The 113402-nt window shown below is 66.3% G+C and carries 110 protein-coding genes, 4 tRNA genes and 3 rRNA genes (2 of these 117 only partly in view); 72 read left to right on the top strand and 45 right to left on the bottom strand.

Features of this window, described 5'->3' with window-relative positions; translation table 11 throughout:
- A protein-coding gene (gene larE / locus DM818_RS05755) for an ATP-dependent sacrificial sulfur transferase LarE (protein WP_075937678.1) crosses the window boundary here: on the top strand, positions 1 to 654 show its 3' portion. Its footprint begins 225 nt before the window's first position; only the last 654 of its 879 coding nucleotides appear in the window; the start codon falls outside the window, past its left edge; the stop codon is at positions 652 to 654.
- Here larE and DM818_RS05760 read toward each other — a convergent pair.
- Complete coding sequence (locus DM818_RS05760) at positions 651 to 1256, bottom strand: histidine phosphatase family protein (RefSeq protein WP_075937677.1); 606 nt, start codon at positions 1254 to 1256, stop codon at positions 651 to 653. The two genes, larE and DM818_RS05760, sit on opposite strands and share 4 nt — an antisense overlap.
- Before the next feature lie 87 nt (positions 1257 to 1343).
- Here DM818_RS05760 and DM818_RS05765 point away from each other — a divergent pair, with 87 nt between their 5' ends.
- Together DM818_RS05765 and DM818_RS05770 are read left to right on the top strand one after the other, a co-directional pair.
- Complete coding sequence (locus tag DM818_RS05765) at positions 1344 to 2354, top strand: AAA family ATPase (RefSeq protein WP_075937676.1); 1011 nt, start codon at positions 1344 to 1346, stop codon at positions 2352 to 2354.
- 93 nt (positions 2355 to 2447) lie between these two features.
- Positions 2448 to 3191 carry a DNA polymerase sliding clamp gene (locus DM818_RS05770; RefSeq protein WP_123123623.1) on the top strand — a complete coding sequence of 248 codons (744 nt, stop codon included), beginning with the start codon at positions 2448 to 2450 and terminating at the stop codon, positions 3189 to 3191.
- On the opposite strand, the gene DM818_RS05775 is transcribed toward DM818_RS05770, so the two are convergent.
- The 5 genes from DM818_RS05775 to DM818_RS05795 form a co-directional block, all read right to left on the bottom strand.
- Positions 3192 to 3782: a DUF7474 family protein gene (locus DM818_RS05775; protein WP_123123622.1), complete on the bottom strand. Its 591-nt coding sequence runs from the start codon at positions 3780 to 3782 to the stop codon at positions 3192 to 3194.
- 40 nt (positions 3783 to 3822) lie between these two features.
- Positions 3823 to 4515 carry a queuosine precursor transporter gene (locus tag DM818_RS05780; protein WP_123123621.1) on the bottom strand — a complete coding sequence of 231 codons (693 nt, stop codon included), beginning with the start codon at positions 4513 to 4515 and terminating at the stop codon, positions 3823 to 3825.
- Positions 4508 to 4684: a ribbon-helix-helix domain-containing protein gene (locus DM818_RS05785; RefSeq protein WP_075937671.1), complete on the bottom strand. Its 177-nt coding sequence runs from the start codon at positions 4682 to 4684 to the stop codon at positions 4508 to 4510. Before DM818_RS05785 ends, DM818_RS05780 begins: the two co-directional genes overlap by 8 nt.
- 64 nt (positions 4685 to 4748) lie before the next feature.
- Positions 4749 to 5504 (bottom strand): 23S rRNA (uridine(2552)-2'-O)-methyltransferase, encoded by a 756-nt coding sequence (locus DM818_RS05790; RefSeq protein WP_075938443.1) that lies wholly within the window; start codon positions 5502 to 5504, stop codon positions 4749 to 4751.
- Between the two features lie 67 nt (positions 5505 to 5571).
- Positions 5572 to 6564, bottom strand: coding sequence for a TIGR01177 family methyltransferase (locus DM818_RS05795; RefSeq protein ID WP_123123620.1), 993 nt, complete (start codon positions 6562 to 6564; stop codon positions 5572 to 5574).
- Positions 6565 to 6656: 92 nt separating this feature from the next.
- On the opposite strand from DM818_RS05795, the gene DM818_RS05800 reads away from it, so the two are divergent.
- Entirely contained in the window at positions 6657 to 7217 is a 561-nt protein-coding gene (locus DM818_RS05800; RefSeq protein ID WP_075937669.1) for a TATA-box-binding protein, read from the top strand.
- Between the two features lie 33 nt (positions 7218 to 7250).
- A complete protein-coding gene (locus DM818_RS05805) occupies positions 7251 to 7649 on the top strand; it encodes a DUF7473 family protein (protein WP_075937668.1) in 399 nt (132 codons plus the stop codon).
- Here the strand turns inward: DM818_RS05805 and tatC are convergent, their stop codons facing one another.
- Positions 7650 to 9029, bottom strand: coding sequence for a twin-arginine translocase subunit TatC (tatC, locus tag DM818_RS05810; RefSeq protein WP_153952425.1), 1380 nt, complete (start codon positions 9027 to 9029; stop codon positions 7650 to 7652).
- 94 nt (positions 9030 to 9123) lie between these two features.
- Between tatC and DM818_RS05815 the strand changes: the two genes are divergently transcribed.
- From DM818_RS05815 to lpdA, 7 genes are all read left to right on the top strand, one after another.
- The gene (locus DM818_RS05815) at positions 9124 to 11379 is read left to right on the top strand and encodes a twin-arginine translocase subunit TatC (protein WP_123123618.1); all 2256 of its coding nucleotides are present in this window, start codon (positions 9124 to 9126) and stop codon (positions 11377 to 11379) included.
- A gap of 40 nt (positions 11380 to 11419) precedes the next feature.
- A complete protein-coding gene (locus DM818_RS05820; protein WP_153952426.1) occupies positions 11420 to 11575 on the top strand; it encodes a hypothetical protein in 156 nt (51 codons plus the stop codon).
- Between the two features lie 738 nt (positions 11576 to 12313).
- Positions 12314 to 13255: a lipoyl synthase gene (gene lipA, locus DM818_RS05825; protein ID WP_075937665.1), complete on the top strand. Its 942-nt coding sequence runs from the start codon at positions 12314 to 12316 to the stop codon at positions 13253 to 13255.
- 187 nt (positions 13256 to 13442) lie between these two features.
- Positions 13443 to 14546 (top strand): pyruvate dehydrogenase (acetyl-transferring) E1 component subunit alpha, encoded by a 1104-nt coding sequence (gene pdhA, locus DM818_RS05830; protein ID WP_153952427.1) that lies wholly within the window; start codon positions 13443 to 13445, stop codon positions 14544 to 14546.
- The gene (locus tag DM818_RS05835; RefSeq protein ID WP_075937663.1) at positions 14543 to 15526 is read left to right on the top strand and encodes an alpha-ketoacid dehydrogenase subunit beta; all 984 of its coding nucleotides are present in this window, start codon (positions 14543 to 14545) and stop codon (positions 15524 to 15526) included. The genes pdhA and DM818_RS05835 overlap by 4 nt, the downstream gene beginning before the upstream one ends.
- On the top strand, positions 15526 to 17076 hold the full coding sequence (locus DM818_RS05840) for a 2-oxo acid dehydrogenase subunit E2 (protein WP_075937662.1): 1551 nt from the start codon (positions 15526 to 15528) through the stop codon (positions 17074 to 17076). The genes DM818_RS05835 and DM818_RS05840 overlap by 1 nt, the downstream gene beginning before the upstream one ends.
- Entirely contained in the window at positions 17076 to 18503 is a 1428-nt protein-coding gene (gene lpdA, locus DM818_RS05845) for a dihydrolipoyl dehydrogenase (RefSeq protein ID WP_123123613.1), read from the top strand. The genes DM818_RS05840 and lpdA overlap by 1 nt, the downstream gene beginning before the upstream one ends.
- 279 nt (positions 18504 to 18782) lie before the next feature.
- On the opposite strand, the gene DM818_RS05850 is transcribed toward lpdA, so the two are convergent.
- Positions 18783 to 19130 (bottom strand): hypothetical protein, encoded by a 348-nt coding sequence (locus tag DM818_RS05850; RefSeq protein WP_148040750.1) that lies wholly within the window; start codon positions 19128 to 19130, stop codon positions 18783 to 18785.
- Between the two features lie 98 nt (positions 19131 to 19228).
- On the opposite strand from DM818_RS05850, the gene pheA reads away from it, so the two are divergent.
- Both pheA and ilvA read left to right on the top strand, forming a co-directional pair.
- A complete protein-coding gene (pheA, locus tag DM818_RS05855) occupies positions 19229 to 20032 on the top strand; it encodes a prephenate dehydratase (RefSeq protein ID WP_123123611.1) in 804 nt (267 codons plus the stop codon).
- Between the two features lie 172 nt (positions 20033 to 20204).
- On the top strand, positions 20205 to 21416 hold the full coding sequence (gene ilvA, locus DM818_RS05860; RefSeq protein ID WP_075937659.1) for a threonine ammonia-lyase: 1212 nt from the start codon (positions 20205 to 20207) through the stop codon (positions 21414 to 21416).
- Positions 21417 to 21435: 19 nt separating this feature from the next.
- Here ilvA and DM818_RS05865 read toward each other — a convergent pair whose 3' ends face one another.
- A complete protein-coding gene (locus tag DM818_RS05865) occupies positions 21436 to 22296 on the bottom strand; it encodes a sulfurtransferase (protein WP_075937658.1) in 861 nt (286 codons plus the stop codon).
- Between the two features lie 252 nt (positions 22297 to 22548).
- Here DM818_RS05865 and DM818_RS05870 point away from each other — a divergent pair, with 252 nt between their 5' ends.
- Complete coding sequence (locus tag DM818_RS05870; RefSeq protein WP_075937657.1) at positions 22549 to 23319, top strand: sulfurtransferase; 771 nt, start codon at positions 22549 to 22551, stop codon at positions 23317 to 23319.
- On the opposite strand, the gene DM818_RS05875 is transcribed toward DM818_RS05870, so the two are convergent.
- Positions 23309 to 24310 carry an AI-2E family transporter gene (locus DM818_RS05875; RefSeq protein ID WP_075937656.1) on the bottom strand — a complete coding sequence of 334 codons (1002 nt, stop codon included), beginning with the start codon at positions 24308 to 24310 and terminating at the stop codon, positions 23309 to 23311. The two genes, DM818_RS05870 and DM818_RS05875, sit on opposite strands and share 11 nt — an antisense overlap.
- An 85-nt stretch (positions 24311 to 24395) precedes the next feature.
- On the opposite strand from DM818_RS05875, the gene DM818_RS05880 reads away from it, so the two are divergent.
- Genes DM818_RS05880 through DM818_RS05890 form a run of 3 tightly spaced genes read left to right on the top strand, consistent with a single transcriptional unit; the run spans position 24396 to position 28402 of the window.
- Positions 24396 to 25532 (top strand): thiamine ABC transporter substrate-binding protein, encoded by a 1137-nt coding sequence (locus DM818_RS05880; protein WP_394329543.1) that lies wholly within the window; start codon positions 24396 to 24398, stop codon positions 25530 to 25532.
- A gap of 52 nt (positions 25533 to 25584) precedes the next feature.
- Positions 25585 to 27408: an ABC transporter permease gene (locus DM818_RS05885; RefSeq protein WP_079988914.1), complete on the top strand. Its 1824-nt coding sequence runs from the start codon at positions 25585 to 25587 to the stop codon at positions 27406 to 27408.
- Positions 27401 to 28402 carry an ABC transporter ATP-binding protein gene (locus tag DM818_RS05890; RefSeq protein ID WP_153952429.1) on the top strand — a complete coding sequence of 334 codons (1002 nt, stop codon included), beginning with the start codon at positions 27401 to 27403 and terminating at the stop codon, positions 28400 to 28402. The genes DM818_RS05885 and DM818_RS05890 overlap by 8 nt, the downstream gene beginning before the upstream one ends.
- Here the strand turns inward: DM818_RS05890 and hisG are convergent, their stop codons facing one another.
- Positions 28403 to 29263: an ATP phosphoribosyltransferase gene (gene hisG, locus DM818_RS05895; RefSeq protein ID WP_075937654.1), complete on the bottom strand. Its 861-nt coding sequence runs from the start codon at positions 29261 to 29263 to the stop codon at positions 28403 to 28405.
- A 90-nt stretch (positions 29264 to 29353) separates the two neighbouring features.
- On the opposite strand from hisG, the gene DM818_RS05900 reads away from it, so the two are divergent.
- Together DM818_RS05900 and DM818_RS05905 are read left to right on the top strand one after the other, a co-directional pair.
- The gene (locus DM818_RS05900) at positions 29354 to 30637 is read left to right on the top strand and encodes an amidohydrolase (protein WP_075937653.1); all 1284 of its coding nucleotides are present in this window, start codon (positions 29354 to 29356) and stop codon (positions 30635 to 30637) included.
- Between the two features lie 43 nt (positions 30638 to 30680).
- Positions 30681 to 31976, top strand: coding sequence for an adenosylhomocysteinase (locus DM818_RS05905; RefSeq protein ID WP_153952430.1), 1296 nt, complete (start codon positions 30681 to 30683; stop codon positions 31974 to 31976).
- A 2-nt stretch (positions 31977 to 31978) separates the two neighbouring features.
- On the opposite strand, the gene DM818_RS05910 is transcribed toward DM818_RS05905, so the two are convergent.
- A complete protein-coding gene (locus DM818_RS05910) occupies positions 31979 to 32296 on the bottom strand; it encodes a hypothetical protein (RefSeq protein WP_153952431.1) in 318 nt (105 codons plus the stop codon).
- Positions 32297 to 32394: 98 nt separating this feature from the next.
- Between DM818_RS05910 and hjc the strand changes: the two genes are divergently transcribed.
- The 8 genes from hjc (at position 32395) to DM818_RS05950 (ending at position 43128) form a co-directional block, all read left to right on the top strand.
- The gene (gene hjc / locus DM818_RS05915; protein WP_075937650.1) at positions 32395 to 32910 is read left to right on the top strand and encodes a Holliday junction resolvase Hjc; all 516 of its coding nucleotides are present in this window, start codon (positions 32395 to 32397) and stop codon (positions 32908 to 32910) included.
- A 69-nt stretch (positions 32911 to 32979) separates the two neighbouring features.
- Positions 32980 to 33180, top strand: coding sequence for a DUF7472 family protein (locus DM818_RS05920; protein ID WP_075937649.1), 201 nt, complete (start codon positions 32980 to 32982; stop codon positions 33178 to 33180).
- 39 nt (positions 33181 to 33219) lie between these two features.
- Positions 33220 to 36297, top strand: a complete 3078-nt coding sequence (locus DM818_RS05925) for a replication factor C small subunit (RefSeq protein WP_153952432.1) — start codon at positions 33220 to 33222, stop codon at positions 36295 to 36297.
- Positions 36298 to 36493: 196 nt separating this feature from the next.
- Complete coding sequence (gene alaS / locus DM818_RS05930; protein ID WP_153952433.1) at positions 36494 to 39268, top strand: alanine--tRNA ligase; 2775 nt, start codon at positions 36494 to 36496, stop codon at positions 39266 to 39268.
- A gap of 2 nt (positions 39269 to 39270) precedes the next feature.
- Positions 39271 to 40008, top strand: a complete 738-nt coding sequence (locus DM818_RS05935) for an alpha/beta fold hydrolase (protein ID WP_123123605.1) — start codon at positions 39271 to 39273, stop codon at positions 40006 to 40008.
- A gap of 39 nt (positions 40009 to 40047) precedes the next feature.
- Positions 40048 to 40737 carry a type 1 glutamine amidotransferase gene (locus tag DM818_RS05940; protein ID WP_153952434.1) on the top strand — a complete coding sequence of 230 codons (690 nt, stop codon included), beginning with the start codon at positions 40048 to 40050 and terminating at the stop codon, positions 40735 to 40737.
- A gap of 59 nt (positions 40738 to 40796) precedes the next feature.
- Positions 40797 to 41960 (top strand): acyl-CoA dehydrogenase family protein, encoded by a 1164-nt coding sequence (locus DM818_RS05945; RefSeq protein WP_123123604.1) that lies wholly within the window; start codon positions 40797 to 40799, stop codon positions 41958 to 41960.
- Between the two features lie 166 nt (positions 41961 to 42126).
- Positions 42127 to 43128, top strand: coding sequence for an ornithine cyclodeaminase family protein (locus DM818_RS05950; RefSeq protein WP_123123603.1), 1002 nt, complete (start codon positions 42127 to 42129; stop codon positions 43126 to 43128).
- Here DM818_RS05950 and DM818_RS05955 read toward each other — a convergent pair.
- The 8 genes from DM818_RS05955 to larB form a co-directional block, all read right to left on the bottom strand.
- Positions 43125 to 43754, bottom strand: a complete 630-nt coding sequence (locus tag DM818_RS05955; protein ID WP_123123602.1) for a trimeric intracellular cation channel family protein — start codon at positions 43752 to 43754, stop codon at positions 43125 to 43127. The two genes, DM818_RS05950 and DM818_RS05955, sit on opposite strands and share 4 nt — an antisense overlap.
- Complete coding sequence (locus tag DM818_RS05960) at positions 43747 to 46134, bottom strand: ATP-dependent DNA helicase (RefSeq protein WP_234953679.1); 2388 nt, start codon at positions 46132 to 46134, stop codon at positions 43747 to 43749. Before DM818_RS05960 ends, DM818_RS05955 begins: the two co-directional genes overlap by 8 nt.
- A 37-nt stretch (positions 46135 to 46171) precedes the next feature.
- The gene (locus tag DM818_RS05965) at positions 46172 to 47677 is read right to left on the bottom strand and encodes a tryptophan--tRNA ligase (protein ID WP_233571982.1); all 1506 of its coding nucleotides are present in this window, start codon (positions 47675 to 47677) and stop codon (positions 46172 to 46174) included.
- A 234-nt stretch (positions 47678 to 47911) separates the two neighbouring features.
- Positions 47912 to 48949: a tRNA-intron lyase gene (gene endA, locus DM818_RS05970; RefSeq protein WP_075937640.1), complete on the bottom strand. Its 1038-nt coding sequence runs from the start codon at positions 48947 to 48949 to the stop codon at positions 47912 to 47914.
- Positions 48950 to 48980: 31 nt separating this feature from the next.
- Positions 48981 to 49685, bottom strand: a complete 705-nt coding sequence (locus tag DM818_RS05975; RefSeq protein WP_075937639.1) for a topoisomerase DNA-binding C4 zinc finger domain-containing protein — start codon at positions 49683 to 49685, stop codon at positions 48981 to 48983.
- Positions 49686 to 49710: 25 nt separating this feature from the next.
- Positions 49711 to 49962: a GIY-YIG nuclease family protein gene (locus DM818_RS05980; protein ID WP_075937638.1), complete on the bottom strand. Its 252-nt coding sequence runs from the start codon at positions 49960 to 49962 to the stop codon at positions 49711 to 49713.
- 50 nt (positions 49963 to 50012) lie between these two features.
- The gene (locus DM818_RS14910) at positions 50013 to 50168 is read right to left on the bottom strand and encodes a DUF7563 family protein (protein ID WP_172977292.1); all 156 of its coding nucleotides are present in this window, start codon (positions 50166 to 50168) and stop codon (positions 50013 to 50015) included.
- Between the two features lie 91 nt (positions 50169 to 50259).
- Entirely contained in the window at positions 50260 to 51027 is a 768-nt protein-coding gene (gene larB / locus DM818_RS05985) for a nickel pincer cofactor biosynthesis protein LarB (RefSeq protein WP_075937637.1), read from the bottom strand.
- 148 nt (positions 51028 to 51175) lie between these two features.
- On the opposite strand from larB, the gene DM818_RS05990 reads away from it, so the two are divergent.
- Positions 51176 to 51343, top strand: a complete 168-nt coding sequence (locus DM818_RS05990) for a DUF1931 domain-containing protein (protein WP_075937636.1) — start codon at positions 51176 to 51178, stop codon at positions 51341 to 51343.
- A gap of 32 nt (positions 51344 to 51375) precedes the next feature.
- Here DM818_RS05990 and rpiA read toward each other — a convergent pair whose 3' ends face one another.
- Positions 51376 to 52068: a ribose-5-phosphate isomerase RpiA gene (gene rpiA / locus DM818_RS05995; protein ID WP_153952435.1), complete on the bottom strand. Its 693-nt coding sequence runs from the start codon at positions 52066 to 52068 to the stop codon at positions 51376 to 51378.
- 111 nt (positions 52069 to 52179) lie between these two features.
- Here rpiA and DM818_RS06000 point away from each other — a divergent pair, with 111 nt between their 5' ends.
- Positions 52180 to 52824, top strand: a complete 645-nt coding sequence (locus DM818_RS06000) for an SDR family oxidoreductase (RefSeq protein ID WP_153952436.1) — start codon at positions 52180 to 52182, stop codon at positions 52822 to 52824.
- A gap of 27 nt (positions 52825 to 52851) precedes the next feature.
- On the top strand, positions 52852 to 54183 hold the full coding sequence (gene glmM, locus DM818_RS06005; protein WP_153952437.1) for a phosphoglucosamine mutase: 1332 nt from the start codon (positions 52852 to 52854) through the stop codon (positions 54181 to 54183).
- On the opposite strand, the gene DM818_RS15430 is transcribed toward glmM, so the two are convergent.
- Positions 54180 to 54338: a DUF7563 family protein gene (locus DM818_RS15430; protein WP_172967107.1), complete on the bottom strand. Its 159-nt coding sequence runs from the start codon at positions 54336 to 54338 to the stop codon at positions 54180 to 54182. The two genes, glmM and DM818_RS15430, sit on opposite strands and share 4 nt — an antisense overlap.
- A 149-nt stretch (positions 54339 to 54487) precedes the next feature.
- On the opposite strand from DM818_RS15430, the gene DM818_RS06010 reads away from it, so the two are divergent.
- Both DM818_RS06010 and DM818_RS06015 read left to right on the top strand, forming a co-directional pair.
- Positions 54488 to 55306 (top strand): YqcI/YcgG family protein, encoded by an 819-nt coding sequence (locus DM818_RS06010; protein WP_153952438.1) that lies wholly within the window; start codon positions 54488 to 54490, stop codon positions 55304 to 55306.
- Positions 55303 to 55839: a cysteine hydrolase family protein gene (locus DM818_RS06015; RefSeq protein ID WP_153952439.1), complete on the top strand. Its 537-nt coding sequence runs from the start codon at positions 55303 to 55305 to the stop codon at positions 55837 to 55839. The genes DM818_RS06010 and DM818_RS06015 overlap by 4 nt, the downstream gene beginning before the upstream one ends.
- Here DM818_RS06015 and DM818_RS06020 read toward each other — a convergent pair.
- The 3 genes from DM818_RS06020 to DM818_RS06030 form a co-directional block, all read right to left on the bottom strand.
- Positions 55822 to 56940, bottom strand: coding sequence for an ORC1-type DNA replication protein (locus DM818_RS06020; RefSeq protein WP_153952440.1), 1119 nt, complete (start codon positions 56938 to 56940; stop codon positions 55822 to 55824). The two genes, DM818_RS06015 and DM818_RS06020, sit on opposite strands and share 18 nt — an antisense overlap.
- Positions 56941 to 57016: 76 nt before the next feature.
- Positions 57017 to 58987: a MutS-related protein gene (locus tag DM818_RS06025; protein ID WP_153952441.1), complete on the bottom strand. Its 1971-nt coding sequence runs from the start codon at positions 58985 to 58987 to the stop codon at positions 57017 to 57019.
- A 90-nt stretch (positions 58988 to 59077) separates the two neighbouring features.
- Positions 59078 to 59884 carry a hypothetical protein gene (locus DM818_RS06030; protein WP_153952442.1) on the bottom strand — a complete coding sequence of 269 codons (807 nt, stop codon included), beginning with the start codon at positions 59882 to 59884 and terminating at the stop codon, positions 59078 to 59080.
- 53 nt (positions 59885 to 59937) lie between these two features.
- Between DM818_RS06030 and DM818_RS06035 the strand changes: the two genes are divergently transcribed.
- The 4 genes from DM818_RS06035 (at position 59938) to thsB (ending at position 62558) form a co-directional block, all read left to right on the top strand.
- Positions 59938 to 60318 carry a Rid family detoxifying hydrolase gene (locus DM818_RS06035; protein ID WP_075937627.1) on the top strand — a complete coding sequence of 127 codons (381 nt, stop codon included), beginning with the start codon at positions 59938 to 59940 and terminating at the stop codon, positions 60316 to 60318.
- The gene (locus DM818_RS06040; protein WP_153952443.1) at positions 60318 to 60506 is read left to right on the top strand and encodes a hypothetical protein; all 189 of its coding nucleotides are present in this window, start codon (positions 60318 to 60320) and stop codon (positions 60504 to 60506) included. The genes DM818_RS06035 and DM818_RS06040 overlap by 1 nt, the downstream gene beginning before the upstream one ends.
- Before the next feature lie 45 nt (positions 60507 to 60551).
- Positions 60552 to 60632 (top strand) — tRNA-Ser (locus DM818_RS06045).
- 258 nt (positions 60633 to 60890) lie between these two features.
- On the top strand, positions 60891 to 62558 hold the full coding sequence (gene thsB, locus DM818_RS06050) for a thermosome subunit beta (protein WP_075937625.1): 1668 nt from the start codon (positions 60891 to 60893) through the stop codon (positions 62556 to 62558).
- 295 nt (positions 62559 to 62853) lie between these two features.
- On the opposite strand, the gene DM818_RS06055 is transcribed toward thsB, so the two are convergent.
- From DM818_RS06055 to DM818_RS06080, 6 genes are all read right to left on the bottom strand, one after another.
- The gene (locus tag DM818_RS06055) at positions 62854 to 63006 is read right to left on the bottom strand and encodes a GNAT family N-acetyltransferase (protein ID WP_153952444.1); all 153 of its coding nucleotides are present in this window, start codon (positions 63004 to 63006) and stop codon (positions 62854 to 62856) included.
- A 1-nt stretch (position 63007) separates the two neighbouring features.
- Positions 63008 to 63373: a GNAT family N-acetyltransferase gene (locus DM818_RS06060; protein ID WP_153952445.1), complete on the bottom strand. Its 366-nt coding sequence runs from the start codon at positions 63371 to 63373 to the stop codon at positions 63008 to 63010.
- A gap of 105 nt (positions 63374 to 63478) precedes the next feature.
- A complete protein-coding gene (locus tag DM818_RS06065) occupies positions 63479 to 63859 on the bottom strand; it encodes a DCC1-like thiol-disulfide oxidoreductase family protein (protein WP_075937623.1) in 381 nt (126 codons plus the stop codon).
- Between the two features lie 41 nt (positions 63860 to 63900).
- Positions 63901 to 64374, bottom strand: coding sequence for a cupin domain-containing protein (locus tag DM818_RS06070; protein WP_123123597.1), 474 nt, complete (start codon positions 64372 to 64374; stop codon positions 63901 to 63903).
- Positions 64375 to 64678: 304 nt separating this feature from the next.
- Positions 64679 to 68797, bottom strand: coding sequence for a DNA-directed DNA polymerase II large subunit (locus DM818_RS06075; RefSeq protein ID WP_153952446.1), 4119 nt, complete (start codon positions 68795 to 68797; stop codon positions 64679 to 64681).
- Positions 68798 to 69220, bottom strand: coding sequence for a PPC domain-containing DNA-binding protein (locus tag DM818_RS06080; protein ID WP_123123596.1), 423 nt, complete (start codon positions 69218 to 69220; stop codon positions 68798 to 68800). It abuts the gene before it with no gap.
- Positions 69221 to 69370: 150 nt separating this feature from the next.
- Here DM818_RS06080 and DM818_RS06085 point away from each other — a divergent pair, with 150 nt between their 5' ends.
- A complete protein-coding gene (locus DM818_RS06085) occupies positions 69371 to 69745 on the top strand; it encodes a group I truncated hemoglobin (protein WP_075937614.1) in 375 nt (124 codons plus the stop codon).
- 8 nt (positions 69746 to 69753) lie between these two features.
- Here DM818_RS06085 and DM818_RS06090 read toward each other — a convergent pair whose 3' ends face one another.
- Positions 69754 to 71397, bottom strand: a complete 1644-nt coding sequence (locus tag DM818_RS06090; RefSeq protein ID WP_075937613.1) for a Cdc6/Cdc18 family protein — start codon at positions 71395 to 71397, stop codon at positions 69754 to 69756.
- 1427 nt (positions 71398 to 72824) lie between these two features.
- Here DM818_RS06090 and DM818_RS06095 point away from each other — a divergent pair.
- From DM818_RS06095 to DM818_RS06110, 5 genes are read left to right on the top strand one after another with little or no spacing between them, the layout of a single operon-like run.
- Positions 72825 to 73466: an Era-like GTP-binding protein gene (locus DM818_RS06095; RefSeq protein WP_075937612.1), complete on the top strand. Its 642-nt coding sequence runs from the start codon at positions 72825 to 72827 to the stop codon at positions 73464 to 73466.
- Complete coding sequence (locus DM818_RS06100) at positions 73466 to 73843, top strand: DUF2073 domain-containing protein (RefSeq protein ID WP_075937611.1); 378 nt, start codon at positions 73466 to 73468, stop codon at positions 73841 to 73843. The genes DM818_RS06095 and DM818_RS06100 overlap by 1 nt, the downstream gene beginning before the upstream one ends.
- Positions 73844 to 75034, top strand: a complete 1191-nt coding sequence (locus DM818_RS15140; RefSeq protein WP_075937610.1) for an OapC/ArvC family zinc-ribbon domain-containing protein — start codon at positions 73844 to 73846, stop codon at positions 75032 to 75034.
- A gap of 38 nt (positions 75035 to 75072) precedes the next feature.
- Positions 75073 to 75207 (top strand): hypothetical protein, encoded by a 135-nt coding sequence (locus tag DM818_RS15290; protein WP_268891812.1) that lies wholly within the window; start codon positions 75073 to 75075, stop codon positions 75205 to 75207.
- A gap of 9 nt (positions 75208 to 75216) precedes the next feature.
- Entirely contained in the window at positions 75217 to 76017 is an 801-nt protein-coding gene (locus tag DM818_RS06110; RefSeq protein WP_075937609.1) for a DUF7089 family protein, read from the top strand.
- On the opposite strand, the gene DM818_RS06115 is transcribed toward DM818_RS06110, so the two are convergent.
- Positions 76014 to 76592, bottom strand: a complete 579-nt coding sequence (locus DM818_RS06115) for a DUF7090 family protein (RefSeq protein ID WP_075937608.1) — start codon at positions 76590 to 76592, stop codon at positions 76014 to 76016. The two genes, DM818_RS06110 and DM818_RS06115, sit on opposite strands and share 4 nt — an antisense overlap.
- A 79-nt stretch (positions 76593 to 76671) precedes the next feature.
- Here DM818_RS06115 and DM818_RS06120 point away from each other — a divergent pair, with 79 nt between their 5' ends.
- Complete coding sequence (locus DM818_RS06120) at positions 76672 to 76860, top strand: hypothetical protein (protein ID WP_075937607.1); 189 nt, start codon at positions 76672 to 76674, stop codon at positions 76858 to 76860.
- Position 76861: 1 nt separating this feature from the next.
- Here the strand turns inward: DM818_RS06120 and DM818_RS06125 are convergent, their stop codons facing one another.
- The gene (locus DM818_RS06125; RefSeq protein WP_075937606.1) at positions 76862 to 77293 is read right to left on the bottom strand and encodes a DUF2391 family protein; all 432 of its coding nucleotides are present in this window, start codon (positions 77291 to 77293) and stop codon (positions 76862 to 76864) included.
- A gap of 82 nt (positions 77294 to 77375) precedes the next feature.
- Between DM818_RS06125 and DM818_RS06130 the strand changes: the two genes are divergently transcribed.
- A complete protein-coding gene (locus tag DM818_RS06130; protein WP_075937605.1) occupies positions 77376 to 78062 on the top strand; it encodes a class I SAM-dependent methyltransferase in 687 nt (228 codons plus the stop codon).
- Between the two features lie 33 nt (positions 78063 to 78095).
- Here DM818_RS06130 and DM818_RS06135 read toward each other — a convergent pair whose 3' ends face one another.
- Positions 78096 to 78656, bottom strand: coding sequence for a DUF1684 domain-containing protein (locus DM818_RS06135; protein WP_075937604.1), 561 nt, complete (start codon positions 78654 to 78656; stop codon positions 78096 to 78098).
- Between the two features lie 786 nt (positions 78657 to 79442).
- On the opposite strand from DM818_RS06135, the gene pheS reads away from it, so the two are divergent.
- Positions 79443 to 80951, top strand: coding sequence for a phenylalanine--tRNA ligase subunit alpha (pheS, locus tag DM818_RS06140; RefSeq protein ID WP_153952447.1), 1509 nt, complete (start codon positions 79443 to 79445; stop codon positions 80949 to 80951).
- Positions 80951 to 82648 (top strand): phenylalanine--tRNA ligase subunit beta, encoded by a 1698-nt coding sequence (pheT, locus tag DM818_RS06145; protein ID WP_153952448.1) that lies wholly within the window; start codon positions 80951 to 80953, stop codon positions 82646 to 82648. Before pheS ends, pheT begins: the two co-directional genes overlap by 1 nt.
- Here pheT and DM818_RS06150 read toward each other — a convergent pair.
- Together DM818_RS06150 and DM818_RS06155 are read right to left on the bottom strand one after the other, a co-directional pair.
- Positions 82645 to 83700, bottom strand: coding sequence for a quinone-dependent dihydroorotate dehydrogenase (locus DM818_RS06150; protein WP_153952449.1), 1056 nt, complete (start codon positions 83698 to 83700; stop codon positions 82645 to 82647). The two genes, pheT and DM818_RS06150, sit on opposite strands and share 4 nt — an antisense overlap.
- A gap of 41 nt (positions 83701 to 83741) precedes the next feature.
- On the bottom strand, positions 83742 to 83939 hold the full coding sequence (locus tag DM818_RS06155) for a hypothetical protein (protein WP_075937600.1): 198 nt from the start codon (positions 83937 to 83939) through the stop codon (positions 83742 to 83744).
- 173 nt (positions 83940 to 84112) lie between these two features.
- Between DM818_RS06155 and DM818_RS06160 the strand changes: the two genes are divergently transcribed.
- From DM818_RS06160 to DM818_RS06190, 7 genes are all read left to right on the top strand, one after another.
- Entirely contained in the window at positions 84113 to 84433 is a 321-nt protein-coding gene (locus DM818_RS06160; protein ID WP_172977293.1) for a non-histone chromosomal MC1 family protein, read from the top strand.
- A gap of 828 nt (positions 84434 to 85261) precedes the next feature.
- Positions 85262 to 86728, top strand: a 16S ribosomal RNA gene (locus DM818_RS06165).
- Between the two features lie 136 nt (positions 86729 to 86864).
- Positions 86865 to 86936: transfer RNA gene (locus DM818_RS06170), tRNA-Ala, on the top strand.
- A gap of 186 nt (positions 86937 to 87122) precedes the next feature.
- Positions 87123 to 90034: ribosomal RNA gene (locus tag DM818_RS06175) — 23S ribosomal RNA — on the top strand.
- A gap of 114 nt (positions 90035 to 90148) precedes the next feature.
- Positions 90149 to 90270, top strand: a 5S ribosomal RNA gene (rrf, locus tag DM818_RS06180).
- Together the 16S, 23S and 5S rRNA genes with 2 tRNA genes alongside form the textbook arrangement of a ribosomal RNA operon.
- A 137-nt stretch (positions 90271 to 90407) precedes the next feature.
- Positions 90408 to 90481 (top strand) — tRNA-Cys (locus tag DM818_RS06185).
- 170 nt (positions 90482 to 90651) lie between these two features.
- Positions 90652 to 91881 carry an MBL fold metallo-hydrolase gene (locus tag DM818_RS06190; protein WP_153952450.1) on the top strand — a complete coding sequence of 410 codons (1230 nt, stop codon included), beginning with the start codon at positions 90652 to 90654 and terminating at the stop codon, positions 91879 to 91881.
- Here DM818_RS06190 and DM818_RS06195 read toward each other — a convergent pair whose 3' ends face one another.
- The 3 genes from DM818_RS06195 to DM818_RS06205 all read right to left on the bottom strand — a co-directional run bounded on the left by DM818_RS06195 (position 91882) and on the right by DM818_RS06205 (position 94712).
- Entirely contained in the window at positions 91882 to 92163 is a 282-nt protein-coding gene (locus tag DM818_RS06195; RefSeq protein ID WP_075937597.1) for a DUF6360 family protein, read from the bottom strand.
- Positions 92164 to 92505: 342 nt separating this feature from the next.
- Positions 92506 to 94293, bottom strand: coding sequence for a nitrite/sulfite reductase (locus DM818_RS06200; protein ID WP_075937596.1), 1788 nt, complete (start codon positions 94291 to 94293; stop codon positions 92506 to 92508).
- Between the two features lie 86 nt (positions 94294 to 94379).
- Positions 94380 to 94712 (bottom strand): hypothetical protein, encoded by a 333-nt coding sequence (locus tag DM818_RS06205; RefSeq protein ID WP_075937595.1) that lies wholly within the window; start codon positions 94710 to 94712, stop codon positions 94380 to 94382.
- Positions 94713 to 94951: 239 nt separating this feature from the next.
- Here DM818_RS06205 and DM818_RS14915 point away from each other — a divergent pair, with 239 nt between their 5' ends.
- The 11 genes from DM818_RS14915 to ligA all read left to right on the top strand — a co-directional run bounded on the left by DM818_RS14915 (position 94952) and on the right by ligA (position 103605).
- Positions 94952 to 95107, top strand: a complete 156-nt coding sequence (locus DM818_RS14915) for a hypothetical protein (RefSeq protein WP_172977294.1) — start codon at positions 94952 to 94954, stop codon at positions 95105 to 95107.
- Between the two features lie 55 nt (positions 95108 to 95162).
- A complete protein-coding gene (locus tag DM818_RS06210; protein ID WP_153952451.1) occupies positions 95163 to 95819 on the top strand; it encodes a DUF7119 family protein in 657 nt (218 codons plus the stop codon).
- 48 nt (positions 95820 to 95867) lie between these two features.
- Positions 95868 to 95941, top strand: a tRNA-Lys gene (locus tag DM818_RS06215).
- 51 nt (positions 95942 to 95992) lie between these two features.
- Positions 95993 to 97411, top strand: coding sequence for a DHHA1 domain-containing protein (locus DM818_RS06220; protein WP_123123589.1), 1419 nt, complete (start codon positions 95993 to 95995; stop codon positions 97409 to 97411).
- Positions 97412 to 97560: 149 nt separating this feature from the next.
- Positions 97561 to 97884 (top strand): DUF5783 family protein, encoded by a 324-nt coding sequence (locus tag DM818_RS06225; protein WP_075937592.1) that lies wholly within the window; start codon positions 97561 to 97563, stop codon positions 97882 to 97884.
- 46 nt (positions 97885 to 97930) lie between these two features.
- Entirely contained in the window at positions 97931 to 98293 is a 363-nt protein-coding gene (locus tag DM818_RS06230) for a NifU family protein (protein ID WP_075937591.1), read from the top strand.
- A 75-nt stretch (positions 98294 to 98368) separates the two neighbouring features.
- On the top strand, positions 98369 to 99556 hold the full coding sequence (locus DM818_RS06235; RefSeq protein WP_075937590.1) for an MFS transporter: 1188 nt from the start codon (positions 98369 to 98371) through the stop codon (positions 99554 to 99556).
- A gap of 52 nt (positions 99557 to 99608) precedes the next feature.
- On the top strand, positions 99609 to 100718 hold the full coding sequence (locus tag DM818_RS06240) for a pyridoxal-phosphate-dependent aminotransferase family protein (RefSeq protein WP_075937589.1): 1110 nt from the start codon (positions 99609 to 99611) through the stop codon (positions 100716 to 100718).
- A gap of 43 nt (positions 100719 to 100761) precedes the next feature.
- On the top strand, positions 100762 to 101181 hold the full coding sequence (locus tag DM818_RS06245) for a hypothetical protein (protein WP_123123588.1): 420 nt from the start codon (positions 100762 to 100764) through the stop codon (positions 101179 to 101181).
- Between the two features lie 54 nt (positions 101182 to 101235).
- Positions 101236 to 101415, top strand: a complete 180-nt coding sequence (locus tag DM818_RS06250; RefSeq protein ID WP_075937587.1) for a hypothetical protein — start codon at positions 101236 to 101238, stop codon at positions 101413 to 101415.
- A 48-nt stretch (positions 101416 to 101463) separates the two neighbouring features.
- Entirely contained in the window at positions 101464 to 103605 is a 2142-nt protein-coding gene (gene ligA, locus DM818_RS06255; RefSeq protein ID WP_079988911.1) for an NAD-dependent DNA ligase LigA, read from the top strand.
- 82 nt (positions 103606 to 103687) lie between these two features.
- Here the strand turns inward: ligA and DM818_RS14920 are convergent, their stop codons facing one another.
- Positions 103688 to 103849: a DUF6757 family protein gene (locus DM818_RS14920; protein ID WP_172967110.1), complete on the bottom strand. Its 162-nt coding sequence runs from the start codon at positions 103847 to 103849 to the stop codon at positions 103688 to 103690.
- 32 nt (positions 103850 to 103881) lie between these two features.
- Complete coding sequence (locus DM818_RS06260; protein ID WP_075937586.1) at positions 103882 to 104685, bottom strand: PHP domain-containing protein; 804 nt, start codon at positions 104683 to 104685, stop codon at positions 103882 to 103884.
- A gap of 118 nt (positions 104686 to 104803) precedes the next feature.
- Here DM818_RS06260 and DM818_RS06265 point away from each other — a divergent pair, with 118 nt between their 5' ends.
- Positions 104804 to 105091, top strand: coding sequence for a DUF5789 family protein (locus DM818_RS06265; RefSeq protein ID WP_075937585.1), 288 nt, complete (start codon positions 104804 to 104806; stop codon positions 105089 to 105091).
- A gap of 156 nt (positions 105092 to 105247) precedes the next feature.
- Here the strand turns inward: DM818_RS06265 and DM818_RS06270 are convergent, their stop codons facing one another.
- Complete coding sequence (locus tag DM818_RS06270) at positions 105248 to 106243, bottom strand: DUF5784 family protein (protein ID WP_075937584.1); 996 nt, start codon at positions 106241 to 106243, stop codon at positions 105248 to 105250.
- A 98-nt stretch (positions 106244 to 106341) separates the two neighbouring features.
- Between DM818_RS06270 and DM818_RS14925 the strand changes: the two genes are divergently transcribed.
- Positions 106342 to 106515, top strand: a complete 174-nt coding sequence (locus DM818_RS14925; RefSeq protein WP_172977295.1) for a DUF5786 family protein — start codon at positions 106342 to 106344, stop codon at positions 106513 to 106515.
- A gap of 89 nt (positions 106516 to 106604) precedes the next feature.
- Positions 106605 to 108353 (top strand): helicase C-terminal domain-containing protein, encoded by a 1749-nt coding sequence (locus tag DM818_RS06275; protein ID WP_123123587.1) that lies wholly within the window; start codon positions 106605 to 106607, stop codon positions 108351 to 108353.
- Here DM818_RS06275 and DM818_RS06280 read toward each other — a convergent pair.
- Complete coding sequence (locus DM818_RS06280; RefSeq protein ID WP_153952452.1) at positions 108350 to 108514, bottom strand: hypothetical protein; 165 nt, start codon at positions 108512 to 108514, stop codon at positions 108350 to 108352. The genes DM818_RS06275 and DM818_RS06280 overlap by 4 nt on opposite strands.
- 5 nt (positions 108515 to 108519) lie before the next feature.
- Between DM818_RS06280 and DM818_RS06285 the strand changes: the two genes are divergently transcribed.
- Genes DM818_RS06285 through mdh form a run of 3 tightly spaced genes read left to right on the top strand, consistent with a single transcriptional unit; the run spans position 108520 to position 111573 of the window.
- Positions 108520 to 109641: a 60S ribosomal export protein NMD3 gene (locus DM818_RS06285; RefSeq protein WP_075937582.1), complete on the top strand. Its 1122-nt coding sequence runs from the start codon at positions 108520 to 108522 to the stop codon at positions 109639 to 109641.
- Positions 109634 to 110611, top strand: coding sequence for a class I SAM-dependent methyltransferase (locus tag DM818_RS06290; RefSeq protein ID WP_123123586.1), 978 nt, complete (start codon positions 109634 to 109636; stop codon positions 110609 to 110611). The genes DM818_RS06285 and DM818_RS06290 overlap by 8 nt, the downstream gene beginning before the upstream one ends.
- Before the next feature lie 50 nt (positions 110612 to 110661).
- The gene (gene mdh, locus DM818_RS06295) at positions 110662 to 111573 is read left to right on the top strand and encodes a malate dehydrogenase (protein ID WP_075937580.1); all 912 of its coding nucleotides are present in this window, start codon (positions 110662 to 110664) and stop codon (positions 111571 to 111573) included.
- A 164-nt stretch (positions 111574 to 111737) separates the two neighbouring features.
- On the opposite strand, the gene DM818_RS06300 is transcribed toward mdh, so the two are convergent.
- On the bottom strand, positions 111738 to 111989 hold the full coding sequence (locus DM818_RS06300) for a ferredoxin (protein ID WP_075937579.1): 252 nt from the start codon (positions 111987 to 111989) through the stop codon (positions 111738 to 111740).
- A gap of 97 nt (positions 111990 to 112086) precedes the next feature.
- Here DM818_RS06300 and DM818_RS06305 point away from each other — a divergent pair, with 97 nt between their 5' ends.
- Positions 112087 to 113402 carry the 5' portion of an ATP-dependent DNA helicase gene (locus DM818_RS06305; protein ID WP_075937578.1) on the top strand. The gene runs 982 nt beyond the window's last position, so only the first 1316 of its 2298 coding nucleotides appear in the window; its start codon is at positions 112087 to 112089; its stop codon lies beyond the right edge, outside the window.

Below are 113402 nucleotides of genomic sequence, written 5' to 3' on the forward strand. Positions count from 1 at the left end.
ATCCGCCACGAGACGACGAGCTTCTCGGAGCTCGACGACCCGGCGTTCGTCGAGAACGACGGCGACCGCTGTTACCACTGCCGGACGATGCGGCTCGGCGAGCTGTTCGACACCGCGCGCCGGCTCGACATCGAGACGGTGTGTGACGGGACGAACGCCGACGACCCCGGCGAGGGCCACCGCCCCGGTCTCCGCGCCGTCGAGGAACTGGACGCCTACTCCCCGCTGCTCGAACACGACATCACGAAGGAGGAGGTCCGATCCATCGCCGACCACTTCGGTCTCTCCGTCGCGGACAAACCCTCGATGGCGTGTCTCTCCTCGCGGATCCCGACCGGGCTGGAGGTGACGGAAGAGCGACTCTCGCGGGTGGAACAGGCGGAGGAACTCCTCCGGACGTGGGGATTCGAGCAGTTCCGGGTGCGCGACCACGACGGACTGGCGCGCATCGAGGTCGGCGAGGAGGAACTCGACCGGGCACTCGATGCCGATTTCGTCCGCGCCGCTCGCGAGCATCTGCTCGAGTGTGGCTTCGACCACGTCACCCTCGACCTGGAGGGGTACGCGACGGGGTCGGTGTCACCAGCGGGCGAACAAGAGGACGAACAGACCGACCGGACGAACGTGTTATCGGCGGAGTATCCGACGAGCTAGCGCCACGGCGTCGCGTTCTCGGTGACGCTCTCGATTGCTTCCGCGGCGTCGAAGACGTTGATGCCGCAGTTGTCCTGCTCGTGGGCGAGCATTGCCTCTGGCACGTCCATCCCCTTCGCGTAGCCGTGGAGCAGGTGGATGGGGCCGCCGTGGGTGACGAGTAAGACGGTGTCGTGGTCGCGGGCGGCTATCTGCTCGATGCCCTCGGTGACGCGGTCGTACATGTTGACGAGACTCTCGCCGGACTCCGGCACCTCGCGTGCGGCCTCGGCGGCCGCCTTCCCGAGCGCGAACCGTGGATACTTCTCGAAGACGGTGTCGTAGGTGAGCCCCTGATACATCCCCACGTCGCGTTCGCGGAAGGCCGCGTCGTACTCAACGTTCGTCGCGGGGAGCATCGTCGCGACCCGTTCGGTCGTCTCGCGGGTGCGTTCGAGGTCGGAGGCGTAGACGGCGTCGAACTCGTACTCGTCGGCGAGATAGCGACCGGCGGCGGTGGCCTGCTCGCGGCCCGTCTCGTTGAGCGGGACCGGTGCCCACCCCTGCATCCGTCCTTCGTCGTTCCACGCGGTTTCGCCGTGTCGGAGCACTACGATACGCATACCTCACCCGAGCGTGGCGTCGCCTTCAGCGTTCGCCTCGCGGGCCGAAAGGGCCACCTTCATGCCGCCGACTGCCGAACGTCTGGTATGGAATCGCCGCTGTGGACCGACGAGTTCGCGCCCGATATCGGCGACCTGCCACAGTCGGATGCGGTGGAGTACTTCGAGACGGCCGTCGACGAGCCGCTGAACCTCGTCGTCCACGGCCCGCCGGGGGTCGGGAAGACCGCTGCGGTCCGTGCACTCGCGGACGCCGCCCACGATGACCCCGACAACGACCTCGTGGAGCTGAACGTCGCCGACTTCTTCAACCGGACGAAGAAGGAGATCAAAACCGACGAGCGGTTCGCCTCCTTCCTGCGGGGCAACTCCCGCATGTCGAAACGCGACATGATAAACCACGTGCTGAAGGAGTCGGCGAGCTACCAGCCCGTCTCCGGCCAGTACAAGACCGTTCTGCTGGACAACGCCGAGGCCATCCGCGAGGATTTCCAGCAGGCGCTGCGCCGGGTGATGGAGCGGTACGCCGAGAACACGCAGTTCGTCATCGCGACCCGCCAGCCGTCGAAGCTGATTCCGCCGATTCGCTCGCGGTGTTTCTCCGTGTCGATGTCGTCGCCCGACCACGAGTCGATGGTGGCTGCCATCGAGCGGGTCGTCTCGCTCGCCGGCGTGGAGTACGACGACGACGGGCTCGAGTATCTCGCGGGCTACGGCGACGGCAACGTCCGGAAGGCCATCCTCGGGGCACAGACGACCGCCGAGACGGAAGGCGCGGTGACGATGACCGCCGCCTACGAGACGCTCGGCGATATCGGCCACGACGACGTGGTGGAGGCGATGCTCGACGCCGCCGAACAGAGCAACTTCGAGGACGCCCGCTCGGAGTTGGACACGCTCATCTACGACGAAGGATACGACGGCGACGAAATCCTCTCGGACGTGTTGCGCGTGGCGCGGTCCCGCTACGACGGCCGGCGGCTGGCGAAGCTGTATCGAATTGCCGGCGAGGTGGATTTCGACCTGACGGAGTCGACGAGCGACCGGGTGCAGTTAGGGCATCTGCTCGCGGAAATCGGACGGCCGACCGGGGAGTAGGCCAGGCCCGCTCGTTGGCGGCTCGCGGGCGCGTCGCACGCGCGAACGGGCATGAGAGAGTTTTTATCACGCCGTTTCGTAGCCGGCGACAAGATGTTCAAGGCTATTGTGAGCGCTGACACGCTCGGAGACGCGTTAGACTCCGTGAGCGTGCTGGTCGACGAGTGTAAGATTCGACTCGAAGAGGAGGGGCTCACGATTCGCGCCGTCGACCCGGCGAACGTCGGCATGGTCGATCTCACGCTCGATGCTGCCGCCTTCGAATCCTACGAGACCGACGGGGGCGTCATCGGCGTCAATCTCTCGCGGCTGGAGGAGTTCGTCGGCATGGCCGACGCCGGCCAGTTGGTCCAACTCGAACTCGACGAGGAGACCCGCAAACTCCACATCCAAATTGAGGGATTGGAGGGGACGCTCGCGCTCATCGACCCCGACTCCATCCGCCAGGAGCCGGACCTCCCGGACCTCGACCTGCCGGCGAACGTCGTCGTCGAGGGAGCCGACATCGCCCGCGCCGTCAAGGCCGCCGACATGGTCTCCGACCACATCGCGCTCGGCGTCGACGCCGACGAGGAACTGTTCTACGTCGACGCGGAGGGCGACACCGACGACGTGCACCTCGAACTCACCCGCGAGGACCTCATCGACCTGACCGCGGGCGACGCCCGCTCGCTCTTCTCGCTCGATTATCTACAGGATATGAACAAGGCGATTCCCTCCGACGCCGAGGTGACGATGGAACTGGGCGAGGAGTTCCCCGTCAAGCTCCACTTCGATATCGCCGAAGGAAACGGTCAAGTTACGTACATGTTAGCTCCGCGTATCCAGAGCGACTAATTACTCCAGCCGACGGTCGATAACTGCTTTCGCCTCTCTGCCGGCCTGTTTCCATCCGTAGCCCCGCTCGTAGACGTGGCGTTTCGAGTCGACCAGCTCCTCGGGACTCGACTCCTCGAAGCCGCCCCGCGCCCACGTGCCCGACTCCTCTAACCACGTGAGCATCTGCTCGCGGGTCTCCTGCCACGAGAGCCCGACCATCTCGTAGAAGGCGACGAGCGCGAAGACGGCGTTGTCGTGGGCCCCGTGGACGGAGCCCTTCTCGTAGATGGTTTTCAGCGGCTCCATCGTCGGGTGGGTGACGCGTTCCTTGTACTCCTCGGCGGTGAGCAGTTCCAGCGGCTCGTCGTCGTCGCCGTCGACGCGCTGGTCGGCGCGGAGTCGCGAGAGCCCGGCGGCGTGAAGCCCGCCCCACTCCTCGATGTCGGCCCGGAGGTCGGCCTGCGTGTGCGGCTCGGCGGAGAGACGCGCGAGAATATCGACGTAGGCGGCTTCGATGTCGGTCCAGCGGACGCCGTCGAAGTCACAGTCGGCGTCGTGAAGGTTCGTACGGGTGCGACAGCCCGGACACGGGTACTCGAAGCGCGGCATGGCTCACCTCCCGGCGTCGCGAACTAAGACGTATCGCTGTTCAGTTGCCCGCCTCGCGCTCGCGGACGAGTCGGGTGACGAGATAGACGAACGGCGTGTCCGCGACCGCGATGAGCAGTTTGAGCAGATACTGGCCGACGGCGAGCCCGAGCACGACCGACTCCGGAAGCTGGGGACCGATGCCGGCGTACTGCGGGAGCAGGTAGAAGGCGATACCGACGAACAGGACGGTGTCGATGGCCTGCGAGCTGGCCGTCGAGGCGACGTTGCGGAGCCAGAGTTTCTCCCTCCCGGTGCGTTCACGAATCGCGTGGAAGACGTACACGTCCCAGTTTTGCGAGACGAGATACGCGACCAGCGAACCGAGCACGATGTTCGTGGACGCGCCGAGCACGGTCGCGAACATCTCGGGGTCGATGCTCGACTGGGCTGCGGGGGCGGCGATGGTCGAGTAGACGAGCGCGAGCATGACGAAGTTCATCGCGAACGCGACGTTGACGAGCCGGCGGGCGGACCGCTTGCCGTACAGTTCGGTGTAACAGTCGGAGGCGAAGAACGTCACCGCGTACGCGAGCGCCGCACCCGGCAGGACGAGCGAGGAGTCGACGATGGGGAGCGAGAACGGAATCCCGAACGCGAGCACCTTCGCCGCCGTCAGCTGTGAGGTGACGAGCGCGGTGACGAACAGCGCCGACAGTACCGTCGCGCCGACCGGAATCGGCCGCTCACTCATCGTCGTCGAGTCGGCCGTGGCGGGCGTCGATATCGTCGAGGATGTCGAGGTTCTTGCGAATCGAGGCGCGGATGGCGTCCGACCGATTCACGTACTTCCCCTCGGAGCCGACGTGGTCGTCGAGGTCTGCGAGCAGTTCCCCCGGAATCTCGACGCTGATCTTAGGCATACGAGCAGGTAGGTGTATCCGAGATAATAGTTCGTTCGTCTCACGACACTCTTGCAGTGTTATCCTACCGTCGCTCGGCGAAGGCGAACCGCGGCTTCACGTCGTCGATGCGCACGTCGACTTCCTCGCCGGTCGTCGCGTCGGGAACGAAGACGGTGAACCCATCCACCTTCGCGATGCCGTCGCCCTCGCTCCCCTCGTCGACGATCTCGACCGTCAGTTCGTCGCCCTCACGCACCGGGGCGGTGAGTCGACCCTTCGCAACGAGATACAGCTCCGAGGAGGAGTCGCGCGAGGCGTCCGGGTGGACGGCGCGCACGTACTCGAACTCGGCTTCCATATCCTCGCGCAGGGGAGCCACGTCCTGCCCCTCGAAGATCTTGACCGCGAGGTCGCCGCCGGCACCGAGCAGTTCGAGGGCGGTCTCGAAGGCCATCCGCGCGAGGTGGGCAGACCGCGCGGCGTCGAGGTGGTACTCGCCGGTCATGTTCGGGGCCATGTCGGAGACGACCACGTCGGCCTCGCCGATGCGCTCGATGATGCGCTCGCGGGTGTCGTCGTCGGTCATGTCCCCGCGAAGCGTCTCAACGCCGTCGATGTCCTTGATGCGCTGGAGGTCGACCGCGATGACGGTACCCTGTTCGCCGACGCGCTCGCGGGCGACCTGCGACCAGCCGCCGGGGGCCGCACCCAAATCGACGACCGTGTTGCCCGGCCCGAACAGGCCCGCCGTCTCGTCCAACTGCTTCAGCTTGTAGGCGGAGCGGGCGCGATACCCCTCCTGTTTGGCGCGGTTGTAGTACTCGTCTTTTCCACTCATGCTCTCACCGCTGGCGAATCGTTCATACAGGAGATACACCACCCAACGCGGAAAGATACGTCGGATACTACCGCAACACGAGGATGTGGCGGTCCAAGCTGCCGTGGACGGGCCGAACGAATCGGGACTCGACGGTCCAGCCCGCGTCTCTCGCGGCGTCGTCCCACTCGCGGTCACAGACGAGGACGCCTCGGTCTGCAACGCGGTGGGCCTCGGCGAGCGCGTCTTCCACGAGCGCCGACAGCGACTGATTCGCGATCTTCGACTGGCGACCGTACGGCGCGTCGAACACCACGCAATCAGCGACTCCGTCACGCAGTGGGAGTCGGGTCGCGTCGCCCCGAACCACGTCGTACCGACCGGGCGTCGGAAGCCCCTGAGCGCCGTCGCCGTCGAGGAAGTGCGCGAGGTTGTCGCGTGCGCCGTGGCTCATCTTCCACTGGGCGTCGTTGGCGAGCACGTCCGCCCCGACGAGTCCCGCCTCGACGAGCCCGCCGCCGGTGCCACACATCGGGTCGAGCACCGTCCGACCGGGGCGTGCACCGGCGATATTGGCGACCGCCCGCGCCAACAGCGGGTCCATGCTCCCGGGCTGGAAGAACGGCTTGTCCGTCGGGCGACGACTGCCGAAATCGCGGACGGACTCGGTGTCCAGCCACGCGAGCGCGACCGTCTCGCCCGCGAAGAGCGCCCGAAGTTCATGGTCGGGCGAATCGAGGTCGACCGGGAAGCCGCGGTCGGTGAGCACGCCTCCGAGCGTGCGTTCGGCCCGCTGGGTCGACATGTCAGCGGTCCCCTGTACGTCCCGGGCGCGGACGGCGACCGTGCCGGTGCGGTCGACGGACGCGGCATCGAGCAGCGCGACGGCGGTCTCGATTCCTCCCTCGGCCGTGCCGACGAGTTCGCTCGCGGCGTGGGTGTACGCGAGCCCGCGAACCCGGTCGGTGATACCGCGAGCCGTCGCCAGCCCGGGAGCGAGCGGCTGTACGTCAGAGCAGGCGCTCGCCGCCTCCCGGGTTGCGAAGGCGTCGTCTTCCCCACCGAGTTCGAGGAGATACACACCGAATGTCGCCCCCGCGAGCGCAAGAAGCCGACGATAGCGCGCGGGCCCATACGTACCTTTTTGAAGCGGAGAACCGACACACGAGTTAAATGGACGACCCCAAAGCGACCATCAGTATCGAGAATGTGGTGGCATCGACCGGTATCGCCCAGGAGCTCGATCTACAGAGCGTCGCGATGGATCTCGAGGGGGCGGACTACGACCCAGAGCAGTTTCCGGGGCTCGTCTACCGAACGCAGAATCCGAAGTCTGCCGCGCTCATCTTCCGCTCCGGAAAGGTCGTCTGCACCGGCGCGAAATCCACCGCCGACGTGCACGAGGCGCTCCATCTCGTCTTCGACGAACTCCGCGCGCTCGACATCCCAATCGAGGACGACCCCGAGATTACGGTCCAGAACATCGTCACTTCCGCCGACCTCGGCGAGGACCTGAACCTGAACGCCATCGCCATCGGTCTCGGCTTGGAAAACATCGAGTACGAGCCCGAGCAGTTCCCGGGGCTCGTCTACCGGCTGGACGACCCGGACGTGGTCGCGCTGCTGTTCGGCTCCGGCAAGCTCGTCATCACGGGGGGGAAGAAGCCGGAGGACGCCGAAGCAGCCGTCGACACCATCGTCGAACAGCTCGACGAGCTCGGGCTACTCGCGTAACCGATAAACAGTGACGCCCCGTACGTCGGGGCGATGGTTGTTCCCCTGCAAAGCATCGTCGGCGGCGGACTGCTCGCGCTCGTCGTGACGTTTCTCCTGACGGCAGCGTTTTACGCCTTCACGCTCCATCTCGCGGCCACCTTCTTCATCGGTGACGTACCGTCACAGCGGGCCGCCTACGCCGCCCCGGTGCCGGCGCTCGTCTCGATTCTGCTCGGCGAGTACGGCCAGTCGGGGGTGTTCGGTATCGGGCCGGACCTGCTCGTCGGCGTCGCGCTCGTCGTCGCGCTGCTCGCTGACCTCGCTGCGGTCAGCGTCGCCTACCGGCTGAAGCTCCGGTCTGCGGTGCCGGTCGTCGTGTTGCATTTCGCGTTCGCGGCCGTCCTCGGGATTGCGCTCGGGAATCTGCTCGGCGTCGGCCTGCTGTTTTAGTCACTCGTGGCCGGTCCACTGTGCGAGCAGGAGCGTCCCCTCGAAGAGGACGATCATCGTCACGGCGACGAAGATCGGGCCGAGACCGGTCGGGTCACCGGTGAAGAGGAACGCCAGCGCCGCGAACAGCCCCCAGAAGATGAGCCGGCGACGCTGGAGCCACGTCCGCGTGACGAGCCCCATCATCAGCGCCAGCATGATGAACAGCGGAATCTGGAACACGATGGCGAACGCGCCGAGCATCAGGACGATGAGGTCGAAGGTGTCCGTCAGCCCGAACGCGAGGGTCGTCGCGCCCTGTGAGTAGCCGACGAAGTAGTCGAACAGGATGGGGATGACGAGGTGGTGGGCAAACAGCATGCCGGCGGCCGCGAGCACCAGACTCGTCGGCACGCTCGCCAGGTAGTAGCGCCGCTCTGTGGGGTACAGCCCCGGCCGCATGAACAGATACGTCTCGTAGACGAACAGCGGGAGCGCGACGACGAAGCCGGCGAGTGTTGCGACCTTCAGTCTCGCCAAGACGACCGCGAGCGGGTGGTACACCCGAGCACAGGCGGTCTGCGGGTCGACGTTCGTCGCACCGACCTGGGCGACCTGCCGGCAGATTTCCTCGGAGCCGGGCAGATAGTTGAACCACAGGAAGTTGATGAGATACGTCGCAAAGGGGAAGACGACGCCGGAGACAGCCGCCATGGCGACGATGACCACGCCGAGCCGTTTTACCATCTCCTCGATGTGGTCGGCGAGCGGCATCTCCTGGTCGTCGGGCGCGCCCCCGAGCTCTTCGGGTTCGCTCACCGGACCGGGCTGTGCGACCTCGGCGGAGTCGCCGACGGAGCCGCTCACGCCGGGCGACCCGTCGTCGAAGGTCTCGTCGCCCCGGTCGCCGATATCGTCCCCGTCGTCGGTATCCCCCCCGTCGTCCTCGGCGTCCCGTTCGAGCGAGTCGCGCTCGATTGCCGGGGTGGTGTCGACCTCGAAGCCGTCGAACGGGTCGTCCGCCATCGTGGACGGGGACGTGTCGGACTCGTCGTCAGCGTCGTTTGCGTCGTCTGAGTCGTCAGCACCGCCAGCGTCGCCCGCGTCACCAGCGTCGTCGTTTCGGACGAGCGAGCCGTCCTCGTCGGTGTCGACGAGCGACCTGTCGTCGCCGTCGTCGGCCAGCGGGGTCTCCACCGGGTCGATTGTCGGCGTGTCGGGGTCGTCCGTCGGGTCGAGCGGCTCCTCGGCGTCTGCAGATTCGGTATCGTCGGGAGCGTCGCCGGACTGTGGGCCGTCGGCGGCGTCGGCGCTGGAGTCGGCGTCGTCACCCGTCTCGTCGTCGAGCCGACGGACCGCTGGCTCTGGAGGGGTAGTGTCGTCGTCCGACTCCTCGGGCATTAGCGTGCGTTCCGCGTCGCCCAGTTGTAAGCCTTCTTCTCGACGCTCGGGCGAGGCTGAAAGGTTGATAACCCGGCGGAACCCAACGACGCACGTGTCTGGAATCGTCGATAACGATGTCACCCGCGGGCTCCAGAGCGGTCGCGAGACGCTCGGCTCCATGCTGTCGGCCGCACAGAGCCACCTCCAGAAGGTGTTCATCGTCTTCGTCGTCGGCCTCATCGCGACGATTCTGTTCTTGCGCAACTACGGCTGGGACCGGATGAAGGCGGACCTGTTGGCCGAGGCTCCGGAGGCCACCATCGTCGCCGTCACGCCGTTCGACGTGATTCTGTTGCAGGTGAAGATTGGACTCGTCGTCGGCGTGTTCCTGTCGATTCCGTTCCTCATCTACTACTCGCGGGACGCGCTCAAGGAGCGCGGTTACTGGCCGACCGGCGTCCCGCGCTGGAAGATTGCCCTGGTCGTCGCCGGAGCCGTCCTCCTGCTGTTTGCCGGCGCTGCCTACGGCTATCTGCTCTTCTTCCCGGTCGTGTTCGACTTCCTCGCGGCCAACGCCGCCGCGGCCGACATCTCCCCGACCTACTCCATCGTGAAGTGGGTCCAGTTCGTCTTCCTGCTCTCCTTATCCTTCGGGCTCGCGGCCCAGCTCCCGCTCGCCATGTCGGGGATGGCGCTGTCGGGCGTCGTTCCCTACGAGACGTTCCGCGACTACTGGAAACACGCCATCGTCGTGTTGTACGCCGCGGGGGCGATATTCACGCCGCCGGACCCGCTCACGCAGCTGATGTGGGCGACCCCGCTCGTCGTGTTGTACGCCTTCTCGCTCGGGCTCACGCGGTTCCTCGTCACGGCACAGGCCGCCGGGCGACAGGTCGGGCTGAAACCCACGGCCCGGAAGAACTGGAACGTGCTCGCGGGCGTCGGGTTCCTCACCGGCGCGGTGACGTTCCTGCTCGGCCGAGCGACGTTCGACGGCCAACTCGACGGCGTGATGCGCATGCTGGAGTCGCTCCCGTACTTCGGCCCCTCCTTCGCCGAGCGGTTCCCGCAGACGCTGACGACGGATACGCTGTTCGGCGTCGATGCAGTGGTCGTGGTGGCAGTCGCGGCCGCACTCGTCGCGGCCGTCGCCGCCTTCGCCGTCACGGTCGTGTTGATGTTCCGCGCGCTGGACGCGGTCGCCGACCGCTCGCCCCGCGTCGCGAGCACCGGCGACCCGGCCGATCTCGACCTCTCGGAACTCGACGCCGCCGGCATCCGCGCCGCGCCGCCGGAACCGTTCGAGGCCCTCACCGAGGACGAGGCGCTCGCGCTCGCGAGCGGCGCGCTTGACGACGGCGACGACGCGAAAGCGCAGGCGATTCTCGACCGCTACGACGAGATTGCAGAACAGGAAGAGGATGCGGACACGGACGCCGACGGAGAGCCCGCGGCCGGAACGACAGACGACCCAGCTCCGACCGAGCCGGTCGAAGCGGAGGAGGAAGGCACCGGTAACGTCGTCAGCGAGACAGGCGCGGGGATGTTGTCGGCGTTCACGGCCGACGACGTGGACGAGGACGACATCGGCGGCTACTACCACGACATCGCGTTCATCGCCTCCTCGCTGCGGTCGAAGGCGTTCGTCCTCGTCGGGACGTTCATGGTCGTGTTGGCGGCGATGTTCTCGTGGCTCTACACCGGCGGCATCGGCTGGCTGAAGGCCAGCTTCCTCGGGCGGCTTGCGGAGGGCTTTTCGGCCGAGCAGGTGAACACCGTTGCGCTCCACCCGGTCGAGGCGCTCATCTTCGAAATCAAGCTCTCGATTGTGGTCGGCGCGGTCGCGACGATACCGCTACTGCTGTACTTCGCGTGGCCGGCGCTGAAAGAGCGCGGCTTCGCCAGCGGCGACCGCCGCGTCCTGTTCGTGTGGGGCGGGAGCGTCCTCGCCACCCTGTCTGCCGGGACGGTGGTCGGCTTCCTGTTCGTCGCGCCGCGAATCATCTCGTGGCTGGCGAACGACGCGCTCACGGCGTCGATGGTCATCGCCTACCGCATCAACAACTTCGGCTGGATGGTCTTCTTCACCACCGTCGGGGTCGGGCTCCTCTTCTGTATCCCGGTGACGATGTGGCTGTTCCACGCGGGCGGGCTGGTCAGTTACCAGCAGATGCGCGACCGGTGGCGCGTCGTCACCCTCGCCGTCCTCACCGTCGTCGCGTTCGCCTCCCCGCAGGGCGTGTTCATGATGTTCCTGCTCGGGATTCCGGTCGTCGGGATGTACTTCCTCGGGCTGGCGGTGTTGCACATCGTCACGCTGGGTGGGCGACGCGGCGGCTCGGGCGGTCGGCCGCGTGCTGCTGACTGACCTGCCGGCCGTTTTTTCTGTTCCCGCGGTGAGTACGGGTATGGACCGGCAGGATGTGGTCGTCGCGTTGGCGGCAGTTCTCGTGTTCGTCGCCGGGACGCTCGCGTTCGACCCTGTTAGTGGCGCAGCGCTCGCGTTATTTCTCGGATTCGTCTTCGGTGCGTTCGTTCGTGGGCTCGATATGCGATGGACGTAGGAGACGTGTTCTGACGGAATTTAGTTTGAGATAGACAGCACCGTGCTGTTTACTCTGACTTCGACAGCACCGCGACCACGCTCGTCGCTTGGCCTCGGGGAACCGCACCACGACCGCGCGCTCGTGGCCGTCGGCCACTCGCCCAACCCTTCCCCGCGACGCACACGCGCCACGGGCGCGGTGCGTCAGGCCACCGCCACCGTCGCTTACTCAATCGGCGCGGTGCAGTGGCGTGGTCCGAGCGCGCATCGGCGCGCGAGTCAGCGCGAGGTCGCCGCGAGGGGACCGAGCGGCGGCTTGTCAGCGCTTGCTCTGACAGTGGATGAGCGACCACAGGGAGCGAATCGGCTGGGGAGGCTCGTGGGCGGTGCGGTCGGGTGGACTGAAAGGGGTCCTGAAGTCTGCCGTGGCAGACTTCAGGGTCAGCAAGACGCGCAGCGTCTTGCTTAGACGGGCGTGTCGCGCGTGTTTGGTCGGCTCCGTGACCTCTATCGGGAGCGAGCGAAGCGAGTGACCGATATGTCACGGAGAGACCGCGACACGCCCGGGGCTTTCAAGCCGTTCACAACAGAGCACTCAGCGAGCGACACGCCCGGGAGTTTCAAACTGAAAACAACAGAGCAGTCAGCGGGCGACACATCCAGCAGTTCCCGGCAGTCAGAGACGAGAAACCAAGCTGAGCATCCAACTCCAGCGAGGGGACAGCACGTTTTTGCCGGCAGAGTCGAAGAGCTAGCCATGAGTCGCTCGCGTGACCGGCCTCGAAAGCCGGAGTGGCTGAAGATGCGTCCCCCCTCTGGCGACCGCTTTACCGACATCAAGTCGACGCTGCGCGAGCACGACCTCCACACGGTCTGTGAGGAGGCGTCGTGTCCGAACCTCGGCGACTGCTGGTCCGGGCGCAACGGCCCGGGCACGGCGACGTTCATGCTGATGGGCGACCGCTGTTCGCGGGGCTGTAACTTCTGTGACGTAGAGACCGGCGGGATGGACGCCCTCGACGAGGACGAGCCGGCGAACGTCGCGAGCGCCGTCGCCGAAATCGGGCTGGAGTACGTCGTCCTGACGAGCGTGGACCGCGACGACCTCGCCGACGGCGGGGCGGGCCACTTCGCGGAGACGATTCGAGAGATCAAACACCGCGACGAGTCCATTCTCGTGGAGGCGCTCATCCCCGACTTCCAGGGAGACGAAAGCGCAGTCCAGGAGGTCATCGACGCCGGCCCGGACGTGTTGGCCCACAACATCGAGACGGTCGACCGGCTCCAGTGGCCGGTGCGGGACCGGCGGGCCGGCTACCAGCAGTCGCTCGACGTGTTGACACAGATTGCCGACTCCGACTGCTACGCGAAGACCTCCATCATGCTCGGCGTGGGGGAGTACGACCACGAGGTTTACCAGACGCTGTCGGACCTCCGGCAGGTCGGGGTCGACATCGTCACGCTCGGGCAGTATCTCCAGCCGTCGACGCGCCATCTGGAGGTGTTCGAGTACGTCCATCCGGACAAGTTCGACACGTGGCAGGCCGTCGCGGAAGAGCAGTTCGGGTTCCGCTACTGTGCGTCGGGACCGATGGTTCGGTCGTCGTTCAAGGCGGGCGAGTTCTTCGTGGAGGCGGTCGCCCGCGAGGGACTGTCGCCGGCAGAAGCGCGCGAACAGGCCCACGCCCGGGGCGACTGAGACGCCATCACGTACCACGCCCCGTCGCGAGAGCCGACAAACACGTGAAAATGCCGAACGCAGCGGCGAGATTTCCGACCGTTCGTCGTATATCCTGGCAATAGTCACGGCCTACGAAAGGTATTTACGAAACTACTTTGTCCGGTGGCGCTGACACCACGAGTATGATAGACCGGGTGGTAGGACGGTGAGCGTACTCGATACGGACCCACGCGAGCAGGTGCAGGTGCTCGCAGAGGACGGGTCGGTGGTCGAGGGAGCGACCGTTCCCGACCTCTCCGAGGAGGAGTTCGTGGAGATGTACCGGACGATGAAGCTGGCTCGCCACTTCGACCAGCGGGCCGTCAGCCTCCAGCGACAGGGGCGGATGGGGACGTATCCGCCGCTGTCGGGCCAGGAGGCCGCACAGGTCGGCTCCGCGATGGCACTCGACGACCAGGACTGGCTCATCCCATCCTATCGCGAGCACGCAGCGTCGTACGTCCACGGGCTGACGCTCGAAGGGACGCTCCGCTACTGGATGGGCGACGAGCGGGGGAACAAGCTGGACGATTTGAACATCTTCCCCGTCGCCGTGCCGATTGCCTCACAGGTCCCCCACGCCGCCGGGCTGGGGATGGCCGCCAACTACAACGACACCGACGAGGTGTTCATGTGTTACTTCGGCGACGGCGCGACCTCGGAAGGCGATTTCCACGAGGGACTGAACTTCGGCGGCGTCTTCGACACGCCGACCGTCTTCTTCTGTAACAACAATCAGTGGGCGATTTCCGTCCCGCGGGAGAAACAGACCGCCTCCGAGACCATCGCACAGAAGGCAATCGCCTACGGGATGGACGGCGTGCAGGTCGACGGGATGGACCCGCTTGCCGTCTACAAGGTGGCGAGTGCGGCCGTCGAGCGCGCGCGCAACGGCGAGGAGGACAAACTGCGCCCGACGCTCATCGAGGCGGTGCAGTACCGCTACGGTGCCCACACGACCGCCGACGACCCGTCCGTCTACCGGCAGGACGACGAGGTCGAGGAGTGGAAGGCGAAGGACCCGATTCCGCGCATGGAGACGTTCCTGCGCGACCGCGGCACTCTCGACGACGAGCGCGTCGCCGACATCACCGAATCCGTCGAGGACGAGGTGGCAGCGGCGATCGAGACCGCGGAAGGGTTCACCCGACCGACGACGGACAGCATGTTCGAGCACGTCTACGCCGACATGTCGGAGCGACTCCGCGAGCAGAAGGCGTATCTCGACCGACTCCGGTCGGACCACGGCGACGAGGAACTACTGGAATGAGCGACACACAGAATCTCACACTCGTACAGGCGGTTCGGGACGGACTGAAAGGCGAACTGGAACGCGACGAAGACGTGGTCGTCTTCGGCGAAGACGTCGGGAAGAACGGCGGCGTCTTCCGCGCCACGCAGGGACTCTACGACGAGTTCGGCGAGGAGCGCGTCTTCGACACGCCGCTTGCGGAGTCCGGCATCGTCGGCACCGCGATCGGGATGGCGGCCTACGGGATGAAGCCCGTCCCCGAGATGCAGTTCTCGGGCTTCGCCTACCCCGCCTTCGACCAGATTGTCTCACACGCCGCGCGGCTTCGCACGCGCTCGCGGAGTCGCTTCTCCGTGCCGATGACACTCCGGATGCCCTACGGCGGCGGCATCCGCGCACCCGAACACCACTCCGAGTCGAAGGAGGCCTTCTACACCCACGAGGCCGGACTGAAGGTCGTCGTTCCGTCGACGCCGCGCGACACGAAGGGGCTGCTCGCGGCATCCATCCGCGACCCCGACCCGGTCGTGTTCATGGAGCCGAAGCTCATCTACCGGGCCTTCCGCGAGGAGGTGCCCGACGAGACGTACACGGTCGAACTCGGCGAGGCGAAGACCCGGCGTGAGGGGTCGGACGTATCCGTGTTCACGTGGGGAGCCATGACGCGGCCGTCGCTCGAAGCCGCGGAGAACCTCGACGGTGATATCGACGTAGAGGTCATCGACCTCCGCACGCTGTCGCCGATGGACTGGGACTCGATTGTCGAGTCGTTCAAGAAGACGGGCCGTGCGGTCGTCGTCCACGAGGCCCCGAAGACGGGCGGGCTGGGCGCTGAGATTGCCGCCACGATTCAGGAGGAGGCACTCGGCTACCAGAAGGCACCCGTGACGCGGGTCACCGGCTTCGATACGCCCTTCCCGCTGTACGCGCTGGAGGATTACTACATGCCAGAAGCCGCACGCATCGAGGACGGGATTCGGGAGGCGGTAGAGTTCTGATGGTCCGGAAATTCGAGCTACCCGACGTGGGCGAGGGACTGGCCGAGGCCGAAATCGTCTCGTGGCTCGTCGAGGTCGGCGACACGGTGACCGAAGACCAGCCGGTCGCCGAGGTCGAGACCGACAAGGCGGTCGTGGAGGTGCCGTCGCCGGTCAACGGGACCGTGAAGGAAATCCTCGCCGAGGAAGGCGAGATGGTTCCCGTCGGGAACGTCATCATCACGTTCGCCACCGAGGAGGACGACGAGGGGACGGACGAGAGCGAGGCCGAATCGGCTGTCTCTGCCGTCTCCGAAGTCGACGACGAGGAGGAGGCCGAGGAGAGCGAGTCTGGCACGGCCGCGAAGGGCGGCCGCGTGTTCGCCTCCCCGAGCGCGCGCCGACTCGCCCGCGAACTCGACGTGGACATCGCGGCCGTCGAGGGGAGCGGTCCCGGCGGGCGCGTCTCCGACGCCGACGTGCGGGCACACGCAGACGGCGACGAAGACGAGGGAGTCGAGTCGGCCGTCACGTCAGCGACCTCGAAAATCGAGGACAAGGAGGAGGAGCCAGCACCGACAGGCGACGTAGCACGCGCCGGGCGCGACCAGACGCTTGCCGCGCCGGCGACCCGCCGACTCGCCGAGGAGGAGGGCGTCGACCTCGACGACGTGCCGACCGACGAGACGCGCGACGGCGAGGCGTTCGTCCGGCCCGAACAGGTGCGTGAGTTCGCGGAGGCTCAACAGGCCGCACAGGCCGCCGACACGGAGGCGGTGCAGGCCGGCCAGGAGGCCGGCGCGGTCTCGACCACGCCCGAACGGGTCGACCAGCGCGAGACGCGCGAGCCGTACACGGGGATTCGCCGCACCATCGGCAAGCAGATGGAGACCTCGAAGTACACCGCGCCACACGTCACCCACCACGACGAGGTGGACGTGACGAAGCTGGTGGAGACGCGCGCGCGGCTGAAGCAGGAGGCCGAGGAGCGCGGCCAGAAGCTCTCGTACATGCCGTTCGTGTTGAAGGCGGTCGTCGCCGGCCTGCGCGAGTATCCGGTGCTCAACAGCCAGCTGGACGAGGAGGCAGAAGAAATCGTCACGAAACACTACTACAACATCGGCGTCGCGGCCGCGACCGACGCCGGGCTGATGGTGCCCGTGGTCGATGCGGTCGACCAGAAGGGGCTGCTCCAGCTGTCCGAGGAGATGAACGAGCTGGTGGCGGCGGCGCGTGACCGCTCCATCGCCCGCGAGGAGATGCAGGGTGGCACGTTCTCGATTACGAACTTCGGGGCCATCGGCGGCGAGTACGCCACGCCCATCATCAACTACCCCGAGACCGCAATCCTCGGGTTGGGCGAAATCAAGAAGAAGCCGCGCGTCGTGGACAGCGAGTCGCCACGCGACTCGGAGGCGAACGGCGCAGCCGTGAGCGGCGAGGTCGTCCCCCGACACGTGTTGACCCTCTCTCTTAGCATCGACCACCGCGTCATCGACGGGGCCGAGGCGGCCGCGTTCACGAACACGGTGAAAGAACACCTGCAGAACCCCGAACTCTTGTTACTCTAATGGTCGTCGGAGACATCGCAACTGGCACTGAGGTACTGGTCATCGGCGCGGGACCGGGCGGCTACGTCGCCGCCATCCGCGCCGCACAGCTCGGTCTCGACACGACGCTCGTCGAGAAGGACGCCTACGGCGGCGTCTGTCTGAATCGGGGCTGTATCCCGTCGAAGGCACTCATCACCGGGGCGGACACCGCCCACAGCGCCGCGTCCGCAGAGCGGATGGGTATCCACGCCGACCCGGCCGTCGATATGGCCGCGCTGTCGAGTTGGAAAGACGACGTGGTCGACCAGCTCACCGGCGGCGTCGAGAAGCTGTGTAAGGCGAACGGCGTCAACCTCATCGAAGGAACAGCAGAGTTCGACAGCGAGGGATCGGTCCGCGTGATGCACGGCGGCGACGGCCAAGGTTCAGAAACCATCGAGTACGAACACGCTATCGTCGCCACCGGCTCGCGACCCATCCAGATTCCCGGCTTCGAGTACGACGAGGAACACATCCTCTCCTCGCAGGGCGCGTTGAACCTGACGAGCGTCCCCGACGACCTGCTCGTCGTCGGCGCGGGCTACATCGGGATGGAGCTGTCGACCACGTACGCGAAGCTCGGGACGAACGTCGAGGTCATCGAGATGCTCGACAGCGCGCTCCCCGTCTACGAGGACGACGTGGCGCGCGTCGTCCGCACGCGCGCCGAGGAGTTGGGCGTCGGCTTCAACTTCGGAGAGGGCGCGAGTGAGTGGGAGGAAACCGTCGACGGCGGGGTCCGGCTCACCACCGAGACCGACGACGGCGAACGGTCGACCTACGAGGCCGACCATGTCCTCGTGGCCGTGGGTCGCCAGCCCGTCACCGACACGCTCGGACTCGACGCCATCGGGCTCGAACCGACCGATGCCGGCTTCCTCGACACCGACGAGTTCGGCGAGACCGACGTGGCGAACGTCTACGCCGTCGGCGACGTGGCCGGCGAGCCAATGCTCGCCCACAAGGCCTCGGCCGAGGGCGAGGTCGTCGCCGAGCACATCGCCGGCGAGCCGTCCGCGATGGACTTCCAGTCGATTCCGGGCGCGGTCTTTACCGACCCCGAAATCGGCACCGTCGGGATGACCGAGGCGGAGGCCGAGGAGGCCGGCTTCGAGCCGGTCGTCGGCCAGATGCCGATGAACGCCTCCGGACGCGCGCTCACGCTGGACGAGCCCGACGGGTTCGCCCGCGTCGTCGCCGACGCGGAGACCGAGTTCGTGCTCGGTGCCCAAATCGTCGCGCCGGAGGCCTCCGAACTCATCGGCGAGGTCGGACTGGCAATCGAGATGGGCGCGACACTCGAAGACCTCGCGTCGACCGTCCACACGCACCCGACGCTGTCGGAGGCCGTGATGGAGGCCGCGATGAACGCACAGGGACACGCGGTTCACACGCTGAACCGGTAGTTTCACCCAAATCTGCTCACAGCGTTTATTAAGCGGAATTACGCAAATTTGTCATAGGATGTCAATAATCGGACGAGCAGTGGGCATCGCAGGTGCCATTGGAGTCATTGTTGCTTTGTTGCGTCTACTCCCTTGTTTATCAAATCTGTTAGAGCCAAATTTCGATATGCTTGCATGCGTCTATCCGTCGGCTACGGGAATTGCAGGTATCAACATCCCGCTGGTGGTGATAATAGCAGTAGGGTTAGCCATAGTTTACCTGTGGTCGTGGGTAGATGGTCAGGGTTGGTAATTAGTGGCGGCAGTCGTCGTCGCAGTTGCCGTCCGGCTGTTTTCCGGGGTCAACGCTGATCGGCTGTTCGCTTCCACCGAGCGACTGCCGGGCGTGGGGGGCTGCTGGCCGGCGTGGTGACAGGGCTGTGCGTCGTGGCTTCCATGCGTGTGTCCGTGCCCACCATGCTCGTGTTCGTGCCCGTGTGGACAGTCACAGCCGGTGTGGTTGCCGTGGCCGTGGTGGTGTGCGGTCGGTTGGGCCTGGGTGTCCGGTGTCGTGGGGAGCGGAACGCCGGTCGCGACGCCGGCGAGCAGGAGCACGCCGACGAGGGCGATGGCGAGTCGTCGCATCACACCGGGGTAGCGGCGTCGACGGGATGGGCGATACGGCGAACATCTTCGGTCGTTGTGGCCGCCGACACCCTGATACGGGCGTGTCGCGAGACGGGAGTATGAACGCACTCACGCTCGGTCCCGAGGGGACCTACTCGCACCGCGCGACGCAGGCGGTCGCCGACGACATCGACTTCGCCGAGTCGGTGACGGCCATCGTCGAGGGGGTCGCGACGGGCGAGTACGACCGCGGCGTCGTCCCCATCGAGAACAGCATCGAGGGCAGCGTCACGGAGTCGCTCGACGCCTTAGCCGACCAGCGCGTCGCCGTCGTGCGCGAGGTCGTCACACCGATTCGCCACTCGCTGCTCGCACAGACCGAGACGTTCGAGACGGTGGCGAGCCACCAGCAGGCGCTCGCGCAGTGTCGCGAGTACCTGAACCGGGAGTATCCCGACGTGGTGACCGAGCCGGTCGCCTCCACCGCCCGCGGCGTCGAGCGCGCCCGCGAGGACAGCAGCGTCGCCGGCATCGGCCACCCGGCGAACGCGGGCGATGACCTCCGCGTGCTCGAAAGCGACATCCAAGACCGGAGTTCGAACGCGACCCGCTTCCTCGTCGTCGCGCCCGAGTCCGAGCGCAGCGACGCCGGCGGCAAGACCTCCTTCGTCGTCTACCCGAACACGAATCATCCGGGGCTGCTGCTCGACCTGCTGGAGCCGTTCGCCGAGCGCGACATCAACCTCTCGCGGGTGGAATCGCGGCCCTCGGGCGAGCGACTCGGCGACTACGTCTTCCACATCGACATCGAGGCGGGGCTGTACGAGGAGCGCACGAAGGGTGCGGTCACGGAGTTAGAGGAAATCGCGAACGAGGGGTGGGTGCGCGTGCTCGGGAGCTACGACACCGAGCACGTCGTCTGAGCGACACGGAGCAGACACCCGTCTGACGACAGTTTCACCCTGCTGCCGTCGTGCGATTTCACTTCCGCTCCGGATGGCGGGAGTTTATATACCGACGCGCCATATCAACGGCTGCACACGCTCCTTCCCTTTTGTCGAAACCGATAGGACCCCGGGCGGGGTAGCCGTAGGTATGCTCGACGTTGCAGATGTACTCGAAGCGCGCCAGCGGGTGATGGAGGTCGCCCGCCGCACCTCGCTCGACTACTCGCACACCTTCTCGAAGACGACCGGCGCGGACGTGTATCTCAAGCTGGAGAATCTCCAGCGCACCGGCTCGTTCAAGATTCGCGGCGCGACGAACAAGCTCGCACACCTCGACGACGAGGAGCGCGAGGCGGGTGTCGTCACCGCGAGCGCCGGTAACCACGCACAGGGCGTCGCGCTGGCGGCAGACCGCGCGGGCATCGACGCGAAGATCGTCATGCCGGAGTACGCCCCCGTCTCGAAGGTGGAGGCCACCCGCTCGTACGGCGCGGAGGTCATCCTGCACGGCATCGATTACGACGCCGCACAGGAGAAGGCCCACGAGCTGGAGGAACAGGAGGGCCGCACCTACGTCCACGCGTTCGACGACTACGACGTGATGGCCGGGCAGGGCACCCTCGGGCTCGAAATCGTCGAGGACCGACCGGACGTGGAGACGGTCGTCGTCCCCATCGGCGGCGGCGGACTCATCTCCGGGGTGGCGACCGCGGTGAAGGCGAACGACCCCGAGACGCGCGTCGTCGGCGTGCAGGCCGAGGGTGCCTCGGCGATGGCCCAGTCACTCGAGAAGGGCGAGCGCGTCGAGACCGAGGCCGTCGACACCATCGCCGACGGCATCGCCGTCGGCCAACCCGGCTCGCTCACCTTCGAGGTCGTCTCCGAGCGCGTCGACGAAATCGTCACCGTCAGCGACGCCGCCATCGCACGGACGCTCGTGGACCTCCTCGAACGGTCGAAGACGCTCGTAGAGGGAGCCGGCGCGATTGCGCTCACCGCCGTCGTGGAGGAGGCCTTCGACTACGAGGAGGGTGAGGTCATCGTCCCGGCGCTGTGTGGGGGCAACATCGACCTGAACGTCCTGCGCAACGTCATCACGCGCGGGCTGGTCGAGGACGGTCGCTATCTCAAACTCAAGACGACGCTGGAGGACCGCCCCGGCGCGCTCGAACGGCTCATCGGCATCATCGCCGACGCGCGCGCCAACATCTTCGGTATCGAACACGAACGCACCTCCCTGGAGATGAGCGTCGGCGCGACGGAGGTAGAGTTGGACCTCGAAACCCGGGGCCACGACCACGTCGCCGAACTCATCGCCGCGCTCGAAGCCGAGGGCTACGACGTGGAGATTCTGGTCTAAAAAACGAAACGGCGACTACTTACTCTGCGGAGCCGGTCTCGATCGGCGCGCCGACGAGATTACCCCACTCGGTCCACGAGCCGTCGTAGTTGACGGTGTCGTCGTAGCCGAGCAGTTCGTGGAGTGCGAACCACGCGACCGACGAGCGCTCGCCGATGCGGCAGTAGGCGACGGTCGTCCCCTCGCCGTCGATGCCTTCCTCGGCGTAGAGCGTTTCGAGGTCGTCGAAGTCCTTGAACGTCCCGTCGTCGTTCGTCACGGCTGCCCACGAGATGTTGCGGGCACCGGGGACGTGGCCGCCGCGCTGGGCAGTCTCCTGCAGGCCCGGGGGCGCGAGAATCTCGCCGGAGAACTCCTCGGGCGAGCGAACGTCGACGAGCGGAATCTCGCGCTCGATGGCGTTCTCCACGTCGTCGCGGTAGGCGCGGATGGACTCGCGCGGCCCGGACGCGGTGTACTCTTGTGCCGGGTAGCTCGGGACCTCGTCGGTGGTCGGGTAGTCGTTCTCCACCCAGTACTCGCGGCCGCCGTCGAGCAGCTTCACGTCGTCGTGGCCCCAGTACTTGAACTGCCAGTAGGAGTAGGCGGCAAACCAGTTGGAGTTGTCACCGTAGAGGACGACCGTCGTGTCCTCGGTGATACCGTGGCTGCCGAGCAGATTCTCGAACTCGGACTTGTCGAGGATGTCGCGGGTCTGCTGGTCCTGGAGTTGGGTCTCCCAGTTGAACCCGATCGCGCCCGGCGCGTGGGCCTCGTCGTACGCCTCGGTGTCCACGTCGACCTCGACCAGCCGGTGGTCGGGGTCGTCGCTCTGGAACTCGTCGAGGTGCCCCTCCACCCAGTCGGCGGAGACGAGCACGTCGTTTGCATAATCAGTCATGATTCACCGTAACAACGACCGCCCCCTTCATAGATACCCCCCATTCGGACAGTTCGGCCACCACTCTCGTTTTCCAGATACTTTTGCCGCTACAATCGTGTCAACCGCTCGCACGGAAGCGGTGCAAAACGCCGCCGACAGCGCCCGATTCGCGCGAGGAGTAAATCTACCAGCACAAATTGCTGGTATCGTGGAGTCGCCGTCGACGAGCGATGGCGTCGGGTTCAAGCGCGCGGGCGACGACCGACGTGTATGGACACAGTCGTGTCGCCGGCGTGGCTCGCCGACGACGACGGGGCGGTCGTCGTGGACGTGCGAGACGCGTGGGAGTTCGACGGTATCGGCCACGTGCCGGGCGCGGTGAACATCCCGTTCGACAGCTTCCGGGGTGACGACGGCGAGGCCGGCAAACTGCCGGGGGCGGCGGTGTTCGCCGCGCTCGTCGAGGAGGCCGGCATCGACAACGAGGACACGATCGTCGCGTACGACGACCACCACGGCGTCTTCGCGGCCCGGTTTCTCGTGACGGCGGAGCTGTACGGCCACGACCCCGACAAGCTCGCCTTGCTCGACGGCGACTTCACCGCGTGGCAGCGCGAGTACGAGACGACGAGCGAGGCGACCGTGCGGACCCCGACCGAGTACGAGGCGCGGTTCGACACCGACGGCCCGCTCATCGAGATGCACGAGGTGCGGGAGGCAATCGAGGCCGGCGCGACGCTCGTGGACACGCGCGAACAGGACGAGTACGACGAGGGCCACATCGAGGGAGCCGTCCGGCTGAACTGGCGGGCGTTCGTCGACGACGAGACCCGGGGACTCAAGCCCGAGTCGGAGCTGCGGGAGATTCTGTCCGACCGCGGCGTCGACCCCGAGGACCACGTCGTACTCTACTGTAACACCGCGCGCCGGGTCAGCCACACCTACACCGTGTTGCGCCAGCTCGGCTACGACCACCTCTCCTTCTACGAAGGGTCGCTCGCGGAGTGGGAACGGGAGGGCGGCGAGCTAATCAGAACGTAGACTGGTAGCTGTCCTCGTGGATGGACGCGAGCGCGACGGCCTCGACGACCAGCGCGACGATGAGCGGCCCGGCGATGAAGCCGATGACGCCGAGCGAGAGAATCCCGCCGACGAAGCCGACGAAATAGAGCGTCACGGGGAGGTCCGCGGCGTAGCTGGCGAGTCGCGGCCTGATTATCATGTCCGGGACCAAGCCGACGAGGACGCCGCCGACGACGGCGACCAGTATCGCCCGCTCGATGTTCCCCGCGAGGATGTCGGCGACCGCGAGCACGCCGAGCAAGACCCCCGGCCCGAGGATGGGGATGAACTGGAGGCCGCCGGCGATGAGCGCGAGCGTGAACGGCGCGGGGTAATCGAGCGGCACGAACGTGACCAGCGCGACGACGAAGGTGCCGGCCGCGGTGGCCGCCTGCAGGATGTAGATGCCGTACAGCGTGTCCCGCGTGCGAAGGTGGAACCGCTCGACGATGCCGTGGTACCGGCGCGGAACCACGGTGAATATCGCCTGTGAGACCGCGGCCGGCCGGAGCAACAGCCCGTAGACGATGAGGCTGAACAGGAGGAGCTTCAGCCCGAGCACGGGCGCGGCGCTGGCGGCGTTGACGGCCACGTCGCGGACGATACCGGCGAGTGGCTCGACCAGGCCGGCACGCTCTAAGGTGTAGCTGAAGCCGCCGAACTCGAAGGTGAACTCGGCGGGAAACTCGGTGATGAGGTCGATGACGGCCTCGCGCCGGCGGTACAGCGAAAAGCCCGCGAGCGCGAGCGCGGTGAGGACGATACCGAAGGCACCGACCGCGAGCGTCGCGGCCGCCCACCGCCGCGACAGCCCGCGCCGGCGGAGATACTCCCGCATCGGGTGTAACACGTACGCGACCGTAACCGCGAAAAACGCCGTCGTGATGACGGCCCGCAGGAGAAACCCCGCGAGCACGAGCAGTCCGACGAGGATGCCAGCGAGCACGTAACGGTTGTTCCGGCGGGGCACGGCTGTGACTCGCCGCCACGCACGGTAACCTTTTCCCCGACACCGAGCCGCGCCGCTTAAGACCACGGGGTGAAACCACCCAGTAATGACAGACGAACGCGTGAGCCGACGGGCGTATCTGGCGACTGCCGGCACGGGAATCGCGATGTTGGCCGGCTGTTCCAGCGGCGGGGGCGACCCCGGGACCGAGGGGGAGACGGCGACCGACACGCCGGTCACGACGGGAACGCCGACGGCGACGCCGGAGTCGCTGTCGGGGACGCTGACGGTCGCGACCTACTCCTCGTGGGTGGAAGACGAGGGCGCGGCCGGCCCGTGGCTGAAACAGACGTTCGAGGAGCGATACCCCGACGTGACGGTCGAGTACGTCACGCCGGACGGCGAGGTGAGCCACTACGTCCAGCGGAAACAGCAGGGTGCGCCGATCGACGCCGATATGTACGTCGGCCTGAACGTGGACCAGCTGATTACGGCAGACAGCAACCTCGACACCGACCTGTTCGACACGCCGCAGCTGTCGAACGGGCGCAAGGTCAAGGACGGGCTCCGATTCGACCCGCAGGGTCGGGCGATTCCGTACGACACGGGGTACATTTCCGTCGTGTTCGACGAGTCAGAGGTGCCCCGACCCGAGACGTTCACCGACCTGACGGAGCCGGAGTGGGAAGACGGCCTGCTCGCACAGAATGCCCAGACGGCCGCGACGGGCCGGGCGTTCCTGCTGTGGACCATCAAGGAGTTCGGCACCGACGGCTATCTGGACTACTGGCGCGACCTGCAGGCGAACGGCGTCACCATCCTCGATAGCTGGACCGAGTCGTACAGCAACGCCTACATGAACGGCGAGCGGCCGATGGTCGTCTCCTACTCGACGGACCAGGTGTTCGCCAACCGCTACGACTACGACATGACGCGCCACCAGGTCGCGGCGCTCAACGGGCAGGGGTACGCCAACCCCGAGGGGATGGCCCGCTTCGCCGACAGCGACAGCCCGGACCTCGCGGCCGTGTTCATGGACTTCATGCTGACGGCCGAAGCGCAGGGTGAAATCGCCGTCCGCAACGTCCAGTTCCCGGCGATTCCCGAGTCGGAGGCCGCCCTCACCGAGGAGTTCCAGACGTACGCGAAGGTGCCCGACCAGCCGGTGACGTTCACCTACGACGAACTCCAGGGGAACGTCGAGGGGTGGGTCGAAGACTGGGCGCGAGAGATTGCCCAGTAAGCGGGTCGCCGCCCCGCTCGCCGGCGTCGCGACGGCCGCGCTGTTGGTCGTGATGTTCTACTACCCCGTCGGGACGGTGCTCGCGGAGGCGGTCACCGACGGCGGCGTCACGCTCGCGCCGATTCGGGACGTGCTCGCCGACGAGTTCTACACCGGGGCGCTGGCCGACGCAATTCGGTCGCCGGGGTCGATACCCGCGGGCCTCGCGGGCTGGCTCCTCGCCAGCGCAAGCGACATCGCGAACGCGCTCGCCGTGCTCGTAAACGCGCTCGTCTCGCCGTTCGACGGGGGGCTGGAAAGCTGGCCCGGAGCGGTCCTCGGCGGCATCGGCGGCGTGCTCGGCGCACTCGCCGGGGTCGTCCCTGGGTTCGGGCTGTTCGGGTTCACGGCGTGGCAGGCGCTGTGCTCGACGGTCGCGAGTCTCGCGCTCGGGCTGCCGGGGGCGTACGTGCTCGCGCGCTTCGAGTTCCCCGGCCGGCGGACGCTGGAGTCGCTGACGGCCGTCCCGTTCGTGCTCCCCTCCATCATGGTCGCGGTCGGCTTCGTCGCGGCCTTCGGCGTCAACGGCCCGCTCAACCGCACGCTCGCCGCGCTCGGGTTGCCGACCGTCGAGCTGTTGTTCTCGCTCGAAATCATCATCATCGCCCACGCCTTCTACAACGCGCCGCTGGTGACCCGTATCGTCGCGGCCGCGTGGGAGAGCGTCGACGCACGGGCCGTCGAGACCGCGCGGTCGCTGGGTGCCTCGCCGACCCGGGCGTTTCGCGACGTGGTCGTCCCGCAACTGCTACCGGCGGTGGCGACCGGCGCGCTGCTCACCTTCATCTTCACGTTCATGTCCTTCCCCATCGTGCTCGCGCTCGGCGGCTTGGAGTACGCGACCGTCGAGGTGTGGCTCTACAACCGGGTCGGCCAGCTCGACATTCAGGAGGCCGCCGTGCTCGCGGTGCTCGAAACCGTCATCTCGCTCGGGCTCACCTACGCGTATCTCCGGTACGAGGCCGCGACGAGTCGCGGCGACCGCGTCGGGTCGCCGCTGGACCGCGACCCGCTCTTCCGACTCGACGCGAAGCGGGTCGCGCTCGCCGGCTACGGCGTCGTCGTTGCCGTCGTCTTCCTCCTTCCGATCGTGAGCATGCTCGCCGCGAGCGTCACCAGCCCCGACGGACTAACCCTGCGCTACTACCGGTTCCTGCTCGAACGGGGCGCGGAGGCGACGAGCGCGCAGGTGAGTCCCACCCTCGCGGTGCGCAACAGCCTCCTGTTCGGGGCCGGCACCCTGCTCGTCGCGGTCCCGATGGGCGTGCTGTTGGCGCTGGCCTCGACGCGGGAGGGTCGACTCGCCCGCGCGGTGGGGGTGCTCTCGATGGCCCCCTTCGCCGTCTCCGGGGTCGTCGTCGGACTGGGCCTGCTCCAGACGCTCGTCTTCGGGACGACCGTGTTGGGCCGCCGCATCGTCGTCGGGGGACCGCTCGCCATCGTCGCGGCCCACGCCGTCGGGGCGTACCCGTTCGTCGTCAGAAACGTCGCTCCCCTACTGGCGGGGTTGGACCGTCGGCTCGTGGAGTCGGCCCGCGCGCTCGGCGCGACGCGAAATCGCGCGCTGCTCGACATCGAACTCCCGCTTGTTGCACCGGGTATCGCAGCGGGCGCGGCGTTCGCGTTCGCCATCTCGATTGGCGAGTTCGACTCGACCGTGCTGCTGGCGTCGGCAAGCGGGTCGGACACGAGCCTCTACACCATGCCCGTCGCCGTCGAGCGGTTCCTCGGCAAGCAGACGCTCGGTCGCCCGACCGCGATGGGGTCGGTGTTGCTCGCGGTGACGGCCGGTGCCTTCATCGTCATCGACCGCGTCGGAGGCCGATACCGTGAGTAGTCTCTCGCTTTCGGGGGTCTCGAAGCGCTACGGCGACGCCGTCGCCCTCTCGGACGTGAGTCTGACAGTCGAGGACGGCGAGTTCTTCACGCTCGTCGGTCCCTCCGGCTGCGGGAAGACCACGACCCTCCGGACGATTGCCGGCTTCGAGACGCCGACCGAGGGGACCGTCGCCTTCGGCGGCGAGCCGATGGGGACCACCCCGCCAGAGGAGCGCAGCGTTGGCGTCGTCTTCCAGCAGTACGCGCTGTTCCCACATTTGAGCGTGGGCGAGAACGTCGCCTACGGCCTGCGCTTCACCGACCACCCGGACCCCGACGCGCGGGTCGCGGAACTGCTCGACCTCGTCGGACTCGACGGCTTCCGCGACCGCGAACCCGGAGAGCTATCCGGGGGCCAACAACAGCGGGTCGCCCTGGCTCGCGCGCTCGCGCCCGAACCGGACGTGCTCCTGCTCGACGAGCCGATGAGCGCGCTGGACGCGCGGCTCCGCCAGCGACTCCGTCGGGAGGTGCGGGCCATCCAGCGCGACCTCGGCGTGACGACCGTCTACGTCACTCACGACCAGGCCGAGGCACTGGCCGTCTCCGACCGCGTGGCCGTCTTCTCCGACGGCGAAGTGGAGCAGGTCGGGACGCCACAGGCGGTGTATCGCAACCCAAAAACGCGGTTCGTCGCGGAGTTCGTCGGCGAGAACAACGTCTTCGACGGGGAGGTTCGGGACGGCCGCTTCCCGATTGGCGACGAGCGGGTCCCCGTGGACGCGCCCGACGGCCACAGGACGGTGTGTCTGCGCCCGGACGCGCTCGCTGTCGGCGACGGGGAGTACGCGCTCACCGGGACGGTGACGGACGCGGAGTTTCTCGGCTCGTCGGTGCGGGTCACACTCGCGTGGCAAAACAGGGAACTGACGGTCCAGACCGAATCGGTGCCCGCGGTCGGCGACCGGCTGACGGTCGCGTTCGACCCCGCGGACCTCGTGCTCGTCGGCTGATTACTCGACGAGTCGCTCGATTTCCGTGACGAGGATGTCGCTCGCGCCGGCCGCCTTCAGGCTCGTGATGGTCTCGAACACCTCGCGCTCGTTGACGACGACGTGGACGGCCACCATCTCGTCGCCGTTGTCGCGGTCGTCCTGGATGTCCATGACGGTCGGGCCCCCCATCCCCGGAATCACGTCCTCGACTTCGGTGAGCTTCTTGCGCGGGACGTTCATCATGAGATAGCGCTTCCCGTCGGCGGTGAGCACGGATTCGAGCGCCGTCGCGACCTGCTGGACCTTCGGGTCCTCGGCGACGGTCTCGGTCGCGAAGAGGTGGACCGACGACTGGAGCACCTCGTCCACGATGGCGAGTCGGTTCATCCGGAGGGTCGTCCCCGTGGAGGTGATGTCGATGATGGCGTCGGCAATCTCGACGTGCGGGGTGAGCTCCGTCGCGCCCGACACCTCGACGATTTCGGGGGAGACGGGCTTGTCCGCGAAGTACTGGCGGGCGATGTTGGGGAACTCGGTGGCGACGGTGCCGTTGGCGAGGGCGTCGACGCTCTCGATGTCACCGTCTTCCGGCGCGGCGAGGACGAGTCGGCAGCGACCGAAATCCAAATCCAGCAGGTCGACGAGGTCGACGTTCGACTCCTTCACCTGGTCGAGACCGGTGATGCCGAGCGCGGCGGCTCCGTCGTCGACGTACTCGGGGATGTCGGCGGCGCGGGCGAACAGCACGGACACGTCGGGGTCGACAGTATCGGCATAGAGCTTGCGGTCCGCACCGCCCTCGATGTGGAGTCCGGCGCGTTCCAGCAGTTCGACGGCTGGGTCGTGAAGGCGGCCCTTGTTGGGCACGGCGATTCGCATACCCACCGTTCAGGCCCCTCCCTCTTCCGCTTGTCGCCATGCGACGGACGGAACCGTGAGCTTTGAGCGGCCGCCCCGAGTACGCCGGGTATGCCACTCCTCGTGACCGGTGGGCGCATCCTCCGACCGGACCACACCGTCGAGCGCGCGGACGTCCGCATCGACACCGACGGCTACATCGACGCAATCGGCGATCTCGAACAGACCGAACGCGACCAACCCCTCGACGCCGAAGGGAGTCTCGTCACGCCCGGCCTCGTCAACGGCCACGGTCACGCCGCGATGACCCTGCTCCGTGGCTACGCCGACGACAAGCCGCTTGACGCGTGGCTCCAGGAGGACATCTGGCCGACGGAGGCCGAACTCGGTCCGGAGGATATCGCCGCCGGCGCGCGGCTCGCGGCCGTCGAGATGATTCGCTCCGGCACGACCGCGTTCGCGGACATGTACTTCCACGTCCCCGAGTTGGTCGACGTAATCGACGAGACCGGGCTGCGCGCCCGCGTCGGCCACGGCGTCGTCACCGTCGGCAAGGACGAGGAAGCCGCTGCGGCCGACGTGGACGAGGCACTCGATATCGCCGCCGAGTACGACGGAGCCGCGGACGGTCGGGTCCGAACCGCCGTGATGCCACACGCACCCCACACCGTCGACACCGAGTCGCTCGAACGGCTCGTCGCCGGCGCAGACGAGCGCGACGTTCCCCTCCACTTCCACTTCAACGAGACCGAGTCGTACCTCGACCCCGACGGGACGGGCGAACGCCCCGGCGCGTACGCCGACCGCCTCGGCCTGCTGGACGACTCGTCGTGGGCCGCTCACGGCGTCCACCTGACCGGCGACGAAATCGACCGGCTCGCCGACACCGGGACGGCCGTCGTCCACTGTCCGGCCTCGAACATGAAACTCGCCTCCGGGCTCGCACCGGTCGAACGGCTGCGCGAGGCGGGCGTGACGGTCGCGCTCGGCACCGACGGCGCGGCTTCCAACAACGACCTCGACATGTTCGACGAGATGCGCGACGCCGCGATGGTCGGGAAGCTGGCCGCAGACGACGCGAGCGCCGTGCCCGCGAGCGCGGTCGTCGAGATGGCGACGCGGGCAGGGGCCGACGCGCTCGGGCTGCCGGGCGGGAGAATTGCGGAGGGCGAACCGGCCGACCTCGCGGTCGTCGACCTCTCGGGCGCGCATCTGACGCCGGAACACGACCTCGTGAGCCATCTCGCGTACGCCGCCCGCGGGAGCGACGTCCGCCACACCGTCTGTGACGGCGAGGTGTTGATGCGCGACGGGAAACTGTTGACGCTCGACCCCGCGGCCGTGAAACGCGAGGCGGACGAGCGCGCACGCGAGGCCGTCGAGCGGGCGTCGTGAGCCGCTTCGGTAGCGTTTAGGACGCCGCAGTGGTACGCGTAGTATGAGCACACCGACGACGGAGTACGACTCTATCCGGGCGCGTCTCGACGACCCCGAGACGGCCATCGAAGACGGCCACCGCAAAATCGAGTGGGCGCGCGAACACATGCCCATCCTGCACGAACTCCGCACGGAGTTCGAGCGCGACCAGCCGCTTGCCGGCGAGACGGTCGGCATGGCGATGCACGTCGAGGCGAAGACGGCCGCCCTGACCGAACTGCTCGCGGCCGGCGGCGCGGAAGTCGCCATCACGGGGTGTAATCCGCTCTCGACGCACGACGACGTGAGCGCGGCCCTCGACGCACAGGAGGGTATCACCTCCTACGCCGAGCGCGGCGTCGACGACGACGCCTACTACCGGGCCATCGAGGCCGTCATCGGCCACGAGCCGACCATCACCGTCGACGACGGGATGGACATGATTGCGGCCATCCACCAGGACTATCCGGACCTCATCGACACCATCGTCGGCGGCTGCGAGGAGACGACGACGGGCGTCCACCGACTCCGCGCGATGGACGAGGACGGGGAACTGCGCTACCCCGTCTTCGCCGTCAACGACACGCCGATGAAACGCCAGTTCGACAACGTCCACGGGACGGGCGAGGCGTCGCTGGCGAACATCGCCATGACGACGAACCTCTCTTACGCCGGTAAGACGGTCGTCGTCGCCGGCTACGGCGACTGCGGCCGCGGCGTCGCGAAGAAGGCGAAGGGCCAGAACGCCCACGTCATCGTCACGGAGGTCGACCCGCGGCGCGCGCTCGAAGCCCACATGGAGGGGTACGAGGTCACGAACATGACCGACGCCGCCAGCAGAGGCGACGTGTTCATCACCACGACCGGCAACCGCGACATCATCACCGACGACCACTTCCCCGAGATGAAAGACGGCGTCGTGCTCGCGAACGCCGGCCACTTCGACGTGGAGGTCAACCTCGACCAGCTCGAGGAGCTCGCCGTCGAGACGCGCGAGGCCCGCGAGGGCGTGAAGGCCTACGAACTCGCCGACGGTCGCCGCATCAACGTGCTCGCGGAGGGGCGACTCGTCAACCTCGCCAGCCCCGTCGCGCTCGGCCACCCGGTCGAGATTATGGACCAGAGCTTCGGCATCCAGGCCGTCGCCGTGCGCGAACTCGTGGAGAACGGCGACAGCTACGAGGCCGGCGTCCACGACGTGCCCGACGCCCTCGACCGCGAGGTCGCGGAGACGAAGCTCGACGCCGAAGGCATCAGCCTCGACACGCTCACCGACGAGCAGCGCGAGTACATGGGGTCGTGGGACCACGGAACCTGAACTCAGGAGCTGACCGCCTCGCCGGATTCGAAGGTCGCGCCGTTCACGAGGACGAACACGACCGTCAGGAGCATGCCGACGGTCGCGAGCGCGAGCGCCGCGCGACGCTGCTGGCCGGGCGTGGGGTCGAGTCGCTCACCCGCCCAGCCGGTCGTCACGACGGCTCCGAGCAGGAACGAGCCGCCGACCGCGAGGCTGTGAACTCCGCCCAGAATCGAGACGGGAATCACGAGCAGTCCGTAGACGGTCGCTAGCACACCGAGAATCGCGAGCGGGAGCGTCCCGGTGCCGACGGCGGGACGTGTCGTTATCGTACTCATCAGGCAGGTGACGCGACCCGTGAACATAACCGTTGTGTGACGCGAGATGGCGCGCGTGCCGACAGGTGTTTTAACCCGTTCCGTCGCTCGATTCCGGTATGGTCAACGTGAACGCGAAGGGTGACCGCCGCGAGCGCGAACTCGTCAATCTGCTAGACGAGAACGGCTTCGCGGTGATGCGGGCACCCGCTTCCGGTGCGGCCACCGACCGGGAACTCCCCGACGTGCTGGCCGGCGACGCCGAGTCCTTCTACGCCATCGAGGCGAAATCCTCCGGGGGCGACCCCATCTACCTCACCGGCGAGGAGGTGGAGGCGCTCGTCTACTTCTCGCGTAACTTCGGCGCGAAACCCCGCATCGCCGTCCGCTTCGACCGCGAGGACTGGTACTTCTTCCATCCGGGCGACCTCCACGTCACCGACGGCGGAAACTACCGCGTAAAGAAGGAGACCGCCCTCGCGGACGGAACGGACTTCGCGGAGCTGGTCGGCGACTCACAGAAGGTCACCCTCGACGAGGTGGCAGTCGAGACGCCCGACGACGAGCAGTTGGACGTGCTCCGGGCGGTCGAATCGGGCGCGCTCTCGGCGGAGGAGGCAGCCGAGATGCTGTAGCTTCCACCCGAAACAGAGGGGTCACGGCCGGTTCGAAGGGCTTTTGCGGCGACCGACGGAGTTCGGAGTATGGAACTCGACCGGGAGACAGTCGTCGAGGCGGGCGTCTCGACGGTGGCGGTCATACTGTTCGTCGCTGCGCTCGTCGGAGTCGGCAGCGCGAACGGCCGTGCGGACCTCACGGCCGTCGGCGGAAAGGGCATGCTCGCGGTGCTGTTCGGATTCATCCTCCTGATGACCGTCATCGGCGTCTTCCTCGACCGCCGGTAGTCTCGGGGACTTTAACCCGCCCGGCACGGACGATTTCGTATGAGCGAGGCCGACGCCGACGAACCAGCCAGCGCCCGCGGGCGCGAGGTCTGGATCGAGAAGTACCGCCCGGAGACCCTCGCGGACATCAAGGGCCACGAGAACATCACCGAACGCCTCCAGAGCTACATCAGCCGCGACGACCTCCCCCACCTGATGTTCGCGGGGCCGGCCGGCACCGGGAAGTGTGTCACCGGAGAGACACCGGTGTTAACGAACCACGGAGTCGAGCGGATGGAATCAATCGTCGGGGATGTCGATGGGTTCGGAGACGTACCGTCCGATACCGAAGTCGCGACCTTCACCGACAACGGGAACTTCGAGTACACTAATCCGTCTGCCGTCTTTGGGAAACAGACGACCGAGCTACGTCGAATCGAAACCCGTGACGGCGGCAGGATGACAGTTACCCCAGAACACAAGCTACTGGTCGCGTCGGCGGACGGACTCGAATGGATTCGCGCAGCAAACCTGTCTGCTGGTGACCGAATCGCGCGCCCACTCAACGCACCGATGCCAAACCCCGATGCGGAACTGAACTGGCTCACGGCGATGGACGGTGACCGAACGCTCGTGCACGTTACCGCCACATTCGCGAGAGAAAACGAGATACCGGATGCAGAGCAGTACACCGGAAATCGAAAGCAGGTCGCTGTAGGAATCAGTCGCGGGGACACGGTTTCGGAGTTAGCCGAAGAGACTGGACTTGCAGAGAAGACGGTTCAGCAGTACCGTCGTGAGACCGTATCGGCGGACCAGCCGAACACAGTGTGTTCGCTCTCGTATCTTCGCGAACTGAATGTGGGTCGTGGCCGTCTCAAGCAGGCTATTACTGGGATACAGTACGAAAGCGAGAACGGCCACCTATCTGATATCATTAAGCCAGCGTGGGAACTGACTCCAGCGCTCGCGCGATTCGTCGGGCTGGCGGTGAGTGAAGCCCGAATCGAGGGGGCACGGGTGAAGTTCTACAACACCGACGAGGGGCTACTCACGGCGTTCGAGAACGCCGCTGAGTCCGTGTTTGGGATAATACCAGAGGCTGGAGAACAGCAGGATGTTCCGTACCGAGAGCTTCGGAACCGGGCGCTAACACATCTACTGGAATCCTGTTTCACGCCGTTCCACACAGGAGACGAGCAGGCAGACGCGATAGGCACGACACTTGTTCGAGCACCGGCGGAGAGTCGGCGAGCGTTCCTTCAGGCGATGTTCGATGCCGAAGCACACGTTGCTCCGAACGGGGAAATCGAGTTGACACAGAAGGATGGCCGCACTATTACCCTGCTCTCGTATCTGCTCGCTGGAGAAGGTATCCCGAGCCGGCGAACCACCACTGACAAAACCGCCTCGAACGGAACAGGAGCCGAACGTGAGTATCACACACTGTACGTCTCAGGGGCTCCACATCTCCAGCAGTTTGAGAAGAAGATTGGATTCAGGATAGACAGAAAGGCCGAACAGTTAGCGGAAAACGCGGCACGAGCGTCGAATCCGAACCACGACACGATACCGACACAACACGCGGTCGATACTCTGTGTAACGGACTCAATCTGAGCAAGAAAGATCACATCGCGCCGGAGACCAATCCAGAGACACCAGGACGAAAGCGGTATCTCGACGGCGTCGATACGCTACTTGACGCGGCCACGGAGCGGTTGGACACTGCACAAGCAGCACTTGAGCGATTGACAGCACTCCAAACCGACATACAGGCAGCTGTTGGGACACCAACACAGTGGGTTCGTGAACGAAGTAAACTGGAGCCACTTGAAACAAGACGCGAGGTATCTGCCGACACTGGGGTCCGAAGCGACCGACTGTTAGAGTATGCTGACGGTCGGCGAACCCCGAACGCAGACCGGGCGGCAGAACTGCTCAACCGACTTGATGGAACCGATTCACAGGAGTTCGAGCAGATTCGAAGCGAACTCGACGATATCATCCACGCGCTCGGCGTCTCGTACGAGCAGGTGGCAGAAGGTACTGAGATGCGTGGAAACGGCATCAATAGCCTTCTCAGCGAAGGCAACGACCTCTCGTCGCTCACTCGGTTCGAAACCGTGAGCGAGCGGCTCAGGACCCTCGCCACGGAGATGTGTTCACGAGAGACGGTTGCCGCGCTCGATTCACTCCACCGGCTCACAGCAGGGACACTGTATTTCGACACAGTAGGAGAGGTCAAAACAGTCTCCGAGCCGCAACGAGTGTACGACCTCACGGTTCCCGAGACGCGCAACTACGTCGCAGGGGCCGTACCGACGGTGATGCACAACACGACTGCGGCGACGGCTATCGCGCGTGAACTCTACGGCGAGGACTGGCGCGAGAACTTCCTCGAACTCAACGCCTCCGACCAGCGCGGTATCGACGTGGTGCGCGACCGAATCAAGAGCTTCGCGCGCTCGTCGTTCGGCGGCTACGACTACCGCGTCATCTTCCTCGACGAGGCGGACGCGCTCACCTCCGACGCCCAGTCGGCACTCCGGCGGACGATGGAGCAGTTCTCCAACAACACCCGCTTCATCCTCTCGTGTAACTACTCCTCGCAGATTATCGACCCCATCCAGTCGCGGTGTGCCGTCTTCCGGTTCTCGCCGCTGGCCGACGAGGCCGTCGCCGCACAGGTCAGAGAAATCGCCGAGGCGGAGGGCATCGAAATCACCGAGGCGGGCGTGGACGCGCTCGTGTACGCGGCCGACGGCGACATGCGCAAAGCCATCAACGGGCTGCAGGCCGCCGCCGTCATGGACGACACCGTCGACGAGGAGGGCGTCTACGCCATCACCTCGACCGCCCGTCCGGAGGAAATCGAGGAGATCGTCGAACTCGCGCTCGGCGGGGATTTCCCGCAGGCGCGGGCGAAGCTCGACACGCTGCTCACCGAGGTGGGCATCGCCGGCGGCGACATCATCGACCAGCTCCACCGGTCGGTGTGGGAGTTCGACCTGCCGGACCGCGCGACCGTCGAACTGATGGACGAAATCGGCGAGGTCGATTACCGCATCACGGCCGGCGCAAACGAGCAGGTGCAACTGGAGGCGCTGTTAGCTTCCCTCGCGCTGGACGAGGAGTAGCATGAAAATCGGCTTCGTGGTGTGCACACGAAGCCGGCGGGAGCGTGTGACGAGTACTCCCATCGGTAGATACGTGACCCTGCTACAAGAGTCTCCGGTAACACCGGGGTAATCGAGCGACGAGGGCTGTACGGTCCGAAATCGGCGGGTGTGAACCTTCGGAATGCTTTTGCACAGTCGCCCGCTCGTGACGCTAATGAGCGATCTCACTGCGGAATACGAACTCGACTACTTCTACGAGAACGGGTTCACGCGGTCGGAGTGTGCGTCCTGTGGCGTCCACTTCTGGAGCCGCGACGAGGAGCGTGAGACCTGCGGCGAGCCGCCCTGCGAGCAGTACGACTTCATCGGCGACCCCGGCTTCGACGAGAGCTACACGCTCGAAGAGATGCGCGAGGCCTACCTCTCCTTCTTCGAGGAGCACGGCCACGAGCGCATCGAGCCGTATCCGGTCGCGGCGAACCGCTGGCGCGACGACGTGCTCTTAACGCAGGCGTCGATTTACGACTTCCAGCCGCTCGTCACCAGCGGGAAGACGCCGCCGCCGGCGAACCCCCTCACCATCTCACAGCCCTGCATCCGGATGCAGGACATCGACAACGTCGGCAAGACGGGCCGCCACACGATGGCCTTCGAGATGATGGCCCACCACGCGTTCAACGCGAAGGAGGAGGTCGGCGACGAGTACGCATACGAGGGCGAAGTGTACTGGAAGAGCGAGACGGTCGCCTACTGCGACGAGCTGTTCGAGTCGATGGGCGCGAACCTCGATGAGATCACGTACATCGAGGACCCGTGGGTCGGCGGCGGCAACGCCGGTCCGGCAATCGAAGTCATCTACAAGGGTGCCGAACTCGCGACGCTCGTCTTCATGAAGTACGAGCAGGACCCCGACGGCGAGTACGAACTGAAAGACGGCAACACGTACTCGGAGATGGACACCTACATCGTCGACACCGGCTACGGGTTAGAGCGGTGGACCTGGATGAGCCAAGGGACCCCGACGGTGTACGAGGCCATCTACCCCGAGAGCATCGACTTCCTGAAGGACAACGCCGGCATCGACCTCACCGAGGACGAACAGGAGCTCGTCCAGCGTGCAGCCACGCTCGCGGGCGGGATGGATATCGACGAGGCCGAGGACATGGAGACGGCCCGCGGCGACATCGCCGCGGAACTCGGCGTGGAGCGCGCCCGCCTCGAAGCGCTGATGGAGCCGCTGGAGACCATCTACGCGATTGCCGACCACGCCCGCACGCTGGCGTACATGTTCGGCGACGGCATCGTCCCCTCGAACGTCGGGACGGGCTATCTCGCACGGATGGTGCTCCGGCGGATGAAGCGGCTCACCGACACGGTCGGCGTCGACGCGCCCCTCGACGAACTCGTCGACATGCAGGCCGACCGGCTCGGCTACGAGAACCGCGACACGGTCCGCGATATCGTCCGGACTGAGGTGGAGAAGTACCGCGAGACGCTCGACCGCGGGAGCCGACAGGTCCAGCGGCTCGCCGAGGAGTACGCCGAAAGCGGCGAGCCGATTCCCCTCGACCGGGTCATCGAGCTGTACGACTCCCACGGCATCCAGCCGGATATGGTCGAGGAGATCGCCGAGGAGACCGGGGCGGACGTGGAGATTCCCGACGACTTCTACTCGCAGGTGGCAGACCGCCACGGCGGCGAGACGGCAGAGGAGGAGCCGGCGACCGAGGAGACCGAACGCGTCGCCGACCTGCCGGACACGGACAAGCTGTTCTACGAGGACCCCGAGCGGGCCTCCTTCGAGGCGGTCGTGCTCGACGTGCTCGACCGCGAGGAGGGGTACGACGTGGTGTTAGACCAGACGATGTTCTACCCGGAGGGCGGCGGCCAGCCGGCCGACACGGGGACGCTCGCCACCGACGACACCACCGTCGAGGTGGACGACGTACAGGAGGAGTCTGGCGTCGTGCTCCACCGCACCGACGAGGACCCCGGCAAGGGCGAGTTCGTGCGCGGCCACGTCGACATGACCCGCCGGAAGCGGCTGATGGCCCACCACACCGCGACCCACATCATCGGTCACGCCACCCGGACCGTGCTCGGCGAGCACATTCGACAGGCGGGCGCACAGAAGGGGACCGACTCCTCGCGGCTCGACGTGGCCCACTACGACCGCATCTCGCGGGAGGAAATCAAGCGCATCGAGCGGGTCGCCAACGACTACGTGCGCGACAACATCTCCGTCACCGACGAGTGGATTCACCGCAACGACGCCCAAGACGAGCACGGCTTCGACCTCTTCCAGGGCGGGATTCCGCCGGGCGAGGAGATTCGACTCGTCCACGTGGACGACGACGTACAGGCGTGTGCCGGCACCCACGTCGCCAGGACCGGCGACATCGGTCTCATCAAGGTACTCGCGACCGAGCGCGTCCAGGACGGGGTCGAGCGCATCCAGTTTGCGGCCGGCGACGCCGCGGTCGAGGCGACACAGGCGACCGAGGATGCTCTCTACGAGGCGGCCGACACGCTCGACGTGGAGCCGAGCGCCGTCCCCGAGACGGCAGAACGGTTCTTCACGGAGTGGAAACAGCGGGGCAAGCGCATCGACGAGCTGAAAGAGCAGCTCGCGGAGGTGCGGGCTGCCGGCGGCGGCGACGCCGAGACCGTCGAGGTCGGCGACACCGAGGCGGTCGTTCGGCGCATCGACGGCGACATCGACGAACTCCGGACGACGGCGAACGCGCTCGTCGCGGACGGGAAGGTCGCCGTCCTCGGCTCCGGGCAGGACAGCGCGACCTTCGTGGTCGGCGTTCCCGACGGTGTTCCCGTCAACGCCGGACGGCTGGTGAGTGAACTCGCCGGCCGCGTCGGCGGCGGCGGCGGCGGTCCGCCGGACTTCGCACAGGGTGGCGGTCCCGACGTCGAGGCGCTCGACGACGCGCTCGACGCCGTCCCCGAACTGCTCGAACAGCAGTTGGACGCGTAGCCGTGCCCCGGGCGCGACACGAGGGTATCGACCTCTACTACGAGCAGGTCGGCAGCGGCGACACCGTCGTCTTCCTCCCCGAGGCCGGACTGGGCGCGTGGTCGTGGGGGTGGCAACACGACGCCGTCGCCGGCCCGTTCGAGTCGCTCGTCGTCGACCCGCGCGGGACCGGCCGCTCCGACGCAGCCGACGACTACGCGGTCGAGACGCTGGCCGCCGACCTCGAAGCCGTGCTCCGGGACGCCGACGTACGCAGCGCCCACCTCGTCGGGCACGGACTCGGCGGAGCGGTCGCGTTGGCCTACGCCCGCGAGTACAACCGGGCGCGGAGTCTCGCGCTCGTGACGACACCCGCCGCCGGCGACGTGGTGGACACGGACGCCCTCGAACGGCTCTTCTCCGAGGAGTGGCCGTCGGTCGCCTTCTCCGAGTCGTACGTCGGGGTCGCGCCCCGCGACGAAATCGAGGGGTGGCGACGGCTGGACGATGCGGACGCCGACGCGCGCGAGCAGCTGTTTGCCGCCTACCGCGCGTTCGACCCCGGCGCGCTGTATGAGATTACCGTCCCGACGCTCGTGCTCGGGGCGCTCGATTCGCCGGTGGTTCCCGAACCGGCCTGTGAGACGCTCGCGCAGGGGCTTCCCCGCGGCGAGTACGAGCAGGTGGAGGGGCGACACCTCGCCCATCTCGAACACAGTCGCGCGGTGAACGACCGACTGCTGCAGTTTCTGGAGGAGTAGCAGGGAAACCGACTTTCGGGCGGGGCACGAACAGCGGGTATGACTCGGCCACGAATTGCACTGCTCAACACCGCCCACACCACACAGGACACCAGCCGGAACTTCCGGCGGGAACTCGACGCTGACCTCGTGGAGTTCCGACTCACCGACGGCGACCGCCCCGAGGGGTTCGAGTACGACGGATTCGTCGTCACCGGCTCCCGGTCGGCCGCCTACGACGACGACGAGTGGATACGGGCGACGAAGGCGTGGTGTCGGGGGGCCATCGACCGCGGCCTCCCCGGACTCGGCATCTGTTTCGGCCACCAGCTGCTCGCGGACGTGCTCGGCGGGCGCGTCGAGGCGATGGGCGAGTACGAACTCGGCTACCGGACGGTCAGCCGGGTCGCCGACGACCCGGTGCTGGAGGGGTTGGGCGATGAGTTCCTCGTGTTCACGACCCACTCCGACGTGGTGGTCGAACTCCCCGAGAGCGCGACGCTCATTCTGGAGAACGACTACGGGATTCACGGCTTCCGCGACGGCAACGTCGTCGGGATTCAGGCCCACCCCGAATACGACATCGACTCCGCGCGGATGGTGACGGAAGGGAAATCGCTCCCCGAGGAGCGAATCCAGTCCGTACTCGACGAGATTACGGAGGAGAACTACCGGCGCGCCTGCCGGTCGAAGCAGGTGTTCGAGAACTTCCTCGCGACCGTCAGGGAGCGCCAGCGGGCCTCGGCGTAGAAATCCGACGCGTTGTGGGGAAAGGAGTGTTTTTACCCCTCGACTTCTCATCCTCGTCCATGCTCGATTATGTCGATTTGGAGGCCGACCTCGACGCGGAGGAGCGACTCATCCGCGACACCGCCCGCGAGTTCGTCGAGGAGAAGGTCCGTCCCGACATCGGTGACCACTGGATAGCGGGGACCTTCCCGACGGAACTCATCGAGGAGATGGGCGAGCTCGGCTTCTACGCGCCGAATCTCGACGGCTACGACCTACCGAACGTCTCCGAGACGGCCTACGGCATCCTGATGCAGGAACTGGAGGCCTGCGACTCCGGACTTCGCTCGATGGCGTCCGTGCAGGGTGCCCTCGTCATGTATCCGATTCACTCCTACGGGAGCGAGGCGCAGAAGGACAAGTGGCTGGAGGCGATGGGTCGCGGCGAGAAGATCGGCTGTTTCGGCCTGACGGAGCCGAACCACGGCTCGAACCCCTCGGCGATGGAGACCCACGCCGAGGCCGACGGCGACGGCTACGTGCTCAACGGGACGAAGACGTGGATTACGAACTCGCCGCTGGCGGACGTGGCGGTCGTCTGGGCGAAAGACCACACCAGCGAGGATGATCCGGTGCGGGGCTTCCTCGTCGAGACGGACCGCGACGGCGTCGAGACGCCGAAAATCGACGAGAAGCTCTCGCTGCGTGCGTCCATCACGGGCCAGATCGAGCTCTCGAACGTCCACGTCCCCGAGGAGAACGTCCTGCCGGGCGTCGAGGGCATGAAGGGGCCACTCTCGTGTCTCACGCAGGCGCGATTTGGGATTGCGTGGGGCGCGGTCGGCGCGGCCCGCAACTGCTTCGAGACCGCCCGCGAGTACGCCACCGACCGCGACCAGTTCGGCAAGCCGATCGGCTCCTTCCAGCTCCAACAGGAGAAGCTCGCCGAGATGGCGACCCAGATTACCACCTCGCAGCTGCTCGTCCACCGGCTCACCGAACTCAAGGAGCGCGGTGACCTCCGACCGGAGCAGGTGTCGATGGCGAAGCGCAACAACGTCCGGATGGCGCGCGACCAGTCGCGCATCGCTCGCGAGATGCTCGGCGGGAACGGCATCACCGCCGACTACTCGCCGATGCGTCACATGGCGAATCTCGAAACCGTCTACACCTACGAGGGGACCCACGACATCCACTCGCTCATCATCGGCCACGACCTGACCGGGATTCCGGCCTTCCAGTAGAGTTGGCGAACAGGTGGCCCGTGGCCGGCGGCGACGGGCGGGCCACGCTCCCGCCGTGACCCGTCGACGCGACAGTTACGTCACGCGCGGATTGCTTCGGTTTCGGATTTGAACGTACGCCGTCGCGTTTGCGTGGAATTAAGCCGGCGGGTGCAAATTTTGCGACATGGAGACGCTACTGCTCGACCCCGACGACGTGTCGGCGGGCGCACACACTTCGGAGCTCATCGTGGCCGTCGAAGAGGCGTTCGCGGCCTACGAGCGCGGCGACATCAAGATGCCCGCGAAGTCGTACATCGACCTTCCGGAGTACAACGGCGACTTCCGGTCGATGCCGGCGTACATGAAAGCCGACGACTGGGACGCCGCCGGTATCAAGTGGGTGAACGTCCACCCGGACAACCCCGACGACTACGACCTACCGACCGTGCTCGGGACGATGATTTACTCGGACCCGACGAACGCCGTCCCGCTCGCCATCATGGACGGGACGACGCTGACGCGCAAGCGCACGGGCGCAGCGGCCGCCGTCGCGACCGACCACCTCGCCGTCGCAGACGCCTCGACGCTCGGCATCATCGGCGCGGGCGTCCAGTCGTACACCCAACTGGAGGCCATCAGCGAGGTGCGCGACATCGAGACGGTCGTCGTCTCGGACCTGCGCGAGGAAGCCGTCGAGCGGTTCATCGACCGCTTCGGCGACGAGTTCGACGTGCGCGAGGGGTCACCCGCGGAGGCCGCCGCCTGTGACATCCTCTCGACGGTGACGCCCGTCGAACACCCAATCGTTCCCGACGAGGCCGTCGGAAAGCACACCCACATCAACGCGATGGGAGCCGACGCGCCCGGCAAGCACGAAGTCGAGGACGCGCTCTTACAGCGGGCGACGCTCGTCATCGACGACTACGAGCAGTGTACCCACTCCGGAGAAATCAACGTCCCATGGTCGCAGGGACTGCTCGACGACGAAGATATCTACGGTGAGCTCGGTGCCATCGTGACCGACAAGCTCCCCGCCCGCGGCGAGGAGGGCGGCCCGACCGGCGTCACCGTCTTCGACTCGACCGGCCTCGCGATTCAGGACGTGGCCGCGGCCCACGTCGTCTACGAGCAGGCGACCGAGCGCGATATCGGCACACCGTTCCAGCTGGTCGACACGCGCGTTTAAGCAAGCAACTCTTTCATCGGCGGCAGGTCCCAGCCTCTCGACACCGCGAGCAGCCGCGTGCCGACCGTCACGACCACGCAGACGACGGTCGCCCCCCGGAGACCAAGACCCGTCACGGCGACGTAGCTTATCCCGCCGAGCACGGCGGGTATCGCGTAGATATCCTCAAGCAGGACGAACGGCGAGCGGTCAAGCAGCAGGTCGGTCAACGCGCCGCCGCCGACGGCGTTGATTGTCGCGACGGCGACGACACCGAACGCAGACAGTCCGGCGTCGGTGGCGACGATACTCCCCGTGGCGGCGAACGCGCCGAGGCCGGCGGCGTCGGCGAACTGCGTCGCCGGGTGTCTGTCCGGGTCGCTGATGACGAGCGCGAGGCCGACGGCGAGCGCGACGCCGAGCAGCCCGTAGCTGAGATTCGACGCCGTCTGCACGGACAGCGGGATTCGGTTGACGAGGATATCCCGTGTTGTCCCGCCCCCGAAGGCCGTGACCAGCCCGACGACCACGACGCCGAAGGGGTCGAAGCCGGCACGGATGCCCTTCGTCGCACCGACGAGGGCAAACGCCACCAGTCCGATTGCGTTGACGACGGCGAAGGCGGAGTCGACGACCACCTCACTCACCCCAGAACTGTTCGAGGCCGAACGAGAGCATATCCGGCGAGACCGGCTGGAACTCCTCGCGCTCGGGGCCGAGATACTCCCGGACCGAGTCCCACGAGTCGCGGGCGTACCGCGCGTCGAGCAGGACGCGCACGCCCACCTCCTCGGGACCGCGAATCACTCGTCCGATTGCCTGTCGCGCCTTCCGGACCGCCGGCACCGTCAGCGCCGTCTCGAACCCGTCGCCGAACTCGCGGTCGTAGGCCGTCCGCACCGCGCGCGTCCGCGGCGACGCCGTGTTCACGATTGGGACCCCACAGACGACGGCGGCGGCGAGTCGGTCGCCGCGATAATCGACTCCTTCGGTCAACGTTCCCCGCAGCGAGGTGACGAGCACCTTCCCCTCGCCGCGGAAGAACTCGGCCTTGAGCCGTTCGGTGGCGTCGTCGCCGCTGGACTCGTCGATGAGCACCTCCTTGTCGAGGGAGTCGAGCACGCCGGCGGCCCACTCAGCCTCGGCGTATGAGGGCATCCCGACGAGGACGTTGCCCGGCGACTGTGCCACCTCGCGGAGCGCGTTCGCGTACGCGCGGCGCGTCTCGTTCTGTGGCTCCGCTCCCGCGTCTGCCGGCGCGGTCGCCGGCGGAGAGCCGCGGTTGTCGTGGGTGAACTTCGGCACGTCGACGGCGAAGGAGGCGCGATTTGCTTCGGGGAAGCTCAGTCCGTACTCCCGCTGTTCGACGGGTCGGCCGTCCGCTGCGAGGTCGGCGAGTCCGGACACCTCCTCGAACACGTCGAGCGGGGCGAGGGTCGCGCTCATCAGGACGCCGCCGCCGAACTCGCCGAGTCGCTCGGCGATGGCGTCGCCGGGGACGCAGTTGTGGACGGCGAGCGCGGCGTTGTAGACACCCCGCCAGCCGTTGGTCGCGTCGGCGTCGGCGTACGTACGGTCGAGTTCGATTTCCCGGAAGTGGTCGGTGTGGTCGTTGCGGTACCACGCGCCGAGCACCCGGCCCGCACCCGGAGCGGCGCGGCGGGCGTCCTCGTCTTCGGCCTCGTCGAGGATGCGCCCGACGACCGCCCCGACCGTTTCGGCGCGCGACCAGACGGCGTCGGTGTAGCCCTCGGACTCGGCCCACTCCGTGATGGCGTCCACGCCGGGCTGTTCGGGGTCACGGAGGGGAATCTCCTCGTCGGGGAGGTCGGTCGGGTCCGCGCGCCAGCCGCGGTGTTCGGCGTCGAGATGCGACTCGACGCGGTCGGCGATTTCCTCGCGAAGGTCGCGGATGAACTCACGGAGGGTCGCGAGTTCGTCGACGGACACGTCGCTCTCTTCGAGTTCGGCGCGAATCAGGTCACGCGCCTCCGACAGCCCGGCCGTCGTGCGTTCACCCTGCTTTCCGTCGAGGGTGAGCGGCTGGAGGACGCGCGCGAGTTCGCTCTCGGCGTCGCGCAGGGTGGCGTCGCCGACGCGCTCGGAGACCAAGTCCCGGACGCGGGGTTCGAGCATGTGCGCCTCGTCGCAGACGACGAACGTCGAGTCGTCTAAGAGCGCGCCCGTGAAGGAACCGACCGTCGTCGGGTCGAAGGCGTGGTAGTAGTTGCCGATGACGACCTCCGCGTGTCCCAAGATTGCGCCCATCATCGAGTGGGGACAGGTGCCGTGGCTCGCGGAGAGACGCACGAGGTCGTCGCGCTCGATGAGTCCCTCGTCGGTGAAGTCGAACGGGACGGCCTCGGCGGGGTCACCCTCCTCGGGCAGGTCGTCGAGATACTGGGCGTAGAAGGGACAGTACTCCACGCCGCCGTCGGTCTCGACCGTGTCGGGGGGATACGGCGTCGGCTCGCCGAGCACCTCCATGAACTGCGCGGGCGTGTCGGTACCGGAGTCCGCGAGCCCGACCTGCTGGCTCCGGGCGCGGCTGGCGAGCGAGCCGGCTGTCGTCTCGTCAGTCAGCCCGCGGGTGCGGTCGCGCAGCCCCTCACACCGGTCGTAGACGTTCGTATCGTCGATACCCGCCCGCGATTCGATGTTGTACGGGCACACGTCGGCCTTGCCGACGAGCGTCATCGCGGTGACGGGGTCGTAGTCGGCGGGCAGATTCTCGTTGAGCGTCCGGAGGTCGGTTTCGAACTGCCGTAGCTGCTGTTTGACGCTCGTGAGGACGACGACGCGCTCGTAGTCGGAGTCGGGGTCGCGGGTGAGGTGGATGCCGGCGGTGAGGGCGAGCATCGTCTTGCCCGTGCCGCAGGCCCCTTCCAGCGAGAGGAAGCCTGAATCGCGGGCGACGCTAACGGCGGCGTCGATGCCGTCTTCCTGTTCGGAGTACGGCTCGTCGTGGCCGAAGATGTCCCGCCAGTCGTCGCGCGTCACGGTCGCCTCGTCGTCTGGTCTGGCCACGGATGTGTAGTGGTCACGGCTTCGGACAAAAACCTCCTCACCGTCGCCGCGGCGATTCGACGTCGATGTCCAGCTCCTCGAGCACGGGCCGCATCTCCTCGCGCTTCTCCTGGTGCTCTTCTAAGAACTCGGCCATGAGTTCGGCGGCCTGCTCCTTGCAGCCGCCACAGAGCCGCTCGCCGCCGACACACTCCTCGTACACCTCCGTCGCGAACTCGTCGTCCTCGCCGGCCAGCAGGTAGGTGTACAGCTCGTAGACGGGACACTCGTCGGCTTTTCCGCCGAGTTCACGCTGCTTTTCGGCGCTGGTGCGCCCGCCCGTCGTCGCGGATTTCACCTTCTCGTAGCCGTCCTCCGGGTCGTCGAGCAGGCTGATGTGGGAGGCCGGAATCGAGGAGGACATCTTCCCGCCGGTCAGCCCGGTCATGAACCGATTGTAAATCGAGGAGGGGGCGATGAAGCCGTAGCCGCCGTGGTCGAGTTCCACCTCGCGGGCGAGCTCCTCGGCGGCGTCGGCGTCGAGGTCGAAGGTGTCGATATGGCCCTCGAAGACGCGTTTCTCCCCGTCGATGGCCTCGATGAGCGCCTCGAAGGCCTCGTCGGTGGCGTTGCGATTGAGGAACCGGACGCGGGGGCGAATCGGCTCCTTGCCCGCGTTGTCGAGTTTGGGGAGGACGCTCGTGCCGGCCTCGTCGGCGTGGTGTTCGCGGAGATAGTCGGCGGCGTCCTCACACCGGATATCGTCGTCCTCGATGGCGTCGTAGGCCGCGCGGATGAGCACGCGCTCTGCGGGGTCGGCCTCGAAGCTGGCGTACGCCTCCGTCACGCCGAAGTAGCGGGTCCGGTCCGCGAGGTCGCGCGCAAACCGCATGTGGGGGTCCTGGTCCGGGCCGACCGGGATGACGGTCGGCTTCGGCTCGTCGAGTTGCGGGTAGAGGATGTCGGCCATCTGGGTGACGACCGACTGCATGTGTGAGATGTTGGTCTCGCCGTCGAAGCCGTACAGCGCCTGCATCTCCGAGAAGTTCGCTTCCGCACCCAACTCGAAGGCGAGGTTCTGGAGCCGCTCGTTGCCCGACTGTCGATAAATCTCGCCGTCCTCGGGGTCGAAGCCGAGCGCGAGCAGCGAGAGCAGATACTCCTCGGTGTGGCGGTCGATTTCCGCCCACGAGAGCCCGCGGGCGGAATTGGCTTCGAGGTCGGCCACCAGCGCGTAGGCGTCGCCGCCCTGCTGTTGGTGGTAGATGATCTCCTCGATCATCAGCTTGTGACCGATGTGTGGGTCGCCGGTGGGCATCCACCCCGAGAGGACGGCGAAGGGGTCGTCGTTGGCCATCGCGTCGGCAATCGGGCCGTAGTCGCGGTGGCCGAAGACGACGCCCCGGCGCATCAGGTAGTGGGGGTTGGGCACCTGCGGGAGCACGTCGTCGAACTCCTCGATGCCGAACTGCTCGAACAGCTTTCGGTAGTCGTCGACGCTCGCGGACCCCCACGGATCGAGGGTCACGTCGTCGGCACCGGCTGCACTCCCGCCGTCGGGCATCGCCCGCCCTCCGTCGTGGTCGTCGTCGGACCACTCGCTTCCGTCGGAGTTCGTCCGACGAGCCTCGTGGTCGCTTCCCGACCACTCACTCCCGTCCGATAACACGTTCTCGCGGGACGGAAGCGACTCACCCTCGTCGTGGTCGTCGTTCATACATCGACCTCGGCGGTTCGGACAAAAAGCGGTTCGTTCGCGTGCACTCGTTCACACGCGGGGACAAGAGCCAAATACGGGTCAGGGCGTGAGCCGCTGGACCGAGAGCCACGCCACCTCGCCGTTGGGGTCCACGTCGGAGCCGTGGCTGGTGCCGTCGGTGAGGGCGAACACCATCTCCTTGCGGACGCCGTGGGCGAGTCGCACGTCAAGCGAGAGGTCGCGGGGGGCGAAGGTGTGTCCGTCCGGGAGCACGCGGACGAGCCGCTCGGAGTGCCCGAGGTCGTCGACGGACGAGACGTCCGCGTAGGTGCGGAAATCCGCGCCGAACTTGAATCCCGTCTTGGGGACGATACCGCGGGCACGGAGCGCGGTGTAGACGGTGAGCCGGCGGTCGAAGCGGTCGCCTTCCGTCTCGCGTCCCAGTTCGAGGACGGCCTCGCGTCCGCCCGGAAACGAGAGGACGCCCTGCTCTGCGAGGTACGCGGCCTCGACGAGCGAGAGCTGGATGGCGGTGCGGTCGTCGTCCAGCGGCTGCCCGTAGAAGCCCTGCGCGTAGAGCCACTCCGGAGGTTCCCAGACGGCGACGCGGTCGTCGAGGAGCGCGGCCTCGATGCCGTGTTCGGTGTGGTCGGTCGCGGTACCGGACACTTCCGGCACGCTCGTCTCCAGATACGTCAGCTCGGACTCCTCGTCGACGACCGCGAGCACCACGTCGCCGAGGTCGGCGGCGGGGACGGTCTCGCGCTCGGCGACGACGCGGACGCGGTACTCGACGGCGTCGTCCCACGGTCCCTTGCCCCGGGGGTAGACGACGAAGTCGATGCCGTCGGCGTCGTCGGCCCAGCCGTCGCGGGCGGGCGTGAGATAGAAGCCGCGGTCGCGGAGGTCCTTGTAGACGAGAAACCGGGAGGCGAGACCGCCCTCGGCCTCGAAGAACTCCCGAAACCCCATCCCCTCGACGGCGTCGAGGTCGCCGCGAAAGAGGAGGTGGGCGGCTTCGACGCGCGAGAGGTGGAGTTCACCGTCGACAGGGTGGCCGTAGCCGCGAGCGTCGTAGAACTGCTCGCGGCCGGCGTGGCCGACCTGCACCGTATCGCCCTCGACGTGTGCCTGCATACCTGGCCCACAGACGCGCCCCGTCAAAAACCTACGGAGACGCGCATGCGGCGTCGAGACACCGACCGTCGACGGTCGGCAGCCCGCAGTCGCAGACGCCGTCACACACCTCGTTCGGGAGCGGGACCGACACGTCACAGTCGGGGTAGCCGTCACACCCGAGCAGGAGTCCGCCCGCCCGAACGACGCGCATGTCTCGCCCGCAGTCGGGACAGTCGAACTGTCCGTCGAGTTCCGCCTCGATTGCGGCGTCGAGTGGCTCGCAGGCGCGGTCGGCACACACCTCGACGGTGACGCCCCGCGTCACCTCGATACGCGGTAGCCCACACGCGCAGGCGTCATCGAGGACGGTCGCGCCCGCAGGTAGGGCGTGCTCGCGGTCGCAGTCCGTGCACGCGAGCCGCCCAGAGCGCTCGACCAGCGCGCCGGTGCAGTCGGGACACGGGCCGGCGGCCTCCCCGGCGGGCGAGACGGGAATCCGCACGTCGACGCTGGTCTCGTGGAAGGTGACGCGCAGGCGGTCGTCGCCGTCGCGAGCCTCGACCGTCGGCGGGGAGCCGACCGCCATCGAGGTGTCCGGACGGGTGAGCCACGCGACGGGGCGGTACCCCGCGGCGTCGTGGACGAGAAGGGTGTCGTCGGGCTTGCGCAGACAGACGACGCGGCCGCGCTTCTCGTAGGAGCGGTTGCCGTCGAACGTCGTCGTGCAGTCGCCGGCCAGCAGGTGTGCGTGCATGGGGCCGGTGGCGCGGCATCATATATCAACCGTCGCCGACGAGCCGCTCCTTCTGGCGGCGCGAGAGCTGTTTGATTTCGTACTCGCGGGACATGGCCGCGCCCTTGGTGTCGAACGCCTCGGTGTGGCGGAGTTCGACCGGCGTGCGCCCGCGGGTGTACTTGCTCCCCTCGCCGGCGTCGTGTTCGGCGACCCGCCGCTGTACGTCGGTCGTGTAGCCGGTGTAGAAGCTCCCGTCGGCACACTCGATGACGTAGACGTAGTGTGGTGTCGTCACTGGCCGGTCTAAGAGGGCACCCCCGTTAGTTTGGGGGCAGTACGACGCCGTCAGATTTGCGACTGAAACGCACGTTCCTGTGAAACCTCGGCGATGCCTGCGTTCGCCGAGCAGTTGGGACAGGCGCGGAGCGCGCCGTTGTCGTCGGTGAAGACGCGGGCGAATCGCTCCGAGACGTGCGCGTCACAGTGGTCACACGTTGGCATGGTCACCCGACGCGGAGGAAGCCGCATCGGTATTAAGACTGTGGGGTCGAGCACTCATATACCCTCGCTCGGCGGTCATCGAACTGACCGTTCATTCGGTTCGTGCTCGGTCGATTGCACGAGCGATAAGCCCCGCCTGTGCTCCGGCGACGAATCCCGCATCGATGTTGACGACGGACAGCGGGGTACACGACTGTAACATCCCGTCGAGGGCCGCTTCGCCCTCGCCAGCGTGCCCGTAGCCGTTTGATACCGGGAGTCCGATGACCGGCGCGTCGACGAGACCCGCGGTGACCGTCGGAAGCGCGCCCTCTCTGCCGGCGGCGACGACGAGTACGTCCGACTCGCGAATGCGGTCGAGCTGGTCGAACAGCCGGTGGATGCCGGCGACGCCCACGTCGTCGACGCGGTCGATGGTCGCCCCCATCTCGCCGGCGACGACGGCGGTCTCGCCGGCGGGAATCGCGTCGGACGTGCCCGCGGTGACGACCCCGACGGTCGCGTCGAGGGTCGGGGGGTCGTAGTCGGACGCGTGGACGACGACGGTCCGGGCGCGGGCGTCGTGGTCGACGGTCGCGTCGGGAACCTCGTCGCCGACCGCGCGGTCGATGGCGTCGGCCGTCTCGTCGTCGAGTCGGGTGACGAGCGCGTGGCCCGTCGCGTCCACGGCGTCGAGCGCGAGCGCGACGATTTCGGCGGTCGTCTTCCCGTCCGCGAGGATACCTTCGGGGATGCCGGTGCGGCTGGTGCGGGCGGCGTCGAAGCGACCGCCGTCGCCGGTCGCGTAGCCGCGCAGTCGGCTCTCTGCGGCCGCGGGCGAGCAGTCGCCCGCCGCCACGCGTTCGAGGAGTTCGCGCATAACCGTCGTTCGGGACGGGGGGTTACGGACCTGTCGTCGTTATCAGAGGGTTCTGCCTGATTCTACAGCGGAAAACGGGGGTGTGACGGCCCCTACCGCCAACGAATCAGGAAAGTATATAAGTCGGCTCGAAGTACGCCGTGGTGTAATGGCAGACCTAATCGTCAAGGCCGCAGTGAAGGACGAACTCGATGAGATGAACGTCGCCTCCGACTTCTACGAGGCACTCGACGCGGAAGTCGAGGAGCTGCTCGAGGACGCAGCGCGACGCGCCGACGCGAACGACCGGAAGACGGTCCAGCCGCGCGACCTCTGATAACGGCTCCCCGCGTTTCCATTCTTTCGACGCTACTCCGACAGCGGCGGCGCTCGCCGTTCGACGCCGTCCGCGCGCCCGACGAACACCGCGTCGGCCAGCCCGACGAACAGCCCGTGCTCGACGACGCCCGGAATCGCCGACAGCGTCGCGGCCAACGGTTCAGGGTCGATGGCCTCGAACGCGCAGTCGAAGACGAGGTTTCCGTTGTCCGTGACGACGGGACCGTCCTTGCGTTCTGCGGCCCGGAGCGTCGGCTCGCCGCCGGCCTCGCGAATCGCCGCCGCGACCGGCGCGCGCGCGTCCGGCAGGAACTCGACCGGCACCGGTCCGGCGAGCGCGTCGGTTAGCTTCGAGTCGTCGGCGACGACGAGCAAGCGGTCGGCCGCGCTGGCGACGTATTTCTCGCGGGCGTGGGCCGCGCCCCCGCCCTTCACGAGGTCGAAGCCCGCGACCTCGTCGGCCCCGTCGATGGCCACGTCGGGCGTCGCCTCGTCCAGCGTCGTCAGCGGAATCCCGACCTCGCGAGCGAGGTCGCGCGACTGGAACGAGGTCGGTACCCCCCGAATGTCGAGCCCCGAATCGACCGCCCGCCCGAGCGCGCGAATCGCGTGAGCGGCGGTGCTCCCGGTGCCGAGTCCGACGACCTCGCCGTCGGTCACGCGGTCGGCGGCCGCCTCGCCGGCCCGTCGTTTCGCCTCGTTCGAGCCACCCGTCCGTTTCATGTCGAGTCGTCCACCCGCATCCGTGGAAAAGCCTCGGATAGTTCCTGTCGCCGTCGATACAGAATCACGCGTCAGGAACGACTCTTTGTGCTCGCGGCCGTCTACTCGCACATGACGCGGACACTCCTACTTGCTGGCGTGGGCGAGCGAATCGGTGCCGGGGTCGCGCGGCGGTTCGGTGCGGCCGGCTGGCAGGTGGCGCTCGTCTCGCGGTCCGGAGCCGAGGAACTGGCGGACGACCTCGATTCGGCCGTCTCGATTCGGGCCGACATCACCGACGAGGGCGAGGTGAACCGGGCGGTCGCGGAGACGCGGGAGGCGTTCGGAAGCGTCGACTGTCTCGTCTGTAACGCCAGCGGCGGGGGCGGCAACCCCATCGAGTCGGCCGACGCCGCGACGCTCGAACGGCTGTGGCAGGTTCGGACGCTCGGCACCTTCCGCCTCGTGCAGGCGTGTCTGGATGACCTCCGCGACGGCGGGACGGTGCTCGTCTCGGGCACCACCTACGCGAGCGAACCGGCTCCCGAGCAGGTGGAGTGGGCCAGCGCCGCGCCCGCGACCCGCGGATTGTCTCGGACCCTTGACGCCGCAGTCGAGGGAGTGCAGGTGACCTACGTCGAGATTGCGACGGCGGTGCGACCCCCGGACAGCGACTTCCCCGGCGCGGTCGGGAGCGACGACCTCGCCGACCGGTATCTCGAACTCGCGGAGGCGTCGGGCGCGGTCCCGACTCGGGTGCGGCTGGACACCCAGTAGTTTTGTCGCGGGCCACGAAGCGGAGCCATGTTCGGAACGAGCGGAATTCGCGGGCCGGTCGGGGAGACGGTGACGGCGGCGGTCGCACTCGACGTGGGACGCGCGCTCGGAGCGCACCTCCGGACGCGCGGCGACCCCCGCCGCGTCGTCGTCGGCCGGGACCCCCGAGAGTCGGGCACGCTCCTCGTCGATGCGCTCGCCGCGGGCCTGCGCGAGACGGGCGTCGACGTGCTGGACGCCGGCGTCGCGGCGACCCCGACCGTCGCGCGGGCCGTCGGCCCGATGGACGCCGGCGCAGGTGTCGTCGTCACCGCGAGTCACAACCCCGCACCCGACAACGGCATCAAGCTGTGGCAGCCGTCGGGACAGGCGTTCGACGCCGACCGCAGGGACGACATCGAGCGCCGCGTCACCGCGAGCGACTGGGACCTCGAAGCGTGGGACGGACTCGGCTCGCGGACGACGGTCGAGGCGACGACAGCTCACCGAGAGCGACTGGTCGAAGCGACCGCCCCCCTCGCCGAGCAGGTGGTCGTCGACCTCGGGAACGGGGCCGGCGGCGTCACCGTCGACGCGCTCACCGACCTCGGCTGTGCGGTCGAGACGCTGAACGCCCAGCCGGACGGAAGCTTTCCGGGACGACCCTCCGAGCCGACGGCAGCGAACTGCGAGTCGCTGGCCACGCTCGTCCGCGAGTCGGACGCGACGGTCGGGGTTGCTCACGACGGCGACGCCGACCGGCTGCGCGCCGTGGCTGGCGACGGGACCTACCTCTCGGGCGACGTGACGCTGGCGCTGTTTGCGGCCGACGCCGCGAGCGCGGGCGACCGGGTCGCCGTGCCCGTCGACACGAGTCTCGCCGTCGAGGAGTATCTCGCCGAGCGCGGCGTCGGTGTCGAGCGCACGCCCGTCGGTGACACGTACGTCGCGGCGGCGGCGACAGCCCCGGACGTGGCCTTCGGCGGCGAGCCGTCGGGCGCGTGGATTTGGCCGGACGAGACCCTGTGTCCCGACGGTCCCTACGCGGCCTGTCGGCTGGTCGCGCTGGCAAGCGAGCGTCCGCTCGCCGAGCGCGCGAGCGAGATACCGACCTACCCAATCGAGCGGGGGAGCCGCACGGTCGAGGGGAAGACGGCGGTGATGGAGCGGGTGCGCGAGCGGCTGCTCGCGGCGTACGACGAATCGCGCGTCTCGACGCTCGACGGGGTGCGCGTCGAGACGGACGACGGGTGGTTCCTGCTCCGGGCGAGCGGGACCCAGCCGCTGGTCCGGGTGACGGCCGAGGCCCGCGAGAAAGAGCGGGCCGCGGCGCTGTTCGAGGAAGCGAGCGAGTACGTAGAAACCGCGAGCGGGCGTTAGGTTCGCCGGGTCGAGCGGGCCTGCCGCACGTCTGCGCCGTCGCGAATCTTGTCCTCACACTGCGGACAGACGCGCGGGGCGTCGACGCCGTTCGGTGTGAACACACGAGCGTACGCTGCCGTCACGAACGAACTGCAGTTCTGGCATTCCGGCATGTGTGTAAACGAACAGCACAGTTCATAATAACGGTACTGTGTCAACTGGTACCACGATTCGTGGACGGCGGGACGACGGTTCCGGTCGTTTCACCGTATTTTATCACCGATGACACAACGTTCATAGCTCGGTAGCCCCGTTTTGATGTATGAACGAGTCTGTGGTGGGGAGGCTCACGGACCAAGCGACGTTCGCGGCGGCGGCGCAGGACCCCGGAACCCCGGAGTGGGTGCGAAATCACTGGGAGACGTTCGAGGAGAGCATGACCGGCGAGGTCGACGGCTCGCCGTTCCCGTGTTTCTTCGGCGCGGAGTCGGTCCGCCAGGGCGACCCGCTGTACACGGCCGTCGGGTCGATGTCCGACCCGGACGCGCTCCGGCAGTTGGGAACGACGCTGCTGGAGTATCTCGACACGTGGGAAAATCACAGCGACCGGGCCTCGCTCGTCGCCGTGTTCCGCCCGCCCGCAGAGCCGTGGACCGAACGCGAGTACCACGAGGCGCTGTGGAACATCCTCCAGTTCCTCCACGTCCACGACCCGGAGCCGTGGCCGACAGGGATTCCGACCGACACCGATCACCCGGAGTGGGAGTTCTCCTTCGGCGGCGAGCCGATGTTTCCGACCTGTCGGGCCCCCTTCTACGAGGAGCGCCAGAGCCGCTACTGTCCGGTCGGACTCGAAATCACGTTCCAGCCGCGCGCGCTGTTCGAGAAGCTGAACGTGACCGCAGACCACCCGACCGGCGAGCAGGCGCGTGAACTCATCCAGCGCCGACTCGAGGAGTACGACGGCGTCGCCCCCCACCGGTTCCTCGGCGACTGGGGCGTCGAGGGCGACCGCGAGTGGCACCAGTATATGCTCCCGGACGACGAGTCGCTCGCCCCCGATTCCCCGCCGATTCACATCACGCGCGACCACCCGAAAGGCGAGCCAATCGAGCGCCCGGAGCGGGAGCTACTCGCATGAGCGTCCTGTTGCTCGTCGACCTCCAGACCGGCTTCGACGAGCCGCGGTGGGGCGAGCGCAACAACCCCGACGCCGAGGCGCGCGCTCGCGAGCTGCTGACCGCGTGGCGCGAGCGCGGCGACCCCGTCGTCCACGCTCGCCACGACTCGACGGAACCGGACTCACCGCTTCGTAGCGATGCCTCGGGCTTCGCGTGGAAGGAGGGATTCGAACCCGAGGGCGAACACGTCGTCACCAAGCAGGCCAACAGCGCGTTCATCGGGACCGGGCTGGCCGAGTGGCTCCGCGAGCACGACGAGGAGTCCATCGTCATCGTCGGGCTGACGACCGACCACTGCGTCTCCACGACGGCCCGGATGGGGGAGAATCTCGGCTTCGACGTGCGGGTCGTGCGCGACGCGACGGCGACCCACGAGCGCGACCTCGACGGCGAGCGGTTCGACCCCGAGACGGTTCACCGGACCGCACTCGCACAGCTCTCGGGTGAGTTCGCAGACGTCGTGACGACCGAGTCGCTACTCCAGCCGCTCTAAGACGGCCTCGGCGTCGTAGGACGAGGAGAGTTCCCGCGAGCGACCGCGTCCCTCCACCTCGGCGTACTCGGCGTCGATGAGACCGAGCTGGTCGAGTTTGTTGATAATCTCGGAGTAGCGGGTGTAGCCGAGGTCGGTGGCGTCGTGGAAGGGGTCGTACACGTCGCCGGCGCGCTTCCCGTCGTGTTCCGCGAGCGTGCGGAGGAACGCCTGTTCGGACTCCGAGAGCCCGCGCAGATGTCGCGAGAGGTGGACGTGTTTCGCCTTCTCGTACGCTTTCTCCACGTCCTCGACGCTCACCTCAGTGGAGCCGCGCATCTCGGCGTTGAGCCCGGCCCGCCGGAGGAGGTCGATACCCACCCGGAGGTCGCCCCCGGAGTCGGCGGTGCGTTCCGCGACGGCATCGAGAATCTGTGGACCGACCGCTCCGTCCACGAAGCCGCGTTCGACGCGCTCGCGAAGGATATCGACGATTTCCCGCTCGCCGTAGGTGTTGAAGTACACCTCCTCGGGCCGGAACACCGACTGGACGCGCCCGTCGAGGTCGGCGATTACGTCCAAATCGAGGTCGGAGGAGACGACGACGACGCCGATTTTCGCGCCCGACTGCGCTTCGTGAGCGCGCAACAGCGAGTAGAGCGTCTCGGAGGCCTCGTTCTCGTAGAAGAGGTAGTTCACGTCGTCTAACGCGACGACGAGCACCTCGTCGTCCTCGACCAGTCGCTCGGTGATCTGGCCGAACAGCTTCTTGAACGAGATGCCCGAGGTCGGCGGCTCGTAGTCGAACAGCCCCTCGAAGACCCGCGAGAAGACGGAGTAGCGGGTCGCGTCCACCTGACAGTTGACCCGCACCGTCTGCACGTCCGAGACGCCCGCGAGTTCGTCGAACAGCTTCTGGACGGCGGTCGTCTTCCCCGTGCCCGGGGGACCGCGCGCGAGGACGTTCAGGGGGCGCGAGCCGCGGACGGCGGGCCGGAGCGCGTACTTCAGCGTCTCCATCTGCTCGCCGCGGTGTTGGAACGTCTCCGGGACGTACTCGAAATCGAAGACCGTCTCGTCGCGGAATACGGACTCGTCCCACCCGAGCATATCCCCGCTCATTCTACTTTCACCTCGCTACCCGGACATGATAAAGCTGTGGGCGGAGCGGGGAGTCGGTTCGCCGTCGCTGTGGCAGTCACTCGAACTTGTCCAGTAGGTCGTCGTAGAACATCTCACCCGAATCCTCCGCTAATTTCTCGACGATCAGCTCCGGGGTCGAGCGCGCGAGCTTGTTCTTGACGGGCGAGCGATTCACGCGGAGTTCCCCGTCCTCCAAGCCGACGGCCTCGATACCGTCGACCTGTACGTCGAACGCGCAGGCGTCGCGAATCTCGCCCGCGAGGTGGGAGACGAAGACGGCAGTCGAATCCGACTCGTGGAGCGCTTCGAGGATGCCGGCGATGATGAGCGCGCTCGCACCCGGCTCGGTGATGGATTCGAGTTCGTCCACGAGCACGAGGCGGGTGGCGTCGCCCGTCGCGAGGTCGCCGAACTCCCGGAGCGTGGACTCGAAGGCTCCCGCATCGAGGGTCCCCTGCGACTTGGCCTGATAGTGGAGCGCCTCGAACTGCTCGATTCGGACCTCGTCGGCGGGCACGGGCATCCCCATGTGTGCGAGCACGGCTACGAGCCCGACCAAATCGAGCGTCGAGGTCTTGCCGCCGGAATTGACACCCGAGAGCAGCGCGACCCCGCCGACGGCGTAATCGACCGGCTCCACGTCCTCGAAGGCCACGTCGAGCAGGGGCGACCGACCGCCCTCGATGGCGACGCCGGAGCCACCCATCTCGGCGACGGTGCAGTCGTACCGGTCCGCGAAGCGGGCGACCGCGAGTTCCACGTCGAGTTCGAGCGCGGCGTCCACGAGGTCGGCGGCCGGCTCACGGAGGTCGGCCAACTGCTCGGCGAGCTCCTGTTTGAGCCGGGTGGCGCGGCGGTCACGCTCGGCGGTGAGCTCCTCACGGAGTTTGCTCACGACGCGCTCGTCGTGCTCGACGGGGAAGGTGGGGTCGTCGGGGAAGGCGGTGCGGGCGCGGGCGGCGTGGTCAGAGAGCGAGAGGGTTTCGACCAGTTGGTCGCGGGCGGCCTCGATGGCGTCGCTGTACTCGTCGGCGAGTTCGCGGTCAAGCAAGGAGTCGACGCCGGCACCGCGTTCGACAAGCGAGAGCAAGTCCCCACCCTCGATGGTCACGTCCCGCTCCTCAATGGCCTCGCGGAGGCGGTCGTTGGCGGTGTTTTCGGCCATCGAGACGGCGGCGTCGAGGTCGTCGACGGCGACGGAGAGCCGGTCGAGTTCGTCGTCGTCGGCGACGGTCCCCTCCTCGGTGAGTCGCGAGAGGGCATCCTCGACGGTGTCGGTGTCGAGGGGCGCGTCGATGCCGGCGGCGTCGTGGACGCGTGCCGCAGCCCGGACGGAGTCGCGGTTGCGGGCGAAGAAGGCGAGTGCACGCTCGGGGACGACCGAGACGGGGTCGTCGAACGCGTCGGGTTCGACGCGCACGTCACCCTCCACCTCGATGCCGGCGAACGACTCGTCGAGCGCGATAACGGTCGCGTAGCCGCGCGCGAGTTCCGCTAAGTCGCGGGCGTCGTCAACGAGTTCGACGGAGAGTTCGGGGAAGGCGTCGCTCGCTCGCGAGTAGGTCTCGGCGTCGCTGGTGGCGAGACAGCGGTCACGCACGCGCACGTCACGCGGCTCTGCGAGCGGCGTCACGTCGGCGAGGGCGTCGGCCACCTCGGGTGTGGGGTCGCGGGCGAGCGCGCGGTCGGTGAACTCCCGGGTCTCGGCGAGGCGGCTCTCGCTCGCCGATGGGTAGAACGTTTCCAACCGCTTGGCGGCGTAGTCGGTGACGGTTTCGGCCTGCAACAGGGCGAGCGCGTCGTCGTAGAGTTCGCGGGCGCGGTCGGTTGCCAGGAAGTCGTCGGCGTCGCCGTGGCGGGCGCGGATGGCACCTCTGGCGATGCGGGCGGCCTGCCCCTCCGAGACCTGTGGTGCGCGGGCGATTGCGGCCACGTCGCCGCGTTCGAGGGCGGCTTCGGCGTCGTCGAGTTCGCGGAGCCGCGCGGCGGTCTTCGCTCCGACGCCGGGAACCGATTCCAACTCCATTGGCGGGTGTGACGGCCCCCGCGAGAAAAACCCTTAGTCCTCGTGGGCGTCCGTGCCGGGACCACAGCAAGCGGTCCGTCGACCCGACCGTCAGCGACGGAACACGTCGTAGCGTATCGTCACGAGCGGGACGCCACAGAGCCGGATGTACTGGCGGGCGACGGCGGCCGGCTCGCCGGGGGCCGGCTGGACCCGAAACCGCTGGTCTGCCGGGAGTGATATCGCCCCGACCGGCGTGGTGAGATACAGCCCGCCGTCCGGACAGTCGGTCGTGAGTTCGATTCCCGCGTCGTCGTTGTGGACGGCGAGCACCGTCGAGAGGTTCGCGCTCGGGAGCGGAACGGCGATGTCGACGCGGCGGTCGTCCTCGCGCTCGTAGCTGGCGTAGATGGCCGTGAAGACGCCGGTGCCGTCCGGCTCGGTCCGAATCCAGAGTCGCGGGGCCTCGCGCGGGTCGCGGCTCGCGGCCGGCTCGGCGAGGGTCGCGAGGTCGCTCTCGACGCGTTTCGCCGCGTCGCCTGGCCCGGGGAGATTTAGCTGTTCGACCCGGCTCGTCAGCCGGGAGGCGGCTCGTGCGCCGAGTCGGAACGGCCGATACCACGTCGCGTCGACCCGCATCTCGAACTCGCTCGTCTGTTCGTACAGCGCGCGCACGTCGGGGTGGACGCGGTCGGGGTCGAACGACTCGCTCTCGTACGCGTCGAGGGAACCCATCTCGCCGGGGACGGACGCCCCGCGGAGGTCGCGGCGGTCGGCCCAGTCGCCGCCGATGTAGCTGTCGCCGAGAATCGGGCTGAGGGGGACCTCGCGTGCGCGACGGCGAGCACGAATGAGGGCGACAATCCCGGCTACCGCGGCGAGGATCACGCCGGCGAGGAGGCGTCGAATGCGGGACACGCCGGAGCTACGTCTCCACCGGAGTTAAGAGCGGGCCACGCCTGCCCCCGGATATGAAGAGAATCCTCCACACCGACGACGCGCCGGAAGCCGTCGGCGCGTACAGCCAAGCGACGACGAACGGCGACCTCGTCTTCACCGCCGGCCAGATTCCGCTCACCCCCGACGGTGAGCTTCGCGACGAGGCGTCCGTGGCCGAGCAGACCGAACTCGCGCTCTCGAATCTGGAGGCCGTGCTGGCGGAGGCGGGCGCAGCGCCGACGGACGTGCTGAAGACGACGGTGTTTCTCGCGGATATCGACGACTTCGACGAGATGAACGCGGCGTACGCAGAGTTCTTCGACTCGGAGCCGCCGGCGCGATCGGCGGTGCAGGCGGGCGCGCTTCCGAAGGGCGTGGCCGTCGAAATCGAGGCGGTCGCCAGCGTCGAGTAATGGAGCCGGTCGTCCGGGAGAGCGCGCTGTGGGGAGTCACGAGCGGGCTGCTGTTCGTCGTGCTCGCGTTCGGCTACCGGCTGGCGACCGACGCCGACCTCTCGGTGCTGTTGGCGCTCGTCGTCGGATGCCTCGTCGGCACCACCACCGCGGGGCTGTCGTATCTCGTGGACAGACGCTTCCCGTGACCGTCTCGAAACGCTTTACACGACGAACGGGGTAGGAACGACCGGGCCGGGATGGCCGAGTGGTAAGGCGCACGCCTGGAAAGCGTGTTCCATTATGGATCCAGGGTTCAAATCCCTGTCCCGGCGTTTTCACCGACGAACTACGTCGAGAGCGGTTCGCTCGGCGTTCGCTGTGAGGAACCGTTCTGGAGTGTGTATGAGTATATAAACACTCGTTCGGATCCCGCAGTGGGTACGATACGACACACCATACCAATGTATACGACAGTGAAGAAATCCGGTGTCTGCTGTCGGTTTTCTGGTGGTGACGGCTCCGCGTCACGCGGACGCCGGAGAGCCAACACCATTATATTTATATAGAACCGTGAGCAATTCTCCAACCACATGAGTCAACAGCGAATGCAGGGCCAGCCGATGGTAATTCTCGGTGAGGACTCCCAGCGGATGAAAGACGAGGATGCGCAGGGACACAACATCTCGGCGGCACGCGCCGTCGCCGAGGCCGTGCGTTCGACCCTCGGTCCGAAGGGGATGGACAAGATGCTCGTCTCCTCGATGGGCGACGTGACCGTCACGAACGACGGCGTCACCATCCTCCAAGAGATGGACATCGACAACCCGACGGCCTCCATGATCGTCGAGGTCGCCGAGACACAGGAAGACGAGGCCGGCGACGGCACGACGACGGCCGTCGCGGTCGCGGGTGAACTCCTCAAGAACGCCGAGGACCTCCTCGAGCAGGATATCCACCCGACGGCCATCATCAAGGGGTTCCACCTCGCGAGCGAGCAGGCCCGCGAGGAAATCGGCAACCTCGCCGAGTCCGTCGACCCGACCGACACCGAGCGGCTTCGCAAGGTCGCGGAGACCTCGATGACGGGCAAGGGCGCGGAACTCAACAAGGAGCTGCTCAGCCGGCTCATCGTCGAGGCCGTCGAGAGCGTCACCGTCGAGGCCGAGGACGGCAGCCACGTCGTCGACCTGGAGTACATCAACATCGAGACCCAGACCGGCCGTTCCGCCAGCGAGTCGGAACTCCTCAACGGCGCCGTCATCGACAAGGACCCCGTACAGGAGTCGATGCCGACGAACCTGACGGACGCGAAGGTGCTGCTCACGAACTCGCCCATCGAACTGGACGAAACGGACGTGGACGCCGAGCTCCAGCTCGACTCCCCGGACCAGCTCCAGTCGTTCCTCGACAGCGAGGAAGAGCAGCTCCGCGCGAAGGTCGACGCCATCGCCGACACCGGCGCGGACGTGGTCTTCTGTCAGAAGGGCATCGACGACATGGCCCAACACTACCTCGCCAAGCGCGGCATCCTCGCCGTGCGCCGTGTCAAGAAGTCCGACATCGCCTTCCTGAAGGAGGTCACGGGCGCGAGCGTCGTCTCCGACATCGAGAACGCCACCGCCGACGCGCTCGGCACCGCCGACATCTCGCGTGACGACGAGGACGAACTGTTCTACGTCGAGGGCGAGAACAGCCACGGCGTGACGCTCCTGCTTCGCGGCTCCACCGAGCACGTCGTCGACGAGCTCGAACGCGGTATCGGCGACGCGCTCGACGTGGTCGCGACGACCGTCTCCGACGGCCGCGTGCTGTCGGGCGGCGGCGCAGCGGAGGTCGAGGTCGCTTCCCGACTCCGCGACTACGCCGACTCCGTCGAGGGTCGCGAACAGCTCGCCGTCGAGGCGTTCGCCGACTCGCTCGAACTCATCCCGCGCGTGCTCGCCGACAACTCCGGGCTCGACTCCATCGACACGCTCGTCGACCTGCGTGCGGCCCACGCAGACGGCGACGTGCACGCCGGACTCGACGTGTTCACCGGCGACGTGGTGAACACCTACGACGCCGGCGTCGTCGAGCCGGCCCACGCCAAGGAGCAGGCGATTTCGTCCGCCACCGAGGCCGCGAACCTCGTGCTCAAAATTGACGATATCATCTCCGCCGGCGACCTCTCCACCGAGGGTGAGGAGGACGAAGGTGGTGCACCCGGCGGCATGGGTGGCGGCATGGGCGGTATGGGTGGCATGGGCGGCATGATGTAACCCCACTTTTTGCACTTCCTTCGCGCGCTTGCAGCGCGCTCAGTCTCTGCTCACGGGCGCAATGCGCCCGTTCGCACGGCCTGCGGGAACTGCGTTCCCGCATCGAGGCAAAAACTGGTTGAAAATATGCGGTCGTGCTCCCGTCACGAGCCTCCCTGCGGTCGGCTCGTGGTGGTCCGCGCGCCCTACGGCTCACGCCTCCGGCGTTCGCCGCGTAGTTTCTTTCGATGCTGACTGTACAGCAGCCGCGACGGCACAGCCACAGCAACGGCACAGCCACAGCGACGACAAAATCCTACTCGGGAGCCTCGTACTCCTCGGCGAGCAGGCCGTATCGGAGCACGTCGATGCGCTCGCCGTCGACGAACGCCTCCTTTCGGCGGCGACCCTCCTGCACGAACCCGACAGACTCCATCACGCCGGCCGAGGCGTCGTTCGTCGCGTACACGTCACCGGTGAGCTTCGCGACGCTCGCGGAAGGCGTGTTGTGCGAGTAGATGCAGCGCCTCGCTCGTGTAGCCGTTCCCCCAGTGTTCGGGGTCGAGATAGTAGCTGATGTTCGCAGCCCCCCACGTACCGGGGTCGTCCATCCCGACTGTGCCGATTCCTTCGCCGTCGAGACCGATGAGTAGCGTAGTGCCGTCGTCGTCGCTCGTAATCCACTCCTTTTCGTCGTGGAGGGCAACCGGAGTCGTCATCCCGAGGTCCTGTCGGACGGCCGGCTGATTGACCAACTGCTGGATGGTCTCGGCGTCCGACTCCTCGATGACGTGGAGATCGATGCGGTCACCCTCGATGAACACGGGACCGGGCATACCCTCGCTGGGACGCGGGCCGCAAAGAAGCTACTTCGAGTGTGGTACGCGAACGCACATTTCCACCCGAAACGGTGGCGTTTTCGGTATATAGCCGACCCCTGTTCAGTTGCGACGAACGGGAGTCTCCTGTCGGGCGAACTTCCCCCAGAGCGCGCGGCGGTCGGCCGCCTCGCGGTACAGCCGTTCGCGCAGGCGGTTGTAGTCGCTGAACTGCCGGAGGAAGTCGAGCGTCTCGTCGGATTTCGGCGGCGCGAGGTCGCTCCGCTCGAACGCCTGCTCGATGGCCTCGCCGAAGGAGTACACCTGCTCGTCGGTGATGAGGTGTGCCCCCTCGCGCCAGTCGTCGGGCAGCCGCTCACGCTGCTCGTCGTCGAGGTCGGAAAAGCCGATGACGGCGAGCTCGGAGTGGTCGATGAGCCGCTGTGCACACCACGTGCAGAAACCGCACTCGTCGTCGTACACGAACGTCGCTGACTCCGTCATGAGTCGAAATACGCGGGCGATAGCCTTCCGTGTTTCCCGACTCAGTCCCAGTACTCGACGGCGTCGCCGCGCTGATAAAACCCCGACACCGGCCGCTCGCCGTCGCCCCCGGGCGGCGAACCGGCCATCACACCCAGTCCGTTTACCTCGGGATAGATGAGCACGTCCGGCTCGTGCATCGTCGAGATAGCAAGATACCGCAGCGGTTCGTCACCGTCGTTCACGATTTGGTGTGCGCCCGAGGCGTCGGCCGGACAGGCGACGTACTCCCCCGGTTCGAGCGCCACGTCCTCGCGCTCCTCGCCGCGCCGGAGCGTCCCCTCGCCGGCGAGCACGTAGAACGCCTCCTCGTTTCCGGTGTGGTAGTGCAGCGGCCACGGTCGGTCGCCGGGGTCGAGTTCGTACAGCGAGCAGCCGAGGTCCTCACCGTCGCTCGCTGCGGCCAGTTTCTTCCGGCGAAACGCCGTCTCCTCGCCCTCGTGGTCGGTCCACTCGATATCGGCTTCGTTGACCATACGGGAGAGAATGACACACAGTTACTAAATTATCGCGAGCGGTCGTGGTGGCTGTGCTGTCACTGTGCGGGGAGCGTCGAACGAAACTGTGCGGCGAACGCCGGAGCCGGGAGCCGTAGGGCGCGCGGACCACCACGAGCCGACCGCAGGGAGGCTCGTGACGGGAGCACGCCCGCGCATATTTTCAACCAGTTTTTGCCTCGATGCGGGAACGCAGTTCCCGCAGGCCGTGCGAACGGGCGCATTGCGCCCGTGAGCAGAGAGCGAGCAGCCGGAGGCTGCGAGTGATGTGCAAAAAGTGGGGTCACATGAAGTCGCTGATGCTTCCCTGCTTGTTCTTGTCGTTCTCGAAGATGGACTCCAGTGAGCGTTCGAGAATCTTCAGCCGCTGTTTGGTGTACTCACGGCAGCCGAACTCCTCGGCCACGCGGATTGCCACGTCCATGTACTTGTTGACGGAGCCTTCGTGTACCGTGAGATTCACGCGCCCACCACACTCCCGGCAGTCGCCGGTCAGGGGCATCCGGCGGTACTTCTCGCCGCAGTCGAGACACCGCGTCTCCTGCCGGCTGAACGCGCGCAGATTCCCGATGAGATCCGGCAGGAAGTGGTACTCGATGACCCGTTCGGCCACGTCCGTCTCGTCGACAGCGCGGAGCTTCCGCGCCAGTTCGAGTTGCGCGTCCATCTTGTCCATCATGCTCCCGAGAGTCTTGTACGCCGAGAGGTCGGGGCCGAGCGCGATATCCGTCGTGTCGTGGGTGTGGTCGAAGCCGCTGTACTCGTCGGGCGTACCGAGGGTGTCCTCCGCAATCTGGATATCCACGTCGCCGGGGTCGGCCTGCTCGCGCGTCGCCTCGTAGAACTCCCGCGGATACCGGTCCACGATGTCCATGTTGTGCGCCTCGTCGTCGATTTCCGAGGGGTCGATGCGCGAGGACATCACCAGCGGCGCGTCCATCTGGCCGCCCCGCTGGTCGGGCAGATACTCCTTCGAGAAGTTCAGAAGACCGTCCATCAGGAGCATCACACAATCTTCGTCGCCGTCACACTGCGCGACGTACGTATCGTTCGCGACGAGCGTATGCGTGTCTGCAACCGTGAGGCAGTAGGTGTAGTCGGTGTCACTCTGAACGATTTCGACAGACGAGACGGTATCTGTCACGACACCACCATCAGCGACGGCAGTTCGGGAGGCTTCCGTGTAGTTACCTGATTGGTGTGTCGGAACAGCGAGAGTATCGCCGGCAGTAACCGTGCTTGCCTCGATTTTTTCCATGGCTCCATTCCACCGGCAGAGACGGTGGTCAGGAGTAACGGTCAGCGTTCGTCCCCCCTCGGTTTCGACACGAATCATGTGGTCGGGAGCCGGGTGTTTCGAGACAGCCTCAACCGGCTTCAGCGTCTCAGTTTCGTTATCGGTCACAGACGGAACGAACACGTCACCGTCGAGTTCCTGAACGAGCGTCCCGAAATCGTCCTCGCGGGCGGTCGCGGGGTCGAGCCGAGATTCGACGAACTCGTCGATACGACCGTGGTGCCACTCGTCACTCTCGTCACGGTACCACAGCTTCGTCTCGGGGTGGAAGCAGTTGCGGCGCTTCGCGGCGTGGAAGTACGGATGCGCGTAGCCGACGGCCGCGGAGGTGAAGCCGATGACGCGGCCGACGACGGCCGCCGAGGTGTGGGGAGCCATCCCGAAGACGAGTTCGCCGACGAGCTCCTCGCGGTCGTCGAGTTCGTAGAAGGCGTCCAGCCCGTAGTAGCGTTCGAGCAGGTCGTCGACGTAGTCGGCGGTGCGGAGCATGTGTTCGGCTGCACCGTCGGGGAGGACGATATCCTGCACCTGTAGCTCGACGAGTTGGTCGTCGTGGCGCAGCGGCTCGCCGTCGATGTCAGTCTCGTACCCCAGCTCCCGCAGCTGGTCGACGGTCACGTCGAGTTCCGCCGCCCGGACCGAGGTGACGGGGAGGTCGGTCATGTCGTAGCGGACGGTGCCGTCCTTGAACGACGACACGTCGTTTTTCGCGCGGAGAATCCCCTTTTCGAGCGGCTCGGGTATCTTGTGCGTCGAGGTGAGTCCCTTCACGCCTTTGAGGATATCGTAGGAGCCGGCGCGTTCACCGACCGCCTCGTGAGCGTCACGGAGTTCCTCGTTCAAATCGAGGTTGCGGTACTCGGTGGAGCGGGCGAGCGTCTCACACCGGGGACACTCGGCGCGGCCCGACTCGTCCGGCTCCACGTCGCGCTCACAGTCGGGACAGACGTAGTGTGGCTCCGTCCACGAGCCGCAGTCGCGACAGCGACCGCGGAAGGTGTCGTTGTCGCAGTCCGGACACCGGCGGCGCGCGACCTCCACGTCGACCTCGCCGGGGGAGGCGGCCGACACGTCGCGCTGTTTGGCCGCGCCGGTCACGTCGCGCTGGCTTCCCCCCGCCTCGCCGATGGGGAAGAGGGTGTGGACGGCCGGCGACATCTCGCGCTGTTCGGACTTCTCGGGGCGACCCATTCGGTTGCCGATGCGGGTGGGCGCTCGCTCTTGGAGGTCGAAGGGCGCGACCTCGGTCGCGGCGCGGTGGGCGTTCTCGCCGTCGGCCCACTCGCGCGCCTCGCGCGAGAGCGTTTCCCACGTCCGGTCGAGGTCGTCGGTCAGCCCGAGCGAGCGGACGAACGGGAGGGCGTCGGGAACGGAGACGGTCTCGTCGCCCTGCGTGTGCTCGACGACGAGCGTCTCGAGCGCGTCGGTGACCGCCTCGGTGTTCGGAAGGACGAGCGTCTGTGTGGCCGACGGCTCGGTCGGGGCTTCGAGCAGGCCGCCGTCGGCCTCGGCGAAGCGACCCGACTCCGCGACCGTCGCCGCCAGCGACTCGAACGCCTCGACGGAGAGGTCGTGCCAGAGGTAGGTGTAGGTCGGATGGAGCGGGGCGTCGAACTCGTCGGCCCACGCGAGCGCCTGCTCGGCGTCGGGGGAATCGAGGTCGACGGCGGGGTCGTCGGCGAGCGCCTGCACGTCCGCGCCCGCGGCCGCGAGGTCCTGTTGCCACCACTCGGCGACGTAGGAGGCCGGCACGAGCGGGTGATTGTTCTCCACGAACTCGCCGTAGTTGACGAGATACTCCCCCAGGTCGAGAATCTCGACGACGCCGTTGCGAACCTCCTTCGCCTCCGCCGGGTCGTCGATGCGGCGCACGTCGCCGTTGGCGAGTTTGACCGTCGGCCCCTCGATGGAGTCGACGGGAATGACACCGCCCGCCTTCCCCGGGCGTTCGGTCTTGATCTGTGTGCCGGTCGCGAGGAAGTCGTCGACGATGTGCATCGTCGCGGGGTGGACGCCGGCGGTCGCGAAGCCGTGATTTCTGGCGCGACCGTAGCGGAGTCGAAACCCGCCGCTCTCAGAGGGGTGACTGAACACCGGCCGCCCGGCGATGAGGTCACGCAGGAACTTCTGTGACGGCTCCGCGCGGGGAGGTCCGACTGGCTCGGGCTGGCCGTCACCGGCTTCGGCGTCCGATTGTCCGTCGTCGGTCTCGGTCTTGGTCTCGGCGTCGTCCCCGTCGGTTTCGTCTGGACTCGCCTCGTCCGTGTCCTCGTAGTAGGTGCCGTCGATGAGGTCCTGCAGCCACGGCCAGTCGATTTCGTCGAGCTGGCGGGTGTAGCGTTGAATCTTCGGGGCCTTGAGCGCGATTCCCTCGGCGAGCACGAGACACATCCCGCCGCGGGCGGAGTTGGTGTCGACGCGTTCGAGGTCGCGAAAGCCAGAGACCTCCTCGTCGCCCGTCGGCTCCCCGTCCAACATCACGGGCATGTGCTTGGCGATGAACTTCGTCTCCTTGTCCTTCGGCGTGTACTGGAGCCCGGTCTCCTTGTCGTAGAGGGCGATTTCCTCGGCGTAGCGTTCCGTCTCGTCGGTGCGGGCGTTGTACTCCTCGATGCCAAGCAGCGCGCGGGCGTAGTCGCCAACGAGGACGGACAGCGCCTGTGCCGTCCCGCCCGCGGACCGAATCGGGCCGGCGTAGTAGATGTTGATGAACTCCGTGCCGTCGTCGTTTTCCAGCAGTTCGACCCGGTCGATACCCTCGATCGGGGCCGCGACGACACCTTCGGTGAGGAGCGCGACGGCGGTTCGGACCGCCCCTTCCACTTTCCCGGCGCGGGAGTCGTAGTCGCCGACCGTCCCCTCGACGAAGTCCGTCACGAGTTCGAGGGCGGCCTCCTCGCGTGACATCTCGCCTTCGAGTTCGCGCACCCGTTCCGCGACCCCCTCGATACCAAGGATGTTCTCGACGCGGTCGGCCATATCCTTCGCGACCGGAATCTCCACCTCGGGCTTCGGGTCCTCGCCGCGCGTCTTGGCCTCCTCGGCCACGTCGAAGGCGGCATCGAGCTGTCGTTCGAGCTGTGCGAAGTACGCCTCGTCGTCCATCTACAGTGGCCAGAGGTCGAGGTCGGTCGTCTCGTCGTGCTCGCGCACGAGGTCCGCGTCGAACGCCCGGACGTACAGCTCGCCGGCAAAGACCGTCGCGCTGTTCAGGTGGCCGGCGACCGTCGTGCCGTCCTCGCGGGAACAGACCGCGTGGGTGTGGGCGAACGGCTCGCCGTCCAGCGTCGAGATGTTGCCGACGCAGGCGGCCACCTCCAGCGGCTCGTCGAAGTACTCGGGGTAGTACTCCTGGTCGTCCTGGTCGTAGAAGTAGAACTCGACGTCCTGCACCGCGCCGAGTCCCACGAAGAAGGCCGCGCCGATGTCCTCGGCGGCGGCGAACGTCTCGATCTGTGCGCGCCAGTCGCCGCCGTGGTCGAGCCCCGCGACGAACTCGCGTGTTCCTTCGAGTTCGCGGTAATCCATGTCCACAGCGAACACTCCTGCAGACTAAAGCCTACCGTGAGAACTGGTAGTTCCACTCGAAACGGAGGGGTCTGCGAGGAGCCGAGAGGCTCGGGGGACAGCACACAGGCTGGCCGGAACAGTTTAGCCTCCGCGCTAGAACGCCCAGTCATGTCAGGAGAGCGGCTGTACGACCGACTCGGCGGTCGGGAGGGAATCGCCGACGTGGTCGATGACTTCTACGCGCAGTTGGTCGGCGACGAGGAACTGGGCGAGTTCTTCGCCGACGCGAACATCAAGCGGCTCCGCGAGACGCAGACCGACTTCCTCTGTGAGGCGGCCGGCGGCCCGGAGACGTACGACGGCCCGCCAGTTCGGGAGGCACACCTCCACGTGCCGTTCACTCCCGAACACATCGACCGCGCCGTCGAGCTACTGTATCAGAGTCTCGAGGAACACGGCGTCCCGGACGAGGACGCCGACGCGGTGGTCGAGGCCGTGGCAGCGTATCAGGAGGAGCTGCTGGCCCGTCCCGAGGACGCGTAATCGTCGGTTCAGTTGTCGAAGCGCGCCTGAACGAACGGCTGTGCGTCCTCAACCTCGCCGATGCGGGAGTCCGACAACAGGACCGCCTCCGTCTCTTCGAGTGGGACCGACATCGAGATTTCCTTCGTGCGGCCGTACCGGCCCTTCGAGACGACGACCGCGTTGACGATACCCAGCATGTCGAGTTCGGAGATGAGGTCGGTGACGCGGCGCTGGGTGAGCACGTCGGCGTCGATTTCCTCACACAGCCGCTTGTAGATGTTGAACACCTCGCCGGTGTTGATGTTGTGAACGCCGTTCTTCTCGAGGAGGACCGTCGCGTACAAGACGAGTTTCGACTGCATCGGCAGGGTGCGGACCACCTCGACCACGCGGTCGAGTTCGATTTTCTCCTGTGCCTTGCGGACGTGTTCCTCGTGGACCTTCTCGGTGCGGTCGCGCTCGGCGAGTTCGCCGGCGGTTCGCAGGAGGTCGAGGGCGCGGCGCGCGTCACCGTGTTCCTGTGCGGCGAAGGCCGCACACAGCGGAATCACGTCGTCGCCCAGCGAGTCGGGTTTGAACGCGACCTCCGAGCGCTGCTGGAGGATGTCGCGCAGCTGGGTGGCGTCATAGGGTGGAAAGACGATCTCTTCCTCGCCGAGAGAGGATTTAACGCGAGGGTCGAGGAACTCGGTGAACTTCAGGTCGTTCGAGATACCCATGATGGAGACGCGGGAGTTGTCGAGCTGTGAGTTCATCCGCGAGAGATTGTACAGGGTGTCGTCGCCGGACTTCTCGACGAGCTTGTCGATTTCGTCGAGCATGATGACGACCACGCGCTCGTGGTAGTCGACGGCGTCGAAGAAGGTCTGGTAGACGCGGTCGGTGGGCCAGCCGGTCATGGGGGCCGGCTCGAACTCCTCGTAGTCGGTCTCCAGCTTCTCGATGCGGGCGTCGAGATCGTCGATGCTCTCGAAGGGACCCTCCGACACGTCGAGGTCGCTGGCGAGCACGGCCTCGACGGACGGGCCGTCGTCGAGGTCGTCGGTCGACTCCTCGTCGGTGCGGGCGTCGGCGGCACGCTCACGGAGGTCCCGCAGCGCGTCGAGCTTCTCCTCGACGAGCTGTTCGTTCTCGTCGATGAACTTGTTTGCGAGCTGTGTGAGCACGCGGTACTGGGTGTCGGTCACCTCACAGTTGATGTACTGGACCTCACAGGGCACCTCGTACTTCTTCGAGGTGGTCTCCAGCTCCTCGGAGACGAACTTCGCGCTCGCGGTCTTGCCCGTCCCGGTCTTCCCGTAGATGAGGATGTTGGAGGGGGTGTCCCCGCGGAGGGCGGTGACGAGGATGGTCGCCATGTTGTTGATCTGCTCCTCGCGGTGGGGGAGCTTGTGGGGAGTGTAGGAAGGGCGAAGCACCTCCTTGTTCTCGAAGATGGGTTCTCCCTCCAGCAGGTCGTCGAAGAGCCCCCGCGACGCCTCGTCCGGCTCGTCGGCCGGCTCGTCGAGGACGATATCGTCGAGGTCGATGTCGGCGGTGTCGATGGAATCGCGTCCGCCGGCGGCGTCGTCGCTGCTGTCGAGACCGAACTCCCCCGTCGTTTCGTCTGCGGGAGCCGGCTCTGTGGCGGGCGATTCCTCGTCCTCGGCGTCGGGAGTGTCGTCTGTCATAGTTGGGTCGTGACCCCGCTGTTTCGGGTGGAGTGCCGACGCGCGTGTCCTGACTTCCCCGTAGGGCCGGGCAAAGCCGGCTGTATCGGGGGTGCGTGCTGTCGGTAGGGGTCAGTGAGTGCAAACGAACCGGTGGTGGTACGACTATTAAGTATTACGGAGACAGCGTCGAAGAATGAGGGGTTACGGTGTCGAACACCAGCGTTGCGGGTGGAACGGCGGCCGCGCCAGCACATCTCAGTGGATCATAAAATCATCAACGACGACAGCGTAGCCGCGAAGGCGTCGGCTTCGACTCGAACAGCCGCTACAGCCACTCGGGAGTGACCGCTGAAGGGGCTTGCAGTGATAGAGAACGCGCAGAGTTACTAGAGGCGAAACGGTGCTTGCTAGGTGTCCCTAGGGATACTAGTACTCATGTAGGATACGGTGTGGTACTAGGAGTCTACCGTCGTTACGTCCGTCGGTTCTAGGAATGGGGGAGACGAGAGGGTCAAACCCCCACCCCGTCGTTTCGGGTGGAACACGAATCATACCCGGGGTGGGGGGGTCGGAACGCGTCGAACTAGGCCTAGACAAGCCGGTATCTTTAATATAGATACCGGGTAACCAGACCCGTACTAGACAAAGCGGTCTGTCGAGTGGGGTTGTGGTTGTTTCGTTGTGGCTATCGTCGTCTTCGTCGTTTAGGAGCCTTCTACTGCCGGTATCCTATTTCACCGCTATTCGCGGGTGGGGTGGGCAGCTGGCGGGTTCCACTCGAAACGAAGGGGTGGGGGTCGGCGGCCGGCTTCCCCGATCGGTTCGAACGTCGGGCGTGGCCGTCGACAGTTTCGTCTCACAGATTCGCTACGGAGTAGCGACATCCCTGCTGACTGTCCCTTTTGCTCTCGCCATCATCCATTCGAAGTCGTCCGCCGCTTGACCGACGAGCGACAGCCGCACGTCTGACAGCGCGCCGTGAACAAGCAGCTCGGGTGAGTGTCGAAAAGGGCCATCCCCACTCTCCGGGCGACCGCTTCGGGTCGACTCGGCTAGCGTGCGCGCCCGTGGTACAAGTACAGGGCACGAAAGTATACGGCACGAAAGTATACGAGCCGAAAGTACACAGGCCGAAAGTATACGAGCCGAAAGTACACAGGCCGAAAGTACACGAGACGAGAAGCGCCCGACCGGAACGGCTACGACGACTAGACGAGACGCGAGAACAGACCAGACGTGCAACCAGACGTAAGCGAAGGCGGTGAATCCGACGGAGAAACGACGCGCGCGGCTCTGGAACGTCGGGCACGTTCGACCGGAACACGGCCGACAGACCGCGGGCAGACGGCAGTTTGACACCTGTTGTCTGACACAAGCTTAAGTGCGCGTAGCGAAGTGATACGGACAGAGCGGCCCACGTCACAGACGGGCTGTCGGAGGAACGGATGGGACTACTCACCAATATCAAATCAAGCATCTCCACGGTGACGTCGAGTCTGTTCGCCGGGTCGGAGCCGAAGCGAATCGGTATCTATGGCCCGCCGAACGCAGGCAAGACGACACTCGCGAACCGTATCGCCCGCGACTGGACCGGCGACGCCATCGGTCCCGAGAGCCACGTGCCACACGAGACGCGCCGCGCTCGCCGCAAGGAGAACGTCGAAATCAAACGCGACGGCCGCACCGTCTCCATCGACATCGTCGACACGCCGGGTGTCACGACCAAAATCGACTACGAGGAGTTTCTCGAACACGACATCGAGAAGGAAGACGCCGTCCGCCGGTCCCGCGAGGCCACGGAGGGCGTCGCCGAGGCGATGCACTGGCTGCGTGAAGACGTCGACGGCGTCATCTACGTGCTCGACGCCACGACCGACCCGTTCACGCAGGTGAACACGATGCTCATCGGCATCATCGAGAGCCAAGACCTCCCGGTTCTCATTCTCGCCAACAAGACGGACCTCGAGGACGCGTCGGTCAAGCGCATCCGCGACGCGTTCCCCCAACACGAGACGATTCCGCTCTCCGCACTGGAGGGTGACAACATGGACGAAGTGTACGACAAAATCGCGGAGTACTTTGGATAATGCCCGAATCACAACGCTCCGACGACGGCGTCCAAATCGACATGATCAGCGCCGAGCGGATGGACGGACTCCGCACGATGGAGAAAATCCGGCTCATCCTCGACAGCGTCCACGAGGGGAACATCGTCATCCTGGAGAAGGGACTCGACCCCGACGAGGAGTCGAAGCTCATCGAGGTGACGATGTCCGAGATCTCGCCAGACGGCTTCACTGGCATCGAAATCGAGACCATCCCGACCGGCGAGGAGACCGGTCTGTTCGGGAAGCTGATTGGCAAATCCTCGAAGGGGAAACTGACGGTCATCGGGCCGGCAAACCGCATCGAGACGCTGCACAAAGACGAGAACCTCATCAGCACCCTCATCCACGACCAGTAGATGCCCCACCAGTGCACCGCCTGTGGCTACACGTTCGCCGACGGCTCGAAGGAGATGCTCGGCGGCTGTCCCGAGTGTGGCGGCAACAAGTTCCAGTTCCAGCCCGACGGCCAGGGGTTCGACGACCCCGAAGAGTCTGACAACCCGCCCGAGTCGGCCGACCCCGGCGGTACCGCGTCCACGGTCGGACGCGCCGCGACGAAGGTCCGTGATTTCGTCTCCGGAGATGAACGCCCCGACGAGCGCGACAACCCCGACGACTCCGGCGACGCCACTCCCGGGGACTCCGACGACGCCGCTCCCGAGGACGACCGGACGGATGCGCCCTCACCCGGCGAGCCGACGGATACGACTCCACCGAGCGCGTCGACTACTACCCCGACGGACGAATCGACTACTACGTCGACGGACGACTCCACCCGAAACGAGGGGGAATCGACGCCGGCGACCGGGGCAGACGCCGACGACGGGGACATGCCGAGTGCCGACGCTCCGTGGCCCGATTCCTCCGACGCGGCCGATCCCATCCGACGCGGTGGGCTCAACGAGGACGGTTCGGCCGCTGTCGACGACGCTACTCAGGACGATTCGGACGCGACACCAACTGCGACCGCCGACGAGACAGCCGAGACCGCGGCCGACCCGACCGTCGACGAGTCGACCCCGGACGAACCCACTTCCCAGGAGTCCGACACCGACGCCGACATCATCGACGCTGACGCTGCTATGGAGTCCGACAGCGAGGACCGCGCACAGGCGAGTGCTCGCTCGGACATCGTCTCCGACGAGGAGCTTCCCGACGCCGGCGGGACAGACGACACCGAAGCGACAGATTCTATCGAACAGTCGACCGACCGCGCCGAACAGTCGGTCGACGGCTCCGAACAACCGACCGACCGCCCGGAACAGCCGGACGAGGCCGACGGATTGGTCGACGGCGACGACCGTCCCAGTCCGTCCGACGGTCGAGTCGTCTCCGAGCCGAGCGAGGACGAGACGGACATGGCCGAGCTTCGCGAACAGCTCAACGACCAGTTCGAGTCCATCAAAATCGTCGAGCCGGGCCAGTACGAGCTGAACCTGATGGAGCTGTACGACCGCGACGAGTACATCATCGCGCTGCGCGAGAACGGCCGGTACGTCATCCAGATGCCCGAGGAGTGGCTCGGCGACCGCGACATCGGCGAGTAGCGCCCGCTTTCTGCTCTGTCTCCCTCGCCCCGCGCCGCGTGCGGGAACTGAAGACTTTAACCACTCGCACGCAGAGTCTCGACATAATGAGTGATGCTACGAAGGTCGTCTTGGGTACCGTCGGCGTCGCCGCGCTCGCCTCGCTCGCGGTCATCGCCGTCCTCGTCGCCTGAGGATTCCCGATGTTCACCGACCACGAGTTGGACTCGACGCTCGCTGCCGTCCGTGAGCAGCACGCACCCGGAGCGGTCGTGCTCGACGCCGAACAGGACTTCGAGACGCTCGACCCGGCCGTCGCAGAGCAGTTGGGGCTGCGCGCGGACAGCCTCGACTTATTCGAGTACGACCCGCGTTGGGTGCCCGAAGACGCGCCCGACGCCTTACACGAACTCGCGAGCGACGCGTTCACCGTCGGCGCGCCCGGCGACGGCGGCGTGACGTGGACCCGCCAGACCGACCCGCCGTTCGTCTTCATCAAACCGCGGACCACCGGCTCGCCGGACGCGTTCGTCGACTTTCTCGTCGCGACGGCGCTCGTCGAAATCGGGACCGGCGTTCCGGAGCAGTTCTTCGGCTTCTTCGGCGCGCGCTACCGCGAGTTCGCCGAGCGGTCGCCGCTGTCGCCGGTCGACACCTACCAGCTCGCGGCCGCGCTGTACGAGGCGTACAAGGGCGTCCACACGCGGGATATCTTCGCCGGCTGGGAAGACGAGCATCCGGACCTCTACGCCCAGTGGGTCGACGCCGGCGAGCGGCTGAAGCCGCGACTCGACAGCCTCTCGACGGAGCTCGCACAGAATCAGACGAGCTTCGCGGCGGCGGCCGAACTCGCGTGTGCGGCGGTCAAACACGCCGGAGACGGCGGTATCGAGCTACCGGCTCCGTTCAGCGCGCTCGCGACGGAGGCGTACGCCGACCACGGGAGCGAGTACGCACTCCAGTGGGCGACGCGAACGTTCGACGCGCTGGGCGTCGAAGACTAGAAATCGGCGGTGACGGTGCCGTCCTCGCTCAACTCGATGACGGCCTCGAAGAGGTCGCGGTAGCCGGCGACCACGTCGGCGTCGTGGACCTCCTCCGCGAGGTGGAACAGGCCGACGGCGTCGTACTCGACGAGCAGGTCGAGAATCGCCTCCACCGCCTCGCGGGCGTTCTCCTCGTCGGCGTAGTAGGCGAGTTCCGTGATGGAATCGAAGGAGACGCGAAGCTTCCCCTCGTGATTTTCGAGGAACCACTCCACCTTCTGGACGAGGGCGTCGGTGTCGTCGGGGGCGGAGATGTAGTGGACGCTCTCGGAGGTGCGCCGCGAGTAGCCACGCTCCACGGAGAGCGTGTCGAGGATGTCAGTCGTCTCGCGGTCCACCTCGTAGTAGTCGAGCTTCTGTGCCACCTCGCGTGCGGTGGTTCTGGTGGAGACGACGAGCCGGTGGTCCGTGTCGGTCTTCAGGAAGTCGGTGTCGATACGGTCCGTCTCTCCCGTCGACGGGTGGACGAGCAGGATGCCAGTTCCACCGGAAATCGTCGCGGGTGCGTTCTCGATAGCGAGGTCGTACTCCATACCCTCCGTGGGAGTGGCTCCGTCTTAAATCTCGAAGGTCCGCCACAACGGTTTTCGCCCGGCGGTCGTACTCTCTCGCGTGAACGAACAGCGACAGCGGGCGCTCGGTGTGTGGTCGATGCTGGTCGTCGCCTTCCTCGTCGTCGGTGGCGTCCTCGCCGCACGGAACGCGTTCGACCCGGCGTTCGTCGCGCTCTACTGGAGTCCAATCGCCGGAGCCGCGCTCGTCGGGATTCTCCCGCGCCCGTGGGAGGCGCTGCCGGCCTGAGTCAGAAGACCGTATCGGCCGTCGCCGCCCCGACGACGGAGAAGATCGCGCCGATGGCGATGGCGCGCGCGCCGGCCGCGAGCTGGTCACCCGCCTCGACGCCGAACTCGGCGAAGAACGTCCCCGGCGCGTCGAACACGAGTGCAAGAATGGCGACCGAGCCGAACGAAACGAGCATGAGCGAGACGAACCGAACCGGAACGCCGGCCACCTCCCGCTCGCGGTCGGGGTCGCGGTCGCTGTCGGCCTTGTACAGTGCGCCGTAGCCGATGGCGAAGACGAGAAACACCGCGAGCGCGCCCTGAAGCGCGCTCATCTCGCTGGCGAGTTGCCACACCTCCGCCGTGACGACGAACGGGCCGGCGAGCAGGAAGCCGCCGACAACCTGCTGGGCGATATCGGTGAGTCGGAACCGCCGGCGCGAACTGACCATACTCTGAGTCACCGTCGGCCGGCTAAAATCCAGCGTTCCCCCCGAACGCACGGCTGAAGTGGACTCCCGCCCTCGCGCCGGTATGAGCGTCAGCGACGAGTTCGATGCGTGGGCCGCCGACGGCCGGGACAAGGGAATGGAGGAGCGCCACTGGCACACCGCGAAACACGTCCTCTCGCGGATGCCCGTCGAGGCCGGCGACACCGTCCTCGACTTGGGGACGGGCAGCGGCTACCCGCTGCGCGCGCTCGCGGACACGAAGGATATCGGTCGCGGCTACGGACTCGACGGCGCGCCGGAGATGGCACGCAACGCCCGCGAGTACACCCGCGAGGCCGGCCACGACAACATCGGCTTCGTCGTCGGCGACTTCGGTTCGCTCCCCTTCGCCGACGACAGTATCGACCACGTCGTCACGATGGAGGCGTTCTACTACAGCAGCGACCCACGGGAAACGCTCCGGGAGGTCGCCCGCGTGCTCCGACCGGGCGGCACCTTCCACTGTGCCGTGAACTACTACGAGGAGAACGTCCACAGCCACGAGTGGCAGGAGAACATCGCTATCGACATGACACGCTGGGACGCGAGCGAGTACCGCGCGGCGTTCCGCGAGGCCGGCCTCGCCGTCGCCACGCAGGACAACATCGCCGACGAGGAGATCGAAATTCCACCCGCAGCCCACTTCCCGACCGACGACTGGGAGTCGCGCGAGGCGATGGTCGAACGGTATCGCACCTACGGCACCCTGCTCACCGTCGGCGTCGCCTGATTCGCTCCTAACTGTCTCGCCCGACGCTCTCGGCTACGCGTCCGGCAGCTTCTCGCCCGCCTCGATCGGCACGTCGAGCCAGTTTTCCTCCGGGGGGAGCGGGCACGCGAACGCGTCGTTGTACGCGCAGAAGGGGTGGTACGCGAGGTTGAAATCCAAGACGACGGTGTCCGCGGCCGTCACCTCGCCGTCGACCTCGAACTCCATGTATCGGCCCGCCCCGTACGTCTGCTGGCCGGTCGTCTTGTCGCGGAACGGAACGAACAGCGAGTCGCCATCCTGATTCACGCCGCTGTACGCGACGAGCGTTCGCTCCTCGCCGGCGAGTTCGAAGGTGAGCCGGGCGACGCGCTCGTATTCCTGTTCGGTCTCGACGGTCGTCTCCATCGTGATGGTGTCGTCGCTGTCGATGGGGTCGATGTTCGCCTCGACGCGGTAGGCCGGGTCCGGCTCGAAGTAGGACAGCCCGTCGAAGGCGTCGCGCTGGTCTTCCGGTATCGGCGACTGGCGCTCCGTCGCGAAGAAGTCGTCTTTGTGGTCGCGGTGCCCCTCGAGTTCGGCTCGCCACTGCTGTTCGTCGAAGTTCGTGCTCATGGATTCGGGTTCGGTTCGTGGACTGAAGGCTGTTGTGACCGACTCGAAGCCGATTACTTCGGCATCCTTGCCGTCGTGAGCTGTTTGAATGCCTCGGAGGTATGTGTTTCTGAGTTTGGCTCCGTCGGTGAGTACGGCTTCAAAGCCCCGGGCGTGTCGCGGTCGCTCCGTGACATATCGGTCGCTCGCGTTGCTCGCTCCCGATAGTGGTCACGGAGCCGACCACGCGGACGCGACACGCCCGTCTGGGCAAGACGCTGCGCGTCTTGCTGACCCTGAAGTCTGCCACGGCAGACTTCAGGACCCCTTTCAGTCCCCCCGACAGTACCGTCCACGAGCCTCCCCAACCGACTCACTCACTGCGTTCGCTCGTCCACTGTCAGAGCACGCTCTGACAAGCCGTCGCTCGGTGCCCTCGCGACGACCTCGCGCTGACTCGCGCGACAAGCGCGCTCGGGCCACGCCACCGCACTGCGTCGCTCGATTGAGCAGCCAAGGCGGTGGCCTGACGCACCGCTCGCCGTGCGAGCGTGTGCGTCGTGGGGAAAGGTTGGTGCGGTCGCGGTGCGGTTTCCCCTGAGCCAAGCACCGAGGGTGGTCGCGGTGCTGTCGAACTCATCGTAACCAACACCGTGCCGGTCCCGAGACCAAGCAATGAGAGTGGTCGCGGGATTATCGAGGTCGAACGAAACACCACCGCACCAGCGAAAGTTCCCCGAACACCACAATCCAGCCCACACAGTCGGAACCGCTAACTGACGCAGGGTCACAGACACGAACAATCAGATGCAGCTACCCGACGCCGCGGTCGCCCTGCTCGAATCCGCGAGCGCGACCGACGCCAAATCAATCGAACAGCTCGCCACCGACACCGACGAGAAACCCGAGACGCTCACCGGGGCCGCCTTCGACCTCGAAGCCGACGGGCTCGTCGCCATCGAGGAACGCGTCGAGGTGTCGCTCGAACTCACCGACGAGGGGGAACAGTACCGCGCGCACGGGCTCCCGGAGCTTCGACTCTACCGCGCCGCGGCCGACGCCGGCGCAGCAGACGACCCCGTCCCGATGGGACAGGTCGTCGGTGCCTCCGGACTCGAAGGCCCCGAAGTCGATATCGCTCTGATGAACTTCGCGCGCAAGGGGCTCGGCTCCATCGACTCGGGCGAACTGTCCGTGAACGCCGACGCAGAGGTCGATTCCGACGCCGAGCGCGCGGCGCTCGATGCTATCGCGGACGACGACGCCGACGGTCTCGACGACGACACCGTCGACCGACTCGTCGAGCGCGGACTCGTGGAACGGCGCGAGCAGACCAACCGGTTCGTCACGCTCACCGACGACGGCGTGACGGCGCTCATGGAAGGCGTCGAGACGGCAGCGACGGTCGGCCAGCTCACGCCGGAGCTGCTCACCTCCGGCGAGTGGGAGGACGTGGAGTTCGCCGAGTACAACGTCGAGGCCGACGCCGAACCCGTCACCGGCGGGAAGACGCACATCCTGCGACAGACAGCCGAGTCGGTGAAGGACACCCTCGTCGGGATGGGGTTCCAGGAGATGCAGGGGCCACACGCCGACGCCGACTTCTGGATCAACGACGCGCTGTTCATGCCCCAGGACCACCCCGCGCGCACCCACTGGGACCGGTTCACCCTCGACACCGACCCGATGACGGACCTCCCGGACGACCTCGTGGGTCGGGTGGAGGACGCCCACCGCAACGGCGTTGGTCCCGACGGCGAAGGGTATCACTCGCCGTGGTCGCGTGAGTTCGCCGAGGAGGTCGCGCTCCGGGGTCACACCACCTCGCTGTCGATGCGGTATCTCTCGGGCGAGGAAATCGGCGACCTCGAGCCGCCACAGCGGTTCTTCTCCGTCGAGAAGGTGTATCGCAACGACACCCTCGACGCGACGCATCTGCTGGAGTTCTTCCAAATCGAGGGGTGGGTGATGGCCGAAGACCTCTCCGTGCGCGATTTGATGGGCACCTTCGAGGAGTTCTACGCCCAGTTCGGGATTACGGACATCGAGTTCAAGCCCCACTACAATCCGTACACGGAACCGAGCTTCGAGCTGTTCGGTACCCATCCGACGACGGGTGAAATCGTCGAAATCGGGAACTCGGGTATCTTCCGCGAGGAGGTGCTCTCGCCGCTGGGCGTCGAGTGTGACGTGATGGCGTGGGGACTCGCGCTCGAACGACTCCTGATGCTCATGTACGGGTTCGAGGATATCCGCGACGTACACGGGACCTTGTGTGACCTCGACCTGCTGCGGAACGTGGAGGTGCTCGCGTAATGCCCGTCGTCGAAATCGACCCCGACGAGCTACGAGAGTTGGCGGGCCACGACAAGTCGGACGAGGAGCTGCAATCGGACCTGTTCGGACTCGGCCTGGAGTTCGAAGGCGAAACCGAAGACGGGGAGTTCCAGTTGGAGTTCGCTCCCGACCGCCTCGACCGGCTCTCCGTCGAGGGTATCGCGCGGTCGCTCCGCTACCAGTACGGCGACGTGCGCGGCGTCTACGTCCCCTCGACGAACGACGCCGAGTGGCGCGTCGAGGTGGAGGACGTGCCAGAGGACCGACCGTACGTGACCGCCGCGGTCGTCCGCGGCGTCGACATGACGGAGGGGAAACTGGAGTCGCTCATCCAGCTACAGGAGAAACTCCACGCGACGATGGGGCGCAAGCGCGCGAAGGGCGCAATCGGCGTCCACGACCTCGCGATGGTGAAAGGCGGAGCCTTCGAGGGTGACGACCGCGGGAAGACCATCACCTATACTGGTATCGACCCGGACGGCGACAGTTTCGTGCCGCTCGATGCCGACACGGAGATGACGCCCGCAGACGTGCTCGAGGACCACCCCGTCGGCGAGACGTACGCCGACCTCGTCGCAGAGTACGAGAGCTACCCGGCGATTTACGACGATATCGGGCTGTTCTCGTTCCCGCCGGTCATCAACGGAAAGCGGACGGAGGTCGACGAGGGGTCGCGCGACCTCCTCGTCGAGATGACGGGCACCGACCAGTGGACCATCGACCGGATGCTCGCCATCGTCTGTTACGCGCTCGACGCCCGCGGCGGCCGCATCGAGGAGGTCGACATCGCCTACCCGGACCGCGAGACGGTTCGCCCGGACCTCCAGACGCGGACGAAGTCGGTCGCACACGACCGCATCGAGTCGACGCTGGGTATCGACCTCGCGGTCGAGGAGACCATCGACCTGTTCGAGCGGTCGGGACTCGGCGTCGAACACGACGACGGGAGCTACGAGGTGGAGATTCCGCCCTACCGGACGGACGTGCTCCACCCGATGGACCTGGTGGACGACGTGGGTCGCGCCTACGGCTTCAACGACCTCGAACCGCGGTATCCCGACGTGTCGACGGTCGGGGGCCGCCACGACCGCTCGAAGTTGGAGCGGGCCGCCCGCGAGACGCTCGTCGGACTCGGCTTCGAGGACCTGTTGAACTTCCACATGATCTCCGAGCGGGAGAACTACGAGCGGATGGGCGTCGACCCCGGAAGTGACGCCTTCGGCGGGCAACGTCCGGTCCACATTGAGGGACCGTACAGCGAGGACTACACGATGCTCCGGACGTGGGCGCTCCCGTCGCTCGCGATGGTCCTAGAGAACAACACCCACCGGGCGTATCCGCAGGACATCGCCGAGGTCGGCTTCGCGGCCGCGCGCGACGACGCGGAATCGAGCGGCGTCGCGGAACGGCGCACGGTCGCGGGCGCGCTCGCACGCGCGGACTCGTCGTACGAGGACGCGAAGGCACGACTCCAGACGATCGCTCGAAACTTCGGCGTCGAGCTGGAGACGCCGGCGACGACACACCCCTCCTTTATCGACGGCCGCGCGGCGTCGGTCGTCATCGACGGGGAGCCGGTCGGGGTCGTGGGCGAACTCCACCCCCGCGTGCTCGTCGAACACGACCTCGAAGTGCCGGTCACGGCCTTCGAGTTCGACCTCACGGCGCTCCGTTAAGCGAGGTCAGCGCCGACCGCGTCCTCGATAGAATCGAAACCGTCACGCTCCAACAGGTCGAGCAGCCCCTGATTGATGTCGCGCGCGACCGTCGGTCCCTCGTAGACGAGGGCGGTGTACAGTTGGACCACGCTCGCGCCCGCGCGAATCTTCTCGTAGGCTCCTTCCGCGTCGGCGATACCGCCGACGCCGACGACGGGCACGTCGGTCCGTTCCGCGACGAACCGTATCATCTCCGTGGCTTCGCCCTCGATCGGTGCACCGGAAAGCCCGCCTTCCTGTACCGACTTCGGCGATTCGAGCGACGCGGGGCGGCGAACGCTCGTGTTCGTCGCGACGACGCCGTCCAGGCCGAGGTCGTTCACCACGTCGAGTGCCGACTCGACGGCCTCGGGGGCGAGGTCGGGCGAGAGCTTGAGGAGCAGGGGAGAGGCCCCGGCATCCTGGAGGGTGGAGAGAATCTCCTCGAGCGGGTCGCGGTCCTGTAGCTCGCGGAGTCCGGGCGTGTTCGGGGAAGAGACGTTCACCACGAAGTAGTCGCCGCCCGCGCGCGTGCGCTCGAAGGAGTAGAGGTAATCGTCGGCCGCCTCCGCCAACGGCGTGGACTTCGACTTCCCGATGTTGACGCCGACCGGAACATCCACGTCGGTGTCGGCGAGCCGCGGGCCGATGGTGTCCGCGCCGTGGTTGTTGAAGCCCATGCGGTTGACGATGGCGCGGTCCTCGCGGAGTCGGAACATTCGGGGTCTGGAGTTTCCCGGCTGCCGTTCGGCGGTGACGCCGCCGACCTCGAGGTGGCCGAAGCCGAGCGCGGCGAGAGCGGGCGGAATCTCGGCGTTCTTATCGAAGCCCGCCGCGACGCCCACCGGGTTCGGGAAGGTCTGGTCGAACGCCTCGACTTCGAGCCGCGAGTCGGTGACGGTGAGCCGGTCCGCGACGGGGTCGACGAGCCGCGTCTCCTGTCCGTATTCGAGGACGGCGTGACCGAGCCGGTGGGCGGTCTCGGCCGGGAGCGCGAACAGCGCCGGCTTCACGAGGTCGTAGAGGTTCACGAATGTATGCGAGAGACGGAGCGAGAAAGGCGATGCGGTCGTTAAAAGTCGTGTTCGACGTCGTCGGTGTCCGCCTTCTGGATGATTATCTTCCCGTCGCGAACCCGGACGAACACCTCGTCTCCGATGTCAAGTCCGGCGACGGCGAGCTCGTCCTCGTGGAGATTCACGTGGACGTTGTGGTACTCGCCGTTCTCGTCTTTGGCGCCACTCGGAGAGAGCTTCTTCTTGCGAACCATCGCGGTGTTGGCTGTGATTCCCGCCACGAGACACATAAGTGTACCGTGGTCGCGCACGGTCGGTGCTGTCCGTGTCTCCGTCCCCGGTGGTCGGCTCCGATACCACCGCGAGAATCGGGTGCTGTCACCCGATTCCGGGGATACGCTTAAGATACACCCTGTTCACATCTCACATGGAGGTAACAACTATGGCAGACGACAAGCGGAACTTCGCACTGCGCGAGTCGAGCGGCGAGGAAAGTAGTGTCTTCTCCGGACGCACCCCGCGACAGGCTGCCCTCAAGGCTGCCCGTCGGCTCACGCCGGCCAGCAGCGAGGACGCGGCCGACCGCACGGAGCTGCGGCTGCGCGAGAAGGGAACGACCAAGGTACACATCTACGAGGGCTGGGCCTGGGAGGAGAACGCTCCCGATGATAAGCCCGACTGGATGCCCGACGATATCACGGAGGCGAACGTCTCCAAGCAGGGTATCGAGCATCTCGACGAGATCTAGTGCGGCTCTCTTTCTCCGTGGAATCACGACACGTATAGACCGTCCGCGCGTACAGACGTGTGCGCGGCACTCATCCGGCCCGACCGACCGTGCGAGCGTGGGATGAGGGTCCGACCTCCAGCCGCGCGACACTCTACACGGCGAGCCGCGGCTATCTTGCCCTGTTGTACACACATCGGGTGGCGTGAAACCGCATGACGTGGCGGGGTCGAGACGACGGGGTTAAGTGTACAACTCCCATCAAATGAAATGTGAACGACGTGGCGCAGGCCGCCGAGGCCTGCCCCGCTCGCTGACCACCGTTTCGGTGGTCCGCGGTCCGACTCGGTCGGGTCGCGAAGACAAGCTCGATTCGACGCCCTTATACGTAACAGGCGACTCGGGTTGGATAAGAGGTCGCCCCGCCTTCGGCGGGAAACGGCCCTACTCCAATCCGACGCCCTTATGTACGAACGGCCGCTCGAATTGGATACGCTCGCACCCATCTCCGATGGGCTGTGACAGCACGCATCCAATCCGACGCCCTTATACGTAACAGGGCGCTCGGATGGAATGCACACGACGTGATTGAGTCGGCCTTCGACGGTCGACTCGTCCCGGGGCGATGTACTTCACAGGGTTTATACCCTGTCGCGAAGTACAGTTAGTTCCCGAAGGAAATGAGGATTCGACCCCTGCGGTCCGCCGTACACGATCGAATCTGATGTTAGCCCTGATGGTTCGGTGACACCCGGTATGGTGTCACCGACCGATCCCACATATACAGATAGCGATTCATGCACATTCGTTAGAATGTGTTCCCGCCTAACCCTCCCCACCAGGGGAGACATTCCGGTTGATCCTGCCGGAGGCTATTGCTATCGGTGTCCGATTTAGCCATGCGAGTTGTACGTCTAACGTAGCAGACTGCTCAGTAACACGTGGCCGATCTACCCTATGGACTGGGATAACCACGGGAAACTGTGGCTAATCCCTGATAGCGCTCCCGAGCTTGAATGCTGGGAGCGTCAAATGCTCCGGCGCCATAGGATGAGGCTGCGGCCGATTAGGTAGACGGTGAGGTAACGGCTCACCGTGCCAATAATCGGTACGGGTCATGAGAGTGAGAACCCGGAGACGGAATCTGAGACAAGATTCCGGGCCCTACGGGGCGCAGCAGGCGCGAAACCTTTACACTGCACGCCAGTGCGATAGGGGGACACCGAGTGCGTAGGCATAGAGCCTACGCTTTTGTGTACCGTAAGGTGGTACACGAATAAGGGCTGGGCAAGACCGGTGCCAGCCGCCGCGGTAACACCGGCAGCCCGAGTGATGGCCGATATTATTGGGCCTAAAGCGTCCGTAGCTGGCCGCGTAGGTCCGTCGGGAAATCTACTGGCTTAACCAGTAGGCGTCCGGCGGAAACCTCGTGGCTTGGGACCGGAAGACCTGAGGGGTACGTCTGGGGTAGGAGTGAAATCCTGTAATCCTGGACGGACCACCGGTGGCGAAAGCGCCTCAGGAAGACGGATCCGACAGTGAGGGACGAAAGCTAGGGTCTCGAACCGGATTAGATACCCGGGTAGTCCTAGCCGTAAACAATGCTCGTTAGGTGTGGCGCAGGCTACGAGCCTGCGCTGTGCCGTAGGGAAGCCGAGAAACGAGCCGCCTGGGAAGTACGTCCGCAAGGATGAAACTTAAAGGAATTGGCGGGGGAGCACTACAACCGGAGGAGCCTGCGGTTTAATTGGACTCAACGCCGGACATCTCACCAGCTCCGACAGCAGTAATGACAGTCAGGTTGACGACCTTACTCGACGCTGCTGAGAGGAGGTGCATGGCCGCCGTCAGCTCGTACCGTGAGGCGTCCTGTTAAGTCAGGCAACGAGCGAGACCCGCACCTCTAGTTGCCAGCAGCATCTCGCGATGGCTGGGTACACTAGGGGGACTGCCGTCGCTAAGACGGAGGAAGGAACGGGCAACGGTAGGTCAGTATGCCCCGAATGAGCTGGGCAACACGCGGGCTACAATGGTCAAGACAATGGGATGCGACGCCGAGAGGCGAAGCTAATCTCCTAAACTTGGTCGTAGTTCGGATTGCGGACTGAAACCCGTCCGCATGAAGCTGGATTCGGTAGTAATCGCGTGTCAGAAGCGCGCGGTGAATACGTCCCTGCTCCTTGCACACACCGCCCGTCAAATCACCCGAGTGGGGTCCGGATGAGGCTGTCATGCGACAGTCGAATCTGGGCTCCGCAAGGGGGATTAAGTCGTAACAAGGTAGCCGTAGGGGAATCTGCGGCTGGATCACCTCCTAAAGACCGGGACCAGAGCTCTGCTCTGGCCCACCTTCGTGGGTTCGGTCGGCGACGCCGACCGGGCACCTTGGAACCATCAGGGCTACGATTGCGGCTGTCCGCTACGTTCGTTAGCGGGCCGTCGCGGTCGAGTTGGGCCCATAGCTCAGTGGTAGAGTGCCTCCTTTGCAAGGAGGATGCCCGGGGTTCGAATCCCCGTGGGTCCATGTACAAGACGAATCGTGCCCCTTATATGGGTCACCGTATTCGTCCGATGTACGACCGATGCACCACTCCGTGAAAGCGCGGGTGGGAAGGGTAGATGCACGCACTGGGGTTGCACCCAGGCGCTGCGAATGATACCGTGTGTACGTGCAATCCAGGCGCTCACTGGACCCGTTCACTGTGCTCAGTGATCGTGGCTACTGTGCCGCCTGGTGGATGGCTCGGCTCAAGCGCTGATGAAGGACGTGCCAAGCTGCGATAAGCCATGGGGAGCCGCACGGAGGCGAAGAACCATGGATCTCCGAATAGGAATCCTCTCGCAATTGCTTCGCGCAATGGGGAACGCTCCGAATTGAAACATCTCAGTAGGAGCAGGAAGAGAAAACGAATGTGACGTCGTTAGTAACGGTGAGTAAACGCGACACAGTCCAAACCGAAGGCTTCGGCCAATGTGGTGTTCGGACTGACTTTCAGCAATTGACGCTCGACGAGAAGTCTCTTGGAACAGAGCTCGATACAGGGTGATAGACCCGTATCGTCGTGTGGTAAATTGTGTGTCAGTACCAGAGTACCGGGGGTTGGAAATCCCTCGGGATTACGGCAGGCATCGACTGCCAAGACTAAGTACAACTTGAGACCGATAGCGAACAAGTAGTGTGAACGAACGCTGAAAAGCACCCCGAGAAGGGAGGTGCAATAGGGCCTGAAATCAGGTGGCGATTGAGCGACGGGGCATACAAGGCCTCTCAGGAAACGACCCGGGTGCGAACCCGCAGTAGGAACCGAGAGGAGCCGATGTTCCGTCGTGCGTTTTGAAAAACGAACCAGGGAGTGTATCTGTTTGACGAGTCTAACCGGAGAATCCGGGCAGGCGTAGGGAAACCGACAAGGCCGCAGCATTGCCAGGGCCGCCGTGTTCAAGCGCGGGGAGTCAAACGGATACGACCCGAAACCAGATGATCTACGCGCGGGCAGGACGAAGCGTGGCGAAAGCTACGTGGAGGTCCGTTAGGGTTGGTGTCCTACAATACCCTCCCGTGACCTGTGTGTAGGGGTGAAAGGCCCATCGAATCTGGAAACAGCTGGTTCCAACCGAAAAATGTCGAAGCATTACCTCTGCTGAGGTAGTTCGTGGGGTAGAGCGACCGATTGGAAGCGCGGACTCCGAGAGGAGTCTGCCTTCCTGTCGAACTCCGAACTCACGGACGCCGTTGACGCAGGGAGTTCGCCGTGCGGGGTAAGCCTGTACGGCGTGAGGGAGACAACCCAGAGTCGGGTTAAGGTCCCCAAGTGTGGATTAAGTGCGATTGAAGATGGTCCCGAGCCCTAGACAGCCGGGAGGTGAGCTTAGAAGCAGCTACCCTCTAAGAAAAGCGTAACAGCTTACCGGCCGAGGTTTGGGGCGTCTAAAATGATCGGGGCTCAAATCCACCACCGAGACCTGACCGCATCCGTTGTAGGATGCTCGTGTAGGTTGGCACTCCGATTGGGCGGAAGCTCGGACTAGAGTTCGAGTGGACCGATCGGTGAAGAAAATCCTGGTCATAGTAGCAGCGATAGTCGGGTGAGAATCTCGACGGCCAAATGAGCAAGGGTTCCTCAGCAATGTTTCTCAGCTGAGGGTTAGCCGGTCCTAAGTCACTTCGTAATTCGAGAGTGACAAAAGGGAAGTTGGTTAATATTCCAACGCCTCTATACAACAGAAGTCGACGCCTTGGGGTCAACCGAGCCGCGCTTTCGCGCGGTCGAACTGTCCAACTCCGTGGAAGCCGTAATGGCACGAAGCGGAAGAACGGCAGGATAGCGTAAGTCGGTCCAACCTAGGGCCCGTGAAAAGACGAGTATAGAGTCCGTACCAAGATCCGACACAGGTGCTCATGCCGGCGAAAGGCAAGGCCTGTCGGGAACAACCGACGTTAGGGAATTCGGCAAGTTAGTCCCGTAAGTTCGCGATAAGGGATGCCTGCTTAGGAAATAAGCAGGCCACAGTGACTCGGACGCTCCGACTGTCTAGTAACAACATAGGTGACCGCAAATCCGAAAGGACTCGTACGGTCACTGAATCCTGCCCAGTGCAGGTATCTGAACACCCCGTACAAGGGGACGAAGGACCTGTCAACGGCGGGGGTAACTATGACCCTCTTAAGGTAGCGTAGTACCTTGTCGCTTCAGTAGCGACTTGCATGAATGGATCAACGAGAGCGTCACTGTCCCAACGTTGGGCCCGGTGAACTGTACGTTCCAGTGCGGAGTCTGGAGACCCCCAGGGGGAAGCGAAGACCCTATGGAGCTTTACTGCAGGCTGTCGCTGAGACATGGTCGCTGATGTGCAGCATAGGTAGGAGGCATTACAGAGGTACCCGCGCCAGCGGGCCACCCAGCCATCAATGAAATACTACCCGTCAGTGACTGTGACTCTCACTCCGGGAGGAGGACACCGGTAGCCGGGCAGTTTGACTGGGGCGGTACGCGCTCGAAATGATATCGAGCGCGCCCCAAGTCCATCTCATTCGGGTCGGGAACCCGAAGAAGAGTGCAAGAGCAAAAGATGGATTGACAGTGTTCTTCCTAACGAGGAACGCTGACACGAAAGTGTGGTCTAGCGAACCCATGAGCCTGCCCGATGCGGGCCATGGACGACAGAAAAGCTACCCTAGGGATAACAGAGTCGTCACGCGCAAGAGCACATATCGACCGCGTGGCTTGCTACCTCGATGTCGGTTCCCTCCATCCTGCCCGTGCAGAAGCGGGCAAGGGTGAGGTTGTTCGCCTATTAAAGGAGGTCGTGAGCTGGGTTTAGACCGTCGTGAGACAGGTCGGCTGCTATCTACTGGGGGTGTTTCGGAGCCTGACGGGAACGTTCGTATAGTACGAGAGGAACTACGAATGGTGACCACTGGTGTACCGGTTGTCCGAGAGGGCACTGCCGGGCAGCTACGTCACACGGGGTAAGAGCTGAACGCATCTAAGCTCGAAACCCACCTGGAAAAGAGGCTCCGCTGAGGTCGCTCGTAGAAGACGAGATCGATAGACTTGGGGTGTACGCACCGAGGCAACGAGGTGTTCAGCCCGCGAGTACTAATGACCGAAGCCACTCAATCATCGCACTGAGACCCGTGAACGGGTCCAGGCGTTTACTGGATTGCACGCACACATTTGGTTAGCTACCCACCGACGATGGTCTTCATCGTGGTTCGATTCCACGAGTCGGCATTAAGGCGGCCATAGCGGCGGGGTCACTCCCGTACCCATCCCGAACACGGAAGATAAGCCCGCCAGCGTTCCGGCGAGTACTGGAGTACGCGAGTCTCTGGGAAATCCGGTTCGCCGCCTGCCATTCATTCAAAGCCCACCAGTATTGTGCTGGTGGGCTTTTTTCATTTACCGTGCGGCGATGCCGCACGTCCGACCGGCGAGCCGCTGGCTCGCCGGACCGCTATACTTAACCACGGGAGTACGTTACCCTCATCTGCGCCAAGGTGGCAGAGTGGCCTTACGCGGTCGCCTGCAGAGCGACTACACGCCGGTTCGAATCCGGCCCTTGGCTTTCTCCCCTCCCCTCGATATCCAACGCGACCAGCCGCGGTCACAACAGGCTCTTGAGTTCGTTTCAACCCCTGAACGCCGCAGTGGCCACACTCACAGCCCCGAGTCTCGCGTTTTGAGTAGTGACACCGGGACCGACGGGTCAAAGCGTGTGCCGCCCGCAGCGTCCGTATGCAACTCGACTTCCTCGGTGGCGCACGGGAGGTCGGCCGGAGTGCGGTCCTCGTCGACGAGACGCTGTTGCTCGACTACGGAGCGAAGCCGACGACGCCACCGTCGTGGCCCCTCAACTGCACGCCGGAGGCGGTCGTCGTCTCGCACGGCCATCTCGACCACGTCGGCGGTGTGCCCGCGCTGCTCTCAGGTGATGCTCCGCCCTCAATTCACTGGACACCGCCGACGCACGAACTGGCCCGACTGCTTGCACGTGACACGCTCAAGCTCCACGGCGGGACGCCGCGGTGTCCGTTCACGGACAACGACGTTGCGCGACTCGGTGAGCAGTCCGTCGAACACAGCTATCGAGAGCCGTTCACCGTTGCGGGCTACGAAATCACCCTCTACGACGCGGGGCATATCCCGGGGAGTGCCCACGTCCTCGTCGACGACGGCGAGACGCGACTCCTGTACACCGCCGACTTCCACACCGACGACCAGCGGCTCGTCTCCGGAACCAGCGCACGTCCGGACGCGGACGTGGTGATCTGTGAATCGACGTACTCCGACGTGGCCCACGACCGACGCGACTCGGTCGAACAGCGGTTCGTCCAGTCGCTCCGCGAGACCACCGTCCGCGGGGGGACGGTCGTCGTCCCCGCCTTCGCCATCGGGCGCACTCAGGAAGTTCTGCTCGTGTGTAACGCACACGGTCTCGACACCTACGTCGACGGGATGGGTGTCGAGGTGTTAGATATGCTCACCCGTCATCCGGCGTACGTCCGAGACGTGGATGCGCTCCGCGGTGCACGAACCAATGCTCGGGTGGTGACGGGCCGTGACGGACAGCGCCGCCGTATCGCGGACGAACAGACGGTGATTGTCACGACGAGCGGGATGCTCAACGGCGGGCCGGCGATGACGTACGTGCCCGCAATCGCGGACTCGCCGCTGAATCTGGTCGCGTTCTCCGGGTATCAGGTCGAGGGAACGCCCGGCCGTGAGCTGTTGGAACGTGGAAGCGCCCACATCGACGGGCGACAGCTCCGCGCGTCCGCCCGCCGGGAGTTCTTCGACTTCTCGGCACACGCCGACCACGACGGACTTCGCTCGTTCCTGTCGAGCTACGAGGACAGCACCGTTCTCGTGAACCACGGCGATCGGTGTGTGGCTTTCGCGGCGGAACTACGCGAGGACGGCTACGCGGCGCGCGCGCCCGAACTCGGCGCGACGATACAGCTATAGCTACTGCTGTGCGTTTTCGACGGCGTCGGCCTCGGATTCGAGCGCCGCAGCGAGCGTGCGCGCCTGCTCGGGGGTGAGCCGGAGCCGGTCGGCGTGGGTGTCGAGCGTTTCGAGCGTGGTGTTGTCGAGTTCGAGTGCGAACTCCACGTGGTCGGGGTTCTTTCGGGGTGAGGTGACGTTCACCGTGGCGTACGCCTCCTCGTCGAAGTCGTGGCCCTCGGCTTCGGCGTCCACGAGGTCCAGCGTCGTGTACGCGTTGACGCGCATGATTCGGTCTGCCATACGCTCCGTTGGTGGGTGCCCGGCGTAAGCGTGGCGTCTCTGGCCATCGTCCTCGCGTCGCTGTCGGTGAGTCACGCGCTGGCTCCGTCCTCGACTCCGTGACAGACCTGATCGCTTGGCCCCAAAGACAGCACTGCGACCGCCGGCGGTTGTGTTGCTCCCGCTCGCTGGCTCGCGGTCTGTCGACCGCGCGCCCAACCCTCCCCCGCGACGCACACGCGCCACGGGCGCGGTGCGTCAGGCCACTGCCTCGGTTGTTTGCACGGGAGAACGGGCAGCCGTCGACAGCGTTGCGACTGTGGAAGCGAAAACGCGAGCGAAGAGAGAAATCGAGGGGCGTCCTCAGTCGTCCGAGGGGAGGGGTTCGCCCTGGCCGTTCGTCGGCGCGGGACTGGAACCCATGTCGTCGTCCTCGGCGTACGGATACCACGTCATCTTCGTGTTGTGCATGTACGGGTCCGTGTAGCTGGTCTCTTCCGGCTCGACGAGTCCGTTCAGCGCCTCCTCGTCGTGGCGCGCGATGAACTCGCGGAAGCTCTCGCCGTCCTCGCGGGCGTCCGCGAAGAAGTCAACGAGGTTCTGGATGTAGCCGGGCACCTCGTCCGCGGCGACGCGCATCTCGACCCAGTCGGCGAACTGCGGATTCTCGCCGAGGCCGCCGCCGAGACCGATGTCGAACGCCTCGACCGGCTCGCCGTCCTTGCGGGTCTTCATCCCGCGCAGGGACACGTCGGCGATCTGCGGCTGGGCACAGGAGGCCGTACAGCCCGACAGGTGGGTGTGGAAGTTGGTCATCCCCTCGGGCACGTCGATGTTGTCCTGCATCCAGCGGCCGTAGCGGACCATCCGGTTTTTGGTCTCGACGATGGACAGCGAGCAGTACTCCGTGCCGGTACAGGCGATGGAGCCGCGCATGAAGACGCCCGGCTCGGGGGAGTGGTACTCCAGCAAGTCCTCCTCGAGGAACTCGTCGATGCGGTCGGAGTCCACGTCGGTGACGATGACGTTCTGTCGCTGCGTGAGTCGGACCTCGCCGGAGCCGTACTCATCGGCGAGGTGGGCGAGCTCGCGCGTTTCCTCGGCGGACATCCGGCCGACGAGCACGGAGAGACCGACGTAGTAGTTGCCGTCGGGCTGCTCGTGGACGCCGACGTGGTCGGCGTGGCCCTCCCCGTCGTCGTGGTTGTGGCCGGCGTTGTAGGTGTACTCGTCGCGGAGGTCCTCGCCCGCGGTCCGGAGTTCGCCATCGACGAACTCCTCTTCGAGGACGCGGCGGAACTTCTCGGTGCCCCACTCGTCGACGAGGAACTTGATGCGGGCGTTGAAGCGGTTCTCGCGGTCGCCGTGCTCGCGGAACAGCGCGGAACACGACGCGGCGATGTCGGGTGCCTCTTCCGGCGTGACGAACACGTCGATGGAGCGGGCGAGTCGCGGCTCCTTGCGCGAGAGCCCGCCGCCGACGCGGATGTTGAATCCCTTCGTCTCCTCGCCGTCGATGACCTTCACCGCCGGCTCGAAGGCGAGGTCGTTGATGTCGCCCTGACCGCAGCCCTCAGAACAGCCCGTGACGGAGACCTTCCACTTGCGCGGGAGATTCGCGTAGTCGTCGTTGCCTTTGAACGTCTCGTTGAGCTCCTCGGCGACGGGCCACGCGTCGATGAACTCGTTTTTGTCCTTCCCGGCGACGGGACAGCCCACGATGTTCCGCCAGGAGTCACCACACGCCTGCTGGGTGGAGAGGCCGACCGATTCGAGCCGGTCCCAGATCTCCGGAATATCCTCCAGCTTGATCCAGTGGAGCTGAATCGACTGACGTGTCGTCCAGTCACAGACCGCGCCGCCGAACTCCGGGTTGTCGGCGGGGCCGCGGGCGAAGTCGTCGGCCACGTCGGCGACGACCTCCAGCTGGCCCGGCTCGAGCACGCCGTTTGGCGTGCCGATTCGCATCATGAAGTAGCTCTCTTGGCCCTTCCGCTGGTGGTACAGTCCCCACCATTTGAAGCGCTCGAACCACGCGTCGTGTTCGTCGTCCGGAATCGATTCCCAGCCCTCCTCGGCGAACTCGTAGATACGCTCGCGAACCTCGTTCCCGTAGGCTTCGTCTTTCCAACCCTCGACTTTCGTCGGCATAGTACTGCCATGTCCCTCACGCCTATAGATGCCACGCGCTCCGTCAAGCCTCCCCCCTGCTCCAGTAAACCAGCAACAATTGCCTACTATTCCGTGGCGAGTCGCCGGCGTCTGTCCGGGACGTGAACGCTGCTCGGTACGACCGACCGGAACTCGCCGGTGTCGGGGTCGGCCCGGCCGAGTTCGAGCCAGTCGGTGACCCCGTCGGTGCCGCAGCCGATACACTGGCCGGCGATACGGGCCTCGACGCGGCCACAGGCGACGCTCACCTCGACGAACCCCTCCGCGAGGAAGTCGGTCGGCTCGCAGTCGCAGATGTCGCTGCGCGCGAGCTGCCAGAGGTCAGAGACGTTCACCTCGCGGCTGTCGTTGACGCTGACCCACGCGCCGTCGTCGAGCTGGTGGATTGCGGTGACCATACCCACCAGAACGCCCCGACGGGCGTAAACACGACGTTCGTGACGCCGTGGTGACGCCGGATGCGTGCATATCCGCCCGCAGTCTCCGTGTTTCGACCCGCTTCCGCCGACACAGAAACAAGCAACAAAATCCGCGACCCGGCAGCACAGGAGAGTGTTATGTTCGTAGCTGTGCTTATGGTGTGGTGGTGCCTTCTACTACACAGTGAGTCGTTCAATGAGTACCAGTGGTGAGCGTCATGAGTAAGACAGACGAAGAGAGCCGCGCCGACCGATACGACGACGTCGACACGAGCCACCTCGACAGCGTCGAGGACGGCTGCGGCTGTACCGAGATTTGGGAGCACACGAGCGAGCGGGAGGAGGCCGAGGAGTCCGACGCCGACGACGAGTGACTGCGCTCCGTTCGCAGGCGGGATTTTTGATAGTGGCCCTGCTACCCGTGAGTGAATGACACCGGATGAGGGCCCCTCGACCGAGACCGACCCGGCGAGCCGCGCGTCGCCGGTCGGCGAGCCGGTCATCCGGCGGAACGTCACGGACGACGCCGCGCGCTTCGACCCGACCGACGCTGAGAGTCTCGCCGAGGCCGCCGACGTGGTTCGGCGCTTCGCCGAGAACACCGCCGGCGGCGCTGACAACGTCTACATGCTCCGTGGTGCGGCGGCGTGTGCTGCACTCGTTCGCGGCGAGGGGTCGTACAAGGCCGCCGCCGAGCGCGCCGGCGGCGAGGCGACCGTCTCGTTCATCCGCAAGTGGGCGCGCGTCCACGACCTGCCGCGGTCGGTGCGCCGGTACGTCGCGCTCGGCGAAATCGCTCCGACCGCGGCCAAACACATCGCCCGCCTCTCGGGCGAGGCGCGCTTTCTCTTGGCGTGGGCCGTCCTCGACCACGGGCTGACGGTGCGTGAGGTGCGTACCGTCGCCTCGGTGGTCAACGACGGGGCGACCGTCGAGGCCGCACTGGCCGACGCAGGGGTCGAACTCGGCCGCATCGAGCTATCGCTTCCCGCCGACCTGTACCGACGGCTCCGCCGGACGGCGGCTCTGTCGGACCGCGACCCCGACGACGTGGTCGTGGAAGCGCTGTCGACGTACTTCGAGTGACCGCGCGCATCGAAACTATTTACCCCGAGATTGTCCTACCGTGTTGCAGGGCCGATAGCTCAGCCCGGCAGAGCGTCTGGCTTTTAACCAGACGGCCATGGGTTCAAATCCCATTCGGCCCGTCCTGACTTCGAGCCGGTAGTTTATCCCCGAAGCCGAACAACTCTCGCCAGATGAGTACCGCGCCGGTTCCCGAACTCGCAGAGACGGCCACGGCCTGTGCCGACCGACTCCACGCCGCCGAGAGCGTGCTGGTCGCCTCCCACATCGACGCCGACGGACTGACGAGCGCCGCCGTCGCCGATACCGCCCTCGAACGCGCGGGTATCGAACACGAACAGGTGTTCTTCGAGCAGCTGGACGCCGAACACATCGACCGGATTGCGGCCACAGAGCACGAGACGGTTCTGTTCACCGACTTCGGCTCGGGGCAGTTAGACGATATCGTCCCACACGAACGAGCGGGCGCGTTCACTCCGATCATCGCCGACCACCACCAGCCCGCAGACGCGGACACCGAGTTCCATCTGAACCCGCTGCTCGTCGGGCTGAACGGTGCCCGCGAACTCTCGGGTGCGGGGGCGGCGTACGTGCTCGCCCGGGCGCTCGAACGCGACGGCGTCGACAACCGCGACCTCGCCGCGACGGCGGTCGTCGGCGCGGTCGGCGACATGCAGGATTCCGGGGGTGAACTCCACGGCGCGAACGCCGCCCTCGTCGAGGAGGGCGTCGCCGCCGGCGCTCTCGCCGAGGCGAAGGACCTCGCCGTCTACGGCAAACAGACCCGTCCGCTCCCCAAACTACTGGAGTACGCCACCGACACCTACGTTCCCGGCATCTCGAACTCCTACTCGGGTGCGGTTGAGTTTCTCGACGGACTCGACGTTGCGTGTCGCGACGACGACGAGGAGTGGAAACGGTGGGTGGACCTGACCGACGACGAGCGCCAGAGCGTCGCGAGCGCGCTCGTCCGCCACGCGGTCTCTCGGGGCGTTCCGGCCTCGAAAATCGAGCGGCTCGTCGCTACCACCTACACCCTGACCGACGAGCCCGAGGGGACGGAACTCCGTGACGCCTCCGAGTTTTCCACCCTGCTCAACGCGACGGCCCGGTACGACCGCGCCGACGTGGGTCTCGCCGTCTGTCTGGGCGACCGCACCGGTGCGCTGGAGACCGCCCGGAAACTGCTCCGCACCCACCGTCGGAACCTCTCGGAGGGGCTGACGTGGGTGAAAGACAACGGCGTCACCGACGCCGGAAACCTCCAGTGGTTCGACGCCGGCGATGAGATTCGCGCCACCATCGTCGGTATCGTCGCCGGGATGTCGATGGGCGTCGACGGCGTCGACCGCGCGAAGCCCGTCGTCGCCTTCGCCCGCGAGAGCGAGACGGAGACGAAGGTCTCCTCTCGCGGGACGGGTGCGCTCGTCCGGCAGGGGCTCGACCTGTCGGTCGTGATGGGTGAGGCGAGCGAAGCGGTCGGCGGTGGCGGTGGTGGCCACGACGTTGCCGCCGGCGCGACGATTCCGGCCGGCGAGGAAGAACAGTTCATCGACCGCGCAGACGCCATCGTCGGCGACCAGCTCGGATAGCACAGTGAAAGTGATTCGATTCGAGATAAACCGACCGACTGAAGCCGGATTCGACGGGAAGCAGAGGGGTCGAATCGGCGGCGAACAGCGTCGCCGGCGGAGAGCGCACAATCCGGCTGTTTTTGGTTCGAGCGAGCAAGTGTGAGGAAATGAGTCTCGACGCGGCCACCTTCGAGGAGCAGAAGTACGTCGACTTCTTCCCGAAGCTCCAGCAGGCGTACAAGAGCGCGTTCAACACGATGAACGAGCAGTACGACTCCACCTACGTCCACGCCATCGACCAGACCATCCTCAACGAGTCCGAACCCGTCTTCGAGGACGGCCAGTTCCACATCGAACTCCCCGCCGACCCCGAGACGCGCATCGACGGCGTCGTCGACATCGACGACGACCGGCTGGCCGAACTGCTGGAGGAGTACACCGCCACCATCGAGACCGAACTGTGTCGGCTCTTCGAGGTCGAGCAGCCCTAGCACACGCAGGGACAAGGCCTAAGCGTGGTGGCAAACAAGAGAGTGTATGAGCACGGAGTCTGCCGACGGCGACGACCTGAACGACCGTATCACGAACTTCCTGCGCCGCAACTTCCCGCAGATTCAGATGCACGGCGGGAGCGCAGCCATCCAGAACATCGACCGCGAGGAGGGGTCGGTGACCATCCAACTGGGCGGTGCCTGTTCCGGCTGTGGCATCTCTCCGATGACGATTCAGGCCATCAAGTCCCGGATGACCAAGGAAATCCCCGAGATTTCGACGGTGCACGCCGAGACGGGAGCGGCCTCCGGTGCCGGCGACGGCATGGGCGGTGGCAACGTCTCGCCGTCGTTCCCCGGTGAAAGCTCGTCGTCCGGAGACGACGAAGGCCCGCAGGCTCCCTTCTAACGCCGACTCCTTCGTGTTTTCACCCGCTGTGAGCGACAGCAGTGGAGCTAACCACCTGCCCGACGGAGGGGACACGTGACCCGACGCAGTGACCGACTCGCGCTCGCGGCGGTCGTGTTCACCGTGTTGTTCTCGCAGGTGCTCCTGTATCCGGGCGTTCCGCAGTTGGTCGAATCGCTCGGCGGGAGCGGCGAACTCGACGCGAGCACGCCCTTCCTCGCCGCGGAGTTTGCGGGCTTCGTTCTCTTCGCCGGCGTCTGGGGAGCGCTGTCGGACCGCGCCGGCGAACGCGGCCGATTCATCTCCGCGGGCGCGGCCGGTGGTGCGCTCGCGTACGTCGCGCTCGCGTTCGCTCCCTCGATTCCGTTCTGGCTCGTCCTCGTCGTGCGGTTCGTCGGCGGCGCGTTCACCATCGGCGCGTTCTCGCTCGCCATCGCGACGCTCATGGACTTCGGCGGCGGCAACGGCCGCAACATGGGTGCGGCGGGCATCGCTATCGGGCTTGGAACGGGTCTCGGCGCGCCACTCGGCGGCCAGCTCTACCGGCTCGGTCCCCGCGTTCCGCTCGCGGTCGGTGGCGGGCTGTTAGTCGTCGTCGCGCTCGCCGGCCTCCGACTCCGGGAGCAGGCGACCGCGGGCGGTGGAACGGGGAGCCGACTGCTCGCCGTCGCGCGATCGCTGGCCGACGAGCCGACGCTTTCCGTCCCGTTCGCCTTCGGCTTCGCCGACCGGTTCACGGCGGGCTTTTTCGCCCTCGTCGGCGTCGACTACTTCCAGACGGAGTTCGGGCTCGACCCGGCCGCGACGGGCGCGCTGTTGGGCTGTTTCTTCCTCCCGTTCGCACTTCTCCAGTATCCGTTCGGCGTGCTCTCTGACCGCGTCGGCCGGGTCGGTCCCATCGCCGCCGGCTCGTTCGCCTACGGGGTCGTCATCGTCGCCGTCTCGCTTGCTCCCTCCGTGACCGCCGTCGCGGGGACGATGATACTGGTCGGGGCCTTCGGCGCGCTGTGTGCGCCGGCGACACTCGCGCTCGTCAACGATATCGCGCCCGCCGACGAGCGCGGCACGGCCACGGGCGGGTTCAACATCGTCGGCTCGCTCGGCTTCCTCGCCGGCAGCGTCGTCGGCGGTGGACTGGCGACTCAGTTCGACTACACCACCGCGTTTCGGGTGGCCGGCGGGGCGGAGATACTGCTCGCGCTCGTGTTGTTACCCTTCTTGCTTCGACTCGAAACGGGGGGGTCGGACACGTTCGACCGGTAGGGAGTTTCGTCGGTATCACAACGACCTTGGCTCTCCGTTGTGAGACGCAGATATGACGAAGAAACAGGAGTACACCGACGACTACCCCGACAAGCGGCTCTACCTCCCCGGCCCGACCGAAGTGCGCGAGGACGTCATCGAGGAGATGGCACAGCCGATGTTCGGCCACCGGATGGACCGGATGACCGACCTCTACACCACGATCGTCGAGGACACCAAGACGTTCCTCGACACCGACGACGACGTCATCGTCCTCTCGGCGTCGGGCACGGAGTTCTGGGAGGCGACCACGCTGAACCTCGTGGACGACCGCGCGCTCGCGCTCACCTGCGGCAGCTTCAGCGAGCGACAGGCCAACGTCGCCGAGCGGCTCGGCAAGGACGTCGACCGACTCGAACACGACTGGGGCGAGGCCGTCAAGCCCGACGAGGTGCGCGAGGCGCTGGAAGCAGACGAGGAGGGCTACGACGCCGTCCTCGCCGTGATGAACGAGACCTCGACGGGTGTGCGCAACCCAATCGAGGAAATCGGCGACGTGGTGAAGGAGTATCCGGACACGTTCTTCGTCGTCGACGCAATTTCGTGTCTCGGCGGCGACTACATCGACATCGAGGGCCACGGCATCGACGCCATCTTCACCTCCACGCAGAAGGCGTTCGGCATGCCGCCGGGCCTCGCGGTCTGTACCGTCAGCGAGGCGGCCTACGAGCACGAGGTCGATTCCGACTCGGCTTCGTGGTACGGCGGCTTCCAGCGCTGTCTCGACTACTACGACCGCAAGGGACAGACTCACTCGACGCCCGCCATCCCGCTCATGCTCGCGTACCGCAAGCAGATGCAACATATGCTCGCGGAGGGCCACGCCGCCCGAGACGACCGCCACCGACAGATGGCCGAGTACACCCGCGAGTGGGCAAGAGAGCACTTCGACACCTTCGCCGAGGAGGGGTACGAGTCACAGACGGTCACCTGCATCGAGAACACGCAGGGGATCGACGTGGCCGCCACCATCGAGCAGGTCAGCGAGGAGTACGACTTCGTCTTCTCGAACGGCTACGGCGACATCGGCGAGGAGACGTTCCGTATCGGCCACATGGGCGAGCACACGCTGGAGACCATCAAGGAGCTCACCGACGCTATCGAGGACGTCGCCGACCTCTAAACACGACAGAAGACACATACCCCCCCGGTAGTAATTTTTTGCTGTGGACATCTCTCGCCGCACCACGCTCGCTGCACTCACCGCTGGAGTCACAACCGGAATCGCCGGCTGTAACTCGCTCACCTTCGGCGGCAAACAGGAGTACACGCCCGTCGTGCTGGAGAACAACCACGACGCGCCACATATGATGGCGTTCACCATCGTCTCCATCCCGGACAACCCGAACGGCGGCTTCACCGTCGGCACGAGCGACGCATGGTACGTGACGCCGGGCGATTCACACAGCTTTCCCGAGGCAATTCCCGTCGGCGACGTATCACCTGCTTCGATGACGGTGATGGTCGTGTTGGAAGACGAGACGGCAAAGCGAGCCCGCTTCCAGATGGACGGTCCCGACGACGCACCACACATCACCGTCACCGAAGCCGGCGATATCACGGTCAAAACGCGGATGCAGGGGTGACGTACAAGCACCTAGAGAAGTCGCTCTTTACTGTAGATAGCTAACGGAGGCTGAATGGACGACCTGCTGGACGATATCGACGAGGACGCCACGGCCGCACTGGAGACGGCTGAGAACCCGGAGACTCGGTATCATCTCCGCGAGATACGCCAGCGACTCGTACAGGTGCGCGAACAGCAGGCGCAGGCTGGAGCCGAGACGCCACAGTCTGCGTCGCCCCAGTCGCCCGACTGACGCCCGCGACGCGACCGATTTTTGCCGTCCGCGGTCCGAACACGAACAATGACCGAGCAGACGGATTTCTCTACCTTCGGCGACGACGGGGACGACTCGGACGACCAAGCCGACCCGACGGACACCACCGTCCCCGACGACGCGCCGGAGAATCCGTACATCGCCCCAGAGGAACCGACGTTCGCGCCCGTCGACTCCCTCTCCGAGGCGGAAGCGCGCGAGCAGGCCGACGCGCTCCGGGAGGCGATTCGCTACCACGACCACCGCTACTACGTCGAGGCCGCCCCCGTCATCGGCGACCGGGTCTACGACACGCTGTTCGACCGGCTCCAGACGCTCGAAGCCGCCTTCGATATCGACGCGAGCGACTCGCCCACCCGACGCGTCGGCGGCGAACCGGTCGACTCCTTCGACACCGTCGAACACGTCGCCCCCATGTTATCTATCGACTCCTCGGGCGAGGAAAGCGAAGTGAGAGAGTTCGCCGACCGGGTCGAACGCGAGGTCGGTCCCCAGCGGTTCGTCTGCGAGCCGAAGTTCGACGGCGTCTCCATCGAGGTCGTCTACGAGGACGGCGTCTACGAGCGGGCCGTCACCCGCGGCGACGGCGAGGAGGGCGACGACGTGACCAGAAACGTCCGAACCGTCGCCTCGATTCCCGAGCGACTGCGCGGTGACCATCCGGACTTCCTCGCCGTGCGCGGCGAACTGTACATGCCTCGGGAGGCGTTCACGGCGTACAACCGCGAGCGGATGGAACGGGGCGACGACGCCTTCGCGAACCCGCGCAACGCGACGGCGGGGACGATTCGCCAGCAGGACCCGGCCGTCGTCGCGGAGCGTCCCCTCGACTGCTTCTTCTTCGAGACCCTCGACGGCGCGGCGTTCGACACCGCGTGGGAGCGTCACACCACGCTCCCGGAGTGGGGCCTCCCTGTCAACGACGAGGTGCGACGGGTCGACGACGTCGACGGGGCAATCGCGTACCGGGACGCGCTGCTGGACCGGCGCGACGACCTCGATTACGAAATCGACGGCACGGTCATCAAGGTAGACGACCGCGACGCCTGCGAGCAGTTGGGGGCGACCGCGCGCGCTCCACGATGGGCTTTCGCCTACAAGTTTCCCGCGCGCTCGGAGGAGACGACGGTCCGTGACATCGCCGTGCAGGTGGGGCGAACGGGCCGACTCACTCCCGTCGCCCTGCTCGACCCCGTAGAGGTCGGCGGCGTGATGGTGTCGCGCGCCTCCCTCCACAACCCCGACCAGATCGCCGACCTCGGCGTCGGCGTCGACGACGTCGTGAAGCTCAAGCGCGCCGGCGACGTGATTCCGTACGTCGACGCCGTCGTCGAGGCGAAAAGCGAGGGCCACTACGAGTTTCCCGACCACTGTCCGGTGTGTGACTCCGCGGTCGAACGCGACGGCCCCCTCGCCTTCTGTACCGGCGGGCTGGCGTGTGACGCTCAACTCCAGCGCGCGGTCGAACACTACGCCAGCCGCGACGCGCTCGACATCGAGGGGTTGGGCGAGAAATCCGTCGGCCAGCTGATGGACGCCGGCCTCGTCGGCTCGCTCCCGGACCTCTACACCTTGGACCGCGAGGCCGTCGCCGACCTGGAGGGGTGGGGCGAGACGAGCGCCGACAACCTCGTCTCGGCAATCGAGGCGAGCCGCGAGCCGGCCCTCGACCGCTTCCTCGTCGCCATCGGCGTCCCGGAGGTCGGGCCGACAGTCGCACGCGACCTGGCGCGCGCGTTCGGGAGCTTCGACGCCGTGCGCGCGGCCACGCGCGACGAACTGGAAGCCATCGACGGTATCGGTGAGGTCGTCGCGGGCGAGATCCGGGAGTTCTTCGACTCCGAACAGAACGAGCGAGTCATCGAGGGGTTGCTCGACCACGTCGACCCGGAGGAGATGGACGTGGAGACGGGCGACGCGCTGGAGGGGCTGACCTTCGTGTTCACGGGGTCGCTCTCGGGGATGACCCGGGGCGACGCACAGGCGTTAGTCGAGCAGCACGGCGCGAACGCCACCTCGTCGGTGTCGGGCAACACCGACTACCTCGTCGCGGGCGACAGCCCCGGCCAGAGCAAGACCGACGACGCCGAGGCCAACGACGTGCCGATTCTCGACGAGGGGGCCTTCCGCGAGCTACTGGCCGACAACGGTATCGAGTACGAGCCCTGAGTGTCCGTTAGCCAGAGACGAGCGAGCGGTTCACCGAGTCGGCCGACGGGAGGCGCGACTGCGGTTTGGAACAAAAGCGCGCTTACGAACGGTCGATGTCGAGTTCTTCCTGGAGGTCCTCCAGCCACCCCTCGTCGTTGAGCTCCTCCAGCCGGTCGCGGAAGTGGGACTCACAGAGTCCGACCTTGAGCTGGTCCTTCTCGACCGCGACGGCGGCGTCTGCATCGCAGTAGTGACACTGCATACACCGACGTACGCGGCCGGTCGTGAAAACGGCTACGGGTGTGGCAGTTCTGTTGCGGCGAGAAACCGGTCGTACGCCGTCGGGGTCATCCCCGCCACGCCGAGCGTGTGGTCGTGGGCGTCGCTCCCCCCGGTCGGGAGCAGGTCGAACGTCTCGATGGCCTCGGCCAACAGATCGGGGTCGGGGTCGATATCGTCGGCGTAGGGGTACCAGCGTTCGACGGCGTCGAGGCGTTCACACAGTTCGAGTGCGGCGTGGGGGTCGTCGTAGCGGAACGGGTGGGCGAGGCCGACGAGCGCGCAGGCGTCGTCGAGCAGCTCGCGGCCGGTCTCGAAGTCTGGCACGTCGCGGGCGACGAAACACGGCCCGTCGTCGCCGATGTACCGGTCGAACACGTCGTTCACCGAGAAGTCGGTTACCTCGGCGACGGCCCGCGCGATGTTCGGGCGGCCAAGTCCCGGGCGCGCCTCGATGTCGAGGTCGACGCCGAGTTCGGCTTCCAGATTCTCGATGATCTGCCGGCCCCGCTGGACGCGGTCGGCCTGTATCCGCTCGGTCTCGCGTTCGAGTTCCATCGTCGGCTCGACGCCGTAGCCGAGCAAGTCGACGCGTTGGCCGTCGGTCTCGACGCGGAGCTCGATGGCGTGAATCAGCCGGACGCCGTCGCGATACTCCCACGGCGTGTCGAGATTCGGGTGGAGGCGGTCGTGGTCGGTGATTGCGACCACATCGAGATCCGCGGCCTTCGCCGCGACCGGCACGTCATCCAGGGTCATCTCACCGTCCGAGTTCGTCGTGTGGGCGTGGAGGTCCGCGACGAGGGGGCCGTCGGTCATACGACACGTACGCACACCACCACCATACCAGTTCGGCCTTAGTGGTCCTTAATGAATTACCAGTGTGGAACCGTGACTATACACAACGTTCATTAAGGTTCCTGGTTGTTTATGTTGTATGCGATGTATGGCCGACGTTGACGCGAACTTGGACGCACACAGCTACCCGGCGACGGCGAGTGAACTCATCGAGGCGTACGGCGAGACCGAACTCGAACTCCAGAACGGCTCGGAGACCTTCGGCGAAGCCCTGGGCCGACTCGGCGAGACGACCTACGAGGACGCCGACGCCGCCAAGACCGCCGTGATGTCCGTCGTCTCGGAGGGCGCAATCGGCCGGAAAGGATACTCGGACCGCGACGCGCCGACCGTCGGCGGGATGGGGCCGTCCCCGGTCAGCTTCTAAGCGATACAGTCGGCCGTTTTCACGTATTTTTTCTCACCGGTAGCGCTGCCGACGTTCAAATACCATACCGCCACAGTCCCGGCGTGACGTAGGAGTCGCGGCGACGGGCCACGGCGGGAGCACGGCCCACCTGTCGCCGAGCGGTCGGGCCGTCTGTCAATCCAGCCACTCGATAGCCGCGCCCATCTCGAACGGGAGCCGCCCGACGCGGTACCCCTCGACGTGACCGTCCGGGCGCGCCCGGAAGACGACGGTCGGCTCGTGGGCCACCTGCGGCTGTTCGCCGGCGACGGCCGCCCACTCGTCGTCCCGAAACGAGGAACAGTCGACGAACAGCACCGCCGACGGGTGGGCCGCGAGCTGGTCGCGGGTCTTCGCGTCGGCCGTCTCGCGCACGGCAGCCACGGGCGTGTCGGCGCGGTCGCGTTTGGTCGGCGGTCGCGGTCGCGTCACCTCGACTAACTGCTCGCCCTCGACGAGGAAGTCGAGGGCGTGGCCGCTGTCGAGGTCGATCTCCGGCTCGAAGGCGAGGTCGGCGTCGGCCAGCAGCTTCGCGACGATGAACTCACCCATCGTCGCGGCCATCCGGCCCACGTCCAGCCCCTCGCTCGTCCCGAGCTTCGAGGCCATCGTGTAACGGTACTCGTCGAGCGCGCCCGTCGAGAGGAGTCGCTCGAAGAAGGCGAGTCCCTCCTCGGGCGTCGCATCCGGGAAGCCGCCGGCGTGCTCGGCGAAGAAGCGCCGCGTCGTGTCCCGGCCGTCCTTCGAGAGGAAGACGGGGAGGAAGAACCACGCGACGTGGTCGTAGCCCGCCAACAACGGGTCGACGAGTTCGAACCGGGCGAGTAGCTCCCGCTGTGCCCACCGCGCGACGGGGTAGGGAACTTCGGTGAAATCCTGCTTGTTCGTGCGCCACAGCGCCTCCGGCGTCGTGGTGTTGCCCATCCAGTAGGCGTGGGAGTTCCAGCAGAACAGCGCGAAGTCGCCGTTGTCCATCTCCAGTCGACAGGCCTCGTAGCCGGCCGGCGGATCGAACCACGGCGTCTCCATCCGCGCACCGAACGATTCCTCCAGCGGCGCGAGCAGTCGGTCGCGGACCCGCTGGTCCGACCACGACTCGTTCGACACACGGAAGCGAAGCGGGCCTGCCACATCTTCCCCTCGGCCTCCGCGGGTTTACTCTTGTCCCGCGGCTCGTGTGAACAGTACCCACACATTTTAGTAGACACAATTGCAACGGTTGTTCATCCATGGGAATGGGAAACTTTGACGAGGCAGAACACGAGCGCCGCGAGGCGAAACACTCCAACGTCGACGCGACGAGCGACGACACCCGAACCCAGTATCGCGGCAGCGTGAGCTACGATTCCGGTGAATCGACCGAGGCGCTGCTCGACCAGTTCGAGCAGATGAAATCTGACTGAGTCGTCTCTCCTTCCGGTCCATCTACCTTCGGTAGCGGTGGCCACGTCCCGACCGAGTCCTTTACCGCCCCCGCGACGAACCACCTGACGTGAAACCCGCGCGGATGCTGTCGGAGTTCCCTGCCCCATCCTTTCGTGGCGCACAGGAGCAGGCGCTCGAAGATATCCGCGACGCCTTCGACGCCGGCAACGATGTCGTCCTCGTGCGCGCCCCCACCGGCTCCGGCAAGTCGCTCCTCGCCCGCGCCATCGCGGGCTGCGCGAAGACGCCCGGCGAGACCGACCACGTCGAATCCTTTGGGGCCTACTACACCACGCCGCAGGTCTCCCAACTCGACGACGTGGCCGGCGACGACCTGCTCGATGATTTCTCCATCATCCGCGGAAAGGGTAACTACGACTGCATCCTCCCCGGTGAGACGGACACCCCCGTCACCGAAGCACCGTGTGCCCGCGAAACCGGCTTCGACTGCCCCGTCAAACACCGGTGTCCGTATTTCTCCGACCGCGCTATCGCCTCGAACCGCAACATCGCCGCGATGACGCTCGCGTACTTCATGCAGACGGCCGGCTCGGACGTGTTCGGCAAGCGCGACGTGGTCGTCATCGACGAGGCACACGGGCTCGCGGAGTGGGCCGAGATGTACGCGACCATCGACCTCTCTCCCCACCGGGTCCCGGTCTGGGACAGCTGTGAACCGCCCGCGGTCGACGGGCTGACCGACGTGGAAGGGTACGCCGAGCGCCTGTTGCGCGTCTGTGGCCGGCGACAGGAGGAGTTGCGCGCCGAAACCGAACTCACCCGCCGTGAGGTGGCAGAACGCGACCGACTCTCCGAACTCGTCCGCGAACTCCAGTGGTTCATCGAGGACGCGAGCGACCCCGAGTCCCCGACGACGTGGGTCATCGACCAGCCCGACGGGGCCGGCTCCGCCATCACGGTAAAACCGATGGACCCCGCCCGCTATCTCCACCACACCGTCTGGGAGCGTGGCAACAAGTTCGCGCTCTTGTCGGCGACGATTCTCAACAAGGAAGCGTTCTGTGCGAGCGCCGGACTCGCCCCCGACAACGTCGCGCTCGTCGACGTGCCACACACCTTCCCGCTGGAGCACCGCCCGCTGTACGACGTGACCTGCGGGAAGATGACCTACGACCACCGCGACGAGACGCTCCCGAAGGTCGCCCGCACCATCGTCCGGCTGATGCAGCGCCACCCCGACGAGAAAGGGCTGATTCACGCCCACAGCTACGCCATCGCCGACGAACTTGTCACGCTGTTAGACGAGATGGGCGTCGGCGGGCGCGTCCGAACCCACGACGCCGACAGCCGCGACCAAGCCCTGCTCGGGTGGAAGGGCGAGGACTCCAATGCCGTCTTCGTCTCGGTGAAGATGGAGGAGGCGCTGGATTTGAACGGTGACCTGTGTCGATGGCAGGTGGTGTGTAAGGCTCCGTATCCGAACACGCGCGACTCCCGGGTGGCCCGGCGACTGGAGGACGACCAGTGGGCGTGGTACTTCCGGACGGCGCTACGGACGGTGATTCAGGCCGCCGGCCGGGTCGTGCGCGCCCCCGACGACTACGGCGCGACGTATCTGGCCGACTCCTCGCTGCTCGACGTGTTCGACCGCGCCCGGGCGGACACCCCCGCGTGGTTCCGCGAACAGATCGACGCGATGGAACAGCCGAATCTGCCGGCGTTCGACCCCGGTGGGGCCAACGCCGGCGCGGCACCGACGCGCAACTACGGCTCTGACTCCGAGGGACCCGACGACACCGCGCGGTCGCAGTCGCTGTCCGACCACCCGCTCGGCGACGTGTGGGGGACCGACTAGAAGATGGAGACGGCAGCGGCCGCAATCGAGGAGCCACCCATCAACAGCACCATGACGATGGCGATAATCTGGCTTCTGTCCATACACGAGACGACGTAGCGAGCCGAATAGATGTATCGGCTCCGTCGGACGCGGAGTTTAAACGCGAGAACGGCCCACATCGGGTATGAGCGATGCTCGCCAGTTTTGTCCCCGGTGTGGCGACCCGGTGGCCCGCCCCGACGACGCCGACCTCCCGGGCGGTGCCCGCGACCCCGACGCCATCCTCTGTGACGACTGCTACTTCGAGGATTTCGAGTTGGTCGACGCCCCCGAGCGCATCGAGGTGTTGGTCTGTTCACAGTGTGGCGCGGTCCAGCGGGGCAACCGCTGGGTGGACGTGGACGCCGAGGACTACACCGATATCGCAATCGACGAGACCGCGGAGTCGCTCGGCGTCCACGTCGACGCCCGCGAGGTGACGTGGGGCGTCGAACCCGAACAGGTCGACCAGAACACCATCCGGATGCACGCCACCTTCACCGGCTTCATCCGCGACACCCCGCTACAGGAGGAGGTGACGGTCCCCGTCTACATCGCCCGCGGCACCTGTGACCGCTGTGGGCGCATCGCCGGCGACTACTGGAACGCGCTCGTGCAGGTCCGGGGCACGAACCGGACGCCGACGACCGAGGAGATGGACCGCGCCGAGACCATCGCCCGCGAGTACATCGCCGAGCGCGAGGCGACGGGCGACCGCAACGCCTTCATCACCAGCGCGAAGCGGGGGGACAGCGGGCTGAATCTGAAGATCTCGGCAAACCAGATGGGCGAGGCAATCGCCCACCGCATCGTCAGAGAGTTCGGCGGCTCCGTCTCTGCCGCAGAGACGCTCACCACCGAGGACGGCGACGGCAACGAACTCTACCGGGTCACCTTCGTCGCCCGCCTCCCGGAGTTCACCCCCGGCGACGTGGTCGACTTCGACGACGGCGACGGCCCGGTGCTCGTGACGAGCGCCCACGGGAATCTGAAGGGCGTCCGCGTCGAGACGGGCGAGCGCTACGAGGCCAGCCACGAGGAAGGCATCGCGCCCGACGGCCGCAAGCTCGGCGACCGCGCCGACGTCGAGCAGACGACCCTCGTCGCGGTGGAGGACGACCGCGCCGTCCAGGTGCTGGACCCCGAGACGTTCGAGTCGAAGACCGTCCCGCGGCCCGACTACATGCACGCCGACGCGACCGAGGTGCCGGTGCTCCGCTCGCGGGCCGGACTCCACGTTCTGCCGACCGAGGACGCCGATGTCTGAGCTGGCGGTCGTCGTCCCGCGCGCGGAGACGGAGTCGGTGCTCGATTCGCTCGCCGCCGCCGGACTCTACGACGACACGCGCTCGATTCAGCCCCACGGCGAGGGCGTCGCAATCCCAGTCACCGACGCACCCGACGGCTACGAGACGGTCCGCGTGGACCTGCCACCGCGCAACCGCGATCTCCGGGAGCTGCTTGCGGGTCGCGGCTGGAGCGACGCCGACCTCGACCGCCTGCCGACCTCGTGGGCGGTCGTCGGCTCCTGTCTGCTCGTACAGGGCGACGACTTCCCCGACCCGGCCGCCGTCGGCGACGCGCTGCTCGAACTCCACGGCGAGGCCGACACCGTCCTCGTCTCCCACGGCATCGCGGGCGACCAGCGCGAACCCGACGTGGAGGTCATCGCCGGCACCGGCGACACGGAAGTAGTTCACACCGAACACGGGACGAAGTACGCACTCGACCTCGCGCGGGTGATGTTCTCGCCGGGGAATCAGGCCGAGCGCGCCCGGATGGGCGAGGTCGTCGCCGCGGGCGAACGCGTCTTCGATATGTTCGCCGGCATCGGCTACTTCACGCTCCCGATGGCCCGCGCCGGCGCGGACGTGACGGCCGCCGAAATCAACCCCGAGGCGTACCGGTATCTCGTCGAGAACGCCGTCCTCAACGGCGTCCAAGACAGGCTCTCGGCGTTTCGCGCCGACTGCCGGGACGTGGACGTGCTCGCCGACCGCGTCGTGATGGGGTACTACGACGCCCCCGACTACCTCGACACCACGCTCGCCGCACTCGATTCGGGCGTCGTCCACCTCCACGCCACCGCCCCGACGGACGACCCGTGGACGGAGCCGGTCGCCGCGCTCGAAGCCGCCGCAGGCGAGCGTCTCGTCGAGATACTCGACCGCCGGGTCGTCAAGAGTCACGCACCGGGCGTCGACCACGTCGTCGTCGACGCACGAATCGGGGAATAGACCCGACGTCGAAGCGTTTAATCGCTGACCGCGAGTCGTTGTAGGCGAGCATGACCAAGGTCAGCATCATCGGTGCTGCGGGAACGGTCGGCGCCGCCGCCGGCTACAACATCGCACTGCGCGACATCGCGGACGAACTCGTCTTCGTCGACATCCCCGACATGGAGGAGAAGACCGTCGGGCAGGCGGCCGACACCAACCACGGCATCGCCTACGACTCCAACACCGTGGTCCGGCAGGGCGACTACTCGGCCACCGAGGGGTCGGACGTGGTCGTCATCACGGCCGGCATCCCGCGCAAGGAGGGGCAGACCCGCATCGACCTCGCGGGCGACAACGCGCCCATCATGGAGGACATCGGCTCGTCCATCGCGGAGTACAACGACGACTTCGTGTCGATTACCACCTCGAACCCGGTGGACCTGCTGAACCGCCACCTCTACGAGACGGGCGACCGCGACCGCCACAAGGTCATCGGCTTCGGCGGCCGACTCGACTCCGCGCGGTTCCGCTACGTCCTCGCGGACCGCTTCGACGTCCCGGTCAAAAACGTCGAGGCGACGATTCTCGGCGAGCACGGCGACGCACAGGTCCCCGTCTTCTCGAAGGTACGCGTCGACGGCCGCGACCCCGACTTCGAGGGCGAGAAGGAGGAAATCCTCTCGGACCTACAGGAGTCGGCGATGGACGTGATTTCGCGCAAGGGCGCGACCCAGTGGGGGCCGGCGACGGGCGTGGCCCACATGGTCGAGGCCGTGTTGAACGACACCGGTGCAGTGTTGCCGGGGTCGCTCGCGCTCGACGGCGAGTACGGCTACGAGGACACCGCCTTCGGCGTCCCGGTCAAGCTCGGCTCGGACGGCATCGAGGAGGTCGTCGAGTGGGACCTCGACGAGTACGAGCAGAATCTGATGGACGAGGCTGCCGAGAAGCTCTCCGACCAGTACGACAAAATCGCCTAACTGCAAGCGGTCCGTTTCGACGGTCGTTCGGGCTTACTCGTCGCGGTCGTCCTCTTGGACGCTCGCGCCGACGAAGCCGGCCCACTCCTCGACGCGCCGGTTACGGTCTTCTGACTGTGACATATCCGCATATCCCACAGCATGGTATATAACGGTTGTGCCGGTCAGACCACCCGCTCGTCGCCGTCGTAGATTCTGATGGCGTCGACCGGACACGACCGCGCGGCGAACTTCGCGTCCAACTCCGCCTCGCTCGGGAGCTCCTGCACCCGCACGTCTGCCCCCCAGTCGGCGTCGCTCGCCTCGCCGTCCGTCAGGACGGCCTTGCCGGCGTCGTTGTCCTCGACGAGCCCCTCCCACTCGGCGGTACACTGGAACATCCCGATACAGGTGTCGCGGTCGTACTCGATGCGCATACGCTTCGTGGGCACGTGAAGACAAAGAGCATAGCGGCGACGGGGACCGTCGCGGCAGGGGGGATGGTTTAAACCGAATCGCGCGCTAGCGAGCACAATGGAAGTGTCCGACGTACCCGCGGTGCCGGAGTGGCTTCCCGGCCATCTCGACGCCGACGGGGTCGAGTCGCTGTATCCGCCACAGGCGGCGGCCGTCGAGGCCGGCGTCACGGAAGGCGAGTCGCTCGTCGCCTCGATTCCGACCGCCTCGGGGAAGACGCTCATCGCCACGCTCGCCATGCTCTCTGCGGTCAAGCGGGGCGGGAAGGCGCTGTACATCGTCCCCCTCCGCGCGCTCGCCTCCGAGAAGAAGGCAGAGTTCGAGCAGTTCGAACAGTACGGCGTCGACGTGGGCGTCTCCACGGGCAACTACGACTCCGACGGCGAGTGGCTCGCGAAGAAAGACATCATCGTCGCCACCTCCGAGAAGGTGGACTCGCTCGTGCGCAACGGCGCGCCGTGGCTCGCCCAACTCGACTGCGTGGTCGCCGACGAGGTCCACCTCGTCGACGACCCGACGCGCGGCCCGACCCTCGAAGTGACGCTCGCGAAGCTCCGGTCGCGCAATCCGGGGCTCCAGATCGTCGCGCTGTCCGCGACCATCGGCAACGCCGGCGAACTCGCCGACTGGCTCGACGCCGAACTCGTCGACTCCTCGTGGCGACCCATCGACCTCCGGAAGGGCGTCCACTTCGGGCAGGCGCTCCACTTCGACGACGGAACACAGGAGCAACTCAGCGTCCAGGGCAACGAGAAGCCGACCGCCGCAATCGTCCGCGACACGCTTCGGGACACGGTCGAGGACGGCGAGACGGTCGAGGAGGGCGGCTCGACGCTCGTCTTCGTCAACTCCCGCCGGAACGCCGAGGCCGCGGCGCGGCGGCTCGCCAACGTCGTGAGCCCGGAACTCGACGGCGACGAACTCGCCGCCCTGGCCGACGTGGCCGACGAGATTCGAGACGTGAGCGACACCGAGACGAGCGACGACCTCGCGGACGCGGTCGAGAAGGGCGCGGCCTTCCACCACGCCGGTCTCTCGCCGGACCACCGCGAACTCGTGGAGGCGGCCTTCCGGGACCGACTCGTCAAGTGCGTCTGTGCGACGCCGACGCTCGCGGCCGGGGTGAACACGCCGTCGCGGCGCGTCGTCGTGCGCGACTGGCGGCGCTACTCCGGTGACGCCGGCGGGATGCAGCCGCTGTCCGTGCTCGAAGTCCACCAGATGATGGGACGCGCCGGCCGGCCGGGGATGGACCCCTACGGCGAGGCGCTGTTGCTCGCGAGCAGCCACGACGAACTCGACGAGCTGTTCGAGCGGTACGTGTGGGCCGACCCCGACCCGGTGGAGTCGAAGCTGGCCGCCGAGCCGGCGAT

This window comes from Halosegnis longus, from assembly GCF_009663395.1.
GTDB lineage: Archaea > Halobacteriota > Halobacteria > Halobacteriales > Haloarculaceae > Halosegnis > Halosegnis longus.

Bases quoted from the DNA above. Each gene is read 5' to 3' on its own strand.
- DM818_RS06095 (WP_075937612.1), top strand. From the start codon at position 72,825: ATGGGACTACTCACCAATATCAAATCAAGCATCTCCACGGTGACGTCG.
- DM818_RS05885 (WP_079988914.1), top strand. From the start codon at position 25,585: ATGTTCTACTACCCCGTCGGGACGGTGCTCGCGGAGGCGGTCACCGAC.
- DM818_RS05965 (WP_233571982.1), bottom strand. From the start codon at position 47,677: ATGCCCGACGGCGGGAGTGCAGCCGGTGCCGACGACGTGACCCTCGAT.
- DM818_RS06300 (WP_075937579.1), bottom strand. From the start codon at position 111,989: ATGCGCATCGAGTACGACCGCGACACCTGTATCGGGATGTTCCAGTGT.
- DM818_RS05790 (WP_075938443.1), bottom strand. From the start codon at position 5,504: ATGAGTGGAAAAGACGAGTACTACAACCGCGCCAAACAGGAGGGGTAT.
- DM818_RS06280 (WP_153952452.1), bottom strand. From the start codon at position 108,514: ATGTGGGCCGTTCTCGCGTTTAAACTCCGCGTCCGACGGAGCCGATAC.
- DM818_RS06060 (WP_153952445.1), bottom strand. From the start codon at position 63,373: ATGCCCGGTCCCGTGTTCATCGAGGGTGACCGCATCGATCTCCACGTC.
- DM818_RS06250 (WP_075937587.1), top strand. From the start codon at position 101,236: ATGGACGACCTGCTGGACGATATCGACGAGGACGCCACGGCCGCACTG.
- DM818_RS05940 (WP_153952434.1), top strand. From the start codon at position 40,048: ATGACTCGGCCACGAATTGCACTGCTCAACACCGCCCACACCACACAG.
- ligA (WP_079988911.1), top strand. From the start codon at position 101,464: ATGACCGAGCAGACGGATTTCTCTACCTTCGGCGACGACGGGGACGAC.
- DM818_RS05865 (WP_075937658.1), bottom strand. From the start codon at position 22,296: ATGACTGATTATGCAAACGACGTGCTCGTCTCCGCCGACTGGGTGGAG.
- DM818_RS06160 (WP_172977293.1), top strand. From the start codon at position 84,113: ATGGAGGTAACAACTATGGCAGACGACAAGCGGAACTTCGCACTGCGC.
- DM818_RS06130 (WP_075937605.1), top strand. From the start codon at position 77,376: ATGAGCGTCAGCGACGAGTTCGATGCGTGGGCCGCCGACGGCCGGGAC.
- DM818_RS05765 (WP_075937676.1), top strand. From the start codon at position 1,344: ATGGAATCGCCGCTGTGGACCGACGAGTTCGCGCCCGATATCGGCGAC.
- DM818_RS06080 (WP_123123596.1), bottom strand. From the start codon at position 69,220: ATGGATTACCGCGAACTCGAAGGAACACGCGAGTTCGTCGCGGGGCTC.
- DM818_RS05820 (WP_153952426.1), top strand. From the start codon at position 11,420: ATGGACCGGCAGGATGTGGTCGTCGCGTTGGCGGCAGTTCTCGTGTTC.
- DM818_RS06010 (WP_153952438.1), top strand. From the start codon at position 54,488: ATGAACGAGTCTGTGGTGGGGAGGCTCACGGACCAAGCGACGTTCGCG.
- glmM (WP_153952437.1), top strand. From the start codon at position 52,852: ATGTTCGGAACGAGCGGAATTCGCGGGCCGGTCGGGGAGACGGTGACG.
- DM818_RS05925 (WP_153952432.1), top strand. From the start codon at position 33,220: ATGAGCGAGGCCGACGCCGACGAACCAGCCAGCGCCCGCGGGCGCGAG.
- thsB (WP_075937625.1), top strand. From the start codon at position 60,891: ATGAGTCAACAGCGAATGCAGGGCCAGCCGATGGTAATTCTCGGTGAG.
- DM818_RS06000 (WP_153952436.1), top strand. From the start codon at position 52,180: ATGACGCGGACACTCCTACTTGCTGGCGTGGGCGAGCGAATCGGTGCC.
- DM818_RS06190 (WP_153952450.1), top strand. From the start codon at position 90,652: ATGCAACTCGACTTCCTCGGTGGCGCACGGGAGGTCGGCCGGAGTGCG.
- DM818_RS06285 (WP_075937582.1), top strand. From the start codon at position 108,520: ATGAGCGATGCTCGCCAGTTTTGTCCCCGGTGTGGCGACCCGGTGGCC.
- DM818_RS05945 (WP_123123604.1), top strand. From the start codon at position 40,797: ATGCTCGATTATGTCGATTTGGAGGCCGACCTCGACGCGGAGGAGCGA.
- DM818_RS05905 (WP_153952430.1), top strand. From the start codon at position 30,681: ATGAGCACACCGACGACGGAGTACGACTCTATCCGGGCGCGTCTCGAC.
- DM818_RS06205 (WP_075937595.1), bottom strand. From the start codon at position 94,712: ATGGTCACCGCAATCCACCAGCTCGACGACGGCGCGTGGGTCAGCGTC.
- DM818_RS06110 (WP_075937609.1), top strand. From the start codon at position 75,217: ATGTTCACCGACCACGAGTTGGACTCGACGCTCGCTGCCGTCCGTGAG.
- DM818_RS14925 (WP_172977295.1), top strand. From the start codon at position 106,342: ATGGGAATGGGAAACTTTGACGAGGCAGAACACGAGCGCCGCGAGGCG.
- DM818_RS06230 (WP_075937591.1), top strand. From the start codon at position 97,931: ATGAGCACGGAGTCTGCCGACGGCGACGACCTGAACGACCGTATCACG.
- mdh (WP_075937580.1), top strand. From the start codon at position 110,662: ATGACCAAGGTCAGCATCATCGGTGCTGCGGGAACGGTCGGCGCCGCC.
- DM818_RS05975 (WP_075937639.1), bottom strand. From the start codon at position 49,685: ATGCACGCACACCTGCTGGCCGGCGACTGCACGACGACGTTCGACGGC.
- DM818_RS06085 (WP_075937614.1), top strand. From the start codon at position 69,371: ATGTCAGGAGAGCGGCTGTACGACCGACTCGGCGGTCGGGAGGGAATC.
- pheT (WP_153952448.1), top strand. From the start codon at position 80,951: ATGCCCGTCGTCGAAATCGACCCCGACGAGCTACGAGAGTTGGCGGGC.
- DM818_RS06100 (WP_075937611.1), top strand. From the start codon at position 73,466: ATGCCCGAATCACAACGCTCCGACGACGGCGTCCAAATCGACATGATC.
- DM818_RS06015 (WP_153952439.1), top strand. From the start codon at position 55,303: ATGAGCGTCCTGTTGCTCGTCGACCTCCAGACCGGCTTCGACGAGCCG.
- tatC (WP_153952425.1), bottom strand. From the start codon at position 9,029: ATGCCCGAGGAGTCGGACGACGACACTACCCCTCCAGAGCCAGCGGTC.
- larB (WP_075937637.1), bottom strand. From the start codon at position 51,027: ATGCGCGAACTCCTCGAACGCGTGGCGGCGGGCGACTGCTCGCCCGCG.
- pheA (WP_123123611.1), top strand. From the start codon at position 19,229: ATGAACGCACTCACGCTCGGTCCCGAGGGGACCTACTCGCACCGCGCG.
- DM818_RS06210 (WP_153952451.1), top strand. From the start codon at position 95,163: ATGACACCGGATGAGGGCCCCTCGACCGAGACCGACCCGGCGAGCCGC.
- DM818_RS06240 (WP_075937589.1), top strand. From the start codon at position 99,609: ATGACGAAGAAACAGGAGTACACCGACGACTACCCCGACAAGCGGCTC.
- DM818_RS05785 (WP_075937671.1), bottom strand. From the start codon at position 4,684: ATGCCTAAGATCAGCGTCGAGATTCCGGGGGAACTGCTCGCAGACCTC.
- DM818_RS05835 (WP_075937663.1), top strand. From the start codon at position 14,543: ATGAGCGACACACAGAATCTCACACTCGTACAGGCGGTTCGGGACGGA.
- DM818_RS05870 (WP_075937657.1), top strand. From the start codon at position 22,549: ATGGACACAGTCGTGTCGCCGGCGTGGCTCGCCGACGACGACGGGGCG.
- DM818_RS06220 (WP_123123589.1), top strand. From the start codon at position 95,993: ATGAGTACCGCGCCGGTTCCCGAACTCGCAGAGACGGCCACGGCCTGT.
- DM818_RS06075 (WP_153952446.1), bottom strand. From the start codon at position 68,797: ATGGACGACGAGGCGTACTTCGCACAGCTCGAACGACAGCTCGATGCC.
- DM818_RS05805 (WP_075937668.1), top strand. From the start codon at position 7,251: ATGGTTGTTCCCCTGCAAAGCATCGTCGGCGGCGGACTGCTCGCGCTC.
- DM818_RS06200 (WP_075937596.1), bottom strand. From the start codon at position 94,293: ATGCCGACGAAAGTCGAGGGTTGGAAAGACGAAGCCTACGGGAACGAG.
- DM818_RS06020 (WP_153952440.1), bottom strand. From the start codon at position 56,940: ATGAGCGGGGATATGCTCGGGTGGGACGAGTCCGTATTCCGCGACGAG.
- DM818_RS05950 (WP_123123603.1), top strand. From the start codon at position 42,127: ATGGAGACGCTACTGCTCGACCCCGACGACGTGTCGGCGGGCGCACAC.
- DM818_RS06070 (WP_123123597.1), bottom strand. From the start codon at position 64,374: ATGGTCAACGAAGCCGATATCGAGTGGACCGACCACGAGGGCGAGGAG.
- DM818_RS06035 (WP_075937627.1), top strand. From the start codon at position 59,938: ATGAAGAGAATCCTCCACACCGACGACGCGCCGGAAGCCGTCGGCGCG.
- DM818_RS06155 (WP_075937600.1), bottom strand. From the start codon at position 83,939: ATGGTTCGCAAGAAGAAGCTCTCTCCGAGTGGCGCCAAAGACGAGAAC.
- DM818_RS06025 (WP_153952441.1), bottom strand. From the start codon at position 58,987: ATGGAGTTGGAATCGGTTCCCGGCGTCGGAGCGAAGACCGCCGCGCGG.
- DM818_RS06290 (WP_123123586.1), top strand. From the start codon at position 109,634: ATGTCTGAGCTGGCGGTCGTCGTCCCGCGCGCGGAGACGGAGTCGGTG.
- lipA (WP_075937665.1), top strand. From the start codon at position 12,314: ATGAGTCGCTCGCGTGACCGGCCTCGAAAGCCGGAGTGGCTGAAGATG.
- DM818_RS14915 (WP_172977294.1), top strand. From the start codon at position 94,952: ATGAGTAAGACAGACGAAGAGAGCCGCGCCGACCGATACGACGACGTC.
- DM818_RS05770 (WP_123123623.1), top strand. From the start codon at position 2,448: ATGTTCAAGGCTATTGTGAGCGCTGACACGCTCGGAGACGCGTTAGAC.
- DM818_RS05800 (WP_075937669.1), top strand. From the start codon at position 6,657: ATGGACGACCCCAAAGCGACCATCAGTATCGAGAATGTGGTGGCATCG.
- DM818_RS15430 (WP_172967107.1), bottom strand. From the start codon at position 54,338: ATGCCGGAATGCCAGAACTGCAGTTCGTTCGTGACGGCAGCGTACGCT.
- DM818_RS05920 (WP_075937649.1), top strand. From the start codon at position 32,980: ATGGAACTCGACCGGGAGACAGTCGTCGAGGCGGGCGTCTCGACGGTG.
- DM818_RS05840 (WP_075937662.1), top strand. From the start codon at position 15,526: ATGGTCCGGAAATTCGAGCTACCCGACGTGGGCGAGGGACTGGCCGAG.
- hjc (WP_075937650.1), top strand. From the start codon at position 32,395: ATGGTCAACGTGAACGCGAAGGGTGACCGCCGCGAGCGCGAACTCGTC.
- DM818_RS06260 (WP_075937586.1), bottom strand. From the start codon at position 104,685: ATGACCGACGGCCCCCTCGTCGCGGACCTCCACGCCCACACGACGAAC.
- DM818_RS06225 (WP_075937592.1), top strand. From the start codon at position 97,561: ATGAGTCTCGACGCGGCCACCTTCGAGGAGCAGAAGTACGTCGACTTC.
- pheS (WP_153952447.1), top strand. From the start codon at position 79,443: ATGCAGCTACCCGACGCCGCGGTCGCCCTGCTCGAATCCGCGAGCGCG.
- lpdA (WP_123123613.1), top strand. From the start codon at position 17,076: ATGGTCGTCGGAGACATCGCAACTGGCACTGAGGTACTGGTCATCGGC.
- DM818_RS15140 (WP_075937610.1), top strand. From the start codon at position 73,844: ATGCCCCACCAGTGCACCGCCTGTGGCTACACGTTCGCCGACGGCTCG.
- DM818_RS05910 (WP_153952431.1), bottom strand. From the start codon at position 32,296: ATGAGTACGATAACGACACGTCCCGCCGTCGGCACCGGGACGCTCCCG.
- DM818_RS05775 (WP_123123622.1), bottom strand. From the start codon at position 3,782: ATGCCGCGCTTCGAGTACCCGTGTCCGGGCTGTCGCACCCGTACGAAC.
- DM818_RS06040 (WP_153952443.1), top strand. From the start codon at position 60,318: ATGGAGCCGGTCGTCCGGGAGAGCGCGCTGTGGGGAGTCACGAGCGGG.
- DM818_RS05990 (WP_075937636.1), top strand. From the start codon at position 51,176: ATGGCAGACCTAATCGTCAAGGCCGCAGTGAAGGACGAACTCGATGAG.
- DM818_RS06065 (WP_075937623.1), bottom strand. From the start codon at position 63,859: ATGACGGAGTCAGCGACGTTCGTGTACGACGACGAGTGCGGTTTCTGC.
- DM818_RS06115 (WP_075937608.1), bottom strand. From the start codon at position 76,592: ATGGAGTACGACCTCGCTATCGAGAACGCACCCGCGACGATTTCCGGT.
- DM818_RS06265 (WP_075937585.1), top strand. From the start codon at position 104,804: ATGCGATGTATGGCCGACGTTGACGCGAACTTGGACGCACACAGCTAC.
- DM818_RS06135 (WP_075937604.1), bottom strand. From the start codon at position 78,656: ATGAGCACGAACTTCGACGAACAGCAGTGGCGAGCCGAACTCGAGGGG.
- DM818_RS05880 (WP_394329543.1), top strand. From the start codon at position 24,396: ATGACAGACGAACGCGTGAGCCGACGGGCGTATCTGGCGACTGCCGGC.
- DM818_RS14920 (WP_172967110.1), bottom strand. From the start codon at position 103,849: ATGCAGTGTCACTACTGCGATGCAGACGCCGCCGTCGCGGTCGAGAAG.
- DM818_RS05780 (WP_123123621.1), bottom strand. From the start codon at position 4,515: ATGAGTGAGCGGCCGATTCCGGTCGGCGCGACGGTACTGTCGGCGCTG.
- DM818_RS06125 (WP_075937606.1), bottom strand. From the start codon at position 77,293: ATGGTCAGTTCGCGCCGGCGGTTCCGACTCACCGATATCGCCCAGCAG.
- alaS (WP_153952433.1), top strand. From the start codon at position 36,494: ATGAGCGATCTCACTGCGGAATACGAACTCGACTACTTCTACGAGAAC.
- DM818_RS05900 (WP_075937653.1), top strand. From the start codon at position 29,354: ATGCCACTCCTCGTGACCGGTGGGCGCATCCTCCGACCGGACCACACC.
- DM818_RS06195 (WP_075937597.1), bottom strand. From the start codon at position 92,163: ATGGCAGACCGAATCATGCGCGTCAACGCGTACACGACGCTGGACCTC.
- rpiA (WP_153952435.1), bottom strand. From the start codon at position 52,068: ATGAAACGGACGGGTGGCTCGAACGAGGCGAAACGACGGGCCGGCGAG.
- DM818_RS14910 (WP_172977292.1), bottom strand. From the start codon at position 50,168: ATGCCAACGTGTGACCACTGTGACGCGCACGTCTCGGAGCGATTCGCC.
- DM818_RS06090 (WP_075937613.1), bottom strand. From the start codon at position 71,397: ATGACAGACGACACTCCCGACGCCGAGGACGAGGAATCGCCCGCCACA.
- DM818_RS05760 (WP_075937677.1), bottom strand. From the start codon at position 1,256: ATGCGTATCGTAGTGCTCCGACACGGCGAAACCGCGTGGAACGACGAA.
- ilvA (WP_075937659.1), top strand. From the start codon at position 20,205: ATGCTCGACGTTGCAGATGTACTCGAAGCGCGCCAGCGGGTGATGGAG.
- hisG (WP_075937654.1), bottom strand. From the start codon at position 29,263: ATGCGAATCGCCGTGCCCAACAAGGGCCGCCTTCACGACCCAGCCGTC.
- endA (WP_075937640.1), bottom strand. From the start codon at position 48,949: ATGCAGGCACACGTCGAGGGCGATACGGTGCAGGTCGGCCACGCCGGC.